This is a genomic window from Pseudomonas sp. SDO524_S393 (genome assembly GCF_054071875.1).
This window is the reverse complement of the sequence record NZ_JBSVVZ010000004.1, coordinates 1-115,343: the sequence shown is the minus strand read 5'-3', so window position 1 is coordinate 115,343 and position 115,343 is coordinate 1. Positions and strand designations below refer to the sequence as shown.

At 54.5% G+C, this 115,343-nt stretch carries 87 protein-coding genes, 3 tRNA genes and 16 pseudogenes (1 of these 106 running past the window's edge); 50 read left to right on the top strand and 56 right to left on the bottom strand.

Annotation, left to right across the window (positions count from 1 at the left end):
* Nucleotides 1-526, top strand: partial view of a heavy metal sensor histidine kinase gene (locus tag ACW9IB_RS03595; RefSeq protein ID WP_457412394.1) — the 3' end only. 869 nt of this gene lie to the left of the window's left edge; only the last 526 of its 1,395 coding nucleotides appear in the window; its start codon lies off the left edge, out of view; its stop codon occupies nucleotides 524-526.
* 767 nt (nucleotides 527-1,293) lie between these two features.
* On the opposite strand, the gene ACW9IB_RS03590 is transcribed toward ACW9IB_RS03595, so the two are convergent.
* From ACW9IB_RS03590 to ACW9IB_RS03540, 11 genes are all read right to left on the bottom strand, one after another.
* Entirely contained in the window at nucleotides 1,294-1,653 is a 360-nt protein-coding gene (locus ACW9IB_RS03590; protein WP_457412430.1) for a DoxX family protein, read from the bottom strand.
* A 241-nt stretch (nucleotides 1,654-1,894) separates the two neighbouring features.
* On the bottom strand, nucleotides 1,895-2,545 hold the full coding sequence (locus tag ACW9IB_RS03585; protein ID WP_457412429.1) for a hydrolase: 651 nt from the start codon (nucleotides 2,543-2,545) through the stop codon (nucleotides 1,895-1,897).
* A gap of 325 nt (nucleotides 2,546-2,870) precedes the next feature.
* Complete coding sequence (locus tag ACW9IB_RS03580; protein WP_457412391.1) at nucleotides 2,871-3,809, bottom strand: LysR family transcriptional regulator; 939 nt, start codon at nucleotides 3,807-3,809, stop codon at nucleotides 2,871-2,873.
* A 663-nt stretch (nucleotides 3,810-4,472) separates the two neighbouring features.
* Nucleotides 4,473-5,549: a 4-hydroxyphenylpyruvate dioxygenase gene (gene hppD / locus ACW9IB_RS03575; RefSeq protein ID WP_457412388.1), complete on the bottom strand. Its 1,077-nt coding sequence runs from the start codon at nucleotides 5,547-5,549 to the stop codon at nucleotides 4,473-4,475.
* A gap of 13 nt (nucleotides 5,550-5,562) precedes the next feature.
* Nucleotides 5,563-6,861 (bottom strand): fumarylacetoacetase, encoded by a 1,299-nt coding sequence (gene fahA, locus ACW9IB_RS03570; protein ID WP_457412386.1) that lies wholly within the window; start codon nucleotides 6,859-6,861, stop codon nucleotides 5,563-5,565.
* A 2-nt stretch (nucleotides 6,862-6,863) separates the two neighbouring features.
* On the bottom strand, nucleotides 6,864-8,153 hold the full coding sequence (hmgA, locus tag ACW9IB_RS03565) for a homogentisate 1,2-dioxygenase (protein ID WP_457412383.1): 1,290 nt from the start codon (nucleotides 8,151-8,153) through the stop codon (nucleotides 6,864-6,866).
* 64 nt (nucleotides 8,154-8,217) lie between these two features.
* On the bottom strand, nucleotides 8,218-8,595 hold the full coding sequence (locus tag ACW9IB_RS03560; RefSeq protein WP_457412380.1) for a RidA family protein: 378 nt from the start codon (nucleotides 8,593-8,595) through the stop codon (nucleotides 8,218-8,220).
* A 17-nt stretch (nucleotides 8,596-8,612) separates the two neighbouring features.
* The gene (locus ACW9IB_RS03555) at nucleotides 8,613-9,902 is read right to left on the bottom strand and encodes an FAD-dependent oxidoreductase (RefSeq protein WP_457412377.1); all 1,290 of its coding nucleotides are present in this window, start codon (nucleotides 9,900-9,902) and stop codon (nucleotides 8,613-8,615) included.
* Nucleotides 9,903-10,065: 163 nt separating this feature from the next.
* On the bottom strand, nucleotides 10,066-11,337 hold the full coding sequence (locus tag ACW9IB_RS03550; RefSeq protein WP_457412375.1) for an OprD family porin: 1,272 nt from the start codon (nucleotides 11,335-11,337) through the stop codon (nucleotides 10,066-10,068).
* 49 nt (nucleotides 11,338-11,386) lie between these two features.
* Complete coding sequence (locus ACW9IB_RS03545) at nucleotides 11,387-12,760, bottom strand: amino acid permease (RefSeq protein ID WP_457412373.1); 1,374 nt, start codon at nucleotides 12,758-12,760, stop codon at nucleotides 11,387-11,389.
* Between the two features lie 450 nt (nucleotides 12,761-13,210).
* A complete protein-coding gene (locus ACW9IB_RS03540) occupies nucleotides 13,211-13,867 on the bottom strand; it encodes a helix-turn-helix domain-containing protein (protein ID WP_457412371.1) in 657 nt (218 codons plus the stop codon).
* Between the two features lie 431 nt (nucleotides 13,868-14,298).
* On the opposite strand from ACW9IB_RS03540, the gene ACW9IB_RS03535 reads away from it, so the two are divergent.
* The 6 genes and pseudogenes from ACW9IB_RS03535 to ACW9IB_RS03510 all read left to right on the top strand — a co-directional run bounded on the left by ACW9IB_RS03535 (nucleotide 14,299) and on the right by ACW9IB_RS03510 (nucleotide 19,437).
* Nucleotides 14,299-14,628 (top strand): hypothetical protein, encoded by a 330-nt coding sequence (locus ACW9IB_RS03535; RefSeq protein ID WP_457412368.1) that lies wholly within the window; start codon nucleotides 14,299-14,301, stop codon nucleotides 14,626-14,628.
* 66 nt (nucleotides 14,629-14,694) lie between these two features.
* Nucleotides 14,695-15,663, top strand: a pseudogene (locus tag ACW9IB_RS03530) (DUF932 domain-containing protein).
* A gap of 93 nt (nucleotides 15,664-15,756) precedes the next feature.
* Nucleotides 15,757-16,124 (top strand): annotated as a pseudogene (locus tag ACW9IB_RS03525) (lambda-exonuclease family protein); the annotation flags it as partial.
* A gap of 30 nt (nucleotides 16,125-16,154) precedes the next feature.
* Nucleotides 16,155-16,940, top strand: a pseudogene (locus tag ACW9IB_RS03520) (recombination directionality factor); the annotation flags it as partial.
* Between the two features lie 94 nt (nucleotides 16,941-17,034).
* A complete protein-coding gene (locus tag ACW9IB_RS03515; protein ID WP_457412427.1) occupies nucleotides 17,035-17,238 on the top strand; it encodes a JAB domain-containing protein in 204 nt (67 codons plus the stop codon).
* Nucleotides 17,239-17,595: 357 nt separating this feature from the next.
* On the top strand, nucleotides 17,596-19,437 hold the full coding sequence (locus tag ACW9IB_RS03510) for a UvrD-helicase domain-containing protein (protein ID WP_457412366.1): 1,842 nt from the start codon (nucleotides 17,596-17,598) through the stop codon (nucleotides 19,435-19,437).
* Between the two features lie 650 nt (nucleotides 19,438-20,087).
* Here ACW9IB_RS03510 and ACW9IB_RS03505 read toward each other — a convergent pair.
* From ACW9IB_RS03505 to ACW9IB_RS03470, 8 genes and pseudogenes are all read right to left on the bottom strand, one after another.
* The gene (locus tag ACW9IB_RS03505) at nucleotides 20,088-20,996 is read right to left on the bottom strand and encodes a carbohydrate kinase family protein (RefSeq protein WP_457412363.1); all 909 of its coding nucleotides are present in this window, start codon (nucleotides 20,994-20,996) and stop codon (nucleotides 20,088-20,090) included.
* 44 nt (nucleotides 20,997-21,040) lie between these two features.
* Nucleotides 21,041-22,543, bottom strand: coding sequence for a mannitol dehydrogenase family protein (locus ACW9IB_RS03500; RefSeq protein ID WP_457412360.1), 1,503 nt, complete (start codon nucleotides 22,541-22,543; stop codon nucleotides 21,041-21,043).
* 15 nt (nucleotides 22,544-22,558) lie between these two features.
* Nucleotides 22,559-23,659, bottom strand: a complete 1,101-nt coding sequence (locus ACW9IB_RS03495; protein WP_457412357.1) for an ABC transporter ATP-binding protein — start codon at nucleotides 23,657-23,659, stop codon at nucleotides 22,559-22,561.
* 148 nt (nucleotides 23,660-23,807) lie between these two features.
* Nucleotides 23,808-24,186, bottom strand: a pseudogene (locus ACW9IB_RS03490) (carbohydrate ABC transporter permease); the annotation flags it as partial.
* Nucleotides 24,187-24,191: 5 nt separating this feature from the next.
* Nucleotides 24,192-24,317, bottom strand: a pseudogene (locus ACW9IB_RS03485) (hypothetical protein); the annotation flags it as partial.
* 72 nt (nucleotides 24,318-24,389) lie between these two features.
* A pseudogene (locus ACW9IB_RS03480) lies at nucleotides 24,390-25,003 on the bottom strand (sugar ABC transporter substrate-binding protein); the annotation flags it as partial.
* Between the two features lie 209 nt (nucleotides 25,004-25,212).
* Nucleotides 25,213-26,125: pseudogene (locus ACW9IB_RS03475) on the bottom strand (AraC family transcriptional regulator).
* A gap of 628 nt (nucleotides 26,126-26,753) precedes the next feature.
* Nucleotides 26,754-26,987 (bottom strand): annotated as a pseudogene (locus ACW9IB_RS03470) (IS5/IS1182 family transposase); the annotation flags it as partial.
* Between the two features lie 205 nt (nucleotides 26,988-27,192).
* On the opposite strand from ACW9IB_RS03470, the pseudogene ACW9IB_RS03465 reads away from it, so the two are divergent.
* Nucleotides 27,193-27,444: pseudogene (locus tag ACW9IB_RS03465) on the top strand (glucose-6-phosphate dehydrogenase); the annotation flags it as partial.
* 154 nt (nucleotides 27,445-27,598) lie between these two features.
* Nucleotides 27,599-28,918 carry an MFS transporter gene (locus ACW9IB_RS03460; protein ID WP_457412355.1) on the top strand — a complete coding sequence of 440 codons (1,320 nt, stop codon included), beginning with the start codon at nucleotides 27,599-27,601 and terminating at the stop codon, nucleotides 28,916-28,918.
* A 243-nt stretch (nucleotides 28,919-29,161) separates the two neighbouring features.
* Here ACW9IB_RS03460 and ACW9IB_RS03455 read toward each other — a convergent pair whose 3' ends face one another.
* Complete coding sequence (locus ACW9IB_RS03455) at nucleotides 29,162-29,422, bottom strand: hypothetical protein (protein WP_457412352.1); 261 nt, start codon at nucleotides 29,420-29,422, stop codon at nucleotides 29,162-29,164.
* A gap of 968 nt (nucleotides 29,423-30,390) precedes the next feature.
* Here ACW9IB_RS03455 and ACW9IB_RS03450 point away from each other — a divergent pair.
* Nucleotides 30,391-30,621 (top strand): hypothetical protein, encoded by a 231-nt coding sequence (locus ACW9IB_RS03450; protein ID WP_457412349.1) that lies wholly within the window; start codon nucleotides 30,391-30,393, stop codon nucleotides 30,619-30,621.
* A gap of 146 nt (nucleotides 30,622-30,767) precedes the next feature.
* On the opposite strand, the pseudogene ACW9IB_RS03445 reads toward ACW9IB_RS03450, so the two are convergent.
* From ACW9IB_RS03445 to tnpB (ACW9IB_RS03430), 4 genes and pseudogenes are all read right to left on the bottom strand, one after another.
* A pseudogene (locus ACW9IB_RS03445) lies at nucleotides 30,768-31,870 on the bottom strand (IS3 family transposase); the annotation flags it as partial.
* Between the two features lie 695 nt (nucleotides 31,871-32,565).
* A pseudogene (locus ACW9IB_RS03440) lies at nucleotides 32,566-33,009 on the bottom strand (IS66 family transposase); the annotation flags it as partial.
* A 92-nt stretch (nucleotides 33,010-33,101) separates the two neighbouring features.
* Nucleotides 33,102-33,344 (bottom strand): hypothetical protein, encoded by a 243-nt coding sequence (locus ACW9IB_RS03435; RefSeq protein ID WP_016978928.1) that lies wholly within the window; start codon nucleotides 33,342-33,344, stop codon nucleotides 33,102-33,104.
* A gap of 159 nt (nucleotides 33,345-33,503) precedes the next feature.
* Nucleotides 33,504-33,893, bottom strand: coding sequence for an IS66 family insertion sequence element accessory protein TnpB (gene tnpB, locus ACW9IB_RS03430; RefSeq protein ID WP_457412347.1), 390 nt, complete (start codon nucleotides 33,891-33,893; stop codon nucleotides 33,504-33,506).
* Between the two features lie 308 nt (nucleotides 33,894-34,201).
* Here tnpB (ACW9IB_RS03430) and ACW9IB_RS03425 point away from each other — a divergent pair, with 308 nt between their 5' ends.
* From ACW9IB_RS03425 to ACW9IB_RS03400, 6 genes are all read left to right on the top strand, one after another.
* Nucleotides 34,202-35,353: an integrase core domain-containing protein gene (locus ACW9IB_RS03425; protein ID WP_457412344.1), complete on the top strand. Its 1,152-nt coding sequence runs from the start codon at nucleotides 34,202-34,204 to the stop codon at nucleotides 35,351-35,353.
* 1,758 nt (nucleotides 35,354-37,111) lie between these two features.
* Entirely contained in the window at nucleotides 37,112-37,396 is a 285-nt protein-coding gene (locus ACW9IB_RS03420; protein ID WP_100831524.1) for a hypothetical protein, read from the top strand.
* A gap of 37 nt (nucleotides 37,397-37,433) precedes the next feature.
* Nucleotides 37,434-38,588, top strand: coding sequence for an efflux RND transporter periplasmic adaptor subunit (locus ACW9IB_RS03415; protein ID WP_457412342.1), 1,155 nt, complete (start codon nucleotides 37,434-37,436; stop codon nucleotides 38,586-38,588).
* Nucleotides 38,589-38,606: 18 nt separating this feature from the next.
* Nucleotides 38,607-41,786, top strand: a complete 3,180-nt coding sequence (locus tag ACW9IB_RS03410; protein WP_457412339.1) for an efflux RND transporter permease subunit — start codon at nucleotides 38,607-38,609, stop codon at nucleotides 41,784-41,786.
* A complete protein-coding gene (locus ACW9IB_RS03405; RefSeq protein WP_457412336.1) occupies nucleotides 41,779-43,203 on the top strand; it encodes an efflux transporter outer membrane subunit in 1,425 nt (474 codons plus the stop codon). Before ACW9IB_RS03410 ends, ACW9IB_RS03405 begins: the two co-directional genes overlap by 8 nt.
* A gap of 752 nt (nucleotides 43,204-43,955) precedes the next feature.
* Entirely contained in the window at nucleotides 43,956-44,267 is a 312-nt protein-coding gene (locus tag ACW9IB_RS03400; protein ID WP_130886735.1) for a DUF1360 domain-containing protein, read from the top strand.
* A 70-nt stretch (nucleotides 44,268-44,337) separates the two neighbouring features.
* Here the strand turns inward: ACW9IB_RS03400 and tnpC are convergent.
* From tnpC to ACW9IB_RS03370, 6 genes and pseudogenes are all read right to left on the bottom strand, one after another.
* Nucleotides 44,338-45,866, bottom strand: a pseudogene (gene tnpC / locus ACW9IB_RS03395) (IS66 family transposase).
* Nucleotides 45,867-45,915: 49 nt separating this feature from the next.
* Nucleotides 45,916-46,251: an IS66 family insertion sequence element accessory protein TnpB gene (gene tnpB, locus ACW9IB_RS03390; RefSeq protein WP_016970285.1), complete on the bottom strand. Its 336-nt coding sequence runs from the start codon at nucleotides 46,249-46,251 to the stop codon at nucleotides 45,916-45,918.
* On the bottom strand, nucleotides 46,248-46,607 hold the full coding sequence (tnpA, locus tag ACW9IB_RS03385; RefSeq protein ID WP_157786651.1) for an IS66-like element accessory protein TnpA: 360 nt from the start codon (nucleotides 46,605-46,607) through the stop codon (nucleotides 46,248-46,250). The genes tnpB (ACW9IB_RS03390) and tnpA overlap by 4 nt, the downstream gene beginning before the upstream one ends.
* Nucleotides 46,608-46,782: 175 nt before the next feature.
* Nucleotides 46,783-47,691 (bottom strand): NAD-dependent epimerase/dehydratase family protein, encoded by a 909-nt coding sequence (locus ACW9IB_RS03380; RefSeq protein WP_457412333.1) that lies wholly within the window; start codon nucleotides 47,689-47,691, stop codon nucleotides 46,783-46,785.
* Between the two features lie 11 nt (nucleotides 47,692-47,702).
* A complete protein-coding gene (locus tag ACW9IB_RS03375) occupies nucleotides 47,703-48,161 on the bottom strand; it encodes a carboxymuconolactone decarboxylase family protein (RefSeq protein WP_016970281.1) in 459 nt (152 codons plus the stop codon).
* A gap of 4 nt (nucleotides 48,162-48,165) precedes the next feature.
* Complete coding sequence (locus tag ACW9IB_RS03370; protein ID WP_016970280.1) at nucleotides 48,166-48,597, bottom strand: cupin domain-containing protein; 432 nt, start codon at nucleotides 48,595-48,597, stop codon at nucleotides 48,166-48,168.
* A gap of 123 nt (nucleotides 48,598-48,720) precedes the next feature.
* On the opposite strand from ACW9IB_RS03370, the gene pdxR (ACW9IB_RS03365) reads away from it, so the two are divergent.
* Nucleotides 48,721-50,127: a MocR-like pyridoxine biosynthesis transcription factor PdxR gene (pdxR, locus tag ACW9IB_RS03365; protein WP_025999953.1), complete on the top strand. Its 1,407-nt coding sequence runs from the start codon at nucleotides 48,721-48,723 to the stop codon at nucleotides 50,125-50,127.
* Between the two features lie 8 nt (nucleotides 50,128-50,135).
* Here the strand turns inward: pdxR (ACW9IB_RS03365) and ACW9IB_RS03360 are convergent, their stop codons facing one another.
* Nucleotides 50,136-51,032 carry a LysR substrate-binding domain-containing protein gene (locus ACW9IB_RS03360; RefSeq protein WP_457412426.1) on the bottom strand — a complete coding sequence of 299 codons (897 nt, stop codon included), beginning with the start codon at nucleotides 51,030-51,032 and terminating at the stop codon, nucleotides 50,136-50,138.
* Nucleotides 51,033-51,163: 131 nt separating this feature from the next.
* Here ACW9IB_RS03360 and ACW9IB_RS03355 point away from each other — a divergent pair, with 131 nt between their 5' ends.
* The 9 genes and pseudogenes from ACW9IB_RS03355 to ACW9IB_RS03315 all read left to right on the top strand — a co-directional run bounded on the left by ACW9IB_RS03355 (nucleotide 51,164) and on the right by ACW9IB_RS03315 (nucleotide 63,003).
* Nucleotides 51,164-51,604 carry a carboxymuconolactone decarboxylase family protein gene (locus ACW9IB_RS03355; protein ID WP_016970277.1) on the top strand — a complete coding sequence of 147 codons (441 nt, stop codon included), beginning with the start codon at nucleotides 51,164-51,166 and terminating at the stop codon, nucleotides 51,602-51,604.
* Between the two features lie 134 nt (nucleotides 51,605-51,738).
* On the top strand, nucleotides 51,739-51,972 hold the full coding sequence (locus ACW9IB_RS03350; protein ID WP_016970276.1) for a hypothetical protein: 234 nt from the start codon (nucleotides 51,739-51,741) through the stop codon (nucleotides 51,970-51,972).
* Nucleotides 51,973-52,017: 45 nt separating this feature from the next.
* Nucleotides 52,018-53,172 carry an efflux RND transporter periplasmic adaptor subunit gene (locus tag ACW9IB_RS03345; protein ID WP_457412331.1) on the top strand — a complete coding sequence of 385 codons (1,155 nt, stop codon included), beginning with the start codon at nucleotides 52,018-52,020 and terminating at the stop codon, nucleotides 53,170-53,172.
* An 18-nt stretch (nucleotides 53,173-53,190) separates the two neighbouring features.
* A complete protein-coding gene (locus tag ACW9IB_RS03340) occupies nucleotides 53,191-56,370 on the top strand; it encodes an efflux RND transporter permease subunit (RefSeq protein WP_016970274.1) in 3,180 nt (1,059 codons plus the stop codon).
* The gene (locus tag ACW9IB_RS03335; protein WP_457412328.1) at nucleotides 56,363-57,784 is read left to right on the top strand and encodes an efflux transporter outer membrane subunit; all 1,422 of its coding nucleotides are present in this window, start codon (nucleotides 56,363-56,365) and stop codon (nucleotides 57,782-57,784) included. Before ACW9IB_RS03340 ends, ACW9IB_RS03335 begins: the two co-directional genes overlap by 8 nt.
* Before the next feature lie 724 nt (nucleotides 57,785-58,508).
* Nucleotides 58,509-59,996, top strand: coding sequence for a SulP family inorganic anion transporter (locus tag ACW9IB_RS03330; RefSeq protein WP_457412326.1), 1,488 nt, complete (start codon nucleotides 58,509-58,511; stop codon nucleotides 59,994-59,996).
* An 11-nt stretch (nucleotides 59,997-60,007) separates the two neighbouring features.
* Nucleotides 60,008-60,860, top strand: a pseudogene (locus ACW9IB_RS03325) (universal stress protein).
* A 91-nt stretch (nucleotides 60,861-60,951) separates the two neighbouring features.
* Nucleotides 60,952-61,357: pseudogene (locus ACW9IB_RS03320) on the top strand (NUDIX hydrolase); the annotation flags it as partial.
* Between the two features lie 971 nt (nucleotides 61,358-62,328).
* Complete coding sequence (locus tag ACW9IB_RS03315; protein WP_457412324.1) at nucleotides 62,329-63,003, top strand: ATPase; 675 nt, start codon at nucleotides 62,329-62,331, stop codon at nucleotides 63,001-63,003.
* A 118-nt stretch (nucleotides 63,004-63,121) separates the two neighbouring features.
* On the opposite strand, the gene ACW9IB_RS03310 is transcribed toward ACW9IB_RS03315, so the two are convergent.
* Entirely contained in the window at nucleotides 63,122-64,033 is a 912-nt protein-coding gene (locus tag ACW9IB_RS03310; protein ID WP_016970268.1) for a LysR family transcriptional regulator, read from the bottom strand.
* A gap of 149 nt (nucleotides 64,034-64,182) precedes the next feature.
* Here ACW9IB_RS03310 and ACW9IB_RS03305 point away from each other — a divergent pair, with 149 nt between their 5' ends.
* The 4 genes from ACW9IB_RS03305 (at nucleotide 64,183) to ACW9IB_RS03290 (ending at nucleotide 68,055) form a co-directional block, all read left to right on the top strand.
* The gene (locus ACW9IB_RS03305; RefSeq protein WP_016976641.1) at nucleotides 64,183-65,367 is read left to right on the top strand and encodes an MFS transporter; all 1,185 of its coding nucleotides are present in this window, start codon (nucleotides 64,183-64,185) and stop codon (nucleotides 65,365-65,367) included.
* 205 nt (nucleotides 65,368-65,572) lie between these two features.
* Nucleotides 65,573-66,703: a maleylacetate reductase gene (locus tag ACW9IB_RS03300; protein ID WP_081493164.1), complete on the top strand. Its 1,131-nt coding sequence runs from the start codon at nucleotides 65,573-65,575 to the stop codon at nucleotides 66,701-66,703.
* Nucleotides 66,704-66,797: 94 nt separating this feature from the next.
* Nucleotides 66,798-67,361, top strand: coding sequence for an NADPH-dependent FMN reductase (locus ACW9IB_RS03295; RefSeq protein WP_457412321.1), 564 nt, complete (start codon nucleotides 66,798-66,800; stop codon nucleotides 67,359-67,361).
* Between the two features lie 295 nt (nucleotides 67,362-67,656).
* Entirely contained in the window at nucleotides 67,657-68,055 is a 399-nt protein-coding gene (locus tag ACW9IB_RS03290; protein ID WP_080519962.1) for a nuclear transport factor 2 family protein, read from the top strand.
* Nucleotides 68,056-68,185: 130 nt separating this feature from the next.
* Here ACW9IB_RS03290 and ACW9IB_RS03285 read toward each other — a convergent pair whose 3' ends face one another.
* The gene (locus tag ACW9IB_RS03285) at nucleotides 68,186-69,100 is read right to left on the bottom strand and encodes a LysR substrate-binding domain-containing protein (RefSeq protein WP_457412320.1); all 915 of its coding nucleotides are present in this window, start codon (nucleotides 69,098-69,100) and stop codon (nucleotides 68,186-68,188) included.
* Nucleotides 69,101-69,289: 189 nt separating this feature from the next.
* Between ACW9IB_RS03285 and ACW9IB_RS03280 the strand changes: the two genes are divergently transcribed.
* On the top strand, nucleotides 69,290-70,162 hold the full coding sequence (locus tag ACW9IB_RS03280) for an intradiol ring-cleavage dioxygenase (protein WP_080519961.1): 873 nt from the start codon (nucleotides 69,290-69,292) through the stop codon (nucleotides 70,160-70,162).
* A gap of 316 nt (nucleotides 70,163-70,478) precedes the next feature.
* Nucleotides 70,479-71,009 carry a DUF1566 domain-containing protein gene (locus ACW9IB_RS03275; protein WP_457412318.1) on the top strand — a complete coding sequence of 177 codons (531 nt, stop codon included), beginning with the start codon at nucleotides 70,479-70,481 and terminating at the stop codon, nucleotides 71,007-71,009.
* A gap of 102 nt (nucleotides 71,010-71,111) precedes the next feature.
* Here the strand turns inward: ACW9IB_RS03275 and ACW9IB_RS03270 are convergent, their stop codons facing one another.
* The 4 genes from ACW9IB_RS03270 to ACW9IB_RS03255 all read right to left on the bottom strand — a co-directional run bounded on the left by ACW9IB_RS03270 (nucleotide 71,112) and on the right by ACW9IB_RS03255 (nucleotide 77,025).
* Entirely contained in the window at nucleotides 71,112-71,999 is an 888-nt protein-coding gene (locus tag ACW9IB_RS03270; RefSeq protein ID WP_457412316.1) for a LysR family transcriptional regulator, read from the bottom strand.
* A gap of 119 nt (nucleotides 72,000-72,118) precedes the next feature.
* Nucleotides 72,119-73,576: an amidohydrolase family protein gene (locus tag ACW9IB_RS03265; protein ID WP_016976645.1), complete on the bottom strand. Its 1,458-nt coding sequence runs from the start codon at nucleotides 73,574-73,576 to the stop codon at nucleotides 72,119-72,121.
* A gap of 1,051 nt (nucleotides 73,577-74,627) precedes the next feature.
* Nucleotides 74,628-75,755, bottom strand: a complete 1,128-nt coding sequence (locus ACW9IB_RS03260; protein WP_457412314.1) for an iron-containing alcohol dehydrogenase — start codon at nucleotides 75,753-75,755, stop codon at nucleotides 74,628-74,630.
* 352 nt (nucleotides 75,756-76,107) lie between these two features.
* On the bottom strand, nucleotides 76,108-77,025 hold the full coding sequence (locus ACW9IB_RS03255) for a LysR family transcriptional regulator (protein ID WP_016970263.1): 918 nt from the start codon (nucleotides 77,023-77,025) through the stop codon (nucleotides 76,108-76,110).
* Nucleotides 77,026-77,619: 594 nt separating this feature from the next.
* On the opposite strand from ACW9IB_RS03255, the gene ACW9IB_RS03250 reads away from it, so the two are divergent.
* From ACW9IB_RS03250 to ACW9IB_RS03235, 4 genes and pseudogenes are all read left to right on the top strand, one after another.
* Nucleotides 77,620-77,859, top strand: a complete 240-nt coding sequence (locus ACW9IB_RS03250) for a hypothetical protein (RefSeq protein WP_016970262.1) — start codon at nucleotides 77,620-77,622, stop codon at nucleotides 77,857-77,859.
* 100 nt (nucleotides 77,860-77,959) lie between these two features.
* Complete coding sequence (locus ACW9IB_RS03245; RefSeq protein ID WP_457412311.1) at nucleotides 77,960-78,163, top strand: hypothetical protein; 204 nt, start codon at nucleotides 77,960-77,962, stop codon at nucleotides 78,161-78,163.
* Nucleotides 78,164-78,351: 188 nt separating this feature from the next.
* Entirely contained in the window at nucleotides 78,352-78,600 is a 249-nt protein-coding gene (locus ACW9IB_RS03240) for a hypothetical protein (RefSeq protein WP_457412309.1), read from the top strand.
* 52 nt (nucleotides 78,601-78,652) lie between these two features.
* Nucleotides 78,653-80,154, top strand: a pseudogene (locus ACW9IB_RS03235) (IS3 family transposase).
* A gap of 59 nt (nucleotides 80,155-80,213) precedes the next feature.
* Here the strand turns inward: ACW9IB_RS03235 and ACW9IB_RS03230 are convergent.
* A complete protein-coding gene (locus ACW9IB_RS03230) occupies nucleotides 80,214-81,113 on the bottom strand; it encodes a LysR substrate-binding domain-containing protein (protein WP_016970256.1) in 900 nt (299 codons plus the stop codon).
* A gap of 225 nt (nucleotides 81,114-81,338) precedes the next feature.
* On the opposite strand from ACW9IB_RS03230, the gene ACW9IB_RS03225 reads away from it, so the two are divergent.
* The 3 genes and pseudogenes from ACW9IB_RS03225 (at nucleotide 81,339) to ACW9IB_RS03215 (ending at nucleotide 84,211) form a co-directional block, all read left to right on the top strand.
* The gene (locus tag ACW9IB_RS03225) at nucleotides 81,339-82,091 is read left to right on the top strand and encodes a sulfite exporter TauE/SafE family protein (protein ID WP_457412307.1); all 753 of its coding nucleotides are present in this window, start codon (nucleotides 81,339-81,341) and stop codon (nucleotides 82,089-82,091) included.
* Between the two features lie 435 nt (nucleotides 82,092-82,526).
* Nucleotides 82,527-82,751 carry a hypothetical protein gene (locus tag ACW9IB_RS03220; RefSeq protein WP_457412305.1) on the top strand — a complete coding sequence of 75 codons (225 nt, stop codon included), beginning with the start codon at nucleotides 82,527-82,529 and terminating at the stop codon, nucleotides 82,749-82,751.
* A gap of 248 nt (nucleotides 82,752-82,999) precedes the next feature.
* Nucleotides 83,000-84,211: pseudogene (locus ACW9IB_RS03215) on the top strand (dicarboxylate/amino acid:cation symporter).
* Nucleotides 84,212-86,775: 2,564 nt separating this feature from the next.
* Here ACW9IB_RS03215 and ACW9IB_RS03210 read toward each other — a convergent pair.
* A complete protein-coding gene (locus ACW9IB_RS03210; protein ID WP_016970252.1) occupies nucleotides 86,776-86,964 on the bottom strand; it encodes a hypothetical protein in 189 nt (62 codons plus the stop codon).
* A gap of 159 nt (nucleotides 86,965-87,123) precedes the next feature.
* Here ACW9IB_RS03210 and ACW9IB_RS03205 point away from each other — a divergent pair, with 159 nt between their 5' ends.
* Entirely contained in the window at nucleotides 87,124-87,936 is an 813-nt protein-coding gene (locus ACW9IB_RS03205) for an alpha/beta fold hydrolase (protein ID WP_457412303.1), read from the top strand.
* On the opposite strand, the gene ACW9IB_RS03200 is transcribed toward ACW9IB_RS03205, so the two are convergent.
* Nucleotides 87,925-88,827, bottom strand: coding sequence for a LysR family transcriptional regulator (locus ACW9IB_RS03200; RefSeq protein WP_016970250.1), 903 nt, complete (start codon nucleotides 88,825-88,827; stop codon nucleotides 87,925-87,927). The genes ACW9IB_RS03205 and ACW9IB_RS03200 overlap by 12 nt on opposite strands.
* 119 nt (nucleotides 88,828-88,946) lie before the next feature.
* Here ACW9IB_RS03200 and ACW9IB_RS03195 point away from each other — a divergent pair, with 119 nt between their 5' ends.
* A complete protein-coding gene (locus tag ACW9IB_RS03195; RefSeq protein WP_457412299.1) occupies nucleotides 88,947-90,008 on the top strand; it encodes an alkene reductase in 1,062 nt (353 codons plus the stop codon).
* A gap of 188 nt (nucleotides 90,009-90,196) precedes the next feature.
* Here the strand turns inward: ACW9IB_RS03195 and ACW9IB_RS03190 are convergent, their stop codons facing one another.
* From ACW9IB_RS03190 to ACW9IB_RS03165, 6 genes are all read right to left on the bottom strand, one after another.
* The gene (locus tag ACW9IB_RS03190; RefSeq protein ID WP_196775080.1) at nucleotides 90,197-90,553 is read right to left on the bottom strand and encodes a hypothetical protein; all 357 of its coding nucleotides are present in this window, start codon (nucleotides 90,551-90,553) and stop codon (nucleotides 90,197-90,199) included.
* 429 nt (nucleotides 90,554-90,982) lie between these two features.
* Entirely contained in the window at nucleotides 90,983-91,306 is a 324-nt protein-coding gene (locus ACW9IB_RS03185) for an nSTAND3 domain-containing NTPase (RefSeq protein ID WP_335739932.1), read from the bottom strand.
* Between the two features lie 210 nt (nucleotides 91,307-91,516).
* Entirely contained in the window at nucleotides 91,517-91,693 is a 177-nt protein-coding gene (locus ACW9IB_RS03180) for a hypothetical protein (RefSeq protein WP_016970246.1), read from the bottom strand.
* Between the two features lie 612 nt (nucleotides 91,694-92,305).
* Nucleotides 92,306-93,619 (bottom strand): tyrosine-type recombinase/integrase, encoded by a 1,314-nt coding sequence (locus ACW9IB_RS03175; protein WP_016970244.1) that lies wholly within the window; start codon nucleotides 93,617-93,619, stop codon nucleotides 92,306-92,308.
* Between the two features lie 233 nt (nucleotides 93,620-93,852).
* Nucleotides 93,853-93,929, bottom strand: a tRNA-Asp gene (locus ACW9IB_RS03170).
* A gap of 19 nt (nucleotides 93,930-93,948) precedes the next feature.
* Nucleotides 93,949-94,024, bottom strand: a tRNA-Val gene (locus tag ACW9IB_RS03165).
* A 158-nt stretch (nucleotides 94,025-94,182) separates the two neighbouring features.
* On the opposite strand from ACW9IB_RS03165, the gene rdgC reads away from it, so the two are divergent.
* The 3 genes from rdgC (at nucleotide 94,183) to sugE (ending at nucleotide 96,655) form a co-directional block, all read left to right on the top strand.
* Nucleotides 94,183-95,103: a recombination-associated protein RdgC gene (gene rdgC, locus ACW9IB_RS03160; protein WP_457366820.1), complete on the top strand. Its 921-nt coding sequence runs from the start codon at nucleotides 94,183-94,185 to the stop codon at nucleotides 95,101-95,103.
* Nucleotides 95,104-95,267: 164 nt separating this feature from the next.
* Nucleotides 95,268-96,227 carry a bile acid:sodium symporter family protein gene (locus ACW9IB_RS03155; RefSeq protein ID WP_457412297.1) on the top strand — a complete coding sequence of 320 codons (960 nt, stop codon included), beginning with the start codon at nucleotides 95,268-95,270 and terminating at the stop codon, nucleotides 96,225-96,227.
* A 113-nt stretch (nucleotides 96,228-96,340) separates the two neighbouring features.
* Nucleotides 96,341-96,655 (top strand): quaternary ammonium compound efflux SMR transporter SugE, encoded by a 315-nt coding sequence (gene sugE, locus ACW9IB_RS03150; RefSeq protein ID WP_457366818.1) that lies wholly within the window; start codon nucleotides 96,341-96,343, stop codon nucleotides 96,653-96,655.
* Between the two features lie 118 nt (nucleotides 96,656-96,773).
* Here the strand turns inward: sugE and ACW9IB_RS03145 are convergent, their stop codons facing one another.
* The 3 genes from ACW9IB_RS03145 to ACW9IB_RS03135 form a co-directional block, all read right to left on the bottom strand.
* Entirely contained in the window at nucleotides 96,774-98,642 is a 1,869-nt protein-coding gene (locus ACW9IB_RS03145) for an MFS transporter (protein WP_457366817.1), read from the bottom strand.
* A 58-nt stretch (nucleotides 98,643-98,700) separates the two neighbouring features.
* Nucleotides 98,701-99,849, bottom strand: coding sequence for a TDT family transporter (locus ACW9IB_RS03140; RefSeq protein WP_457412295.1), 1,149 nt, complete (start codon nucleotides 99,847-99,849; stop codon nucleotides 98,701-98,703).
* A 122-nt stretch (nucleotides 99,850-99,971) separates the two neighbouring features.
* Nucleotides 99,972-101,159, bottom strand: a complete 1,188-nt coding sequence (locus ACW9IB_RS03135) for an MFS transporter (protein WP_457412293.1) — start codon at nucleotides 101,157-101,159, stop codon at nucleotides 99,972-99,974.
* A 91-nt stretch (nucleotides 101,160-101,250) separates the two neighbouring features.
* Here ACW9IB_RS03135 and ACW9IB_RS03130 point away from each other — a divergent pair, with 91 nt between their 5' ends.
* Nucleotides 101,251-101,790 carry a TetR/AcrR family transcriptional regulator gene (locus ACW9IB_RS03130; RefSeq protein ID WP_457366814.1) on the top strand — a complete coding sequence of 180 codons (540 nt, stop codon included), beginning with the start codon at nucleotides 101,251-101,253 and terminating at the stop codon, nucleotides 101,788-101,790.
* 148 nt (nucleotides 101,791-101,938) lie between these two features.
* Here ACW9IB_RS03130 and ACW9IB_RS03125 read toward each other — a convergent pair whose 3' ends face one another.
* The 4 genes from ACW9IB_RS03125 to ACW9IB_RS03110 all read right to left on the bottom strand — a co-directional run bounded on the left by ACW9IB_RS03125 (nucleotide 101,939) and on the right by ACW9IB_RS03110 (nucleotide 105,116).
* The gene (locus tag ACW9IB_RS03125; RefSeq protein WP_457366813.1) at nucleotides 101,939-102,718 is read right to left on the bottom strand and encodes an ABC transporter permease; all 780 of its coding nucleotides are present in this window, start codon (nucleotides 102,716-102,718) and stop codon (nucleotides 101,939-101,941) included.
* Nucleotides 102,715-103,647: an ABC transporter ATP-binding protein gene (locus ACW9IB_RS03120; RefSeq protein WP_457366812.1), complete on the bottom strand. Its 933-nt coding sequence runs from the start codon at nucleotides 103,645-103,647 to the stop codon at nucleotides 102,715-102,717. The genes ACW9IB_RS03125 and ACW9IB_RS03120 overlap by 4 nt, the downstream gene beginning before the upstream one ends.
* Before the next feature lie 134 nt (nucleotides 103,648-103,781).
* Complete coding sequence (locus tag ACW9IB_RS03115; RefSeq protein WP_457366811.1) at nucleotides 103,782-104,399, bottom strand: glutathione S-transferase family protein; 618 nt, start codon at nucleotides 104,397-104,399, stop codon at nucleotides 103,782-103,784.
* A gap of 57 nt (nucleotides 104,400-104,456) precedes the next feature.
* Nucleotides 104,457-105,116 (bottom strand): transglutaminase-like domain-containing protein, encoded by a 660-nt coding sequence (locus ACW9IB_RS03110; RefSeq protein WP_457412292.1) that lies wholly within the window; start codon nucleotides 105,114-105,116, stop codon nucleotides 104,457-104,459.
* Between the two features lie 156 nt (nucleotides 105,117-105,272).
* Between ACW9IB_RS03110 and ACW9IB_RS03105 the strand changes: the two genes are divergently transcribed.
* Together ACW9IB_RS03105 and ACW9IB_RS03100 are read left to right on the top strand one after the other, a co-directional pair.
* Nucleotides 105,273-107,720 (top strand): acyl-CoA dehydrogenase, encoded by a 2,448-nt coding sequence (locus ACW9IB_RS03105; RefSeq protein ID WP_457412290.1) that lies wholly within the window; start codon nucleotides 105,273-105,275, stop codon nucleotides 107,718-107,720.
* A 75-nt stretch (nucleotides 107,721-107,795) separates the two neighbouring features.
* On the top strand, nucleotides 107,796-108,203 hold the full coding sequence (locus ACW9IB_RS03100; RefSeq protein WP_457366808.1) for a PA2817 family protein: 408 nt from the start codon (nucleotides 107,796-107,798) through the stop codon (nucleotides 108,201-108,203).
* 111 nt (nucleotides 108,204-108,314) lie between these two features.
* Here ACW9IB_RS03100 and ACW9IB_RS03095 read toward each other — a convergent pair whose 3' ends face one another.
* Nucleotides 108,315-109,259 (bottom strand): LysR family transcriptional regulator, encoded by a 945-nt coding sequence (locus ACW9IB_RS03095; protein ID WP_457412288.1) that lies wholly within the window; start codon nucleotides 109,257-109,259, stop codon nucleotides 108,315-108,317.
* Between the two features lie 89 nt (nucleotides 109,260-109,348).
* Between ACW9IB_RS03095 and ACW9IB_RS03090 the strand changes: the two genes are divergently transcribed.
* Together ACW9IB_RS03090 and ACW9IB_RS03085 are read left to right on the top strand one after the other, a co-directional pair.
* Nucleotides 109,349-109,975 (top strand): alanyl-tRNA editing protein, encoded by a 627-nt coding sequence (locus ACW9IB_RS03090; RefSeq protein ID WP_457412286.1) that lies wholly within the window; start codon nucleotides 109,349-109,351, stop codon nucleotides 109,973-109,975.
* Between the two features lie 177 nt (nucleotides 109,976-110,152).
* A complete protein-coding gene (locus ACW9IB_RS03085; protein ID WP_457412283.1) occupies nucleotides 110,153-111,892 on the top strand; it encodes a dipeptidase in 1,740 nt (579 codons plus the stop codon).
* Between the two features lie 43 nt (nucleotides 111,893-111,935).
* Here the strand turns inward: ACW9IB_RS03085 and ACW9IB_RS03080 are convergent, their stop codons facing one another.
* A complete protein-coding gene (locus ACW9IB_RS03080) occupies nucleotides 111,936-113,597 on the bottom strand; it encodes a M24 family metallopeptidase (protein WP_457412281.1) in 1,662 nt (553 codons plus the stop codon).
* 77 nt (nucleotides 113,598-113,674) lie between these two features.
* Here ACW9IB_RS03080 and pdxR (ACW9IB_RS03075) point away from each other — a divergent pair, with 77 nt between their 5' ends.
* Nucleotides 113,675-115,156: a MocR-like pyridoxine biosynthesis transcription factor PdxR gene (gene pdxR, locus ACW9IB_RS03075; RefSeq protein ID WP_457412278.1), complete on the top strand. Its 1,482-nt coding sequence runs from the start codon at nucleotides 113,675-113,677 to the stop codon at nucleotides 115,154-115,156.
* Between the two features lie 53 nt (nucleotides 115,157-115,209).
* On the opposite strand, the gene ACW9IB_RS03070 is transcribed toward pdxR (ACW9IB_RS03075), so the two are convergent.
* A tRNA-Gly gene (locus ACW9IB_RS03070) sits at nucleotides 115,210-115,285 on the bottom strand.
* Nucleotides 115,286-115,343 lie beyond the last annotated feature (58 nt).

Here is a 115,343-nt window from a genome sequence, read left to right as displayed (position 1 = left end):
GCTGGAGCGCATTTCCCGGATTGTCGAGAGCATCTTGTTCCTGGCCCGCGCTGACGAATCGCAAGCGGTGGTGGAGCGACAACACCTGGCCCTGCACGACGAAATACAGCGCATCTCCGATTACTTCGAGGGCCTGGCAGAGGAGCGCCAGATCACGCTTCGTGCTGTCGGCAAAGGCATGACCCACGCCGATCCCTTACTCCTGCGCCGCGCATTGAGCAATCTGGTTGCCAATGCCATTCGCTATGCCGATAAAGGCAGTGAAGTGCTGATGCGGGTGGCGCCGAATGGAGCAGGCTGCCGCATCGATGTGGAAAACCACGGCCCCGTGCTAGCCGAAGAAACCCTGCGCAAGCTGTTCGACCGTTTCTATCGAGGCGACACATCCCGCCATCAGAGCTCCGACTCATACGGCCTTGGCCTCGCGATCGTGACCGCGATCATGCAACTGCATGGCGGTGAAGTGAATGTGGAGCAGCCTGAACCTGGAACCATTCGTTTTTCTTTGTTTTTCCCAGGGCGCTGATCAACACTCTGCGATAGGCGGGCTTGCGCCGCTCAAGAGCTCCTCAATGCACCGGATCCAGTCGTACCCTTTTGACGCTACGATCAAACTCTTGGAGGCTGAGTTCGATGTCCAACTCCCTCGTCGCCAGGTTGGCCACGCTGATACGCATTGCCGTTCGATCCTGTCAAACCTTGCCCCCACACCAGCACACACCCTCTGCCTGGATAGCATTGATCACGACCAGGGCGGGCCAAATGAGATCAGCACTTGGTTAAGCACGACCTCACTGAGTATTTCATAGCCACACGCCGCAAGGGCCCACGCGAACTGAAAGACCTGCCGAGATATTGCGCAACCAGTGCTATAAGGCCGTCGCGTCCCAGATGCAGGGGTGCAGCACATGTTTCTCAACCCCGTGCCCACTAGGGAGATTCAGACGTGCAGAGGGAAGGCTAGCGTTTGCTGTCTACCCCGCCGACCAGATAAGCAGTACTCATCGGTATCGCCGCCCGTAGATACGCCGCCTGACAAACCAACAAAATCCAGGTGTCATAGGCCATGTTAAGTCATTTGTGCTCATCGGTCGCCCAGGAACCAACCCGGCGAAACCGCCGATGAGCACACTCAGGGCCGGTTGACCAGCGCCCATAGATACACGGCGCCGTCTACATGCACCCAGACGCTGTGCTGACTACTGTTACGGCTTCGCAATAGGGTTTAGGTCAGCGTGGGCCCCACTTTCCGGAAGGTGGGATCAAGGAGTTACAAACAAGCAGAAAGTAAAACTAGCTTATTAACGTTATTGCAGTGACCACGAGCCCGCCGGAAAGCGCGCAGTGTTCGAGTGCGAACTGCATAGACGTTGTCCGCTTTGGTTCTTCAAGGCACCAAAACGGATGAGCTAACGGGATGCATAGTAAGGTAAAACACGCCAGTATTACTGCCCCAAACCATCCCATCCCTCCAGCGTTTGAAATTAGCAGAATCGAGCCGCCCAGCTTAATAAAAATGACTGCCACGGCAACCAGTCTTGGTGCTGGCAGTGAGGTGTTCACTATCTCTTGAACAAAAGACTGAAAGTTTACAACGCTAATAACGCCAGCGATAATAAAGTATGATGCAAGCACACTTCGCGCAAGAATCATTGCGACCGGACTTGTCAGAATCGATACAGCCATATCATTCATGTATATCTTCACCCCTCCCTAAAACCTCATAAAAAACTGAAAAGCAAAATTTCAAATCTGGCCTTCCAAAACATTCAGAGGTAGATCAAGATCAAACCAAGCAAAAAAAAAAAAAAAAAAAAATAAGAAGTCGAAAGCTAGAACTGCATACTTCCGACTTCTTAAAAATACAACTTACCAGGGAGCCTAGAAAAAGATGTTACTTCTTTTTGCCCTCTTGGGCATGGAACATGGACTTGGCATAGAAAATACCGAGGCCATGTGCACCGCCGTGTTTCTGAGCGATGTTGGTTACCGCCTCATATGTGCTTTGGCGCGACCAGTCACGCTGGTATTCGTAGAGCACTTGCATCCAGGTCACAGGTTGAGCACCTGCTTGCACCATACGCTGAACGGCAGCGTCATGCGCTTGCTTGCTTGAACCACCCGAAGCGTCCACAACGATGTAAACCTCATAACCCTCGTCCAGAGCACTCAGCACAGGAAGGGTCAGGCAAACCTCAGTCCACAAACCAGCCATTACCAGCTTTTTACGACCGGTTTTCTTGACCGCGTTTACCAGGTTTTGATCTTCCCAGGCATTCATGAAGGTCCGATCAATAACCGGAGAATTCGGGAAGACAGAGGTAATGTTCGGATCCAGCGGCCCCGCAAAGGTGGAGGCCGAGATCGAGGTCAGCACAGTCGGAACATTAAAGGCCTTAGCCGTTTCAGCTAAGGCTGCAACACTGTTCATTACTTCTTTGCGGCTTTCATTTTCCACACCAAAATACATCTGTGGCTGATGGTCAATCAAAATGACAGCCGAGTTTTCGGGTGTCAGCAGTTTTGGGCTTGGCCCAGACGCCATAGCTGATACAGAGGAAACGCCTAGTACAAATGCAGCAAGCATATGCCTGAACTTCATCTTCAATCTCCTAAAAATTAACCAATGACGCATTGCGCCTATTTCGAGTTGGCCGTAAGACGGACTATCAAAAGTCCACGAACCCTTAATGAAGAAGGCAATGAACTCTGATGAGCAAAGATTAGGACCGGGCGCCTGGATTGAAAATAGAAATTATAGAATCCTATCCTTTCCATATTTTACATCTCGGATTTATGTCAAATAAACAACCGCAGCTCAGCTGAACGTCCGGTCTGACTCAGGAGACACACCACTGGAACATCACGCCTCACACGATCGGTCCAAGGCTTGCAGGGGTGTGCACCCAAGGCTCATTTGCCATGGTTGTCGCCAAGTAGTTGATCAGCGCCTGCACTCGCGCTGGACGCCTCCGTCCAGGGGGCGTCAGGATATGCAACTCAATCGGGTCGACGAGCCAGTCCCGCATTGCGACCTCAAGCTGGCCCGTTTGCAACTGATCCCAAACCAGGAACTCTGCTTGTAATGCAAGCCCGTGCCCGGCAAGCAACGCCGGAGTAAGGGCTTCAGCGTTATTGGCATGAAACTGTGCATGCACGACCTGAGAGCACTCACCGAGCTCAGTGTGACGAAAACGCCAACTTTCACCGACTTGCGAATTGCTGTACTGCAACGCTCGATGGTTGACCAGATCCTGAGGATGCTGAGGGTGTCCGTATCGTTCGAAGTATGCAGGTGCTCCGACCAACAGAACGCGAACCTGGCATATGCGCCGCACTAGCAAGCTGGAGCTTTCCATGCTGGAGATCCGAATTGCCAAGTCGTATCTACCGTCGATCAGATTTACTTTTTCATCATTGAACTGCACATCAAGCGTGACATCAGGATGTGCAGACATGAACTCTGGCAGCATGGGAGCCAGCCGCATAATTCCGAATGACATGGGAGCAGCCACGCGAATTCGCCCTTGCAACGTCGTGGATTTCTCCATCACCGCCGCTTCCAAGGCATTCCCCTCCTCCAAGATACGAGCAGCCGTTTCTAAAGCGGCTGATCCGCTCTCAGTCAAAGATATGCGCCTTGACGTACGATGAAAAAGCGTCGTTTTAGTGCGCGCTTCCAGGCGAGTTACCGCTTTCGATACTGTCGCCTGCGATAACGAAAGCTCACTGGCTGCGCGAGCAAACGATCCTGTCTCAGCAACCTTCGCAAATATTGCCCAAGCTTCAAAGTCGGGAAGTCTATTCATGATGCCTGTCAACTGCCCCCACAATTCTTCACATAATCGTCCCTAAGCATTCTACTCCAGCAAGGAAAGGTTTAGGACTGACGGAGCACATCCGCTCAAGAAACTTACAGATAGAAAGCTCCACTTATAAGTATTTGGAACGACGAGGGTGAAAATTTAGTAAGCACTCTATGAATCCCGCGTTTAACTGATATAGGAGGCTGAAGCCAGTTTGCCATGATGATGCGGACCAATGTTAAAGTCGAAAAATCAGTTACAATGTAAGGTCAGGCATAGACAGTTGCGATTGTGGCCGTGCGACGGCTGACTTCCCATCCAAGCACTTCCTAGATGGAGGGTTGATGGACCTGCCAGTAATCCTGGGCACTGATTAAGGTTTGCACCGCCCCCCTGAATCCACTTGCTCTAGTTACCTCCCCCCTTTTGCGTTCTTTATTTCTGCCGGTGCTGAGCGATGCATAGTGCTCGCCCACAATTGCTCAAAGAATATCTCCTATCATTCATCAAATCGAACAAATGGGTTATGTTGGAGACGTTGTCTTAGAATCCAATCCTTGCCACCTTACTAGGGAGTAGCCGAGCCCCTCGCCAAGACTAGCGTGAAGGCAAATAAAATTGCCTAACGAATAATCAGGGCATTACGACACAGGAACGACGTGCGCCTTAGCGTGTGCCGATCACACCCCGGCGCACTTGATCCCGCTCAATGGATTCGAACAGAGCCTTGAAGTTGCCCTCGCCAAATCCGCTGTCGCCTTTGCGCTGGATGAACTCGAAGAACACCGGCCCCAAGGTGGTCTCGGAAAAGATCTGCAGCAACAGGCGGCGGCTGCCTTGTTCCGACGAACCATCGAGAAGGATGCCACGCTTTTGCAGCTCCTTGGTCGGCTCGCCGTGGTTGGGCAGGCGTCCCTCGAGCATCTCGTAGTAGGTCTGCGGCGGCGCGGTCATGAACTGCGTGCCGTAGGCCTTCAGAGCGTCCCAGGTCTTGAGCAGGTCGTCAGTCAGGAACGCGACGTGCTGGATGCCCTCGCCGTTGAACTGCATCAGGAACTCTTCGATCTGACCGGAGCCCTTGGACGACTCTTCGTTCAGCGGAATACGCACTAAGCCATCGGGTGCGGTCATCGCCTTGGAGGTGAGCCCGGTGTATTCGCCCTTGATGTCGAAGTAGCGGATCTCACGGAAGTTGAACAGCCGCTCGTAGAAGTCCGCCCAATACGCCATGCGCCCGCGATAGACGTTGTGGGTCAAGTGGTCGATGAGCTTGAGGCCCGCACCGACCGGGTTGCGCTCGACGCCTTCGAGGAACACGAAGTCGATGTCGTAGATGGAGTTGCCTGGCTCGAAGCGGTCGATGAGGTACAGCGGCGCCCCGCCGATACCCTTTATCGCCGGCAGTTTCAACTCCATCAGCCCGGTCGGGATTTCCACGGGCTGGGCGCCGAATTCCAAGGCACGAGCGTAGGCTTTCTGCGCATTTCGCGTGCGGAACGCCATGCCGCAGATCGACGGGCCATGCTCGGCGGCGAAGTGCGCAGGCTGGCCGGTCTTTTCGTTGTTCACGATGGCATTGATTTCACCCTGACGGAACAGCGCCACATCCTTGGAGCGGTGGTTGGCCACGTGCTCGAAGCCCATCGACCTGAGTACAGGTTCCAGCACGCCGGGTTGTGGCGATGCCAGCTCGATGAACTCGAAGCCCATCAGCTCCATGGGGTTGTCAAATAAATCGGCCATATACGTATCCTCGTCAAACGTGTGCACTGATGATTTTTCCTCGGCATTCGCCGAAGCCAATTGATGCGAAACCGGGGCGGACGCAGCAGGCGCGCAGGAAGATCTCGTCGCCGTCTTCCAGGAACATGCGCTGTTCGCCCGAGCTCAGCGTGACGGGCTGCCGGCCACCCTCGGTGATCTCGAGCAGACTGCCGAATTGCCCAGGCACGGGGCCGGACAAAGTGCCCGAGCCAAGCAGGTCACCGGCTTGCAGCTGGCAGCCGTTGACAGTGTGATGGGTGAGCATCTGCGCCATTGTCCAGTACATGCTCAAAGTGTTGCTCAACGTCAGGCGCTGGGGCGCCAGGACCTCTCGGCGCATTTGCTCGGTTTGAATGAGAACCTCCAACTCGATATCAAACGCTCCCCGCGCCTGGTCGGCGGTGTCGTGAAGGTAATCCAATGGCTGCGGGTCACCAGCAGGACGCGCCGGTTGTGCGCGGCGGAACGGCTCCAACGCCTCCAGGGTGACCACCCACGGAGAAATAGTGGTGATGAAGCTTTTCGACAAGAACGGCCCCAGCGGCTGGTTTTCCCACGCTTGCACATCACGGGCAGACCAGTCGTTGAGCAGGCACAGCCCGGCGATATGCTCGCGCGCATCGGCGATCGGCACGGGCTCGCCGATGGCGTTGCCCTTGCCAACCCAAACCCCGATCTCGAGCTCGTAATCCAGGCGCTGGACAGGCCCGAAGCGCGGCGCAGACTCGCCCGCTGGCAAGGTCTGACCATTGGGCCGACGAACCTCCGCGCCAGAGGGGCGGATGGTGGAAGCCCGGCCGTGATATCCAATGGGCACGTACTTGTAGTTGGGCAGCAGCGGATTATCCGGGCGGAACAGCTTGCCGACGTTTTTCGCGTGTTCGACGCCCACGTAGAAGTCGGTGTAGTCGTTGATCTGCGCCGGTACATGCAAGGTGCAGGTTGCCGCAGCCTTCAAGCACGACTCCACCCGCCCACGCTGCTGCGAACCTTGCGCCAACAACCTTTGAAGCTCGCTACGCAGCGCGACGCGAACGTTTCGATCGAGCGCGAAGAACGCATTCAATTGGCCGGCGTCGGTCGCCTCGACCGCTCGGCACGCTTCGCTCGACAGCACACCGGTCGCCTTCAGTGCCTGCAGGTCAAGGATGAAGTCACCGATGGCGACACACGCCCGGCGTCGATCATCGGCATCGCTGAAGATGCCGTAGGGAAGGTTCTGCAGCGGAAAGTCGGCGTGCGCATTGGCGGATTCGACCCAGCTCTGCGCGATGGAGGTTTTACCAGACATGCTCAACGGCGCTCCGGGTCGAAGGTCGTGGGGATCGACACCCAGCAAGCGTCGTAGTCCGCTTGCAGGCGCGAGGTTTCAAGCGCGTATCGACTCGGGCGCAGGACCTGGCTGGTTTCGAACATGAACGCCATGGTGTCGGTGATCTTCACCGGCTGCAGCTCGGCCGCCACCGCCTGCGCGCAGGTAGCGCCATCGGGCCCATGGGCGCTCATGCAACTGTGCAGCGAGCCGCCACCGGGCAGGAAGCCATCGGCCTTGGCGTCGTACTCGCCGGTGATCAGCCCCATGTATTCGTTCATGAGGTTGCGGTGGAACCACGGCGGACGGAAGGTGTTCTCGGCCACCAGCCAGCGTGGCGGGAAGATCACGAAGTCGAGGTTGGCCAGGCCGTGCACGCTGGTGGGCGAGGTCAACACGGTGAAGATCGACGGGTCCGGGTGATCGAAGCTCACCGTGCCAATGGTGTTGAAGCGGCGCAGGTCGTATTTGTAGGGCACGTTGTTGCCGTGCCAGGCCACCACATCCAGTGGCGAGTGGTTAACGGTGCAGCCCCACAGTTCGCCAAGGAACTTCTGCACCAGCACGGCCGGCCCTGTGGTGTGTTCGTAGGCCGCGACGGGCGCGAGGAAGTCCCGTGGGTTCGCCAGGCCGTTGCTGCCAATGGGCCCGAGGTCAGGAAGACGCAGGGGCGCACCATGGTTTTCAGCGATATATCCCGCAGCACTGGTGTCGAGTAGCTCTACCCGGAACTTCAACCCACGCGGCAGCACGACGATTTCCTGAGGCTCGACCTCAAGCTTTCCGAGCTCGGTATGGATCAGTAAACGGCCCGACTGCGGCACCACCAGCATTTCGCCATCGGCGTTGAAGAACACTCTCGTCATCGAGCGGTTGGCGAAGTAGTTGTACACCGTGACGCCGGTAGGTCTTTCCGGGGCCGAGCTGGCGACCATGCGCACCAGGCCGTCGATGAAATCGACCAGTGCGGTGGTCGGCGTCAGCGGGCTCCAGCGTAGGCGGTTGGGCGTTCTCGCGCCCAGCCCCCCGCCGCCCAGTTGGTGCTCCAAGCGCACGAACTGCGGGTGGTTGGCAGACGGCTGGACCCGGTACATCCAGGTTCGCCGGTTTTCTGCACGCGGCATGGTGAAGGCCGTACCCGAAAATAGCTCGGCATATAGTCCAAAGGGCACTTTCTGCGGTGAGTTCTGCCCTACCGGCAACGCACCGGCGATGGCTTCGCTGCTGAACTCGTTGGCAAACCCTGATTGATATTCCAGCTCGACGCTCATGAGTACTCCAGAATGCTTGAATCCACGTACCACGCCCTTCAACGCGCTCGACTGCCGCGCGGACTCAAGCGTTGGTGTCCAGCGCTTGCACTTCGATTTCCACGCCGACACCAAAGGCCAGTTGCGCCTGCACCAGGCTGCGCACCGGTAGGCGTTGCGGGTTGAAATAACTGCGGTAGACGTCGTTGAACGCAGCGAAGTGGCTCAGGTCGCTCAACCACACGGTCACTTTCACGACCTGGTCCAGTGAGCTTCCCAGCGCGCGCAATGTTCTGGAAATGCTGGTCAGCACGGTATGGGTTTGTTCGTCGATAGCGCCCGCGTGCGGCTTACCATCGTTATCGAACGGGATTTGTCCGGAGAGAAAGAGAAAACCACCAGCACGCACCGCCGAGGAAAATGGCAGCGCTGCAGCGCTGGGGTAATAAACAGTGTCTTGCATTCGATACGCTCCCAAGCTCAAAACAACGAAGAGGAAACTTGCAGGTGTTGATCGGTGCGCCCCAGTACCCCGTAGCGCCGCCAGTGGTAGGGGGTGAGGTCGATAGCCGGTTCATTGCCCATCACCAGGTCGGTGATGATTCGCGCCGAGCCACAGGCCATCGTCCAGCCCATTGCGCCGTGGCCACAATTGAGCAGGATGTTCGGCACTCGGCTGGCACCGAGGAACGGCAAGTTGTCGGGCGTCATGGGGCGTTGCCCCACCCACCGCCGTGGCGTGCAGGTCTTCAGTTGCGGGCACACTTCCCCGGCAAAGCGCTCGAGTTCCTTGAAGCGGCGCTCGACCGTGCGCCTACCCGGAACGCCTACATCGGCGAAGCCGGTGAAGCGAGTGGCTGCGCCGAAGTTGGCCCAGGCGACCTTGTGCGGGATGGACACGGCGCCAACCGTCGGGCCCTGCGTCAGCGGCGCGTCGTAGGAGACCGAATAGCCCGTCACCGGGTGGATCGGCAGATCGTGCTGGATGGATTTGAGCAAGCTGCGCGAGGCCAGCCCCGCGGTCACCACCACCAGGTCGGCCTTGCAATGGCCCTTGTTGGTGAACACGCCCTTGGCACTGCGGTCGCGTACGTCGAAGCCCAATACACGGGTGTCGAACTGCACCGTGGCGCCCAGCTCCACGGCCTTGTCCAGGGCGGCACTGGCATAGCGCGCGGCATCGCCGGTGCCGTCGTGAGCGCAGTACACACCCTTGGCGAAGGCGACTTCGGACTTGTTCAGCAAGGGTTCCCTTTTCAGCAGGGCGGCCGCGTCGAGCTCTTCGAAATGCTCGCCGGCCTCCTGCAGCAGCAACGCATCGTGCGGGCCGGGCGCCTGCCCTTCGCCGTACAGGTAGAGGATGCCGTTGTGTCGGCCGCCATAGCTCGTCTGGGAGATTTCATCACGCTTGAATTGAAGGTCGCGGGAGTAGCTGGCAAGGGCCAGCGCAGCCTTCGAATTGGCCAGCCAGCGCGACTCCGTCGCTTCGCGCGCGAACAGGGTGGCCCAGCGCGCGAGCGCTGCCGTCCAGGGGCCATAGATGCCGATGCCATCGCCGAGGCCCAGCAGCGACTTGATCGCTACGCCGACCACACCAGGCTCCGCCCAACTGAAGCAGTGCCCCGGAGAGATCAGGCCGGCATTGGCCAGGCTCGCGCCGGTCGCCGGCGCCTGGGCGCCTTCGATGACCTCAACGCTGTGACCTGCGTTGATTAATGACAGTGCAGTGACGGTGCCACTGATGCCTGCTCCCACGACGATGATGTGCATCTGCAATCCTTCGATTCAATGTCAGGCATGCGTATGCCTGGCGAATTACCGGTGGCGTCGAAAAAATAAACAGCCGAAGAAAATCTCTTGGCGGTGAAACTTCCAAAAACCAACCGGATGCGGTGGGCCGCATTGCAGCCCACTGCGGTGCCTATTCAGGACGTTAGAAAATATTGATGGGGTATTCGACGAACGCCCGTACTTCATTGCCGCTCACGTTGTAGTCGCTGGCGTTATCCGAAACCCTCAACCAGGATCCCCGCAGTCGCAGTTTCAGGTTTTTCGCCGGGCCACTTTGAACGACGTACTGAACCTGGTTGAACAGCTCGTGCTCCCTGCCCTCGCCGTCGTTGGTGCGGATGTTGTCGCCGCGCACGTAGGCTATGCGGTAAGTCAGCCCTTGCAAGCCGAATGCAGCGAAGTCCAGGTCATAAGCGAGCTGCCAGGATTGTTCGTCCTCGGCGTTGAAATCCGACCAATAGGAGTTGGCCAGGAAAATGGTGCTTCCGCCATCGCCTACACCGCCGACATTTTGGTACCGGCCATATTGGTAGCCGGTATCGCCGCTGCTGCGTTGATGTGCCAGGGTCAACGAGTGAGCGCCGTAGGTGTAAGTCGCCGCCAAACTCCAGATGGTGTTTTCACGACCGGTCGACAGCGAATCAGCGTAGGCCTGATCCAACCTAGAGTGGTAACCGTTGAAGTCAAACTTCAAGGTCTGGACCTGGTCGAGCGGCAATACATAGGTCGCACCTAAGTAGTGTTTCTTGAGGCGGTCTTGTACATCGGACATGTACACCGAGGCACTTAGCCTTTCGCTGAATTCATAGCTGCCCCCGAGCACGTCGATCTGCTTCAATCCGCCACTGTCGCGACCTTCGGCACTCTTGCGGGCCTGCGCGGTGAAGTGTCCGGCATTCAGTTCCAGGCCCTTGATTTCACGAGAGACGAGCAAGGTGCCGGTGTAGCTTTCGGGCAGCAGGCGGGCGTTGTCATAGTTCAGCACAGGCAACGCTGGCATCAGGTCACCGTACGAGATAACCGTGTTCGACACCCTGAACTTCACAGATGCGCCGCCGCGGCTGAGGTCGCTGGCCGCCTCTTCACTGTCACCACGCTTGAAGAAGTCAATGCCACCAGCGCCGGACTTTCCTTTACCTCCATCCAGACGAATACCGTAAAGCCCGAATGCGTCGACACCTACGCCTACAGTGCCCTGGGTGAAACCAGAACTGAACTTTCCGATGACTGCTTGCCCCCATTCCGCCTTGTCTTGGCGACCGTCATCGTAATCACGACTGATATAGGCGTTTCGAAGCAGAACATCGAAGTGGCTGTCTTCAACGAAGCCTTTCGACGCGGCCTGATCGGCACCCACGGCCTGCCCGACGAAAGCAAGGCCTGACAGCATCAACCCCAAGCGATAGTTGCCCATAAAAGCTCCCCATCTGTTTACGTTTTTGTTGGATTTTTCATTGGATGAGTCAGATTTTTTCTGGCCGTTGCGAAGCGCCGACGGCATTTTTTGCGGGCCGGATGCTGAGCAAGTACACAATCGAAATCGCTGCGGTCCAAACGCCGCCTGCGTACAGGGAGGCGCGGCTTTCAGGGTCGTAGCCGAGCATGAAGAGCACGAAGGCCACGAACGCCAAGCACACGATCGGCGCGAGGGTTCGGAGTGGCATGGGGAACTCGGTGACGGCGCCGGAGCTTTTGATGCGACGCTGGAAGGCCATGTAGGTCAGGGCGATCATGCCCCAGGTCCAGGCGACGTTGAACGCCAGGATGGACATCATGTAACCGAACGCGCGGTCGGGCACGACATAGTTGAGCAGCACGCCAAAGGCCATGCACGCTACTGTCACATAGACAGCCGGTGCAGGAATGCCGTTGTCGCTTATCTTGCGCAGCGCCTTGGGTGCCTGCCCTTCATCAGCCAGCTTCTTCAGGATGCGCGCACCGCTGTACAAGATGCAGTTGAAGCTCGACAGCGCAGCGGTAATCACCACGAAGTTGATGATGCCCGCGGCTTCCTTGATGCCCAGTCGCTCGAAGGTCGTGACGAACGGGCTGCCTTGCGTGCCGATCTGGTCCCACGGGTAAATGGTAAGAATGACCGCAAGTGCAGCGACGTAGAACAGAAGGATTCGCCACAGCACCGAGTTGATCGCCCGCGGAATGGTTTTCTTCGGGTTTTCGGCTTCGGCCGAAGCGATGCCGATCATTTCCACACCGGCGAATGCATAGGCCACGATCGGCAACGACAGGAACATTCCGCTCAACCCATTGGGGAACCAGCCGCCATGCTGCCAGAGGTTGGAGAAACCGATAGGGACGCCGCCATTACCCCAGCCGGTGACGATCATCAACACGCCGCCGACAACCAGCGCAAGGATCGTGACGACTTTGATGAGTGCGAACCAAAATTCAGCTTCACCGAACGCGCGGACCGCTAGCAGGTTCAGTGCACAGATCGAGACGATGGAGGAAAACACCCAGATCCATTGCGGCACGTCGGGGAACCAGACTTTCATGTAGATCCCGACTGCTGTGGACTCTGCGACGCCAACCCCGACCATCAGGATCCAGTAGTTCCAACTCGAGAGAAAACCTGCATACGGCCCGAGGTATTCGTGCGCATAGGCTGCAAATGAACCAGACACCGGGTTGTGAACGGTCATTTCACCCAGCGCGCGCATGATCAAAAAGATGATGCCACCGCTGATTATGTAGGCCAGGAGAACAGATGGCCCAGCCGATTTGATGGCTGAAGCTGAGCCCAAGAACAGGCCGACCCCGATAGACATGCCCAGCGCCATGAATGCAATCTGGCGTGAGCTGAGAAGTTTATTCGCCATGTTGTTACCGCCTAGTATTAGCCTAATTGTTTTTCGAAATTAGCTTCATTCCGGTCAGCAACGACCCAGAAAGCCCGCCCTTGCCAGCTGACTGCACGCAACGCTGCTTCACTACGCAGAGACCTTCCCCGACTCTTTCGCCTGACCCCACTCCTTGCACCCGGCCCTTGGAAACCTTCGTTTCCTGGTGACCTGACTGAGCTGGAACCTGCGCTCGCGAAGCGTTGCCCTTCTCTCTCAAAGAGAGAGGCGTATTACGCAAAATTTGCGTATACGCGAAGAATGCATGAAACTACCTTCCGTCAGCTTAATCAAGCTTTATTTGCGTATACGCAAAAATAAAGGGACGTACCGTTCGTCCGAGATGACAAAGCGTCGCGAGGGAAAACGGGGAAGGAAGGGGCTCAGCGGGCGTAGCGCAGGAAGCGCTCAGGCGGGAAGAAGCAAGGCTTACAGCGGCTCAGGCTCATCATGCCCCTGGCGCGCCAGCATCATGTGATCGCTCTCAGCGGTAATCACACCCACGATCTTGGCCAACTGCTTGCTGACACTGATGTAGGCATGGCCGATGCGGCTGTCGAAGTACAGCGAGTCGCCTTTGTTCAAACGGCTGACTTCACCGGTGTCGAAATGAACCTCGACCTCCCCGGACAGGACGTAGATGAACTCGACGCCGGCATGGCTGGCGAAGTCCTCGGGGCCATTGATCTTGCGGGCGTGGACAGTGCCCAGGACCGGGTTGATGGGCTTGCCCGGAACCGAAGTGGCGAGGAACTCGTAGGTGAACGACATACCCTTGTAGGCTACGCCCTCCCCCGCGCGCGTGATCACCGACCCCTGGTGAGGTGGCGCCTGGTCGTAGTCATGCGAGAACAAGGTGCCGATATCGAGCTGCAGCGCTTGCGCCAATGCGGCAACGTTTTCATAGCCCAACGCCAACTGGCCACGCTCAGCACGCGAGATGGTGGTGATGGAAACATTCGAGCGCTCGGCGACTTGCACCAGCGTCCAGCCACGCTGCTTGCGCGCCGTGCGCAGGCGCACACCCAGTGTTTCGGGGTTGAGCAGATTGGGGGATGTGGCGACTTGCGCAGGCTTGCTTTTCACAACAACTCCTTGGCTAGCGAGCATTCTAGCACCGGGACAAAGGTGATAGGCGAAAACTTCGCATTTAAGCAAAACGCAGCCTAATGCGTGTGACTGTTTTTAGATCGTTCAAACTTTTGTTCACGCAAATCGCCATAAGGGCGGTCACTGCCGACTGCATCCAAAGCCATGCAAACCATTTCCATACACCTTAGAGGCGAACTTGCACAGATGATTCTTCATCGGCATGGGCGATTCGGCTTAGAGAAACCAAATCACTTGCTCCAAGACAGTTTTTTCGAGACGAGACGCTTCCTAATACGATCTGAATCCAGTTCAAAAATTTTCAAACCTATATCACCTCTATGAACGCCTACCTGTATCGACTGCAGTTGAAATTTTAGCGTGCCTGCACTTCGCTTAGCACGCTCATCATTTGAGAGGATCTAAGTATGTATAACTCTGGCCCAAGTTGTAACTCTGGACGCATCGTCACGAAAAATATTGGCAAACAAGCATGTGGTTTGATCGGTGCCGCAGGCTGCGCCACCAGCGGTGCAGCTGGCGTTCTGTCCGGCGCCGAAGCTGGAGCTGTTTTAGGTGTCGCCGGAGGCCCAATAGGCATCGCAATCGGGAGCGTCGCTGGGGCGATTTTAGGGGGACTGTTTGGTGGGGGCGCTGGCGGTGTCGCCGGGGCCACGCTCGGTGAACAGATCGACGACAAGGTACTGAACAACTACCAATGCCCGGAGTGCGGTAACAGCTTCAGCGCTAATCGCTAACTCATCGAGTCAGCCCCTGTTTCTCGTGCAAACAGGGGGCCACCTTTTGTCAAAGGACCTATTCCCATGGCTCATCTCATTGAACAAATGGCTTATATTGGCGCAACTCCCTGGCACGGTCTGGGTAGTCGCCTTTCTCCAAAACAACCCATCGAAATCTGGCAACGCGAAGCGGGTATCGACTGGAAGATCCAGGACAGCCCGGCGCATTTCAAATCCTATAGCATCGGTGCACTTGGCTCAATTCACACTTTCCCTGCCCAGAAGGTTCTCTACCGCTCCGATACCAATGCCCCGTTGTCCGTCGTTTCTCAGCGCTACCAGGTCGTGCAGCCGCACGAGGTCTTGGAGTTCTATCGGGACCTCACTGAAGTCTCGGGCTACGAGTTAAAAACGGCCGGCGTACTCAAAGGCGGTCGCAAGTTTTGAGCGTTGGCACGCTCTGGCCAACGTACGACCTTGAAAGGCAACGATCAGGTCGATGGTTATCTGCTGCTGGCCACCTTCTGAGAGGGTACATTGGCTATCACGGCCACACCCACCGCTGTGCTGGTCGTCTGCAACAACACGCTGACGATCGCCCTGGACAGTACGACCAAGGTGATCAAGGTGCCACACAGCACGCGATTCGATCCACAGGCGGTGAAAAAGCAACTCAGTATCGCCGTCTCGCAATGGGACGACTTCATGCACCGAATGCGTCTGCTGTCTGAACGCAAAGTTCAGCGGCATGAAGCCATGAGATTCTTCATAAACGTGCTGTGTGATGCCAATCCGAACATGCCACTACCGGTAATACTTCCCAACGAGCGGGCGATACGCAAGGTGCTATGCCTGTATTAAGGTCAGGGCCGCGGGTCAACCCTGGAGTCAGCTCAAGGAACCGCCTGGGGCTTGCTCAACGCCGTGACGGAATACGTCGACCACGAGCGCCGGGCGAGAAACATCGAGTACCGCATGGGCTCTACCTGGTTCGGGCAAGGAGCACAGCTCAAGCAACGGGCGCTGGAGGCGGCGCTACAACTTGCAGCTTAGGCCTAGTTTTCACTGTCCTCATCAACCCCTTCCCCATTCTGTTCTTCCACTCCCTAAACGCCTGATCAGCTTCGTGCTGATCAGGCGTTTTTTATGCCTCAAGGAAATGATTCTGAGCAGTCAATCCCACTACATCTCAGAACTAAACCCCGCCCTGCCTTACGCTTGATCGGCACCAAACAACTTCCGCGTGAGGACTGGTTGACCGTGCGCAAGCAAGGCATCGGCAGTTCGGATGCCGCCGCTGTGGGCCTGAACCCTTATAAATCACAGCTGGAACTGTGGATGGAAAAACCCGGTGTGACACCTTACTAACCATGCTCAATCCGCAGGATGAGGAAAGCCCCCAGTACTGGGGCAACATCCTGGAACCGATTGTCGCATCCCATTACACCCGGCGCAGCGGTCATCGGATCCGTCGGGTCAATGCGGTTCTGCAGCATACTGATCCCAAACTGGCCTAGATGCTGGCCAATATCGACCGTGAGGTTAACCGTGACTGCTGGTTGCTGCATCCCCTAAACGAAGAACTGCGCAATGGCCAGGACGGCAAACTGCGCAGCATGCTGCTCTACAACGAGCCGGACCTCTACTTTCGGGCTGACTACAATCTGTTCGACCGTAACACTGGACGGCCGCTGTGCGTCGGCAATGGTGAGACCTGCAAGCGCCTGACAAAGGATGGTATTCAGTCGTTGCCCTGCCCTTCACCGGATGGCTGCTCACTGGCTCAAGGCGATGCCTGCAAACTTTACGGCCGGCTCAACGTGGTGATTGGCGATGACGATCCACGGGGTAGTTTTGTCTTTAGCACCACAGGCTACAACAGCATCCGCACCCTGGCAACGCGACTGCACTATCTGCAAACCATCTCCTGCGATCGACTGGCCTGCCTGCCGCTGGGGTTGCGTCTTCGTGATAAGTCCTCTCGCCAAAGCCACGGTGTACCGATTTTCTACGTAGACATCACGGTACGCAGCGGTCTGGGCATGGAGGATGCTTTACTTGCAGCCAAGCAATTGGAGGAAACCCGCCAAGCCGCTGGCTTTGACCAAAGCGCCTTAGATCAAGCGGCACGGCAGGGCTTTAACAACGGGGCCTTTGGGACACCATGGAAGACACCGGTGCCATCGTCGAGGAGTTCTTCCCTCTCATTGAACATCACCCCGGCCATATAGAACTCCCCCCCTCCACCGGCAGCGCCTGCCAAACCCTCACCTGCCCCGAAGCTGGAATCGCGAGCCTCGCAGCACAAAAGCAGGCTCTCGGTTCAGTAGCCACCAGCTCTTCTGCCTTCTCCCCTATTCGCTCAGGAATACCCGAATGAAATACCACAAGCTGATAGCCGGTGAAACAACCGGAACTTTCGTCATGGAGTCTCCGGTAGAGCACAATGCCGCGGCCTTAATTGTGGTTCATAACCATCCCTCCGGTGACCCGGAGCTCAGCCAAGCTGATCGAACCCTTACGACCCCCCTCAAGAACGCTCTCAACCTAGTTGGTACCCGGATATTGGATCATGTGGTGGTGGGTCATGAAGGTTGTGTTTCGTTAGCAGAACGAGGTTATCTGTAACTCCGAGGTCACTGCGGCCGACAAACTTCCTTGGCCGATACCGAGGGGCTATCGGCACTGTTAGCTCTCACTTAATTTTTTGTATGCCCCCTGTACTTTGCTCCGACCGCAGCCAAAGCCATGGCTGGAGACAATCCACATTAGGCTACTGTAGGAATCCGTCGATTGTGCTGGCGCGATCATGACGCTGCGGAAGAGACGGTTAAGTAGGGGGGGGTCTAGCCTCGATGTGTATTTAATAACCTAAAGAAAGCGGCTGCTCTCAAAGTTGAAAATTACCTTAAGAAATAACTCCATAAAACCTAAAAGACTGCCTCACTTGCAAGCAGAGTGAGTTCTCAGGGAAGAATGATCTAAATGTCTAATGAAAGAGTGATCCATCCGCCTTTGCTTGAGCACGCAAAATTACCGCAGCCACTGACCGCTGGCGAGCAACAGGTTTTTCAGATGTTCAACCAGAGTCTTACGCCCGATTGGGAGATTTACATCCAGCCCCATTTGAATGGCTTACGCCCGGATTTCGTTCTGTTAAATCCGAAGGTTGGCATCGCGGTGTTCGAGGTGAAAGACTGGAATCTGAACGCCATGAGGTACTTCACAAAGTTGGATGAACGGGGACATCCGACGCTCTGGGCTGAGAAGGACGGAAAAGAATTCTGCCTCCAGAGCGAGAATCCTGTCACCAAGGTAAATCTTTATAAGAAGGAAATTTTCGACCTTTATTGCCCACGTATTCAGTCAGAGAGAGGATGGGCAACCATTACCGCGGGGGTCATCTTCCCTTTCGCAAGAGTGGAGCAGGTCAAGGGCCTCCTGTCTCCTTTCTTAAAGACTAAGCAAGGTGACGATCACGCAAAATATCAACCAGTCACCGGTTTCAGCGAAATTTCAACAGGAAATATGGAGCTCGTATTCCCGGAAGCCAGCCGCAGCCACTCCTTTCTCATGTCAGAAAACTTGGCCAACGACCTACGCGGTTGGCTTGTCGAGCCGGACTTCTCATCGACGCAAAGGGCGCCTCTGACCTTGGATCGTAACCAGCGGTCTTTAGCCGAAACTCGCACTGAATCCGGCTATCGTCGGATCAAAGGGCCGGCAGGCTCGGGAAAGTCCCTCGTGCTTGCGGCACGTGCCGCGAGGCTTGCTAACGAAGGCAAGTCTGTACTGGTCGCTACTTTCAACATCACGCTTTGGCATTATTTACGTGACTTCATCGTTCGCGACCTCAATACACCAAAACGGATACGGAATGTTCGATTCACTCACTTCCATTTGTGGTGCAAGCATGTCTGTTATGAAGCGGGATGGGAACAGAGGTATGACGCTCTGTGGGCCAACGGCCGAGAGGATGCTCTGAATATCGAATTGCCACTTTTGGCAGCAGAGGCTGTCATGCAGCCTGGAACTTCACGATATGATGCCATTCTTGTTGACGAAGGGCAGGATTTTCGCCCGCTGTGGTGGGATGTATTGCGCAAGGCCTGCAAACCGAGCGGAGAGATGCTCTTGGTCGCAGATGCGACGCAAGACATTTACGGGACTGCTCAAGCGTGGACAGATGACGTGATGAAGGGAGCCGGATTCCCAGGGGGACGCTGGGCGCAACTTAGTGTCAGCTACAGATTGCCTCCAGATGCGTTACACCTTGCACGCAGTTTTGCGGAGATGTTCCTTCCTCAAGATGTGGTCGATTTACCGCAGCCAGATCAAGGATCACTTGATCTGTACCCGTGCCACCTTCGCTGGGTGCAATGTAGCCCGGAGAATGCCAAGGTCGTTTGTTCGGACGAAATCCTCGCCCTGATGCATCAGACCGGAAAAAACGGTTTGGCCAATGCTGACATCACCATGTTGACCGGAAATATGGCATCTGGAGCCGAGGTAGTAAGTCGTCTCAATGAATACAATATTCGGGCTGTTGATACGTTTGGTTCTGACCATCGCCGCAGGAAGATGGGCTTTTATATAGGCGATGCCAAGCTCAAGGCAACCACCTTGCATAGCTTCAAGGGATGGGAGTCTCGCCTACTGGTCGTCTATGTGACAGAGGCTGCAAATGCGCAAAGCTTGGCGCTAGTCTACGCAGGCCTGACGCGGCTGAAGCGGAGCCAAGAAGGAAGCTGGCTGACGGTCGTTTGTTCCGCGCCTGAACTGAACAGTTTCGGAACGTATTTCCCAGACTACGCTATTGGCGGCTAATGGCTAATGAGGAGATAAACAGTGAGCCGAGGGGGATAGTCATCCAATCGATACATCTCCTGACTATAGATCCGACTGGTCACGGTAGGGATGGCAGTTACCTGCCATCCCGCTGAAACGTGCGTGCTACGCTGATAAAAACCATTGAATAGCTTCTATCCTTACGTCCTGCAGTCATTCCTTCATCTAAAATTCCTCTTCGGGAATTGCACAGCGAATCCCATTTGCCATGATTCACTCGCTTCGGCCAGGAAGCGCCAGAGACTAAGTTTCGACCGCCTAGGGTAAGCGTCCGCGCAACTCACCTTGCTATTCTACCCCCAAGCAGTTCCGCGATTACATGGTGCAGAGTCGCTGTTCACGCCGACGATGAATTGACCTACGTGCCGAGACAAGACTGCCCCATCTCCAAACCTTCAAGAGTCCAGCACAGACAAAGATTCGCGAGGAGTCAGACTGGGTCAGTGAAATCTCAGCAACTGGGGAAATTCGGCGTAGGCACCAACAAATCATTAAACTGAAGAGCAAGCACTGAATCAAGAAATAGGCATTTCTGTAACTATTTTCACGCGTTCTAACGGAAACATGCTTGCTCAACATTAGTGTAATGCTGAAATACGCATCGATACGTTAGCCTCTTTTCCATTTCTTCAGCCACTGGGTAGCGAGGTAAGTAGATTTTTAACTTCTGCCAACGTTGGTGCATAGGCTCCGGTATGTCGACACGATATGGACGCGCAAGCAGTTGAAAAACGCAGACGCTCCTTCAGATCTGTGATTCCCAGCAAATCTGCAGCCAACCAACCTGCCATGCTCGCATCGCCCGCGCCCACAGTATCGGCAACGTCCCCAGGAATCGCGGGCTGTTCGTATTGACGGTCCGACGTATGAAGAATCATTCCGTCTGCACCTCGGGTGAACAGGATCTGCGCCCTAGAGTTGAGCGCACGTAACTCATCCATGGCCTGATGTTCGGTCAATCCGGGATAGAGGTGACGAAGGTCTTCATCGGACAGCTTGATCATGTCAGCCAGGGCGGCCATCGTTGGGAAAGTGCTCTCCCGGTAATATCTGTCCATCAAATTGCGCCAGTTCGGATCAAAGCTAATTCGTTTGCCAGCGCGTTTCACCTGTTCGGCGAGGCTGACCAAACGATCTCCCAATGGCTGTCGAGCCAGACTGATGCAGCTAAAATGACAAACTTCGGTATGGTCAAGCCAACCTTGCGGCAGCAGGCCCGTATCGAAAAACAGATCGGCATCCCCGGCAAAAAAGTACCTAGGCGGGCGGCTTGACGGAACGATGGCGACTAAGGGCTCTCGGTCCACTCGTTGTATAAATCGCATATCTAGCCCTGCCACCTCTGACTGTAGGGCTATCTCGTCGCCCAACGAGTCCGTACTGACAGCCCCTGCAAAGGAGCTGCTGACACTCAGGCGACTGAGCGCTCGTGCAACGTTCCAAGGCGCACCGCCCGAAAAACCCTGCCACTGTCCGGGTACGCCCTGGACAATGTCAGTCAGGGCTTCACCAAATACGATTGCCCGAGGCAAGACCATCGTCCTTTCCTTTCTGATTAAAGAGATTTCTCGGCCGACTGGCCTTACACAATGGGTTCTGGAGAACCGCAGGGAATGGTGAGAACTTTTTCCAACGTCTGTGTCACTCCCACATCCCGCAAGCTGTTGTAGCACCATTCAAACGCCGCCACGAACTCTGGAGAGTTAGGAATCTGCACACCAAAAATCTCCTCAACTGTCAGCAATCGCTGAGTGATTAATGCATCATCGGCCACCAATACCTGACAAAACGCCGCCCGCGGATCCGCAATCAAGTAAATATCGCCATTCTCCTCCACCCCTTTCAAATACATAGCCCAGGCCGCCACCACCAGCGCCGCGCGCCGGGTATCCCGACCCTCGGCAATCAAGCGGTTGATGGTCGGCACGGTGAACTTTGGAAGCTTCGACGAGCCATCCGAACACACCCGCTCCAGCTGATCGGCAATCGCCCGATTGGAGAAGCGTGAGACCAGGGTGTTCTGGTATTCGGTCAGGTCGATTCCCGGCACCGGCGCCAACTGCGGGGTCACATCCAGCTCCATGTAAGCGCGTATGTAGCGTACGAATAGCGAGTCATTCATGGTCTCATGGACGAACCGGTAACCCTTCAGGAACCCCAGATACGTCAGGGCCAGATGGCTGCCGTTGAGCAGCTTGATCTTCATCTCTTCGTAAGGCGTGACATCGTCGGTAAATTGCACACCGACCTTTTCCCAGGCCGGGCGCCCGTTGACGAACTTGTCTTCCAGCACCCATTGCGCAAAGGGTTCACAAACCACCGGCCAGGTGTCGTCAACACCGTGCTGGTCGGCCAGTTGCAGGCGATGTTCAACGCTGGTCATCGGTGTGATGCGGTCGACCATGGCGTTGGGGAAGCTGACGTTAGCCGCGATCCAGCCCGTTAGATCGGCATCGAGCAAAGCGGCAAAGGCCAGCAAAGCCTTGCGGGTCACGGCGCCGTTGTGCGGCAGGTTATCGCAGGACATCAAGGTGAAGGCTGGCGTGCCGGCGGCACGGCGTTTGGCCAGAGCGGCGCAGAGAAAGCCGAACACCGTTTTCGGGGCCGCCGGGCTGCTCAGGTCGTGCTGAATCTGCGGCAGATCGGCCATGAATTCGCCGTTGCTGTCGTCGATGCAATAACCGCCTTCGGTAATGGTCAGCGACACGATGCGGATTTGCGGGTCGGCGAGTTTTTCGATCAGTGCCTGGGCATTGTCCTCAGCCAACAGCATGTCGCGAATCGAGCCGATTACCCGCACTTCGGTGGCGTCGTTGTCTCCCAGTTCGAACAGGGTGAACAGACAGTCCTGGCCGTGCAGGTGGTCGTGGGCACGACGGTCTTCGCCGCGCAGGCCGACGCCGCAGATTGCCCATTCGAGGCCTTCGCCCAGGTTCATCAGCGCATCGGTATAATACGCCTGGTGGGCGCGATGGAAGCCGCCGACGCCGATATGGGCGATGCCCTGACGGGTGTCGCTCAGGTTGTAGGCGGGCAGAATCACCTCTGGGGCGAAACGGTTGAGGTTTTTTTTAGTGAGTTTCATACAGGATCCCTGAAATCAGGCGGCAGCGCGCAGTGGTCGGGTAACAGCCACGCCGTTGTCATCGAACAAATGGCAGTGGTCGGCATTCAAATGCAGGCTCAATGTTTCGCCGTAGCGGCTGGCTAGGTCGCCAAGCACGCGCATGGTCAAGGCCTCGCCGGACGCCGTGCGCATGTGGCAGAACGTGTCGCTGCCCAGATGTTCACCGACGTCGGCAGTGACCTGCAAGGTGCAGTCACCAGGCATGGCCAGTTCTAAATGCTCCGGGCGAATACCTTGAGTCACCGCGCCACTGACGCTCAGGCTGGCGCAGCTCACTCGCAATGTGATGCGGGTGCCGGCATCCAGCAAAACTTCACAGCCCTGGCGCTCGACAAGGCTGACGCTGCTCTTGAGAAATCCCTTTTTCGGCGTGTCGAGAAAACCGGCGACGACCAGGTTGGCCGGCTGGTGGTAACGATCCAGACGCAAGCTGACCTGCTCTATCCTGCCACCATTGAACACCACTACCTTATCGGCCATGGTCATCGCTTCGACCTGATCGTGGATCACGTAGATCATGGTCGCTCGCAAATCCTTGTGCAGGCGTAGCAGTTCAAGGTGCATCTGCACCCGCAGCGCGGCGTCGAGGCTGGACAGTGGTTCATCGAACAGGAAAATTTTCGGGTTGCGCACGATGGCCCGGCCAATCGCAACGCGTTGCCGCTCGCCCCCGGACAGTTGCTTCGGCTTAAGCTCAAGCATCGGCCCGAGTTCGAGAATACGTGCCGCTTCACTGACTTTTTTTAACACTTCGGCTTTTGGCACCCCGGCTAGGTCGAGGGCAAAGGACATGTTCTTGCGCACGCTCATGTTCGGATACAGGGCGTAGGCCTGGAACACCATCGCTAGGTCGCGCTTGGCCGGGCTGACTTCGGTGATGTCGCGGCCAAGCGCGATGGTGCCGCCGCAGACTTCCTCAAGGCCGGCAATCAGCCGCAACAGGGTGAACTTGCCGCAGCCCGCGGGGGCGACGAAGACCACAAACTCCTTGTCGGTCACTTCCAGGCCGATGCCCTTGATGATGGAAAAGCCTTCGAAACGTTTTGGCAGATTCTTGATTTTCAGTTTGGCCATGGTGGGCCTCCATTTGAACTTATTTGGTGCGCCGTGCAGGATTTTTGTGGGGGCGAGCCTGCTCGCGACTATCCTTCAGACAACGGGTTATCATTGACATCTATTGCGAGCAAGCCCATTCCCACAAGGGGATTTATGAACAGCGGGCTTATTTCACTGCGCCGAAGGACAAACCGCGCACCAGCTGTTTCTGGCTGATCCAGCCAAAATTCAGGATCGGCGCGCAAGCCAGGGACGACACGGCGGACAACTTGGCCCAGAACAAGTCTTCGGGGCTGGAGTTGGAGGCGATCAGCGCAGTTAACGGCGCAACGGCCAACAAAGTCAGGCTCAGCGACTAAAATGCCTCGTTCCAGCACAGGATCAGCGACAGCAACATGGTGGAGGCCAGGCCGCCCTTGGCAATCGGCAGCAGAACGCGGACCATCTCCTGCCAGAGGGTGCGCAATCCAGGGGGCAGCTTCGAGGATGTCCTTGAAGTAGGTGTAAACCATCCACACCACAATCGGCAGGTTGATCGGGTCGTAGGGGTCAGCGAAAAGTACAGGGTCATGCCTAGCGGCACGATCATCCACAACAGCAACAAGGCTACCGAGGGACTGACCAGAAACCGGCCAAGTATGGCCACGCGACTTAATATCCGGGTGAGCTTTGGCATTTGAAATATTCATGGCGTAAGAACCGAGTCGTGTAGACCAGTGAGTTCCAATGTGGGAGCGGGACTGCGTGGTTATTTCGGATACTCAGCGCGCTTCATCTCCCGTTCGGTGGCCTGCTGGGCAGCGGCCAGGGCCTGGTCGATCAGCGCCGAGAACAACAATTTGCCGACCTAGATGCCAATGCCCAGGAACTCCGGGATGATCACTAACTGAATGCCGATGTACTGCACCGGTTTGGCGCTCGGCTTGCTCGGGGCCGCGGCTATGAGCAACTCCAGCGTGACTCTGACAAATGGCGCGGCGTTCAAGCACGCCTCGCTGTAGGCCGAGGCTCGGCTACCGGGCGGCTCGTTGGCGACGCCATCTTTTCCGCGACCAACGCCCCGAACTCCTTGAACGTAGCCCAGGCACTGAAGGTTTTTGCCGCCTCCTTGGCCTTGTAGCTGGTAGGGATCGCCAATACCCAGAAGTACAACCAGGCCGAGCCTTTGTCGGTAACCTCGTGGGGCGCATGGCTCAAGCCGACGTGGTCGCTGACCTTGCTTTGGTTCTTGTCGGTGACGAACGAGCCGGCGACACTGGCATCGACCCAGATTACGCATTTTTCGCTGTTGAACAGCGCAAGGTTTTCGTTGAGACCGTTGCTTGACGCCACCTGTGTGCCGGATTTTTTCATGGTGTTGACGTTGTTTTCGTATCTTTCGACGGTTGGCAGAATATGCGCTAATTACAGACTTCAATTGCGGGTAAAACAAATCATCCTTCGCATTTAGATTGATATTATTTTGCACTTAATTTTACAGCGAACGACACAGGGAAGGGCTGTACAGCGATGACAGACGATCGAATTCGTATAGGTTATCGGGTTGAAATACAGCGCTCGTGGGAGCGAACTCAACTTTGGTTTTGCTCGGTCAACCGCTGCACCACCAACCGCCGGTAATGCGAAGGCGTCATGCCCTTCTGCTGCTGAAAGCGCCGGTTGAAATTGGAGATATTGTTGAAGCCTGATTCGAAGCACACGTCAGTCACCGATTTAACGCCACCGGCCAGTAGCTCGCAAGACTTGCTGATTCGCAGGCGATTGACAAACTCGATGAAACAGCGCCCGGTGGCCTGCCTGAACACCCGGCTAAAGTAGGTCGGTTTCATGCCCAGGTGCTCAGCCACTTCCTCCAGCGGCAGATCCCGGGCGTAATGGGCAAAGATGTAATCCACCGCTCGATTGGTACGATCGATGTGGTGCTCGTCGGCCAATTGCAGCGTCGTCGCACCTGATAAAAGTTGATAATCTTCGCAGGCGGCGAGCAACTCCAGGAGTATGAAAAAGTGTCCGAGGCGGGTCATACCTCGGGTGCTGGCAATGCATTGCATAAGGTCCATCGCCATGCCAATCGTGTGCTTGCAACGAAACTCGATGCCGTACTGCGCACGCTTCAACAGCGGCACCAGGATCTTGAGCTCGGCAAACACCTGATGGCCTTTGTCGAACAGTTCATCGGAGAAGTTGACCAACATGTCGCGCTTGGGCACCACTTCACCTTCGACAATCTAGCTGATCCAGTTGTGAGGTAGGTTGGGGCCAGTCAGGAACAGGGTTTGCGGATAGAAATTGCCGATGTAATCGCCGATGAACACTTTGCCGGAGCTCGCGACTATCAGGTGCAGTTCGTACTCCTTGTGGAAATGCCAGCGCACCAGCGGGCAGGGAAATCCGTGCTGGCGATAGGCGATAGATGATGGACAACCCGTTGTGGTCGTCCATCAGCTCGAAGGAAGGGTCAGTAATTTTCGCTGAGCGGGTCACATTAGACTGCTTTTTGTTTTATTGCATCTTACAAGGTCTATTTTCGCGACAGTTATAGCCACACCATTCATCCAATCGCGCATATGCCACAGAGTAACAACGCTTAGCCTAACGGGCTAACAAGCATGATAAACTATAGGAGAGCTTCTAGGGATAGCCTGAAATAGCCAAGCATTTCTAGCTTTCTTCAGATACCGTCAGCTTTGAACACAACGATGGATCAAAAACGATCAGATCACCGGTTAATTTCTGGATTTTTTAGCCACCGCAAGCACCCCGTAGACACACCTCACCAACACCCGCCAGTAAATATCTACGCTTTATCAACAGACTCGATAACATGAACGGCGGCACCAACAGTGCCGCAGCTTTGCCCATACCACGAAAAAGCTCCTCACATGACTGAATTAGCACCTAATTGCCCAGAACGGAGCTCAACCTTCGCTCTGACGGCACTAGCTTTGCTTCTTTGATTTAGCATTTGGTTTCGTACGGAATACAGCGTTTGCCCAGCTTCCCGTACACGCCACGCCGGGCATCAATCTACCACATGGCGACCTTAACGCTCAGAGCGCGTTCTACTCCGGTTCCAGCAACCGACGGAAGTTGTAAATAATAATTTCATACGCGCCTCCTTCAACGCCAGAACGCTGTAGCCGACCAGTTTTGCATCAAATGAATACGCAGCATCGTCATCAGAGGATAGGTCGGACGCTAATCACTCCCCTTCGGATGATGCGGCTCGATCAGGGCAAATAAATCCTTACACAGGACGATCCTATCCATCTCGGCGGGAATAATACTTTGCGGCCTGCTTGCGCACTCCAAAGTACTCGGCAGGGGCAAAGGCAATTTGCTTCATCGGAGAGGTAGCGGGTGAAGTCCCGCCATTTTGCCAAGCTCAAGAAATCTCCATCAGAGTTCCCCTAGGAACCTGCCGTCCAATACTTGGGCACGTCATCGCATTTTTCAACCGACGATCAACGGGACATGCTATTTCCTCGCGGCGTCTAATCTTCTTTGCAAAAAGCTCTGATTGCGCGCATTAGCTCCAGCAACAGCCGCTCTTGGGCGCGGAAATCCGCACGCTAGCTAGCTGTCAGTATTCGACCAGTATAGCTCGCGACAAACGCATGCCGCAGAAGAGATCGCAGATCATCCTCCACTTCATTGAACCATCGCACCATACCTTAGCCCCCGAGCAACGCCAGCAGATCAGCAACAAGCTGATCATGCGTCCGCAACCGGACGAAGACATTTCCTTGCACGGGATGACGAAGGAGCAGGGCCTGTATAAGGGCATGCAATTATGGAGCGGCTCCAATTCCCCAACTACAAAATAGTATCAGTTTTCGTGCTCATACTTAGTAGCAGTTATCTTTTACACGATGAGATCCTTGCAGTATTACCTGCCGATTTCGCTACAGCCTCTTCGGCGTTGTTTAACTTACAAATACAATAAAGGAAAGCGTTATGGCCACTCGCCAAGCGTCCCGAGGGCTGCTGTTCGGCATGCCTATATGTCTTATCTGGGGTTACGTCGCCATTGCCCTATTTATGTCTGGGGATGGCATTGAACTCGCCTTCCTGTCTCGTTACATTGTCGATCTCGGTTTCTCCCCCACCCGAGCATCCTTTCTTTTTACTGTTTATGGTCTGCTCGCCGCTTTGTCCAGCTGGAGTTCCGGCGTGCTGGCCGAAACCTTCGGTCCGCGTCGAATCATGTTGATCGGCGTCGTGGCCTGGCTGATCTTCCATGCGTTATTTCTGACGCTCGGCCTGAGCGCACAGAACTACCCATTAATGGTGCTTTTTTATGGAATTCGTGGGCTTGCTTACCCCTTGTTCATCTACGCATTCCTGGTCTGGATTGCTCAAGTGACGCCCGGGGCCCGCCTTGCTTCAGCGATGGGTTGGTATTGGACCATGTATTCCATCGGTATCGGTTTTCTCGGGATGTATCTGCCGAGCCTGAGCATTTCGCGGATTGGCTTTATCGGTACACTTTGGATGGCAACATTGTGGGTCGCGCTGGCTGCGGTATTGATTGTGTTCGTAGTTGAGGATCAAGGCAAGGCACGGGAAGGCACGCCGGCAAGCTTCGCCGACCGTTTGCGCGACCTGAGCCGAGGGGTGACCATCCTCTTCGATCAACGCAGCATTTTGATTGCAGCCATTGTACGGGTCATCTGCAACCTGACCTTGTTTGGATTCCCTGTGATTATGCCGCTTTACCTCACTTCGGAAGCCGTAGGCTTCACCATGGAGCAATGGTTGTATCTGTGGGGGCTGATGTTCGTTGTCACCATTTTCACTAACGTGATGTGGGGATGGATCGGGGACCGAATCGGCTGGCTTTGGCAGATGCGTTGGTTCGGCTGTGTTGGCTGCGCGCTGGCGACCCTGGCTTTCTATTACTTGCCTCTGATGTATGGCGCTCACTTCGGACTGGCCAGTACCGCCGCAATTGCACTGGGTATTTGCGTCTCAGCGTTCGTTCCCATTGGACCTGTATTTCTTGCCATTGCCCCGGAGCAGCAAGGGGCGGCTATGTCCGCCCACAACCTCGCCGCTGGAATGTCGAACTTTATGGGGCCGGCCATTGCAACGCTAACGATTTCCTGGCTTGGAGTCCAAGGGGTGGTGTGGGTCTATGCTTTGCTGTATCTGGTGGGCGCGGTATTGACATGTTGTATTCGAATCGACCAGCCAAAGCTTCAGACGGACGAGGAGCCAGCCTGTCATTTTTCAACTCACGCGACTGCCAACGAAGTTATTTTAACGAGGAAATAGTGCCAAGCAGTTATAATCTTCAATAAACAGAGCTAAAAAGAAGAGAAGAGTTATATTGACCTAGCTGCAATTATGAAGAACACTAGTAAATACTATATCTATGCGACGTGATGGCAAAAACTTATGCACCCAACCATCACGCCTTACGCGATTAAACCGGTTGCCATTTGTGCGACAACCACTAATCGATCTCACACGCCAATTGAGAGGCAGGCGTGTGAGCCATAAGCATATGGATGATACTCACTCACGAAGGACTTCAATCAACTTGCCGCAAAACGTCGCAAAGTCGAAAGTTCGTCTGAATGCATCAGTATTTTCGAAAAACAGGTTTGATAGCATCTTGACGAGCGTGCTCGGCGGCTTTTCTGTTTTAAGCGCGCAGCTCGCCCGCCCCATCAGCTGTTTTCGAGCCATCCACGGTTTTGCTGGGTGTACAGTGTGGTCAACTGAGCCGTATTCTTCGTCAGGTAAGAAAGCTTCGGACAAGTTGATCAAGAACATTGGTCGTCCGCTCCACCCAACCCAACGAGCCATCGCAGCGACGCCCGGGCCGACGGTTTTATGTCGCCATCGCCAACAAATGTAGTCACTAAGGTGCGTTTCGTGTTCAGCTGGATATTCAACATTACTTCGTCAAGGATGAGCGAGCATTTCTGCCCACCTGTAGCTCCTACGGTGAGGTAAACAACCAAGGGGGCACTCTATTGACTGATCACGCACTCATAAATATCCATTGCTGATGGTGATTTACAGCAGCCTACTTCAAAAGGCCTCCGTCACCACCGCATCACGTCAAAGGTCGCGTCGCGAAGTCGAAAAAGCCACTGATTTTAGGTGTCAATCTGCGGTCGGGTGTGAAGAGTAAATGCAAGGGCCGACTCGGCGGCGGGTAGTCGGGCGGCAACGCGATCAGTTCACTTTGCTGCTATGATTTGCGCATAAGCTCCACGGGTTGAAGCATTCTGCCCAATCCGGCCAGCGCACAGAAGTGGCTCGCCGCGATAAACCGGCTGCCCACCGGAACAGTAACCTTCCCTTCAGCTGCGTTAAACATCCAATGGGTGCGCAGCTCAATATATGAAAACCCCGGGCACTCATGGGACTGAGGGTCCCACGGTATTCAATCGCAGGCTTGCCTTTCGAGTAAGACGGCACGCCACACAGAATGAACCTTTAGGGCGTCGACGGCCTACGACCAGGCCGCTGTCCGAGAGCCACCCATCGGCCGCCCCCCCTCCTTTGATCTATTGCCATGCCGACTGGACAGAACAATAGCGACTGGAAGCAGGGGTTTTCACCACCTCGCCTGAACGCATGATCGCGCCCGCGTCAACATGGCGCCTACCAGCAGATTGATTTCGGAAAGCCGGAGGGGGATTGAGCGGGCCACAGCCCAAGGATCACCCTACTTTCACACGTCGTAAGCCTGAGGCAGGCTTTGTGAACGTCGACATGGCGCTTGCGGAGCCATGCTTTTTGATCATGCCACGAACGATTGGCGAGACGTCATTCAATTCAAAATTGATGTTTCAACGGCGATTTTCACAGGGAAGTACAGCGATTGGCTGGGCAGTCTGCAATGGATGAGCCATGCCATCAATGACGCGGCGCTGCATGTTTACAGCAAAGCCGAACCAGGCAACCTTCAAGAATCCGGAGAAATTCCCGTCGATCTGTTGGCGCTTCTGAACACTCCCTGAGTCAAGCCCGAGCCCTCTCCTAAAAGCAGCGCGGTCGCAAGAAAAGTCCGCGACAACACCTTGTACGCCAAGAGTGCGACGCTCTATTGCCCAGCTGAATGCTCCTTTTTATCAACCGGGATTTTTTTGAGCCGCTGTAGTGGCCAATCCATCCCGGACACGGTTTTGAGTTTTTCTTCAGCTTTCGCCGGAGCCAGTCCATCGTTGAAATGATGAAGTCGGATCCAGTTTTAGTGGCTCATCAGGTATTGGCCAATGTCTCATTGAGCTTGCTGCCCGGTCAGGTAGCCCGTGGTTGGTATCCACACTGATTTCAAGCTGCGAAATACGCGCTCCATCGGTGCATTTTCCCAGCAGTTGCCTCGGCGGCTCATGCCCTGGCGAATGCGGTAGCGCCACAGTCTCTGGCGGAACTGACGGCTGCCATATTGCGATCCCTGATCGGAGTGGAACAGTAGCCCTTGAGGCTTTCCACGTCGTTCGTAAGCGACGTCCAGCGCTTTGACCACCAGGTCTCCATCCGGCTTTTCTGATAAGGCCCAGTCAACCACTCTGCGTGCATAGAGATCCAAGACAACTGCCAGATAGTGCCATTTGCCCTGTGCCCAGACGTAAGTGATGTCTCCACACCAGACCTGATTTGGCGCTTCGACATCAATCGCTCGGTTCAAGGTATTCGGAATATCTGGCCGCTCCGCTGTGGCCATTTTGTACGCATGTGATCCTGGCTGCTTGCTGATCAACGCCAGCTCACGCATCAGGCTGCGTACCTTGAACCGCCCGATTTGCTTACCCTCTTCTTGCATCATTGCCATGATGGTACGGCTGCCGGACGCACTTCGACTTCTCGTGAACAACTCATTCACTCCTGGGCAACCGCAGTCGCTCAACGTCCGGAGTTCGCCTTAATTAACGGGCTCATGATCGCTGAGCTGGCGGATCAGCGCGTACGCTCGAGATCTTCCGACATCAAGAGCGCGGTAGCCTTTTTTAGTATCGATTTCTCGCGTTCAAGGCGCGTGATCCGGGCTTCCAACTCTTAAATTTTTTGCTGCTCTGTCGTCAACGCTTTGCTGGCCGGCGTAACGCCGCCGCGCTCCTGCTGAAGCTAATTACCCCATCGGCGCAGTGCCGACTCGACCAAACCGAGCGAACGGGCCGCTTCGGCATGGCTGTAACCTTGATCGAGCACCAAGCAGGCAGCTTCGCGCTTGAACTCAGGGGTAAAGGTACGGTGCTGCTTGGTCATCGGAAACCTCTCTGTGGCGAGCATTCTTGCCTAAATGGGTGTCCGGGGTTAGTAGACCGCTACAACCAGCCTCGTCAAAATTATCGCTCTCCTGAGCATTTAAGCCAGCATGACCTACTTGTCACATGTCGTTAGCCGAGAAGTGGCTTGTGTTCACGCGAAGCTCAACATATCGTCAAACGCTGATAGCCATCGCGAAACGCGTCGATGGTCAGAATCCGCCGCTTTGCGAGAGCCTGGAGTCTCGCGTTTCAAAAAGGGGGCTAGCCCGAAGTTGCTGACTGATACTTTAGGAAATATAGCGGTAGTAATCTCACAAATCTTTCACATCGAAGCGAATATCGTTATCTGAGTTCCGAGCCCCCCCCCTTTAAGACCGCTCCTCCCATTGCGGGCATTTCTTTGTCTGAAATTCGCCAAAGGCGCTTGTGGCCAGGTGATCTAAGCTTCATCAATGAATAGGTCAGGCTCCCCTGAATACTCACCGCACGGCATCCCTTTGTAATGGTCAAGCCGAACTCTAGACTGGCGGTCCTAGCTTGTTGGGTGTCACTAGATAATAATCGCTATACTTAACAATGCCTTAACATTGAATGGCTGTAATGCAATCTCCTTTGGAAGCATCCCTTTTGCCCGTTCCCGCGGGCTTTTTTTGAGCTCTGTTAGGAAATGCACGAGCAAACCGTCTTGCAGGATTAAGCCGGAAGCCACCTTTGCGGCGGCAGCGCTGCAATCTCACCTGCCCGCTGCGTAGGCGGGCTTGTCGGTACATCCTTCAGGTATGCATCGGGATCATGCCCACTGCTCCGGACCGATTGAATCAAACTTATGATCGCATCGCCGCGTTTGCCGCTGCGTAGCGACCCTGCAAAGAGCTAGGCCTTACGCCCCGGCGCCCAAGGCAGTACCTGGTTCTTACACCAATTATTATCAATGGGCACGGCCCGGTCATCGCGGTAGCGCCATAGCGCCATCCAGCGTTTCAAGCTGTTATCCAAGGCTTTGCCATTGGTCGAACCGTTGTGCACGGTATCGCGCAGGGCAACCATCAAGGCACACAACACACCCATCACCGGAACTGCCTTTTCTTGCAGTATTCGGCGGCATATGTCCGATTCCAGACCCTTGATTTCCTCCTCGCTCTATTACAGCGGCTGCATGTAACGCAACTTGCAGCGACTCCAGTTCCGCCTCAATGGCAGCGAAATCGGTACCGATCAGATCGTCTGAGTCAACCAACCTGTTCCGGGCTCATTTGCTCCTTACGTTTGGCGAACTTGGAGTGCTTGAGCTGGGCGATCTCGTGGCTGAATTTTTCGATCACCGTTTTGTCGTGATCGCTCTTCTTGTCCATGACCTGGGAGGTCTTGCCCATCGTTTCGAACTGCTCGTCGAGCCCCGAGACGCGTTGCAGCAAATGCTCCGCAAATGCACGCAATTGTTCGGGGTTCAGTTGGTAGAGGTAGGGGATCAAAGTTATGCAGCCGATCTTGCCAGATCAGCGTAAACACAACGATAGGCTGATCAGACAATTACGCAACCGGACAGGGGATGGTTCAGCTTAGAGGATGGAAATTGCGTTTCCGAGGCCAACTCTCTGCCTTGGCAGACCCAGTATCAAAGCGTGCAGCTGTCAGGTGCTCAGCTCCATTTGTGAACCGTGAGGCATACCAGACCAAGCGAGCTTGCCCAGGTGGAGCCGCCGTGCCGCCAACCCGATGCCCAATCCGTTGCGCACCAGGTCTTTCATGCGGTTAGCGCGGCAATTGGCGAATAGATAAGCATAGTGCGGCTGCGCCGCACCGAACACTGAAATCACTCGGGCACTGACGGCGCCGGTGCCTGCATGCATGTCCATCGGCTCGGTGGTGAGCCAGGTGATACCGATGCGAATCATCGCAACAGCTCTCGAAGAAAGTTCGTGCAGATGGCAGCTTTTTCCACTGGCCAATTCATCTTTATGGGAGTGCGCGGTGCAGGATTGGAAAACTGATACCGGACGGCTGAGCACGCGTTCCAGCATCAAGCATCTGAGGATGCAGCGGTATGAACGTAGGCTGAAGAGCCAAGGCTTTTTGATTCTACAACCGAATCCATTTGTGGACGACGTTGGCATTGAGGCTGTAGCTCAAGACGATGTTTGCGGTGGAGGCCTGGGTTCGGAGCACTTCCAATGACCTGGGCTTTGAAAGATTTGCTGTAGGTACGGCGTTGAGGGCGCATAAAAAATTCGCTTGATGGATCAAATGGTACAAACCGGGGACATCGTTTACATATCTAACCGGGGACATGGTTTACAGGTTAATACGCATGATCAGGAGGTAACTGATCATGCCCTGGAACCAAGAGTCCTCTATGGATCAACGAATCAAACTGGTCATCGACTGGCTTTCTGGTGATTTCACCAAAAGCCAATTAGCTCGGCGCTTCGGCGTCAGTCGACCGACTGTCGATAAATGGATCTCCCGTCACGTTGAAGGCGATTTAAAGTCGTTGGCGGAGTTATCGCGACGACCTCATACCAGCCCAAACAAGACTGACGATGAGATCTTGGCTCGCATAGCGGCGATGAAAGAAGCCCACGATAAGTGGGGGCCGAAGAAGATTGTCAGGCTATTACGACTCGATGATCCGTCAGTCGCCTGGCCATCGCCCAGCACGGCAGGCCAATGGCTTGACCGGCTTGGTCTCGTCAATAAACGGCGCTTCAAGCGACGGCACAGCAGCGCTCACAGGGAAATGCGCGAAGCCAACGAACCTAACAAGACGTGGTGCGTTGACTACAAAGGGCAGTTCAAGATGCTCAATGAACAGCTGTGCTTTCCTTTGACCGTTACAGATCACGCGTCTCGGCTGATTTTGGCGTGTAGAGCCCACCCCAGGATCATGACCCAGCCTGTCAAACAAACATTCGAGAGGCTATTTCAAGAGCACGGAATGCCGGAAGTCATTCGCTCAGACAACGGCGTCCCCTTTGCTTCTCCAGGCTTGGCAAGAATGTCCACACTGGCAGTTTGGTGGATCCGCCTGGGTATCTACCCGGAGCGAACCATGCCGGGAAGGCCTACCCAAAACGGCCGGCACGAACGGATGCATCGTAGTTTGAAGCTTGAGCTGCCGCTGGGAAAAAACCTGGTTGAACAGCAGCTTTTACTAGAACACTTTCGACATGAATTCAATTACATACGTCCTCACGAGGCACTCGGCATGAAGCGCCCAGGAGAGATATATGTGCCGTCTACTCGACCTTATCCAGGATGCCTACCGGATGTGGAGTATGCAGCGGAAATGAAAGTACGAAGCGTCAGACAGAACGGCTCGATTATGTGGAAAGGAAAGTTGGTATTTGTGAGCGAAGCACTATCAGGAGAGCGGATCGCGCTCAAAGAGGTTGAAGATGATGTTTGGGATCTGTACCTGTGTGACTATCCCCTGGGGAGGCTTGGACGAGGCATGAGCCGCGTCCAAGCTTCAAATGTGTAAACGATGTCCCCGGTTTCAGATGTAAAGGATGTCTACGGTTCTACAAATATAATGTCCACTTAAGTGGACACTAGGGCTTTCGGCGGTTGTGTCAGGAAGATGTTTTGGTCGGACGGATACCTCTATTTACCGTTCTCATCCCAATAGATCGTGGGGGCTCCGCTTTGACTGCGCTAGTCATGTCCAAGCAGTGACAGCGGGCCGATAAGACAGTACTCGATTGCAGGATAAACCTTCTCCATTCATTCCCAGTAACATATCCCGCAAGCCCCATATCGTCCGCTACGCTATGTCTTTGCTTTTTGCGGCTGGGTAGAGGACTTGGTCGGACGGCTACGTATTTCCTGCTGAAACAGAATCATAGTTGCGCGAGGGTTTACTCGATCTCGTGCCCCCCCCATAAAATGACCGATCCGTGATATCCGCCCATTGCTGCGGGGCCGCTCATTCTGCGCGCTATCATCGCGCTCCGAGTACCAGTTGCCGACTCTGTCTCGCACCCTGGATGGACCCTCAGAGAAAGTGTCCATCGACGCCCTCCAGAGCAGTGTGAGTACGATCGACGATGGACTCGACATGGCGTATGGCAGCCAGCAAGCGCTAGCGAGCCGCATCGACGCTGTGTAAAGCAGGACAACGCAGGCCCAAGAAGCTGCAACTTACGTCATTCGTTCATTCGAAACTGCTGGCGATCTCTTGGTAGTGGAAGCCAACCTTGAGTCGCTTGACGGCAAACTGCAGAAAATGAGCATACCTCAGGCTCAAGCGATCCCAACCGCCCTCAAAGCCCCTCCCTATAAACCGAAACTCGCACCGATAAAAGCCCCGCCCATCCTGCAAGACCCTCAGCCTTTCAGCTGGTCGGTCTCGAACACCGAGGCGCAGGGCCCTTCCTGTCTATTACCCCCAACCGGAAGCACGCGATTGATTCATATCTACCTGACTCGGCCAGGCGAGGTGATCAGTGACAGCACCTGACGCCCCAAGGTAGTAGATGAGCGAAGAGAAAACCTTCGACGCCGGCGGACAACCAGAACCCAGTGCATCCGGCCATGAGTACAGCGTCATGAAGCTACCGATCGTTCGAACCATCATCTACGTCAAGCATTTACTGCAGTGGGCATTGGGCCCACACGAGACGTATCGCACCATGGGTGGCGACCGCTAGTGTTCAACAGTTCACTACCAAAAGCACGCTGTCCCCGGACAACCTTCATGATCAATCAGCGCCGGAGTGGGGCATGGCTGAGGCATCAATTTAATAGAGTGCCGATGTCCGGAATGTGGGGTCAAGTCCACTTCGATGATCCGATAGAACCCCGGCATCGCCTCCAATCGGTCAAATTCCACTGTACGAATTTCCGTAAGAATAAAACGGGCCGGCGGGGTTTATCCAGTGGCGGTTTTTTCCTAAAGTGCGCCACAGCACACGCAGAGTCGCCCACGGGAGCTCGTACCAGAGTGGCCACGAATGGACTGTAGGGCATTAGTTTAAGTGCCGGCAGGCAAAACGCAGATAGCTAATCGCGGGATTTTTTTAAGCCAAAGTGGCGCCGATTGGTCAGCGAGTTTTGTCAGAAATTTGCTATAGGTATAACCGAACAGACGCCTACTATTACCCACCTCGCCGCCTGGCGAGGCGCCATTATCCAGGAGACCCTAACCCTCTTACCTTACCTGTACACCTGAATAAACCGAACTTCGCTGCGAACTGAATTCAATTTAGCGCCTCACTGTGCGCGTCATTTGAGAAGACCGATGAATACAATTCCTAAGTTGGCTGCTGTGCTTATTTGCACATTCCCTATCTTCGCCCACGCTTCCGATGGCGCCGAAGCCTTGGAACGCTTTCACGAAAGAACCCGGGCGATGTTCGCCAGGCAACTTGAAGACACCCAGCAACAACCCGCTCAACAACAGGATGTTAGTAAACAGGAAGTCAGCAAACAGGAAGTCAGCAAACAGGAGGTCAGCAAACAGGAAACGGAAAAGAAACAGGCCCCCGGCATAAATCCATTCAACGACAGACTTCCCAGCCACTAACACTATTATTCCATATACTATGAGTTAGGATGATCCTGTGCGCGTCAATTCAGCCAGCATTCCCGTAATCATCACCACCGCGCTGTTGCTCAGTGCTTGCAACCAAAAACCCAACCCGCCCACCACCAACAGTGCCCCAGTCGTCGAGGCCAAACACGTCAGCCTGCAGAAGGTCATGACCTGGGACAGCTTCAATGGTCGGGTTAGCGCCGTGGAAACCGTGGCCATCCTGCCACGGGTGGATGGTTATATAACTCAAGTGGGCTACCGCGAGGGTAGCGAGGTGAAAAAGGGCGACCTGCTATTCGTGATCGACCAGCGTCCCTACCGCTCCGCGCTGGACAGCGCCCGAGCCCAACTAGAACGGGCCCGCGCCGCGCTGGCCTTCGCCGACCAGCAGGACGGACGGGCCCAACAACTGCTCAAGAGCAATGCGGTATCCCGAGAAGAAGCTGAGCAGAAGCATACCGCCCACGATCTAGGTCTGGCGGAGGTGCACGCCGCCGAGGCGGCGGTGGCCAATGCCACGCTGAACCTGCAGTTCACCGAGGTGCGCGCTCCCATCGATGGCCGCACCAGCCGAGCCCAGTTGACCCTTGGCAACTTGGCCGTAGCAAATCAGTCGGTACTGACATCATTGGTGTCGCAAAATCCGGTACATGTCGATTTCGACCCTGACGAACACAGTTACCTCAACTATCAGCAGGCGCTGAAAAACTCTGGAAAGGCCTCAGTGCGGATTGGCCTGGCCAACAGCGAAGACTTCCCGTACCAAGGCGAGCTGAGCTTTATCGACAACCAGGTCAATGCGAGCACTGGTACGGTCCATGCCCGCGCGACAGTAAACAATGCCGATCGCCTACTAATTCCGGGCCTGTACGCCAGGGTGCAACTGTCCGTTGGTGAGCCTGCAGTGGCCATGCTAATCCCCGACCGCGCGATCCTGACCGACCAGGACAAGCATTATGTTTACGTCTTAGGCAGGGACAACACGGCGGAAAAACGTTATGTCAAAACCGGAAATCTGATCGACCGGCAACGCGTCATCACAGCTGACCTAGAACCCGACGACAGCGTCATCGTCTCCGGCCTGCAGAACATCCATGCCAGCGGCACGACCGTCATACCCCATGTCATGCCAGCAGACAAAAGCGAACTCAACATTCCCAGCTTCGCGCCAAGCGCTAAGTAACAGTCAAGGGTTCCAGCCATGGACTTTTCCAAGTTTTTCATCGACAGGCCGATCTTCGCGATAGTCCTGTCGATCATCATTTTTGCCGCGGGCTTGGTCGCAATTCCGCTGTTGCCGGTGGGTGAATACCCCGAAGTGGTGCCCGCCACCGTGGTAGTGAAGGCCACCTACCCTGGTGCCAATCCCAAGGAAATTGCCGACTCGGTCGCCGTGCCCCTCGAAGAGGCGATCACCGGCGTAGAAGACATGATCTACATGAAGTCCGTCTCCAGCTCCAACGGCACCCTGCAGGTGGTCGCCACCTTCAATGCCAAGGTCGATCCGGATACCGCCGCGGTGCGGGTGCAGAACCGCGTCAGCCAGGCACTGTCGCGCCTGCCCGAGTCAGTGCGCCAGTATGGTGTCACTACCCAAAAACAGTCGCCGACGCCACTGATGTACATCGACTTGTTCTCGAACAGCGACAAGTATGATGAATTATACCTACGCAACTACCTGCGCCTAAATGTCAGGGACGAACTGTCGCGCATCCCCGGCATCGGCGATGTGATGCTCTTTGGTGGCGGCGACTATGCAATGCGCATCTGGCTGGATCCGAACAAACTGGCCGCGCGCGACCTCACTGCGCAGGACGCAATTAACGCGGTCCGCCAGCAGAATGTGCAGGTTTCTGCCGGTCAGCTGGGCGCTGAACCATCGCCTCAGGATAACGAATTCCTGATTTCCATCAACGTCCAGGGACGCCTCAAGACCGAGAAGGAATTCGGCGACGTCATAATCAAGACCGGCAGCGACGGCCAGGTTACCCGGCTCTCGGATGTGGCACGAGTGCAGCTGGATTCGGGCGATTACACGATGCGCGTGTTCCGCGGCAAGGAACAGGAAGTAGCGGTAGGCATCTTCCTCACCCCAGGTGCCAATGCCCTCGAAGTGGCCAGTGCGGTGTACACCAAACTCGATAGCCTGTCCAAGGACTTTCCCGAAGGTGTGCAGTACAAGAGCGTCTGGGACCCCACGGTGTTTGTGCGCGAGTCGATCAACTCCGTGCAGCATACCCTGCTCGAAGCAATGATGCTGATCGTGCTGGTGGTGGTACTGTTCCTGCAGACCTGGCGGGCATCGATAATCCCACTAATTGCGGTACCGGTGTCGATCGTAGGTACATTCGCGTTCCTTTATCTGCTGGGATATTCGATCAACACGCTGACGCTGTTCGGGTTGGTGCTGGCGGTCGGCATCGTAGTTGACGATGCCATCGTGGTAGTAGAGAACGTCGAACGTAACATTGAATTGGGCTTCAAGCCACTAAAGGCGGCCCACCAGGCTATGCGCGAAGTTTCGGGACCGATCCTAGCCATCGGGCTGGTGTTGTGTGCGGTGTTCGTTCCGATGGCGTTCATGAGCGGCGTCACCGGTCAGTTTTACAAGCAGTTCGCCGTGACCATCGCAATTTCGACGGTGATCTCTACGATCAATTCGTTGACGTTGTCGCCGGCACTCGCAGCCAAGCTGCTACGTGGCCATGACGTACCACCGGACCGCCTGACGCGCTGGATGAACGTTGCCCTGGGCTGGCTGCTGCACCCGTTCAACCGTTTCTTCAACCGCAGTTCGCACCGCTATGAGGGCTGCATTGCTCGAATCCTGCCACGGCGCGGACTGGTGTTCGCGATCTATGCTGTATTGCTGCTCGCAACCGGTGCGCTGTTCAACGCAATCCCCAGCGGCTTCATCCCGAACCAGGACAAGCTTTACCTATTCGCTGGCGCCACGCTCCCTCCAGGGGCTTCGCTGGCCCGCTCTGAAGCGGTCGCCCGTGAAATGGCGGAAATAGCCTCGACCGTCGACGGGGTAGACTTTACCAAATCCAGCGTTGGCATGAATGCGATACAAAGCACCACAACGCCCAACCTAGTGTCTTCCTATATATTGCTCAAGCCGTTCTCGGAGCGTAAGCGTACTGCGGAGGACATCAATGCCGAACTCAACCGAAAGTTCGCTCAGATCAAGGACGGCAGTGCCTATGCACTGTTGCCGCCACCGATCGAGGGCCTCGGCAACGGCTCGGGCTATTCGTTGTTTCTGATAGACCGCGGCGGACTTGGTTATGCGGCCCTACAGAAAGCACTGGAGGCATTCCAAGCAGAGGTGAGCAGGACGCCGGGAATGACCTTTCCAGTAAGTTCCTATCAGTCGAACATTCCGCAACTTGAAGTAAAGCTGGACCGCACCAAGGCGCAGGCTCAGGGGGTGGAGTTGACCGCAATCTTCGAGACCCTGCAAACCTATCTGGGCTCGGTCTACGTCAACGACTTCAACATACTCGGTCGCGTGTATCGGGTAGTGGCACAGGCTGACAGCCGCTTCCGCCAGGCCCCAGCCGACATCGGTAACTTGCGGGTGCGCAATGTGCACGGGGAGATGGTACCGATCAGCGCCGTTGTCGATATCGTACCAACATTTGGCCCCGATCCAGTGATGCGTTACAACGGCTTTCCCGCAGCGGACCTGATCGGTGACGCCGACCCCCACGTATTATCCTCCGGTGAAGTCATCGAGAAGCTGCAGGAGATCGCCGCGCTTACGCTGCCCAAAGGCATTGAACTGGAGTGGACCGACCTGAGCTACCAGCAGGTGAACCAGCGCAACACAGCAGTGATCGTTTTCCCAATTGCGGTGCTGCTGGCCTTCTTGGTATTGGCTGCTCTCTATGAGAGCTGGACGTTACCGCTCGCGGTGATCCTGATCGTACCGGTCTGTATGTTCGCGGCTCTCAGCGGCGTCTGGCTGGTGGGCGGTGACAACAACGTCTTCGTACAGGTGGGTCTGTTGGTGCTAATGGGCTTAGCCTGCAAGAACGCCATCCTGATCGTCGAGTTCGCCCGCGAACTGGAGATGCAGGGTCAGAACACCGTTGCCGCAGCGCTGCAGGCCTGTAACCTGCGCCTGCGACCGATCGTAATGACCTCGGTGGCCTTCATCGCCGGCGCCGTCCCCCTGCTGGTCAGCAGCGGTGCCGGCAGCGAGGTACGCCATGTCACCGGTGTCACGGTGTTCTGCGGCATGCTCGGGGTGACACTATTCGGCCTGTTCCTGACGCCGGTATTCTACGTGGTGCTGCGCAAGCTTGGCGCCACCCTGCCCGACCATCCTTCCAACCTGACGCCATATCCCGAGGAGGAACCGAGCCATGGCTAAGAAGCATAGCGTCCTGCCGCTGCTGCTGGTCCTGCTGCAGAGCTGCACGGTGGGACCCAACTTTCACCGGCCCAAGCTTCCGGAGCTACCCAATGCCTTTGCCCACGAGGACAATTCGACTAAAGTGCAGGCACCGACCACCGCAGCCGACGATGCATTCTGGCAGCGCTTTGCCGACCCGCAGCTCTCGGGGTTGGTAAAGGCCGCACTAGCGGCCAACCCCGACCTGCGCACGGCCCTGGCCCACTACGATGCGGCCAATGCGTTGCTGCGCGAGGTCCGATTCGACGAGATTCCCACGGTCACCATGTCGGCCCAGGCCGGTCATCAGCGAGTCGGCAAAGACGAGGCCAATGACGCGGCCCGCAGCCATGATCTCTATGGCAACAAAAGTTCGCTAACCTGGGAACTGGACCTGCTAGGGCGGGTACGCCGCTCGGTGGAATCACAACGCTCCGAGGTCGCGGCCCGGGCCAACGAACTGCAAGCCATGCAGGTCACTGTGGTCAGCGACGTGGCCAACAGCTATATCGACCTACGGGCCGCGCAGAAAATGCTCAGACTCTCTAGGGCCAATGCCGACAGCCAGCGGCAGACGCTGGCTATCGTGCAGGGCCGGCTGGATGCCGGGCGCAGCTCGACCTACGACCTGTCCCGGACCCAGGCACAACTGGAGACCACGCTGTCGCGCATCCCGCAGTTGCAGGCGCGGATTGCGGTGGATCGCCACCGCCTGGCGGTACTTGCCGGGCTGACACCGACAGCGCCGGATGCGCAGTTGCAGCAAGACAGCGACATGCCAGCGATCCCGGAGGATATCGAGCCCGGCACCCCTGCTGAGATCATCCGGCGCCGACCGGATGTCGCCGCCGCCGAGCACCGGTTGCACGCCGCCACCGCGCGGGTCGGCGTGGCCACCGCCGACCTTTTCCCCCGCGTCAGCCTTGGGGCGGCCCTAGGCACTTACGCGTTCCACGGTGGTGGCCTATATGCCGCTGGCAGCGAGTCGAACCTAGCGTTGCTGGGCATCGACTGGTCGTTCCTCGATGTCGGCCGGGTCAGGAGCCGTATCGCCGCCGCCGATGCAGAGGCCGCCGCCCAACTGGCCAGCTACCAGAAGACCGTGCTGGGGGCGCTGGAGGATGTCAACAATGCCCAGGCGCGGCTTGCCAGAAACAAGGAGGAAAATGCCCGGCGCCTAAGCGCGGCGAACGATTGGAAAACCGCCGCGACTCTCTCCAACGCCCGCTACCAAGCCGGTGCCATCGAGTTGTTCGAGTTGCTGGATGTACAGCGTTCGATGTACGACGCCCAGCTCTCGCAAGCCGATAGCCAGGCTCGCAGCACTTCCAGCGCCGTGGACCTGTTCGTCGCCCTAGCCGGCGGCTGGCCGCAGTACCTGCCAAGCCAGCACTGACCCACCGGCTCTGCGTGCGATACCCAACTACCGAACGCAGCAGTTGCCGTTATAGCCCACTGGCCACTTTCCTCGAACCAGGATCGTGGCCTTATGAGCACCCTGCCAGCCCCCTTGGGCCCCCTTCAGCACTAAGCAAATACAGGCCGGATTCCTGTTCGCCGCGCCCCACCCATCGTGTAGGTGTCACAGGAACTGGTACTGCGGCGCGCGACATCCAAGCAGCCGCATTGCTGCTCAAGGGCCAGAACACGCCCACTAAAAGCCTCTGGCCGAGAAAACCGGATACGCTGCAAGGCTAACGCTAGACCCACCTGTCCGATCTTCAGTTGCATCGTTTTCCCGAAGCTCGCAACTCATCCTGCTCAAGGCTGATCAGACGCGTGCAGGGAACGTTGCGGGACACACCCCTGCCAGCGGTGGACCTCAGCGCCCTGGCCACGACGATCAATCACTACGGCGACGCCATACTCAAAGTGTTTAAATCAAAGCTGGTGGCGTTCTGGGACGAGCCGGTGCCCGAATCTGCACGCAATGTCCCAGGATCGGATACCTGGCTGCCTGACTGGGACAGGCATTCGTCAGCAGTGTCAAGCCGCTGCGCGGCTCTCTCCAACCTGCAGTTCGCTGTCATGTGCGGCAACTGCGGCTATCCCAACACCCAGGCCTTCAGGCCAGTTAACTATCGCCCAAGGCACTGGTCAGAGAGAATCAGGTGATGCGCAATAGCCTGCTCGGCCTGCATCTAACTCGTGCCAGAATTCAACACAAAAGCAGTCAGTCAAACCATTGAAACCGGACAATCAGTCGGGTATCTGTTTCAGTGCTTTTACTGCATGAAACACTGGGTCGTGTTAGGCCTAACCTTGCTCTATCAACCCGCACTCATCAAGAGCGGCTTTCTGGTCGCAGACCTAGCGGTGTCGTGGTTCTTCACCGTTACTGTCCCCTGCTTTGTTAGCGGGATTGTGTTCAAAGTCTTCCTTCTTGCGATGGGATCGAAGATCGAAGAAAAAGAGCTTATGGCGCTGTTGGCTACAGATAAAAGCCAGCAGCAACCCTGATTCCTGGCCCACGCATTGCACCTGCCGACAGAGCAGCGCACGTGAGTAGTGAGCAGTGAGCATGCCTAGCTCATTGAATTGGCATCCGTTGATGCGGCAATAGTTGCTCAATCTCACTGGCTTTCTGCGTCGGCAACCGCATCAGCACATCCTTGAGATATGCATACGGATCATGCCCGTTTATGCGCGCCGACTGTATCAGGCTCATGATCGCCTCAGCTCGCTTACCGCTGCGCAGCGATCCAGCGAAGAGCCAGTTCGACCTACCGAGCGCCCACGGCCTGATTTGGTTCTCCACGGCGTTGTTGTCAATAGGCCCAGCACCATGATTCAGGTAGCGCGTCAGCGCTACCCAGCATTTCAGGCTGTAATCCAAAGCCTTAGCTGTAGCCGATCCTTCAGGCACAAGCTCGCGTTGAGCCAGCATCCATTCATGCAGTTTCTTTGCGATGGGCGCTGCCATTTCCTAGCGTAATCGCCTGCGATCTTCATCGCCCATTTCCTTGGCTTGCCGCTCAACCTCGTACAAACCGCCAATCGAGTGCAGTGCCTGCTCTGCCAGTTGGCTTTTGTTCGCCACATGCAGGTCGAAGAACTTGCGGCGGGCGTGGGCCATGCAGCCGATTTCGGTGATGCCCAGCTCGAAGCTGCCTTGTAACCCGTGAAGTCATCGCAGACCAGTTTGCCGTTCTACGTGCCAAGGAAGTTACGCGCATGCTCACCAGCGCGGCTGGGGCTGAAGTCGTAGACCACCGCTTTCAGTGCCGAGCACGGCGTGGTGCAGTAGGCCCAGACATACGCCCGGTGCGTTTTCTTTTCGCCCGGTGCCAACATCTGCACCGGTGTTTCATCGGCATGGACGACTTGCTGGGCCAGCACTGCTTCGCGCAATGCATCTACCAGCGGTTGCAGTTGTGCGGCGGTTTGGCCGACCCACTGAGCCAGCGTCGAGCGCGGGATTGCCAGGCCGGCACGGCCGAAGATCTTTTCCAGCCGGTACAACGGAAGGTAGTCGGCGAACTTGGCCACCATCACGTGGGCCAACAAGCCGGCAGTGGGGATGCCTTTGTCGATCACCTGTGCCGGCACCGGCGCTTGAGTCAGTGTTTCGCACTGACGGGAGACCCACTTGCCACGCACGTGCTGCTCGACGGTGAACACGCCTAGCGTGTAATCCAGTTTCTCGCTGACGTCTTCGCCGATGCGTTGAAGCTGGCAGCCGCAGGTACACTCGGTGTTCTCCGGCTCGTGATGGATAACGGTACGTGGGAACTGCGGTGGCAACGGCGCGCGCTTGGGCTGTTGGCGTGGATCGTCCGGTGCCGGGGCAGGACGAAGGGCTTTCAACTCGGCGCCGATGGCTTCAAGGTCGGTGTTGAGCACGTCATCCAGCAAGCTGCCTTGCGCCGGGCTGATCTACTCACTGCGCTTGGCGAACTTGTGGCGTTTGAGGGTGGCGATCTTGTGAGAGAGCTGCTCGATGATCGTCTCGTCGCGTTGGATCTTTCTGCCCATGGTATCGACCTTCGACAGCAACTGCATAGCGAGTGCGCGCAGTTGATCGGGCGTCATCTGGTCGAGATTGGGCGAGGAGGTCATGCTGTGGATTTTACCAAAGCAACTCATCCGCCACCGCTGAAAGGCAGGACTAAATCAAGGTAATTACGCCGCTTGTACCGACCCGTTGCCACGGCAAACCAAGCACCAACGTTTGCAGTTGTTCGGTGTAGAGTTCAACTTCATGACCTCGATGCGCGCCAGGCCAATGGAACTTGCCCTGGTTCAGGCGGCGTGCGGCCAGCCAGATACCCACGCCGTCGTGCACAAGTACCTTCATCCGATTGGCGCGGCGATTGGCGAACAGATAAACGCAGTGTGGCTTCGCAGCCCCGAATACGGCGACCACGCGGGCAAGGGCTGTGTCCGTGCCGGCGCGCATGTTCATGGGTTCGGTGGCGAGCCAGATGGCGTCGATGCGCATCATCGGGAGAGGCTGCTGATAAAGCGGGCGCAGCCGTCCGGGTCGGAGGTCGGCCAGTTCACAGTGAATGTTCGCTGCCCGGAAGAAATATCGATGCGGGCTACATCCTGCCGAGCAGGCGTCGCCGCAGCGGTCTCAAGTTTCAACGATACAAATGCAGGCAAGGCGCAAGCCTGCTGGTCACGATAGATAGGTATCCACTTGCGAACCAGATTAGCGTTGATGCCGTGCCGCAGTGCCACGCTGGCAATGGATACATCGGGGCCCAGGCATTCCTGGACAAATTGGGCCTTGAAGGGTCTGGGATAAGGAGTGCGCTGACGCGTGGTGTTCCTTGAATTAAGGGCGATGGTGTCCACGTATTTTAGGTGGACACCATCGCCTTTGGCGTCGGGGCCAGGAAGGTGAGTTGGCCGGGCGCTTACGCGGCAGCGTACTAAATAGACCATTTACCTTATACAAACGTGTGGATTGAAATCAATCGCATGACTTATCTGCATTAATTAACTGCTTTGACATATGAAATTTCGGGAGTTACTGGAGCCACAGCAAACGTCTAGGCTTGAAATCCAGCAGCTCTTTAGCGCGCAAATTTGAGGCACCACGAATTGCTTCATTGTAGAATAAAGCTTCTGAGCCAACGGTGCGCAAGGCTTGTTCTGCTGTTATGGAGCCAGGTAATGGCGCTCCCACCCACTTACTGAACGCCGGTAGCCAGTCACTAACTGGGAGTGGGTTATCATCGACGATATTGTATACTCCGCACTCACTGTGTAGCGCTGCCACGGTCGCTTCGATTGCATCATCCAGGTGAACAAATGACCACACTCCGTTCCCTCGGCCGATGATCACCGACTCACCCTTCCTCGCTTGCTCTGCAATAGCGCCTGTCGGGTGGTACCAAGTACCAGGTCCGTAGAAGAATCCGTACCGCAGCACTACCCCGGTCAGAGCTTGGCTTGCCAAAATCTCGTCTTCATATGCCTGAAAGGTTCTTGCACTTTCTCCAACGACGCCAGGTGCATCAATGCACAACTTGGCGTCTTCAGCAGCTAACTCGCCTTCTGCCGCTTGGAGATAGAACCCGCGCGATTGCATGATGTAACGCTTAACCCCAAACTCTTCAGCTGCAGAGAGCAAATTCTTCCCACCTATTTGATGCAGCCGAGTGTCTTTCGGCATGTACTTAATGAGTTCGGCAGGATCTGCAGGGAGGAGAGTCAATTGGTCAATGACTACGTCAGGCTTGGCGTCCCGGATAGCGTCACGCACTGATTCCGTGTTAAATACATCAGCGACGACGGGTTTTGCGCCGATCCCTCGAAGAATATCTACCCCAGCACCTGCTCGGGTGATGCCAGTAACTTCATGACCAGCTGCGCAAAGCAGCCGAGTCAGTGGGACACCTACAGCGCCAGTTGCTCCAGCGATCAAGATTTTCATAGTTCGTATCCTCAGTGATGGTCCAGCAAGGCTTGCGGTATGTTCCGGAAGCTAATAGCCATTCTGTTGTAGGAATTCATCAAGCTGACAGCGATTGTGAGATCCACCAGCTCACGCTCCTCAAACACTTTCCTTACTGCAACATATGCAGAGTCAGAAACCCCCGTGTCTGCGACCTTAGTGACCTGCTCAGCCCACGCTAGAGCTGCTTGCTCACGGGTGTCGAAAAGATTACCTGCCTCAGTCCACGCTTGGACTAACGCTATTTTTTCGACCTTAACGCTTTTTTTGATCAGGTCGCGGGTATGCATATCCAAGCAGTAAGCGCAGTTGTTGATTTGCGAAACGCGCAGATAGACCAGATCAACAAGTACCTCATCCAAGCCACTTTGCATGACGTAGCCGTAGACACTGCCCAGCGCTTTCACTCCTGCAGGGGCGAGTTGGTTGTAGTCGAGCCGCCTAGTCATGAGGTTACTCCTCACCCTGGTTTTTAACGGGGGTTGTGAGCGCTTTGTCATTGGAGTCAACGACGAATACCGCAAGTAGTTTGGCCGGTTCGGTCTTGCTTGCGTTCCGGCTCACAGGATGACGCGAGCCTGGATTTTCAAACCAGCTTTCGCCTGCTTTAAAGATCTGTTTAGGTCCGTCATTCACCTGCGACTCGATCGACCCCGACACTACGTAGGCGTAGATGAAAGCGGATTTCGCATGAACATGGGATGGCGAGGCAGCTCCTGGGGCGTATTCAACCTCAACTGCGACCAGCGATTTTCCTGGAATATTCGGTATGGCGTGCTCAAAGTTTGGCTTCACCACTTCACTCTGGCCATGCGCTTGAGCCGACATCGCGCTTATGAGCAAAACGCCACTGAAAAGAGCAACTGTGAGATTGAAATGCTTCATTATTGCGTCCTCATGGACTGGGTGGAAGCTCAGTATTCACACTAGCTGGTGTATGAAAAAGCCCCAAAAAAGCATTATTTTTTTGTACCACGCCGACCTCCCAGGTCTAACGGAACGGAACGCATGACTCTAAATTTTCAGCTCGACCGAACCATACGCACACCACTGACCGAGCAAATCCAGCGATCAATCACAAAAGCCATTGAGTCAGGAGTATTGTCTCCAGGTGCACGGCTTCCCTCTTGGGTTGACCTAGCAGCGCAGCTTGGGGTGTCGCGAGGCACAGTGCGCGCTGCGTATGAAATGCTAATGGATGCACAGTTGGTGGTTGCATCCAGAAGCGCTGGAACGAGGGTTTCTGATCGCCCGGCTATTCTTTTGAAGGAAACTATACAGCCGCCTGATACAGGGTTCATGGAACTCTACAAGGAGTTTACGGCAGGTCCGGCCATCTTCCAGTTAGGTGTTCCGGCTCATGAAACCGTACCTGCGAAGCTGTTCAGTCAAATTCGGTCCCATGCAATGCACTCAGAGCGTCGCGGTTCGGCCCTGTACCCGGATCCACGCGGTGAGTTCGAATTACGACGGGTGATCGCGGCATACCTTGCCATTGCTCGAGGCATCGAGTGTCTTCCATCTCAGATCATCATTACCAACGGCTTTGCCGGGGGGCTAGGTTTGGCATTACAAGCGCTGGATCTAAGAGGCCGTAGCGCCTGGATTGAGGACCCATGTTTCCCATTTTCTCGAAAAGGTTTAGAGCTTGCCGGTCTTAAGCCCATTGCCATCCCAGTAGATTCGGAAGGCCTAGATGTCGAACAGGCGAGGAAGCTCGAAAGTGATGTCGCATTGGCGCTATTGACCCCTGGCCAGCAGGCTCCTTTGGGTATGACGCTTTCATTAGCTAGACGCCTGAGTCTGCTGAGGTGGGCAACAGAATCTGGTGGTTGGATCATTGAAGATGACTACCTAAGCGAGCTGCAGCTGGAGAGCCGAGCCGCTTCTGCGCTCGCTTCGCTGGACCGCGATGGCCGTGTCATTCACATCGGCTCCTTCAGCAAAACGTTGAGCCCAACGATTCGCTTGGGATTCGTGGTAGCGCCTCCAACTTTGGCTCCGAGATTGAGTGAAATTGCTACATGTCTTAGCCCAGCACCAGGACCCGCCGTCCAGCTCGCCACGGCGAAATTCATCCACCAAGGCCATTACCTCCGACATCTGCGTCGAGCCAAAAGGCTTTACTGCACCCAAAGAGATGAGCTGCTGAAAACAATTGCCAACAGCGACGTACGTGCTGAGATCTCCACCGCAGGCTTAGCTGTGCTACTGAAACTGCCAACAGGGTCTCCAGATCTTAAAATCGCTCGGGAGGCATCAATCTTTGGGATGTCTCCAGGAGCCCTTAGCCCTTGGTACTCATGTCCAGAGCGTGCTGAGGCAGCTTTAATGCTCGGCATTACAACCAGCTCGAACCGACACTTAAAAGTGTCTTGCGATCGACTCAGTGAACTCATTCGTCGCCACACTTGAGCTCACGTTCATTCCGATAGCGACCATAATGGGTCGTTGGCCATAAGCGTGGTCACCCAATCGGTAAACGCACGAACTCTAGCAGAGAGATGCCGGGTGTAAGGGTACACTATCGATATAGGCATGCTAGTCATATGCCAGTCAGCCAGCACTCTTTCCAGGGCCCCAGTATTGAAGTGAGGGACGGCCTCAGCGGTGGGAAGAAATGCGATACCCAGTCCCGCGACGGCTGCGGCGGCTGTTGCGCTGCCATTGTTGAAATACATGGATGGTTGGTGATCTAGGGTGAAGCTTTCGTCTCCCCGCGTAAGAGTTGGGATAAAACGCTTATCTGTCGCCGGAAACTTGAAGCCCAAGTGCTTGTGATGTGGCAACTCTGCCGGACTCTGGATAGGACCAACGCCAGCTAAGTATGTTGGAGAGGCGCAAAAACAGAATCTCATCTGCCCAATCGCGCGAGATACGAGATCCTGGTCCATAATCATTCCAGCTCGGATGGCGCAGTCTACGCCTTCTTGGACCAAATCGACGACACGTTCGCTACAGCCTATATCGAGGCGAATCTCGGGAAACTCTGAAGCGAAATTCGAGAGTGCAGGGATTAAGAAGAAGATCCCAACGGGAGACGCCATCTCGACACGCACTCGGCCCCTCACGACATATCGGCTCTGTGATGTCGACGCCTCCAGTTCGTCTACATCGTCTATCACCGCTCGCGCTCTTACGTAGTAGGCAGCACCCTCTGGTGTCGAGGATACCTTTCGGGTGGTGCGGTGCAAGAGCTTGACACCAAGTAGAGTTTCCAGGGCCAGCACCTGACCCGAAATGGTCGTCTTGGCAAGGGACAAGGAGTCTGCTGCTCCACTGAAGCTTCCAACCTCTATTATGCGGCAGAACGCTCGCATCGCTGCCAGTCGATCTAGCGCCATTGTCTGTCCATCCGTACAAATAAAACGATTTTACCTAGTTTATCCGAGATCATGGTTTTACTAAACTTTCCCTATGCCATCGATGTGGCGGATAACTGGAGTATATTATGAGCAACAAACGTATCAATTACTATGAAGCTGCCCCTCAGGCAATGAAAGCCATGATGGGTCTGGAAAAGGCGGTCTCCCAATCTATACTGCCAGCGTCGTTGCGAGAATTGGTTCGGATTCGCGCTTCGCAGATCAACAGCTGCGCCTACTGCATCGATATGCACACTGCCGATGCTTCGAAAGCAGGTGAAACCACACGCCGCCTGATGGCAGTGAGTGCCTGGAAAGAGACTCCTTTCTTCGATGCCCGCGAGCGCGCTGCACTGCTGTGGACCGAAACACTCACCCTTGTCGCGGAAAAGCATGCGCCCGACGAGATTTACGATGAGGTGGCCGCTCACTTCAACGAGCAGGAGTTGTCAGAGTTGACGTTTGTGATTGCAGCTATCAACGCTTGGAACCGTTTCGGCGTCGGCTTCGCCATGCAGCCGAAGTAATACCCTCTCCAAAATTTAGGGTGTTTGGTAGTTCACGATAACTTTCCTTCCTACCAATAGCTATCAAACACTTTCTATAACATAATTTTTTTGATTTTGCGTACTTCTGTGAGCAAAATTTTTATTGAGTTATTATGCAAATTATTGCTAAAACATTCGCTGTTATTGTCTTGGCGCTGCCAGTGTTTGCACACGCATCAGACGGTGCAGAAGCCGCAGAGCGCTTCAAAGAGCAAAAAAAAGCCACTTTCGCTCAACACGCGAAAGTTCGGGCGGATCGCGAAAAGCGTGAACTGAAAGTTTCTAAAGAATTGACCAAGAATGCTAGCAGCGCAAGCAGCCAGCGTGAAGGAAGCTCTGCTGAGTAATTTTAAATTTTTGATCACCCTATCGATGTAAAAAAGGAAAACTCCGTGCGTGCCTCCTCAGTCGCAGCTACTAGCTTAGCTGCCACTTTTCTGCTTATCAGTGGTTGTAATAAAGAAGCTGAATCAAAACTACTAGCAGCCTCTCCGGCTGTTGATGTGGTCAGTGTAACCGTCCAGCAAGTAAAACCATGGGATAAATTTAATGGCCGTGTTGGAGCTGTGGAGACGGTTTCGATCCTCCCTCACGTCAGTGGTTATATCACTAAGGTCGCGTACCAAGAAGGAAGCGAAGTAAAAAAAGGGGACCTTCTTTTCATCGTTGACCAGCGACCATATCGAGCCGCATTGGCCAGTGCCCAAGCTCGATTGGAGCAGTCCCGCGCCTCCCTCGCTTTTGCGAAGCAGCAGAATCATCGAGCTCAACAGCTCGTCAAAACTAATGCCATTTCCACGGAAGAAGCTGAGCAGAAGCTTGCAGCCTATGAGCAAGGCGTCGCAGAAGTGCATGCTGCTGAAGCCGCAGTAACAACTGCAACCTTGGATCTTGAGTTCACCGAGGTCCGTTCGCCTATTAACGGGCGCACGAGCCGAGCACAGCTGACAGTAGGGAATTTGGCGGTCGCCGACCAGTCAGTTTTAACGTCTGTAGTTTCTCAAGACCCTGTCTATGTTTATTTTGATCCAGATGAGCAGAGCTTCCTGGGTTACCAGAAGCGGCTTAAAGCGTCTCAGGCAACCAGCGTGCGCATTGGTCTGACAAGCGATGAGAACTACCCGTATGAAGGCGACCTCACGTTTGTCGATAATCAAGTTGATTCCGCCACCGGTACTATCCGAGCCCGAGCGACTTTGAAAAATCCAGACAGAATATTGACACCTGGCCTTTACGCCAAAGTCGAGCTTTCCGTTGGCGGCTCTGAAGAGATGGCGTTGGTGCCCGAGCGAGCGATCTTGAGTGATCAAGATAAGAAATACGTCTATACATTGAGCGACGACAATAAAGCCGAGAAGCGCTATGTCGAGCTTGGAAAGCTAGTTGGGCATAAGCGTGTTATCACCTCCGGTCTAGAAAAGACTGATCGAGTGGTGGTTTCCGGCCTTCAACAGATTTATGCAACCGGAACACCTGTCTCTCCCAATATACTTGGCCCCGAAAATATCGGCATAAAAGTTTCTAGTGCCAACGAAAGCTCGAAATAAACTGCAAAGGCCAGCCCCATGGATTTCTCAAAATTCTTTATTGACAGGCCAATCTTCGCGATTGTCCTGTCGATCGTTATTTTCGCAGCTGGGTTGATAGCAATCCCGCTGTTGCCGGTTGGCGAATACCCAGAAGTTGTTCCGCCGACCGTGGTGGTCAAGGCGACATATCCAGGTGCTAACCCCAAAGAGATCGCGGAATCGGTGGCGGTGCCGCTGGAGGAAGCCATCAATGGTGTGGAGGACATGGTGTACCTGAAATCGGTTGCCAGTTCCGATGGCACGCTGCAGGTTGTCGTCACCTTCAATTCAAAGGTGGACCCTGACACGGCCGCTGTGCGCGTCCAGAACAGGGTAAGCCAGGCTCTTTCACGTCTGCCCGAATCGGTGCGCCAATACGGTATAACTACGCAGAAACAATCTCCGACACCGCTAATGTACGTGGACATGTATTCCAGCAGTGAGAAATACGACGCTCTGTATCTGCGAAATTATCTCCGCCTACATGTGAAGGATGAGCTGGCTCGTATCCCGGGGATTGGCGATGTTGTGCTTTATGGCTCCGGTGATTATGCAATGCGGATCTGGCTTGATCCAAATAAGCTCGCAACACGCGGCATCACTGCTCAAGACGCGATCAATGCCATTCGCCAGCAGAACGTCCAGGTCTCAGCGGGGCAACTCGGTGCTGAACCTTCTCCACAAAATACGGATTTTCTGATTTCCATCAACGTCCAGGGCAGGCTGAAAACGGAGCAGGAGTTTTCCGATATCGTCCTGAAATCAGGACGTGATGGCCAGATTTCTCGGCTCTCCGATGTCGCACGTATTCAAGTGGATTCTGGCGATTACACGATGCGAGTATTCCGGGGGAAAAATGAAGAGGTTGCAGTCGGAATATTCTTGACACCTGGGGCTAACGCAATTGACGTCGCCAACAAGGTCTACTCGAAACTTGACGCGTTGTCGAAAGACTTCCCAGAGGGGGTCAAATACGTGAGTGTTTGGGACCCAACTTTGTTCGTACGCGACTCGATTAGCGCGGTACAGCACACGCTGTTCGAGGCCATGATCCTGATCGTTTTGGTAGTAGTAATCTTCCTGCAAACGTGGCGAGCCTCGATCATTCCATTGATCGCTGTGCCTGTGTCGATCGTTGGCACCTTCGCCTTCTTGTACCTGTTCGGCTACTCAATTAACACACTCACACTGTTTGGCATGGTTTTGGCGATTGGCATCGTCGTCGACGACGCAATCGTGGTAGTCGAAAACGTTGAGCGAAATATCGAGCTTGGCCAGACGCCGCTACAAGCCGCGCACCAAGCTATGCGGGAGGTTTCGGGTCCGATTCTGGCGATCGGCCTAGTTCTGTGTGCAGTCTTCATACCCATGGCATTCATGAGCGGAGTGACAGGCCAGTTCTACAAGCAGTTCGCTGTCACCATCGCAATTTCAACGGTGATATCGACGGTCAACTCCCTGACCCTTTCCCCAGCACTCGCAGCCAAGCTGTTGCGCCATCACGATAGCCCGAAAGATAGGCTGACCCGATGGATGGATTTTTCTTTGGGTTGGCTGCTGCGGCCGTTCAATCGATTTTTCAATCACAGCTCGGAGCGTTATGAGAGCAGCATCGCCAGGTTGCTTCCGCGCAAAGGACCAGTTTTCGTTGTTTACGCCGCACTATTAGGTGTGACTGGACTGCTCTTCAACACAATCCCGACCGGCTTCATTCCCAATCAGGACAAGCTTTATCTCTTTGCAGGTGCGACTCTACCTCCCGGAGCATCGCTCTCTCGCTCTGACGCTGTGGCCCGAGAGATGGCTGCAATCGCTATGACTGTTGATGGAGTGGACTATGCCAACTCGTATGTTGGCTCCAACGCGCTGCAGAATACTGCAACGCCGAACCTGGTAACGTCCTATGTCCTCCTCAAGCCTTTCAGTGAGCGCACACGAAGCGCAGAGGACATCAACGCGGAACTGAACACAAAGTTTGCAGCGATCAAAGACGGTGCCGCCTATGCGCTATTGCCCCCGCCAATCCAGGGTTTAGGTAATGGTTCGGGATATTCGCTGTTCCTGACGGACCGTGGTGGCCTAGGGTATGCCGCGCTGCAGGAGGCGCTGGATAAATTTCAAGCTGAAGTAGCTAGCACTCCGGGCATGACTTTCCCAGTCAGTTCCTACCAATCCAATATCCCTCAATTGGAGGTGAAGGTTGATCGCATTAAAGCTCAAGCTCAGGGCTTAGAGCTGCCTGCAATTTTTGACACTCTTCAGACCTATCTGGGATCCGTTTACGTAAATGACTTCAACATGTTTGGACGGGTCTACCGCGTCGTTGCTCAGGCCGACTCCAGCTTCCGACAAACCGCTGAAGACGTCGGTAACCTTCGCGTTCGTAATGCTCAAGGGGGCATGGTGCCACTGAGCGCAGTAGTTAATATTTCCTCGACGTTTGGGCCCGACCCGGTCATGCGCTTCAACGGTTTCCCCGCAGCTGATTTGATTGGCGATGCAGATCCCAAAGTCATGTCATCCGGCGACGTTATCAAGAAGCTTGAAGAAATCGCCGCTCGCACCTTACCTCGAGGCATCGACCTAGAGTGGACGGACCTCAGCTATCAGCAAGTAACCCAGAGCAACACAGCCATCATTGTGTTCCCCATTGCAGTATTGCTTGCATTCCTGGTGCTGGCTGCACTATACGAAAGCTGGACGTTGCCATTAGCAGTCATTCTGATTGTGCCGGTCTGTATGTTCGCTGCACTTGTAGGCGTCTGGCTTGCGGGTGGAGATAACAACGTCTTCGTCCAAGTCGGCCTAGTAGTACTAATGGGGCTGGCGTGCAAGAACGCGATTTTGATCGTCGAATTTGCTCGCGAGCTGGAAATGCAGGGACGTGGGACCATCGAAGCGGCGCTAGAAGCATGTCGACTGCGCTTGCGACCCATCGTCATGACATCGATCGCGTTCATTGCCGGCGCCGTACCGCTCTTAATCGGGGCCGGAGCAGGTAGTGAAGTTCGTCACGCGACAGGCGTAACTGTTTTCGGTGGGATGCTGGGTGTGACCATTTTCGGCCTTTTCCTGACCCCAGTGTTCTATGTGGCGATGAGGAAGCTTGGTGCAACTATTCCTGACCACCCATCAAGCATGGCGGCACATGAGAAGGAGAGCCTCACTCATGGTTAATCTCAAAAGCTACTCACTCCCAGTGCTGTTAGTGTTGTTAGCCGGATGCACCGTGGGGCCAGATTTCTCCCGGCCCGAAACTACTGCTTTGCCACAGTCCTTTACAAATATAAGCGGTCCGAACGTGGCCTCGCGCGATGAGGCCGCAGACTACCAGTTCTGGAGGCAATTCAATGACCCCCAGTTGACTGAACTGGTGGAGCAAGCTTTGTCTCAGAACTACGACCTTCGCACGGCGTTAGCGAACTTTGATGCGGCAAATGCTCTATTACGCGCCGCCAAGTTTGACCAGATACCAACCGTCACAATGTCGGCAGATGCGGGGCATCAGCGACTGAGCTCAGATGAAGCCAACGGGACCTCCCGCAGTAATGATGTTTACTCCCACAAAGCCTCACTTAGTTGGGAGCTAGATTTCTTTGGCCGAGTAAGGCGGTCATTGGAGTCGAAGCGATCGGAGGTGGAAGCCAAGGCGAGTGATCTCAAGGCAATTCAGGTCGTGGTGGTAAGCAATGTAGCCACGACTTATATAGATTTGCGTGCGGCCCAACGGATGCTCGAACTGTCGAAGGCTAACGCAGTAAGTCAGCGACAAACTTTGGATATCGTTAAGGGTCGGTTGGATGCAGGGCGGGGATCAACTTACGAGCTGTCTAGAGCGCAGGCTCAGTTGGATACTACCCTTGCGCGCATTCCACAGTTCGAGGTGAAAATCGCCATCGATAAGCACAGGCTTGCAGTTCTGACTGGTATGAGTCCTGCTTCGTATGATTCGTTATTGCCAGGTGAGGCTGCTATGCCGTCAGTGCCTGAGACAATAAAAGCAGATACCCCAGCGAACGTCATCCGCAGGCGTCCTGACGTCGCTTCGGCCGAACATACTCTACACGCCGCTACAGCACAGATCGGGGTAACCACTGCCGATCTGTTCCCAAGGGTTACCCTAGGAGCCGCTATCGGTACGTATGCTTTTAACGGAAGTTCGCTCTACTCTAACTCCGCAGAGTCCAACCTAACCTTGCTTGGTATTGACTGGTCGTTTCTCGACGCGGGGCGAGTGAAGAGTCGAATCGAGGCCGCGGACGCTGAAGCAGCCGGTCGGCTGGCGAATTACCAACAAACCGTGTTGATGGCTCTTGAGGACGTGGAAAATGCAATCGTAGGCTTCTCACGGATTAAGGATGAAGATGCCCGCTTGACTAGCGCTGCCGTTGAATTGAAACGGGCCTCGGATCTCGCTGGTGACAAATATCGGGCTGGAGCTATCGAATTATCCGAGCGATTGGATGTTCAGCGTGAGCTATACAGCGCACAAATAGAGCAGACCTCCAGTCAGGCGAGGAATGCAGCTGCTGCAGTGAATTTGTTCATCTCGATAGCTGGAGGTTGGTCTTGGAACGTCAAAAAGAGCTAGTGTCACTGATGTAAACTTGTATGCAGCCCGGGTGCGTCGACACCATTCCGGGCTGCAGTCCACGTATCCTTAGCCGCGCGTGCGCCTACACTTGATATAAGGCCTTCATTAACTTCAATTGAATCGCCTCGGTTTTTTTAGATATGCTGCAAGCTCATTGCACTGTCCCCACGACATTATAGACATTTCTAGCCTACGCTTTGAGCATAGGAGGAAGTTTAGAGCGCTTAACGATTCATGCCGGAATTCATAGCAGAAGCCGTCAGGCAAGTCATTGAACGCAGATATTCCGTTGCGGAAACGTAACCGTCTGGCCAACTCACCTCTCAGCACGCAGACCAGCTCAGACAAAAACGGGTGGAAAACAAAGCCTTGCCCGCAGGTATACCCATTGAATAAGCCTGTATCTGACGTAGCTCATGCAGAGCCTGCCAGCGGGTCGCAATCGACGATGGCTTCATTGTATACTTTTGCTCCGCATACCCCTTGAGCTACAGGAACATCAGCATGACTGTACTCCAAACGATCTACTGGCAGCCTACGCCGCCTTAGCGCTACGCCCCCTCGCAACAACCTGCTTCCGCTAGCCTCGCTTGCGGGTGCGCACTGCTGTACGCCTGGTTTACACCTTAAGCGCACAGCAAAAAAATCCTCAAAATTTGAATTTGTATCGATTCGCTCGCCATTTCCTTGGCGTGCGCGATGCTTTGCCTTGGATATTCATATGCTGCAAAAACTTAGACAAACGTGGTTTTCCAACGTCCGTGCCGACGTGCTCGCGGGGCTGGTGGTCGCACTCGCGCTGATCCCGGAAGCCATCGCCTTTTCCATCATCGCCGGGGTAGATCCCAAAGTCAGTCTCTACGCCTCCTTCTGTATCTGTGCTGTCATCGCCTTTGTCGGCGGGCGCCCCGGAATGATCTCGGCGGCGACAGGCGCCATGGCACTGCTGATGGTTACGCTGGTAAAAGAGCATGGACTCCAGTACCTGCTGGCCGCGACTCTACTATGTGGTGTACTTCAAATCCTTGCCGGCTACCTGAAGCTTGGCTCGTTGATGCGCTTTGTTTCACGCTCGGTAGTCACCGGCTTCGTAAACGCATTGGCGATTCTGATTTTTATGGCGCAATTGCCTGAGCTGACCAATGTCACCTGGCATGTCTATGCCATGACCGCTGCGGGCCTGGGAATCATCTACCTGTTTCCGTATGTACCGAAAATCGGCAAGCTGATTCCCTCTCCATTGGTGTGCATTCTGACGCTGACTGCCATCGCCATTTACCTCGGTTTGGATATCCGCACCGTCGGTGACATGGGCCAACTGCCTGATACGCTCCCGGTCTTCCTCTGGCCTGAAGTTCCGCTGAATTTTGAAACCCTGCGCATCATTTTCCCGTACTCGGCTGCGTTGGCAGTAGTGGGGCTACTCGAATCAATGATGACCGCGACCATCGTCGACGACCTGACCGATACCACCAGCAACAAAAACCGCGAGTGCAAAGGCCAGGGTGTGGCCAACATCGCTGCCGGCATGCTTGGCGGCATGGCAGGTTGCGCCATGATCGGCCAATCGATCATCAACGTGAAGTCTGGTGGCCGCACCCGTCTCTCGACATTGTGTGCCGGCGTTTTCCTGCTGCTGATGGTGGTATTTCTTGGCGAATGGCTCTCCAAAATCCCTATGGCGGCACTCGTGGCTGTGATGATTATGGTGTCCATCGGCACCTTTAGCTGGGATTCCTTGCGCAATCTGAAAGAGCATCCGCTGTCGACCAACCTCGTCATGGTGGCGACCGTCGTGGTCGTCGTGGCCACTCACAACCTAGCCTACGGCGTACTGGTAGGTGTGCTGCTGGCTTCGCTGTTCTTCGCCAATAAGGTTGGGCACTACCTGGATATCAAGAGCACTCTGGAAGAGACGGAATCGCATCGGACTTACCACGTCGTGGGCCAGGTGTTCTTTAGCTCTGCGGACAAGTTCACTGAAGTTTTTGACTTCAAGGAAGCGCTCAACAAAGTCACCATCGATCTCACACAGGCGCATTTCTGGGATATCACCGCCGTAGCAGCGCTGGATAAGGTCGTGATCAAGTTCCGCCGTGAAGGCGCGGAGGTTGAAGTGCTCGGTCTCAATGAAGCCAGCGCAACAATCGTTGACCGCTTCAGCGTGCATGACAAACCCGGTGCCATCGACAAGCTCATGAGCCACTAAGGAGAACGACAATGACCCACGTAATGGCATGCATTGATAACTCACAATCCTCATTGACGGTCTGCGATTACGCAGCATGGGCCTCGCAACGACTCAGCGCCCCCCCTGACCTTGCTTCATGTGCTGGATAAGGAGAAATATCCTGCATCCGCTGACCTCAGCGGAAATATCGGTCTCGGTAGCAGAAAACATCTACTGGAAGAGTTGGCCACGCTGGATGTGCAGCGTGCAAAACTGGCCTTGGAGCATGGGCAGCATATGCTTGAAAAAGCTCGCGAGCGAACAGTCATCTGTGGCGCCATGTCACCTGATTTGAAGCAGCGCCATGGCCATCTCGTCGAGAGCCTGAGCGATCTCCAAGACGATATTCGATTACTGGTGATTGGAAGAGTCGGTGAGGACAGCACGCGCAGTGCCCAAAGTCTTGGCAGCCAGATTGAAGCGGTAGTCCGAACTATCCACCGCCCCATCCTGATTACAACCAGCCACTTCAGGAAACCTGAAACGGTCATGGTGGCATTTGACGGCAGCGCTACAGGCCACAAGACCGTACAGATGCTTGCTTCAAGCCCGCTGTGCGAAGGCCTGCCAATTCATATCGTCATGGTTGGTACGGACTCTGAAGAAAATCAGAACGAGCTGGAGAAAGCACGAGCCACACTTGCCTCTTTTGGCTCGCTGGTGCATGCCGAGATCCGCTCAGGCGAAGTAGAGTCGTTACTGCATGCGTATCAGGCAGAGCACGGCATTGACCTCTTGGTCATGGGGGCGTACGGGCACTCACGCATCAGGCAGTTTCTGGTAGGCAGCACGACCACGACGATGCTGCGTACATCCACCGTACCCGTATCGCTGCTTCGCTGAGCCAGCTCCACTGGCCAAAGTATTTCCAGGGCTGCGGAAATACCGCGGCCACCCTGACGATGACTAACTGATTTTCTCGTAACGAGACCACATGCAACTCATAACTGAAATTGTTTACCCCCAGCTGAAATCCAAGCAGGACAGAGTATTCCGTCGACATGCATCTCGCAGCATCGTGATGCGGGGTGAACAGATCCTGTTGCTGTTCATCAAGCGCTATAACGGCTTCAGCTTTCCTAGAGGCAGCCTTGATGGTGACGAGGACATGTCACAGGCCTGAAGCGCGAGCGTGAGGAAGAGTTTGGTGCTCGTGAAATACAGGTGCTCCAGCGCTACGGTTAAATCGAGGATGTGCCGTCCTACTGGAAGCCACAGTACGATCTGATGCAAATGACCTCGGATTATTATCAATGCGAAGTAGCGCCCCCCCCCCCCCGCCAGAGCCCGTGAGAATGGAAAGCCACGAAATCGCTAATGGTATGCGGCCAGCATGGATCAGAGGCGCATACGAGCGAGGAATAATGGCGGTACATTCTGCCGCGGGGAAACCCTGAAAGTCATACGAAGTAAGCAACCTTAAATACCGAAACCATAATTATCCTGAAGTGGTACTATTAGTTACATCTAAAGATTGCTGATGCCTCACTAAAACTATCTACTTTATGAATGCGGTTGAAAGCACACACTGAGATCGACCAGTCAAGCATCATTGTACGATTTTCCGTAAGGACAAAACGAATTGGGCCAGTTTATCTAAGTGCCTAGAGCTCCTAAAATGCTGCTTATAACATGAGGGAACGGTATCAGTAGCTAACATCAAGCCAATCACCGACCTGTGGTATAGTAAAAAAATCTGTGTATACCGATGCCGATTATACGGAAGTCGACAAGCAGGATGAGGATTTGACCGAGCAGCTATCTGGGAGGACGGACGACACCGTAACTATTCTAAATAGGGAGTGGAGCCTGGCCCCTAAAGCGAAGCGTAGTAGTGGGTGCTTGAGACATATACGCAAACTAGGAAAAAGCCCAAAAGTCGGGTTCGGGGTAAGGAGAAGGGTCAGGTCAGCCATATGAATGTGCGACTTTTCGGATTGACCTAACACGTTGATTGCGCCGTACATCCCATGAGTGGCAAGTAAGCAGCTGTTAGGCACAGGTAGTGGCGCCGGTAAACGCGCAAATCGCGCCGAAAAGTGGGGTGATAACCATGTACAGCCTATCGGACGCTTCAAATTGATAACGCTCTGCGTTAGCGCGCTTAGGCTGAAACCGCGGATTTTATCGGAGCTCCCCTAGTTCCAAATACGGGCCTACGAAATCAAGGTGTGCAATCTAACTGCAAAGACTGGGTATTAGCGGTGTCTAAAATTCATTGAAGACGTTTGTTTGAAAACCGATACATTATCTAAAAATCAATAACGCACAGTAAAATGTTGGTACATAACTGTTTTTTGGGGGATCCCTAATGAAACTAGGTACATTCTGCACACTAGCCATAATATGTGTACTAACCGGTTGTTCAACTCCTGTCGCACCACCAGCAATTGTGCTACCAGATAATGTTCTGGGCATTTCTATGAACCGCACTAAAGAAGACTTCATACCGACTGGCGATCAGATTTCTATAGGAGTGATACTTAGCGAAAATACCCAAACCAATCTAACGTATCTACGACAATACCATAACAGCGCGGGTACTGGCTTCGGCAAGAATCTCCTAGTAGAGTCGATTCGTGACGCATACATATCAACGTCAGACCCTCGTCTGGCGGTAGACTGGCTGAAGGCCTCTCTTCGACGGGAGTTCGGCCAAGTGAAAGAATATCCGGATGTGCTGAGCCTAAAAGCAGCGAAACCCGATATTTTGGTAGTGGTCGACTTTCGCTTTCAACTTATCACCTCTCGAAACTCCGAGATTAAGGCGAATGTAGCGGCACATTTCTACGATAGAAGCTACAATCATCTCGGAACGGCAAAAGGAATTGATGAAAAAATACTCTCCCCGATTTGGGCAGGCAACAAACGCACCGAAGAAATCGTTTCTGACATTTATGAGCAAAAGAAGGTGCAAATCAGCGCACTACAAAAATTTGATCGTTCACTGAAAGACTTGTTAGCGCATAAGAGTGATAAGATCTAAACAAATAGCGCCTTTTTTACACGAGCACGGTAAGTACCTATTACTTCAGAAATATTGCAACGCTACGCCTTAACGGTTGAGAAGGATCGTTAAAACCACAAACTCAAAAGATTCACTGTTAGCTCCAGCGACGCTCGAAATCATTCCTCAAAAAGTGGTCAGTTAAGGCATCAACGAAAACTCTGACCTTGTTAGGGAGGTACTGCCGTGTCTGATAGGCGATATTCATAGTAAGGCGCGGCAAGTCCCAATCATTAAGTAATGTAATAAGCTCTCCCCTCTCAATATGATCATAAATAGCATATTTTGGCTGTGCCAAGATACCCATTCCATGCAAAGCTGCATTAATGGCTATTTGGCCATCATTCGTACGCAACGAAGAGTTAACATTCACGATTACTTTTTGATTACCCTTTTCAAAAGGCAACTCATTGGGATTGTTCGCATAACTGTAAATTAACATTTTATGTTTGGTTAGATCCTCTGGTATAACAGGCATACCATACGTAGAGAGATATTCTCGAGAGGCAGCAAGAACTCGTTTTGTTACAGCAAGCTTTCTGATGGTCAAATTGCTGTCTGCTTCAAATTCACGTGTACGAATTGCCAAATCCACATTATTTTCCACAACGTCTAAGTACTGATTAGCTGCGATAATATCGACACTAATATCTGGATAGGCTTTATTAAACTCAGGTAAAAGCGGCTCAATATGCAACAAGCAAAAAGAAAGGGACGCAGTGATTCTTAATGTTCCACGAGGATTACCAACCGCATCCTTTGCAACTGCTTCAGCCTCGCCTAGGTCGGACAAAACGTCCTTGCAACGACGATAAAATTCCATACCGACCTCTGTCAACGCAAGGGAGCGGGTGGTGCGATGTACCAGGCGCACTCCGAGCCGCGTCTCAAGCATGCTTAGGTGGCGGCTAGCACTGGATACCGGTAGGCCCAGGACGTCAGCAGCACGACTAATGCTTGCTGCCTCTGCCACGCGTACAAAAAGTTCAATTTCGCGAAAACGGTCCATGCCAGTATTCCACTGAGTAGAAAGGTGTTTGCCAGAACTCTGTCTGTTTCTGCGTGTTTAGAAAGAATAACATTGCGGTGCGCCTTGCAAAAGAGCTACTCGCGAGTCATTGCAAATGATGTATCTTACAAAAATTACAGGAGGCAACAATGATATGCGTTAAGCACCATGTGCTCATCGGAGGCTTTCTGAGCTATATGTTCGATGCATTAGAGATAGTTATACTGGCCATTGCGCTACCTTCAATCATAATCGATACAGGGATATCGCGGACAGACGCGGGGCTGCTAGTAACAGCTACTTTATTAGGGATAGGCCTAAGTAGCGTTACAGTCGGATGGATGTCAGATAAATTTGGAAGAAGGCGAGCCCTCCTGTCATCGTTAACCTTCTTTGGATTATGCACCTGCATTATGGCAGAGCTTCACTCCTGGGAACAAATGTTAGTGCTAAGGTTCGCCGCAGGACTCGGGCTCGGTGGTGTCTGGAGCATTGTGTCCGCTTACATCTCCGAAACCTGGCCAAAGGAGAAACAGGCTAGAGCCACGTCGTTAGTGTTGAGTTCATTCCCTCTAGGCGCCGGGTTTGCCGCAGTGCTCTCAGCGCTTATTTTACCTGATTACGGCTGGAGAGCACTGTTCTTCACCTGCGGTGTTTCTACGATCATTCCAATCATATATGTTTTCTATTTTGTACCAGAATCGCCAAAATGGATTTCCGAGCGTGACGTTACTGCGACCGTTGAAAACACTTCTGGGCCACTTGAGATTTTCAGTGGAAATTTTTTGCGCCAGACAATGTTCGCCACGTTATCAGCATCATCTTCACTCCTCGCGTACTGGGGGGTAACATCTTGGTTACCAACCTACTTGGCAGCAGAGCGAGGCTTTGATCTCAAATCAATGTCGGGATATTTATTTGTATTGAACGCATCCACATTCATAGGTTATTTGATTTTTGGTTTTTTTGCAGACCGTTATGGAAAGCGTTTATTAGTCGTGCTTTCACTGCTCGCGACTGCCATGGTTCTTCCATTCTTTGCGTATGCTGAAGATCGAGCGACCCTCATGGCGCTAGGAGTTACTTACGCTTTCTTTCTGGTGTTCCCAGGGCTTTATGGCTCCTACTTTGCGTCACTATATCCGATTCATATCAGAACGACTGGTGCAGGATTTTGTTTCAACATAGGTCGTGGCATTTCAGCGCTGGCACCGTTTGCGCTGGGTTCTCTTTCGAACCAGATCGGCTTTTCATTGGCACTTTGCCTATGTGCGGCGCTTTACTGCGCCGGAGCAATTTTCGCGTTTTTTTTGCCCAGCAAGCCAAGCTGGTAAACCGAAGAGCTCTATAAATCAATTAAATTTACGAAACCCCATAATGCAGCTAAACCCGGTCCGTTTACCGTCAATGGGAACACAAACGAATTTAACGTCCACTTATTTAGTCTGTTCAAAACGATAATTTTTTTGCAAATCATCCGCAGGCTGATCAAGAATTAACGAGCTTTCAGCTCCCCAAAACAATACTAAGGATTCAGCGATGAAAAAAAATAGTAACTCAAACTATGAAAGTACGTTATTAGAAAATTTTACATATGCAACGTTTCCACAACGTGTTCTATTCGGTGCTGGACGCTTAAGCGAACTCCGCGCAGAAATCGATGTTTTAGGGTTTACACGTCCGTTACTCATTAGCACACCTCGCCAGAGGCCACTGGCCGAAATGGTGAGTGTAATCCTCGGAGCCCAAAGGGTGGCAGGTATCTTTGACCGCGCGGCAATGCACGTTCCCCTCGAATTAGTGCGTGAGGCATGTGCGTTAGTGAAAAGAATAGGAGCTGATGGTCTAATCACCATCGGTGGCGGTTCTACCATAGGTTTGGGAAAAGCCATTGCCCGTGAGTTAGGCATTCCAACGGTAGCGATTCCCACAACGTATTCAGGGTCGGAAATGACCGCGATATACGGTATAACTGAGGCTGGGATAAAAAAAACTGGCACAGATCCAAAAGTATTACCTCGGACCGTTTTGTACGACGCTGATTTGACTTTAGAGTTACCGATAGACATTAGCATCACCAGCGCCTTAAACGCTATTGCTCACGGCGCTGAGGGTCTGTATGCCAAAAATCGAAATCCAGTCACGAATATAATGGCTGAAGCGGGTATAGCCGCTCTGGCTCGCGCAATTCCCAAATTCCGCAAAAATGATGGCAACTTCTGCAGCACTGGTGAAATGAGAGTTGCACGTTCCGATGCACTCTATGGGGCTTGGTTATGCGGGGGTGTACTCGGCAGTGTGACAATGGCCCTCCACCACAAACTGTGTCATACCCTCGGTGGCAGTTTTAACTTACCACATGCTGAAGTTCATTCCGTCATTCTGCCACACGCACTCGCCTATAACGCAGAAGCCGCGCCAGAGGCGATGGAAATTATCGCACGGGCCATCGGCACCGAAAGTGCCCCTGCCGGAATATACGATTTAGCTTCAAAAAACGGCGCGCCAACATCACTTCGGGATATTGGCATGCATGAATCAAATCTTTCACTGGCTTGCGAGCTAGTTCTGAGTAATCAATATCCGAATCCACGCCGCCTCGAAGCCGAACCAATACACCGGCTACTCCGCGACGCATTTGAAGGTAACGCACCCTCTCCTACTACATGATGACGAACATAAAACATCAAGAATAATTCGAAATACTCAGCGTAGAATTCTCACCCAAAACTAGTGCTTCAACCACCGAAAAAGGTAATACAAAATGAGCCGTATTTATTCTATCGCGATTTTAATTGGAAGCTTAAGAAGAGACTCTACTAATCGAAAGATTGCTACCGCACTTAATGAACTGACAGCCGGAAAACTGACCCTCAACATCGTGGAAATCGGAGACCTGCCACTCTACAACCAAGATTTAGATGGAGATATTCCACCACCCTCTTACACATCATTTCGAAATGCACTGTATAACGCTGATGGCTTCTTGTTCATAACGCCGGAATATAATCGATCAATACCAGGAGCGTTAAAAAACGCTATTGATGTAGGATCACGGCCTTACGGCAAAAGTGCGTGGGGTGCCGCAAAACCCGCTGCCATCATTACTACTTCGCCTGGTCAAATCGGTGGGTTCGGAGCGAATCATCATCTTCGCCAGTGCTTCGTTTTTCTTAACCTACTATGTATGCAGCAACCCGAGGCCTATCTAGGTAATGCAGGTAGTTTCTTCGATGAAAACGGAATCCTGAATGAAAACATCAAGTCCTTTTTACAAAACATAATGGACGCTTTTTTCACTCATATCGAGTCCTCTTTAAATTCATAATATGCCGCGAAAACATCCCTAACACGCGACACTTAAGGGCGATAGTACCACAAACATCTGACTGACTTACCCTCTTCAACTCATGAAATTCTGTGGACACCAAAGTCGCCCTTAATTACACGCAACGCTTAAAAGCTATACACTTAAAAGCCTAGAGCACGAAACACAACGCACGTAAAAGAGATCACATCACAATCAGCTTTCAAATTAAAAATTGGATACTTCATATTTTTTGAGTCAACACATCAACCCTGCCCCCCTTCCCTTACCACAAACTTAAGATTTGAGGATTATCATGAACACTACTGAACAAATCGAGTCAACTATTCGCGCTTTGGAAAACAAGCGCTATGATGCAGTAATGAACAAAAATCTTGAGGAGCTCGCCAAACTTGCACATCCAAAACTTTCCTACGCTCATTCTTCTGGCGGAGTAGACACTTTAGAAGAATACCTTCAAAAAATTAACACAGGCTTCTATGTATACAAAAAAATCGAACATCCAATTGATTCTTTTACCATCCTAAACAATATAGTATTGGTTCGCGGAGAAATGAATGGAGAGATAATTGTAGGGGGTGAAAAGAAAACTCTAAAAAATAAAACACTGACTGTATGGGTATATATAGCTGAAGAGTGGAGGTTCCTTTCATACCAACCTACGCCAACTATCCGAATGCCATTCATATCATAAACAACTCCCGAGCCACATTATGATACTTTTTTAGACTTTATGGCGATGGACACACGCTCATACCCATTGCCATATTTAATATAACCCACCTAATTGCAAATTTTAGCGGCGAGAGAGAGCCGATCTTCACTCAGCGCATCCAATAACGCTCGTAGCGTTCTTTTTGAAATCTATTTGCCAGAAACTCAATAAACAACCTCGTTTTTGCAGGCATATAACGCCGCTCTTGAAAGGCTATATTTATAGTCAACGTGGGAAGACTCCAGTCGTCCAGCACCGGAATTAAACGTCCTGCTATTAAATCGTCATGAACTATATATTTCGGCTGCACGAGGATGCCCGCACCAAAAATTGCCGCGGATCGTACAATCTGGCCATCGTTAGTTTCTAGAGTCGGATCTATCTTTATAGACTTGCTCACCCCTTCTTTCGAAAAATTCAAAATCCGAGGTTGATGTGCATGGTTATATAAGAGCATATTGTGATTGTACAGATCTTCCACATCCGTAGGAGCACCTCGACTTCTTAGGTAGTCAGGGGAGGCGGCAAGTATGCGGCGAGTATGTGCTAAACGTCGAATAGTTATGTTTGAGTCTATCTCAAACTCCCTTATCCTTATAGCCAAATCAATACCACTATCGATGATATCGCAATAATGATTCTCCCCAAGAATTTTAACATTTATTTTTGGATAAGCCCTTTTAAATTCAACCAACAGTGGTGAAATATGAAGCATCGCGAAAGAAATTGATGACGTAATTGTTAAAGTACCCATTGGCTCAGCTAACGAAGTAGTGAGAGACGCCTCAGCATCACGAAGTTGACCTAGCAGGCTCTTACAGTGACTGTAAAACTCATGCCCTGCCGGAGTAAGCGATAATCTTCGCGTATTCCGTTCTATAAGCCTCACACTTAAACGTTTTTCCAGTGCGGCGAGGTGACGCGTAGCTGACGCTGTAGATATATCAAGCAACTCTGCAGCTTTACTCAACGTACCCAGTTCTGCAGTATGAACGAGTACTTCGAGTTCAGTTAGTCGATCCATATCTTGACTCCTTACAGACGGCTTGCTGCTTCAGATGTGAAATTGACAATTTCGATTTTACTATTTTATTTGCGTGATGGACACTATAATTTATTAGAGCTTTTTCAAACTGCTTTTCCGATAAAACATTATTTACCCACCGAAACGACGAATCAGCAATTTAACAAAAATATTAGTAGGAGTGGCCTCATGCGAAACCTAGATGAACAAACCATCACCCAAGCTGTGCTTGCGCGTAATGCAAGCACTGAAGATCACCGCCTTCATCAAGTGATGACTAGCTTAGTTCAGCACATGCATTCTTTCGCAAGAGAGGTTAATCTTACTGAGGGTGAATGGCTTAAAGGTATAGAGTTTCTCACTGCGATAGGCAAGATATGCTCCCCCACAAGGCAAGAATTTATTTTGCTTTCCGACACTCTAGGTCTCTCCACGCTAGTCGTCGCTCAGAATCATAAAAAGCCAGAAGGCTGTACTGAGGCAACGGTATTTGGCCCTTTCCATGTCACTGGCGCCCCCCGCTATGAACTCGGTGCTGATATCAGCAACGGAATGCCAGGTACTTCTTGGTGGGTCAGCGGAGTGATTCGGAATCTAGATAACGAGCCAATCCCTTATGCGGAGTTAGAGGTTTGGCAGGCAGACGATCTTGGATTCTATGATGTACAAAACGTTGAATTTACGGAATATCAAGGCCGTGCAGTATTGCGTGCTGACGCTCAAGGAGCCTACCGATTTCGGACCATAGTTCCTAACGCCTACCCGATTCCGCATGATGGTCCAGTTGGAGTAATGTTAAAAGCTCTGAATCGTCATCCTTGGAGGCCTGCCCATTTGCATTTTATGATTTCGGCTAAAGGTTATGAGCGTTTAGTGACGCATGTGTTTCGCGAATCCGGTGAATACTTAGACTCTGATGCTGTTTTCGGTGTCCGTTCATCCCTCATTGCCGAGTGGCAATATCATGGCACGGGAGTAACGCCCGATGGTCGAAACTCTGACACCCCCTATTACACTTTAGAATTTGATTTTGTACTCAATGCGACAGGCCTAGAACAGTGAATGACACAAAAACCACTCGACAAATCAAACGATGCCATCAACATTACAAAAAACTTACTGATCTATAATTGTTGAGTTGTGATCGCCAACCATTTAGGCTGGCTTTCCTGCCTATCACTGCAATGTCAACAAACGTGTCATACTAAACTCCGAAGACTACTAAGATTGAGTTTAACGAAGTGCACCACTGAGCATCCACATAAGGCATACGGACAATCCTCCACAACTCTTAGATTATAAAAAATATACAGATAAAATTGCTAACAAATACTAATAATTCCAGATTCATATACTTATTTAAAGAGGAAAATATAAAATGAATATGAATACCCCCCCTGCCATCGGAGAACTATGGAAAAGTCAAGGCGGTGTTTATGCTGGCGTGATACGTGGAGAGATAGGGAAGCTGGATTATCATTTAATTATACCAACACAGTGGTCTCTAGTTAATAAAATATCTGCTTATGGTGGTTACGACATCGATGAGCCAAAAGCTGCTAGTCGTTTTGACGGACTCGCTAATACGCGTTATTTAATTAATAGCGCTCAAGGAAATCATCCAGCTGCTAGGTTATGCGCTGGCTTGGTATTGGAGGGCCATAATGATTTTTACTTGCCATCAATTAATGAGCTCGCGCTATGTATGGCTAACGTTCCGGATTTGTTTGAAAAAAAATGGCATCTAAGTAGTTCACAGCTTTCAGCGACACACGCATTGGCACTATCTTTCGACGGTGGTTCCCAGATCGGACTAGACAAATTCCTTGAATTACAGGTCCGACCCGTTCGAAAGTATACTCTTGATTATCTTTTCAGCGAAAAAATTCAGGGTGCGAAATTAGTTTAATCCGATACAACCGAAAAATCTTCCGATCACGCTTAATTTCACTTCGCTCTAGCATACGCGAATAACTATTAAGCATAATAGACCCGCTACGCACTATAGAAGCTAGTTGACTCTAAGCTCAGCAGTTACAAATTCCACAAATTCTCGCACAATTGTAGATCTTCGCATATTAGGGTGATAAAGCACCCAAAGATCATGCCCAAAGTTTGTTGGTGGACCATCAAGCTTTACTAAAGATGCCCTAGCATTACCGACAAAACACGGTAGATAGCCAATACCAAATCCGGATTCGATGCTGTCTGCAAGCGCTAATACGGAATTAACCGAAAAAGTTATTCGTTCAGCCGACACATTTTTTTTAACAAATTTTGCTGAACGCAGTGAGGAAAGGTTATCGCAGAGCGTAACCCAGTCACATTGAAATAATTCAGTATCTCGCGGCTGGTGGGAGTTGATGTAGTCTAGCGCTCGTCCGTACAAAGCCCATTCAGTACGCCCTAAGCAGCGCCCCACTAAGTTCTCCGGTGGCGCATCAGTCGCTCGCAAAGCTAAATCGGAATCGGAAGTTGATAAATTTAAAGCGCTATTATCAATTGTTACTTTTACTTTAATTTTTGGCTTCCGTAGTTTGAATATCTCGAGCATCGGCATTAATATATGGAAAAGTAATGTATCATTTGTGGTCAAGCGAAGCTCGCCTGCAGGGTGAGCGTTTTGGTTAGACAAACTTTGCACCACACCGTCGATGTCCTCATCTATTCGATGAGCAAGCTCCACAATCGCGATACCAGCAGCAGTGAGCTCATAACCTCCTCTGTGGCGCTGGAAAAGAGGCGTTGCCAGCTGAATTTCAAGCTGTCGTAGTCGCCTGAATACTGTCGAAGAATTGACTGCAAGTCTCGTCGAAGCCCTCGCTAAACTTCCTGTTTCAGCGACGGCCATGACGAGCTTTAGATCGTTCCAACCTAACCTGTGTGAAAGACTACTCATCATGCCCCACATTCAGAATGTGAATAAACCTAGATAGTAGAGCATGTTCGACATATCTGTGTAGTATTTTATGGGCATATTTTCAGCCTTAAACGACATACGAGATATTAACATTTAGCTTATGATTCCAGTAATTCCCCGGCTGCAGCGCGAATTCGCCGGGCCGAGTTCTGAGCGTCATTGATTATTCTAGTCTCATCGTAACCTATGAGCCGCCCACCACGCTTCACAATTTTACCGTCAACAATAACCGTATCCACATTATTGGCTGTTGCGCTTTGAACTACTGCAGTCTCGAAATTGCTGACTGGTGCTATATTTAAATCATTCGATCTAAGCATGATAATATCAGCGCGTTTACCCTCGCTAATAGAACCAACCATGTCGCCTAATCCGAGCGCAATCGCTCCATTAAGTGTAGCCATCTGAATTACTTCATGCACACTGATTTTACTAGCACCGGAATTTTCCGTTCCTACCCAAGGGACACCTAAATTCCATGTAAATCGCATCATTTCAAACATGTCCGGCGGAGCGATTGAAGTAGCATCGGATGAAAGAGATATACAAAGTCCTGCTTCACGCATCTTCATAATCACGGCTCGCGCATCTCCCGTGCTGCTCAGCCTGAGCTCCGAATGAGTTGCTATCGTGATTGGCGTTTTGGTCCTGGCCATGGCTGCAAGATCGTCGTTACTGGCAGATATGTAGTGTGCAATCAAAAAGTCCGGCCCGAGGTATCCGCGACGCTCGTATTCAACCGCATCTGCTGTGTTAGGAGTTTCTTGCGGTGCATGGATGGCTACTGGAAGCCCTACTCGCTTCGCATACTCCATCTCCTTATAAAAAGTTGCCTTGTCACTTTGAAGTGTACCTCTTAGATTTAACCCCAGGTGCACCATCCCTTCAAATTTGTCATTCCTGCCGAACCATTGACTTTGAACCCTATCAATATCGTTGTAAGGGTTTACTTTATCAGGCCCGAGACGATCAACATGGCCGTATGAGTATCTGGCCCTCATGTGAGAATTTTCGAGGGCCTGTAACTCTGCATCCGCATGTTCGGGCGACCTAGTATTATGGGACCAGTTATGTACCGTTGTAGTTCCCCCATTCACTAACTCTACCGATGCCAACATAACACTGTTATAAAAATCAGTTGGCGTGTAAAGTGCTGAAGTAGCAAACTTTGCGGGATAGTAAGAAAACCCTTCTTTCCTAGCCGTAAAGCTTCTCCCAATAGCGCTCCACATATGATAGTGCGAATTAACAAAGCCAGGCATTACTATCATGTTCGTTGCGTCGATAATATCGGCATCTTTTTCTGTTAGGTTTTGCCCTACACGTTCGATTATGCCATTTCTAATCAGTATATCGGCGTTGGGAAGAGTTCCGATATCTGGGTCAACCGTAATAACCGCCGCATTTTTTATCAAATATAATCCGCGCTTAATTTGTTTTTTGCTGCTGATCCTGCTGGGCTTACCCAGCGCAGTTGTAGAAAAAAGGGGACCTGCGAAGCTAGCAAGTGCACCTACGCCTATGATTTTCGAAAAATTTCTTCTACTGAAATTCATGCTATATCTCTTTTTTAGATTTATTGGATATAAATGAAATCAACCAAACGATTGCATGAGGTCATAGAGCTTAAAACTCAGCTATCCTTTGATGGCGTTCCACCGTATTTATACACTAGATGTGATCTCTCAAATTTGCATTTCTGCAATTTTCGTTTTGCATTAATGTAGGACGCGACTTCGTGATCAAGGAACTGCTATACCCTCCCTATCTCTGTGGAGGAATCACAGCACCGCCCACGGAAAGGCGCAGCACGCTGATATAGACACATTTAGATTCTCGAAATCGGGTGGTACCGAACCGTGGCATGCATCTAGTATCAGGTCAGCATCCAGACGGCTTACAACACAACAAAACTTCGACCGAGCTTTCAATCAGGTATGTCAAATGCATCATGCATCCTCCCGTCGATAAGTGGCCGGTAATACTGTTTCTATCCGACCAGAGATTTTCTCCGACTCAAGCTTTGATTGGGGAGGTTAACGACTCGGGAAGTGGCGAAAAACAATGCTTTAACTATGAAACACAACGCAGTCGGCGCGTGGTATTTAAACCAACGCTGATGTGGTGCTCGGGCAATGGGGCATACATGACACCAGTGAGCTGATAGAATAACGTACGACAATCTTGCCCCCCCGCTCGGGGTCGACCTCAGATCAGAAGCAAAATTCTTAGTCTGCAATCTGCCTCCAATAGCTGCCGGGTGATTTTTCCAGTTTGGTCAACACACAGACTTGGGCTACGGCTTTATTCGGAGTCACAACAACGATCTTCGGCGTCAAAGCATCCGATTCAGCATGCGGCTTGAGCGAAATCGATCAAGGCCCAGTTAATTGCACGCGGATTGGAAGCTGCAGATCGAGAAAATGAAGAACAGAGTCGCTTGGCAGATGTGACAACCAGATTTACAGGAGATAAAACCTTCCGACCAAAACACCTTTTCGGCACAGTGATTTGAGTTGACAAACCCAACCCAAACGACACAAAATCAGACTCATTAACTGAACAGTGAGCGACCACCGAGTCGTGCTTTGAGAAAGAGCTTGAGCTCTATACGCTACAAGGTGGGCGTCCCTCAAAGGCATTGCGTAGCAGCACGCTAAAAGCATTTATTTCAAGCCCGCGCAGATTCACATGCTCACTCATCATGACTAGTTTCCGCGCGCGTATTAGATCCGATTCTCGCATGCCAATATCGCGTAAGGCTGTAGGGGCACAGTTACTGAATGCCAAATCGTACATCCCCTGAGGAGCATGCGGCGCGCTGATGGCATTCGCAATGTTATCCATGGCCTCTGGCTCGAAGATTTCGTTGTAGGCTAGCACATGTGGAACAATCACTGAGTGAACATCAACATAAGATAAGTTGAAGCCTCGACAAAGTATTTGGCACAGTTGGTAATGCAGGGACATCGTAACTTTATTACGCACACTTCCACATAACCAGGCACCATAAAGTGCATTGGTGCGTGCCGCCAGAATATCGCCCATTTCACTGATACCGTCGCCGTACCTACGCAATGTAGGTATCGCACGAGCAAGGGCTTTTATACCAGCTTGTGCCATCAACTTAGTTACTGGATCATGGCTTTTTGAATATAGACCTTCGGCCCCATGAGCGATTGCGCTAATAGCGCTAGAAATGCTAAAATCTAAAGGTAAATCAGCGGTCAACTCTGGATCATACAAAACTGTACGAGGCAAAATCTCGTTATTTGATATAGTTTTTGTAGTTTCCCTGTCATTTAAGTCGAACGCATTAATCATTTCTGATCCAGAGTACGTTGTTGGAATTGCGAGAGTGGGTAAATTTAACTCTAGGGCAATAGATTTACCGACATCAATAGCTGCGTCGCCCCCTATGGCAACTACTCCATTCGCTACACATTTCTTTGCCAAAGAACATGCTTCGCGAACATTTTCTGTAGATATATTCGTTGTAGGCTGGTCAAAAATACCAGCTACTTGTTCGGAGCCGATTGTTACCTTTACTAATTCAGCGAGTGCTCGCAGATTAGACGTGCAAAGAATCAGTACTCGCGTAATCCCCAATGCATCAATTTCAACTCTCAGTTTCCTTATGCAGCCTGCGCCAAAGACAACACGCTGTGCATTTTTTTTGTGATCAGAATCTGCTACCGAACGCTTTTCGCTGCTGTGGCGATCTAAAATTTCCACTATGTACTCTCTGGGCCCACAATCAGTGCCAGTTTGGGATCTTTGCGCGAAATGACCGAAGCCCTCTCACGATGGGGCTAAATTCTTATGGCTGGTCACTTCAAATCCAGTGGATATCACGCCTCGATTATCTGAACATTAAAAATATCGCCCCAACAAACCCATCAGGTCTTCTGTCTTAGCAAGCCCCTCCATTGACGGACCTCCCCCATCAGAGAAGAGGCGATAATTAGCACAGCCCCATGAAATGTCCGTGTTAACGATTATATTTTTTGCCCGCTCTCTATTCAGCATATTACTCACCTCGAGCGATATCCAGACAAACCGTGAGGACACTAACCCGCTTTAAACACTATTTCGGAGCCCACAGAGGATCTTTCGCGATTAAGGTAGTAGCCCAGTCGGCAAAAGCCCGAACTCTTGCCGAAAGGTCACGGGTCGCGGGATATACCAATGAGACAGGCAGGCTCGCCATTTGCCAATCAGCCAACACTTCGACCAGACTTCCTATTCTCAGATGTGAATCGGCTTGCGCCCTAGGAAGAAACGCCACACCTAGTCCCGCCACAGCGGCTGCAGCTGCAGCTGCGCCGTTGTTGAAATACACCGTTGGAGGGTGATCAAGAGTGAAACGCTCTTCTCCGCGCACAAGTGTAGGCAGATGCCGCCTATTAGTAGCCGGGAACTTGAAACCTAGGTGTTTATGCTCAGCAAGATGGGAGGGGACATCAAGGTTCGGGGCGCGAATCAGATAGGAAGGAGAAGCGCAAAAACAGTAACGCATCACTCCGATTGGGCGGGAGATCAGATTTTGATCCGAAACGCGCCCGACGCGAATGGCGCAATCCACGCCCTCCTCTACAAGATCTATGACGCGCTCATTGCAACTGATCTCCAGGTGTATCTCAGGAAACCTGGCAGCGAAGTCCGGTAATGAGGGAGCTATCAACAAAATACCTACTGGGGACGGCATTTCGATCTTGATATGACCGCGAATTGCGTTGCGATTTCGAGAAACAGAAGCTTCAAGCTCGCTGACGTCCTCCAGGACAATTCGAGCGCGGCGGTAGTAGGCCGCGCCTTCGGCAGTCGTGGAAACCTTTCGGGTCGTCCGATGCAGTAACTTTATACCAAGTAGGTTCTCTAGAGCCTGAACCTGACCTGAAATCGTCGTCTTGGCCAGATTCAACGACTCAGCAGCGCGACTGAAACTGCCCACTTCAACGATTCGACAAAATGCTCGCATCGCTTCCAATCGGTCAAATGCCATTGTACGGGTTTCCGTAAAAACAAAACGTATCAATCCAGTTTATCTGAGTATCGTTTTTTTCTAAAGTACACGTATCCACAGCTCGATCGAACACCCAGCCCATACGTAGAAACCGCCGTGCATCTTTCTAACGTAAAGCCCAACGAGGGCATAGGTACAAAACACTTCGATTGGATCAGGCCGCCTCGCTAATAGCACTAAGATACACAGTCTAAATTAACCGCTGTACCTAGTCATGTGCGCTAATGGCATACCGTGAGCACGGCTGAATTCCACGAAAGCTGCTGCTCGTCATCCACGCAAAAAAGAAGCCTTATAACGACAATCAGCGCGCTAGTATTGACTCACAACCATGAACCTTACCAACATCACAGTAGAGATAACGTTGCGTTAATACCGTACAGACAAAAATCCAGAACTAAGACCCCGTAAACTTCTACTCGAATGCATCTTCCCTCTTTGAACTTAACACTTTCTCTCAGGAGAGGTTTCCCGTACTCGCTTATTGAGCCTTGATTACAAACCTACACCAAGTGCATACCCAACCTGAATTTTATCTGGCGCTTCATTGCGCATCAAACCTGAGGAGACACCATGAAATATTTTCTAAAGATTGTTGCAATGCTAATTTTAACCCTCCCTTTTTTCGCTTATGCTTCTGACGGCGCGGAAGCACTGCAGATCTTTCATGAAAGGACTAGGGCATTTTTCGTTCAACAACAGGCGGAAATTGCAAAGCACGAAGAGAAAGATCGCGAAAAGGCTGAACAAGAAAAAAAGAAGCAACTAGCGCCAATCAATCGACTGACGAGAAATCCCAAAATTGGAAACTAGCCTACTCGTGAATAAATATTAGAAATGTACTTCTGTTCGTGCCAATTTAATAACCATAAACGGAGTTCTCGCGACTATATTGTTAATCCGTGGTTGCCGTATGAAGCCCGATCAAGCCCCCTTCCCTGTCGCGGTGACCAGCGCATCCCTTCAAATGGTAAGAACTTGGTATAATTTCAATAGACGAGTAGCTGCTATTGAAACAGTAGAGATTCGCCCTCGTGCTAATGGCGACATCACTCAGACAGATTACCGGGAAGGCTTTGAGGTCAACAACGGTCACCTGTTTTTCGTCACCGATTAACGCCCTTTGCATCGAGTTAGTATAGAACACGAACACAGCTAGCACGTGCTCGTGCTTCGATTACACTCGCCAGCCAACAGGACCTACGCGCAAAACAGCTGGTCATCGGCGCTGTATCGAAAGAAAAAGCGCAACAAAAGAGTGGCGCTAACGTTCAGAGCCTTGCCGAGGTGCATGCGAACGAATCCATGTTGACCGCCGCCGCAATAAACCTCGAGTTTACTAAGGCCCGCCCGCCAATTGACGGCCGCATCAGCCGAGCGCAACTCACACTCGGTAGCCTCGCCGTTGGCGATCAGTCCGTTCTTACATCAGCCGTATCTCAACACTCGATTTATGCTTACTTCAATCCGAACGAACATATTTTCTTGAATTACCAGAGCACATTGAAACATTCCGAAAAACCGCCGTGCGAATTGTTTGTTGGCGCTGATTGAAAACTGCGCCAGGGGGATGCAGCGAAAATCTTGGACTACTTGGAAGTAGCTCATGTATTCATACGGAGACTCCATTCGAGCGGTCGAGCTCTACATAAAAGTGGGAAAACGCATTGGGGTAACGATTCTTCAGTTGGGCTACTCTGCGAAGAACTTTTTGAAGAGCTGATATGCAGAGTATTAGTGATGTCTCGACCTGGCGCGTGGCTACGAAACCTCGAAGTCGAAGTACTTACTGGTCCAAAGGAACAGGCTGTCGAGTACATTCTCGAACACAGCTGCAGCATCGTCGCTACAGTCCAGGCGCTGGGCTACCCGGCACGGGATTCGTTGCGTGCCCGGATTTACGAATTGCCCCCCCGAGTTACATATGCGTGTTGTTGGGCGATCTGACGGGTTGACTCGCCCGCCAACGATGAAGCAAGCGGCGGTTATCGCGCTGTGCACGCGAAAAGAAAGTGCGAAAGCCCTGGCTGAAAAACTATGCGTATGTAGGCCGACCTTGTACAACCGAAAAAAACCAACGACTCGGCCCAGACGTATCTGCATCCATGAAGCGCCGACTAGAATCTCCATCCTCACCGGACCGGAGGAATTATAACGACAACTCGAATCTCTCAGGCTCGACTTGCGCGGCTGTGACTTGAACACGACCTGTTGATGAGGGCGAATAAACTCATAAAAAAGACACGGGGGTCGACCAGAAAATCCTGACCAACCGGGAGAAGACATTGATGGCTGATGTACTGAGGCAGACACACTCCTTTTCTGAGCTGCTTAGCCCGAAATCCCTATTTCTATCATCGAGCCCGAATGCAGGGCGCGGAAAACTACACTGAAGTACATCGCGCCATGGCAGAAATCTTCGTGCATAATCATCGCTGCTATGGCTACCGGCGTATGAGGGCTTCGCTGAACCGGCAACGGTGTGTCTGCCAGATAAGGTTATGCAGCGCTTGATGAAGCAGGATTGCCTGGCCGTCGTCAAGGCAAAACGGTCTCGATACGGTTTCTACCTCGGGGAGATCATTCGCGCGTCGGAAAATCTCGCGAACCGCGACTCCACAGCTGTTGCTCCGAATGAGAAAAGACTAAATGACATCTCAGAGTTCCAGATCCCGGCTGACAAGGTGTACCTGCCTCCCGTCATCGACTGCTTCGATGGGAAGTCCATCAATTGATCGATCGGCACGCGTCCCGACGCCGAACTTGTGAGCACGATGCTAGACGCTGCCGTCGAAATGGTGGCGGGCAACGATAAACGGCCTGTGGCTCACTCCGATCGTGGAGCGCACTACCGCTGGCCCGGCTTGTTATTCCGCATCGCTGATGCGAAGCTGATTCGTTCGATGTCGCGCAACGGCTGCCAACCTGATAACGCAGCTTGTTTGACCGGCTGAAAACAGAGCTGCTCTATCCTCGCAACTGGCAGTCAACGAGCATCGAGCAGTTCATTCAGGCCCTGAACTCATACATTCGCTGTTATAATCAATATTTCCCCTCGGCGCTCTCAGTCCCGTTGAGTATCATGAGAGCCTAGAGTTCGTTGCATAAACAGTGCAGATTTTGTCCCCCCTGGGTCAGTTTTCGGTCAGCGGCAACACATGCTAGTTTTAAGGTGCAGAGGTACAGTCCTTAGGCTCCATGAGATGTCGTGCGAGTAAGCCCGCATGCGGCGTGAGCGTTGAAAAATCACGCGCACAAAGATGGAGTTCCCTAAGCGCCCAACTGTCTTGCAGCGGCACCATCGTCAACGCAAAGCCTTCCAAATCCCCTACAGAAGCCCTTGAAAAAATAGCGATACCAATACCAGACGCGACCATCATTGCCATGTGCTCGATTCGTCTGAGTTGAATACGGTAGTGAATTTGCAGTCCTAACCGAGTTGCACGTTCCTCTAAGTACGCTTCCAACGCCGCATCGGACAAGCCGACAAAAGGCTCACCCACAACCTCTGCAAAAGCAAGCGAAGGTCGTTTGCAGAGATGATGCTTTTTGCTCACTGCAACAACTAGCTGGTCTTGTTTAATCATTCGTGTCTGCAATGATGCCAAACCCGCGGTGTAGGTTACGACGCCTAGATCGGCACGCCCCTCCAGAATGGCCCGGACAATTTCTGTGCTTGGCCGCTCATAGAGATCAACAGACAAGTCTGGATGAGCCACTAAAAAACTGCTGAGTCGACGCGGCAGGAAAGCAGCCAGTCCAGCAGTGTTCGACAAGAGCCTAATACGCCCTTTCAGACCAGCGCCGTAGCTACGCAGCTCTCCACGCATCTGGTCAACTTGAGCAAGGATCAGACGAGCATGGCGGACCAAGGCATCACCGGCCGCAGTTGTTGTTACCCCGCGACTGTTTCGCTCCAAAAGCAGTGCACCCAATAAAGACTCCATTCCGGAAATGCGTTGGCTTACGGAAGCAATCGCTAAATTCATGGCTTCGGCGCCCTTTGTGAGGCTCCCTTGTTCAGCCACGGCCAGGAACAACCGCAGATCCGTCAAATCAAAGCGCATTTTTCTTCCTTCGGTTTTACCGAACGTTAAAATCGGAAATTCCCAATTGTGGCATAAAAGCGGCGAGAATAGACTGGATTACGAAATAGCCCTTCGTTTCGGTCAGAAAAATGATTCTTCATGCTTTTTTGCGTGATTTTTTAAATATTTGTAACCTTAAACACATGCTAGTTTGCCATCAATTTATTTAAACATACACACAACAGAATCCAATTGGGTGTCAAAATGTTCGATTACCTTTCGCCACATGTACTGATTGTCGTAGCAACATTCTTCTTTGCCGGCATCGTTAAAGGCGCGTCCGGAATGGGCCTGCCAACTGTTGCCATGGGGGTCCTTAGTGCCATTATGCCGCCGGTCAGCGCAGCTTCGCTTTTGGTAATTCCCTCATTCGTCACCAATTTTTGGCAGCTATTCACAGGGCCCGATTTTTTAGTCCTGGTGAAGAGACTTTGGTTGATGATGCTCGGAATCGTGGTTGGCACGCTCGCGGGCTCGTGGCTTCTAACACATGCCAATACGAGTTATACAAGCATAGGGTTGGGCTCCGCCCTGATTTTCTATGCAATACACGGTCTGTGGGCCAAACCATTATCGGTCCCTGCGCGCATTGAGCGCCCCCTATCGCCTGTAGTCGGATTGCTCACTGGAGTAATAAACGGAGGCACTGGGATTTTCACACTTCCCGCAGTTCCTTATCTCCAAGCCCTTGGTTTTTCCAAAGATGAACTAATCCAGGCATTAGGACTATCGTTCACTGTATCTACAGTTGCACTCACAGCGGGCTTAGTTCACGGCGGAATATTCCAACTTGACAACATCTTGCTGTCTACTTTCGCAGTTATTCCCGCATTGATTGGCATGTCCGTTGGAACAACTGTTCGGAAGCGTATAAATCAAGCGACTTTCCGGCGATGGTTTCTGATCTTCATCGCAATCCTTGGTTTGGAACTCGTGCTTCATCCTTTCTTACTTTGAAGGGGAAGACGTTTCGATAGCAACGCAACCATGCAGGAAGTAATTTTATTAAGCGGGAGCAGCGATGTTCTCCCCGCAGAAAGGCGTTATAACAATTAACTTTTCGTGAGTTATCATTCCCTATTCAAGTATCTCATTACCAAACATTCCGCTCAGCACCCCAGACCCTATAAAACACACACCATCTGGTTTACGCACTTCCACTTTCGCGCCCCCAAGAGCAATCGATTCACAGGAATTACTTCTGAAGCTATGCTACCCATTACACAGTAATAATGTCACACGAAAAAATAAATTACATTACCTCCAAAACTTATAAGCCTATTTTGCCAAAACACTTAAAAGCCCATAACTTAATAAGGCCCTTGCTGTGCGTGCGGGATGACGCCCTCCCCTAGGATAATACAACTTTTACTCAACTGAGGCAAACTCTTCATGCAAATCATAGATGCGACACCGCTAGTTTCACACCTAAAATCTATTGACGCTTCTTATGAGAACTTGATCAAGCGGATTAGAGCTGCCGATAATAAGGCCGCACAATTGTCGAGTGCCCAGCATAGCGAACTTATGGATGCGATTGTCAAAGCTCGCGAAGACTATATAGCAAAACTGGATGCGCTATCATATTTAGTCAGAATCCAGCTGAAAAACCGGTAACTATCATACGCCTTTCTCCAAGAGTGCGATTACACCATCCAATTCAGTGCGCCATATAATTACTGATGACGACATTTCAAGTAATAATATGGACAGTAGCTTTAGATGAGTTAAGATTTGTGAGCGCACTTCCACAAGAGGTAGCACGCCGCATAAAAAGTCCATCACCCACTAACAGCCACCGATAATAAAATCCTACCCTTGATATTTTCCACAAGCCACAAATTTCAAATACATGATATAGCGCGATGAACAAAAATAAACTTCCACGCCGCATTGCATATGGGATAATTTCGGGAGTAGTTGTGGGATGCGCATGTCATTTTTTGGCTAATAGCCCAGACCCAGCTAAAGAAATCGCCTCTTATTTCTCCCTCATTACTGATATCATTCTTGCGGATGATCAAGATGATCATCGGCCCGTTTGTATTTGCAACTTTGGTTGGCGGAATGGCCAGCATGGGCACTTCACGCTCAGTGGAACGAGTGGGCGCGCGCGATGGTGTGGTTCATTATCGCCTCTTTTTCTTCAATTCTGACAAGCATAATTCAGGCCAACTTTTTCCAGCCAGGGGCCGAACTCAATCTGTCTGCTATTTCTGAGGCTGGCAGTGCTACATCCGTTGCAGGGAGCGACCTGAGCATCAAGGTTTTTATCAGTCATGTGTTCCCTCGCAACTTTGCCGGGTCACTAGCTAACAACGAAATTTCTCAGATCGTAGTGTTTTCAATTTTCTTTGGTTTCGCCACCGTGGCCCTCAAACGTGCGAGCCATTCGGAGGTGGCAGATTGCATTGACGAACTGGCCAAAATCATGCCAAAACTCACTGAGCTATACCATGAGTTTCGCGCTATTTTGGGGTGTTTGCGACGATCGCATCAGCATTGTCGACTGAAGGCGCCTCGCTGTTATGGACTACGGAAAACTTATCGCGCAGTTCTAATTGGGAATTTCCGCACTGTGCCTTTCTCACTTTTGTCGCGGGCTATTTCTTCCTCGGCAATTCAATCTTCAAACTAGCAAATCTCATTCGCAGCCAATGCTGCAGGCGTTCTCCACTGCGAGCAGCGAATCGGCCTATCCAAAGACTATGGAGACACTTGAAAAGTTTGGAAATCCAAAGCGGGTTTCCAGCTTTGTGTTGTCCGTGGGTTACTCATTCAACCCTGACGGCTCGATGATGTACCAGGCGTTTGCAATACTCTTTATCGCCCAAGCTTATAACATTGAACTGAGTATAATGCAGCAGTTCCTGATCCTGTTGACCTTGATGGTAACGAGCGAAGGGATAGCCGATATCGCGCGTGCGGCATTCGTTGTCGCGACCTCTAGTCTAGCTATGTTCCACACCCCCGAGGCAGACCTATTGCTCATCCTTGGTGTGGAGCAATTTTTGGACATCGGGCGGACAGCTACCAGTGTTGTAGGTAACAGTGTCGCTACTGCTGTCACTGCCTAGTTTGAGCCAGAAAAACGGCAAGACTCACCGCCAGAAACCATACAGCCACGCCAATAAAAACAATCTAAAGATACACTTACCAGATACAAGACAAATTCAAACACCCGCATTAATCTTCCAAAAAATAGAGCCAAAAACAAAAAAATCAAATAAATCAAATAAATCAAATAAATCAACATGCAAGTCAGAAAATACACCGACAACAAAATTAAATCATAGGTAAATTCCCACACAACCTAAAGCGCACTACAACAAGCTCGCAATGAATATAACAAAACAACAAAACGAGCCCTACTAATTCTCCTGATAACAGTAACGGGTAGCTGCTCGTCTAAGACAAACAACAGCACCACTCCACCACCAACCACTTTAGATCTAGCCGACTCTCACTTTCACATTTCAAACTGTTCTTTTCAGAGTACAACTTTACGGAACCTGGTAAGCAAATACATGACGACCCGCATTGCTCGCTCCGTCGTCATGCCATTCCCATTGCTACAAAAACGGGACAGCTTCGAAAGTTACTAAGCCGACTCCAAAGTAGATACATTTGGAACTAACCATTATACCAGACCAAAATACGGACTCTATTACTATTCATTGGCCGACGCCACGTACGCTAAAAAACATCTTGAATTACGTGAAAATTATCAAGAGTGACTAAACCTCATAATCACCCGATTTAACCCGATGGACCGTTATGCTACCCAACACTTAAAGATAGCAATATCTTACATACCCAGGTTCACTTTTTGGAGTTAGTGAGTTTACAATTCACACAGAATTAGTCTCAATATAATCGCTGAAGACTCAGTCTAACTCAGTGCAAAGGAGCACACTCCAAGTGGCATTCACCGCGCTGATGGGACAATGTCTTTATCGGCCGAATCGCTTTCTGATCTACTTTAGGAGGCAGGCAAGATACGTCTTGTTGCGACTCTTCATAATGTCATATATAACTCTGATGGAACCCACACCGGCGAGATAAAAACACTTTATCTTGAACGAAATTATGAAGCAAAGTTAACATCACTTTTTCGAGCGCACCTGACACGGTTACGATTTTGGCTCACACAGGCTTGGGACGGTTTGTAAAACCAACCAAAGCCCCCTTGAAAACTGTTAGTCGGGTATTAGAGAGCTGTAATAACTGGGTGGTAGTCATTTCATGGGGTACCGTGCAGGAAACAACTATTCACCCTAGTCCAACAATGCCTTCTACTGATGAGTGGGTCGTATTTTAAGAAAAACATCAGGACCGAGCGCCTTGTGGATCTGACACTGTTATTTTTGGACGAAACAAATTTGATGGCATTGCTGAGCCCGATATCGCAGTCACACCCGATAAGTTGATGAAAGCCACGGACTACGGGAGCGTTTCTCATATTCCCGAGTCGGTATTTTCAAAGCTATCACCCCAGGCCTCCTCGAAGACAAGGTTTGATAATTATGTTCGCATTTTTAACATGCTCGTCCAAAGGTGCGTAATTGGGAGCACCTCCACAAAAAGGATGAAGTATCCCAGCGATTCAGCAGGCTCGGAGCTTGGCCGGCTTCTCAGGCTGCCTGGCGGCAGTAGGCCTCTGAGCGACAGGCCGTATCGATAGCCTTCCATTTGGAGTCGGGACTGTGTTTCATACTTTGGACACGAACACTCCTTCGGCTCGATCTGAGCTTACTCGAAGTGTTGTTGTTAACGGGGTGGACCCCCTACTTGATGGGAACGCCATCCATTACCTACTGTTGGGCGAACTTACCGCGTTTTCCTGACCTTGAATCATCTGAGAAACAGACACTTCTATGGAAAGAGAACTGAACGAAGCTCAACGCCTCAGCGAGATGAGGGCTGAAGCTAAGCACCCTGCCGCAGGCAGTTCACCCCAAGGGCCTGCAGCGAGTAATTTCTGTAGGGACTGTGAAAAGGATCGAGGTCAACGGTTCGTATTACCCTGCCTTCTCTAGTGGCGCGACGCCGACACGCGAGTTTCTTAGACATTGCACCGTGCACCTGAAGGATTGCGATTCGATCAACGGTTACACCGTCAGTCCATAAAATGAAGATCCGTCACAACCAGACACTTCGACTATATGTAACAGCATGCGCTACGAACCGCTCAAGATGCCGGCGAGAGTGTAATAGTAGATCGCGAACGACCAGGTCTACCTCCAAGAGTAGAGCCGGTTGTATAAGGCCTAAATATGCACTGCCGGCCTTTTTTTTGGGCGCAGAGCTCTAGTTTTTGTCCCATTGAGCAAAACTCTGCTCCCTGCCCAGCTCCACCATCCGAGAGCGCTCTGTTCCGTTACTATAGTCTGCAGAAAACCCTAGAGAATACCGCAAATCCTCGGTTTCAAGGCGCCCCTCACAGTAAGCGAGGCTGGCCACCACTCGACGACAACGGATGGTATTCACCGAGCGAGACCTTTGGAGCCATTCACCGCAACGCACGGGCACATTCTATTTCGTGATCGCCTGGCCACTCCAGGTTTGCCTTACGGCTCGCGGGAGTTTGGTATGCGGACTCTACGGCTATTTTCTGACATTAACCCAGGCGCGCTGAGTCTCAGCCTGCCTCTGACTTTCCGCAAGCCTCACGCAACAGCGCCATGGCATCCGGCGCCATGGGCGCGGTCATCAACGATCTGTAGGTCCAGCACGCATCGCTCTGCTGGCGCGCAGGACGCAGCTCCGAGGGGCTGTCGGAGCAACCCGCGAGCTTGGCCAACAGGGCCGGTGCGATCCATGGCCTCATGCCATTGCTCAAATGTCTGGTGTCGGACGGATGATAAGTCATGTTTCAGGGATGCACTGGTGTCCATGATCCGGAACAGCGCGTCCCGATTTCGGTGCTATTCTTCTCTCGTCGCCCCAGCGAGAATATCCGCTCCTTCCCTGCTCGGATTCAACTCTCATGCCTATGCTGCTGACCTCGGACACCGTTTCCCTGCACTACAATGACTGGGGCCACGGCCGCCCCGTGGTGCTGATCCATGGCTGGCCGATGTCGTCTGCCAGTTGGGATCACCATGCCACCCGCCTGGCCGAGTCCGGTTACCGCGTAATCAGTTATGACCGCCGCGGTTTCGGACGCTCCGACCAGCCTTGGAGCGGCTACGACTACAACACACTCAGCGACGACCTCGCGCAACTGATTGAGCACTTGGACCTGCAAGATGTCACGCTGGTGGGGTATTCGATGGGGGCCGGCGAAGTGGCACGCTACCTGACCCGTCACGGCGACCGCCGCATCGCAGCGATCGTGCTGCTGGCTGGGGTGACACCGCAACTGGCCAGTTCCCCAGGCAACCCCGACGGCATGCCGCCGGCAGCCTTCGACGGTTTGATGCAGGCGTTGCGTCAGGATCGACAGCGCTTCTTTGGGGACTATGCGCGGGCCTCGTTCTCGGAGCCGGGGCTGCGCAACTGGTATCTGGCCCAGACTTACCAGTCCTCTGAGCACGCTATCGCAGCCTGCGCCCAAGCCTGGTACGCCACCGATTTTCGCCAGGACTTGGCTGGAATCAAGGTGCCGACCTTGATCCTGCATGGCGCCCGCGATGAGAGCGCCCCACCTGCGACTACCGGCCGGCTGGCAGCGCAGATGATCGGGCATTCGCAGTACCTCGAATATCCCGAAGCCGGCCATTACCTGATGATCGAGCAAAAGGACGCCGTGCTCCGCGATCTGCTGGCGTTTCTTGCGGGCGACAGGTCAATCGACTGAGAATCCGTGACTGAGCGTCTGATCGGGGAAGGCTTCGCACAGGTAATCGGTGAACGCCGAGACTTTGCGACTAACCAGCCGACGCGAGGCATGCAGGGCCCATAGCTCGATCGGCCTGTCGGGCATGCGCCCCCAGATCGACAGCTTCGCCAATTGCTCATCGCGCAGCAACAAGGATCGAGGGATCAACGCGGCCCCCGCGCCGGCGAGCACTGCATCCCGGATCATGATCAACGATGACAGGCGCAGGCGCACATTAGGCATCACCGCGCCTAGTGCGTCACCGTCCTGGTAGTACCAGGGCCCGTTATCGAACCGGTTGGCCAACGCCACGACCGGTACCTCGGCAATCTCGCCGCTGCTATATGCGGTGGGTCGAGGCAAAGCTGCCGGCGCCACGAGCAGCATGTCATCGCGGGCAAAACAGCGCCCCACCAGCAGTGCGTCCGCCCTGGGATTGACGCGGATCACTACGTCGTAACCTTCCTCGACCAGATCGACATTGCGGTCTTCGGCGGTGATATCCAAGCGTACTTGCGGATAGCGTTGGGCAAAACCTACAGCCAGGCGCCCAAGCAAGGTATGGGAGAACAGTACCGGGGCACTGACCCGCAGGTGACCGCGTGGACCGCTCTGCCCTGCCGACACAAGTTCACCCGCCTCGACGATATCGTCGAGCAAGCCTTGGGTGCGGTCGTGCAGCACCTGTCCCTCCTCAGTCAGGCGCAAAGACCGTGCCCCGCGCTCCAGAAGCCGAACGCCCAAGCTTAGCTCGAGGTCCATGACACGCCGCGAAAGCGTGGCCTTGGGACGTCCACTGAGGCGGCTGGCCTTGCCGAAACCGCCATGGGCTGCAACGAGGTTGAAGTCCGCCAAGGCTGAAAGGTCCATCACTGATCCATTTATGAGACATTAAGTCCAAATATTAAACCCTACTCACAGAATACGGAACAGAATAATCTGTGTCTCACGCGTACGCTTCACCTCAACTCATCCGCAGGAGATACCTTATGACCTCGCTCTGGGACCCTATCCAGCTCGGCAACCTCAACCTGACACATCGCCTGGCCATGTCACCCTTGACCCGCAGCCGTGCGCTTCCCGGCGGCACTCCAGGCCCGTTGGCCGCGGAATACTACGGCCAGCGCGCCTCACTGGGGCTGTTGATCAGCGAAGGAACACAACCCAGTGCCGATGGCCAGGGCTTTCTCGACTCCCCGGGGCTGCACAGCGATGCTCACGTGGCTGGCTGGCGTCAGGTCAGCGATGCGGTGCATGACGGCGGTGGCCATCTGTTCATCCAACTGATGCATGCCGGCCGCATGTCACATCCATCCAACACCGCCCACGGCCGTCAGGCTCTGGCGCCATCGGCGATCGCTCCAGACGCGCAGATCTTTACACCCCAGGGCATGCAGCAAGTGCCAGCGCCGCGCGCCATGAGTGAGCAGGACATTCGTTCTACTGTGAGCGATTTCCGTCAGGCTGCAGCCCGTGCCATCGAAGCGGGTGCTGACGGCGTAGAGATACACGGCGCCAATGGTTACCTGATCCAGCAGTTCCTGGCTGTCAATGCCAACCAGCGGGACGACGCCTACGGCGGCTCGATCCTGCGACGCCTGCGCTTCGCGCTCGAAGTGATTGATGCCGTGGTGGCCGAGATCGGCGCCGAGCGTACGGGAATTCGTCTATCGCCGGGTTCAGCACTGGGTGGTATCGCAGAAGGGCCGGAGCACGCCGAGCTATATCGTACGCTGGTTGCCGAGTTGGCACAACGCAACCTGGCGTACCTGCACCTAGCCCACAACGGGGATGACGTCCTACTCAAGACGCTGCGCCAGGCATGGCCAGGCGTACTGCTGGTCAACCGGGTGAACCGCGCCCGCGAACACCTGGCAGCCGACATCGAGGCCGGGCTTGCCGATATGGCACCTGTCGGGCGCTGGGCGCTGGCGACCCCAGATCTGGTACAGCGTCTGCGTGATGAGCTACCGCTGAACGAAGCCGACCCGCAAACCTTCTACGGGGGCGGCGCGAAAGGGTATACGGATTATCCGTTACTGGAGACCTAATCAGACGGCTCGAGGATCATGGGAAGTCCGTATTTCTCTGCTCGGTATACGGACTTGCATGGATAGTCATAGCTTTCTCCACCAACACCGTATCGACCATTACCGCGAAAAGATGGATGATCAACTCCCTGGCATAGTCCTTACTGAAAGAGGTGTAACATTGATAGAATAGCCGATCAGTTTGTGGACTAGGACCTGGCGCTGGCGATCCGGGGATCGTTGCTAGTGAGATCAGATTGCCAGTCGGACCGTCGAAGTAGATTGGGAAATTGCTCGACGGCTTTGACGACCACTGCCTCGCTCGAACGACAGGAGAGAAAGTGGAACAGCATCCAATTGCGGTGCAATTCGTAGAGCGTTGTCTGGATGACAAGCATATCTCGAATGAGCGGGGAGCCCTCGAAAGTGTAACTGCTCAGGATGGTGTCGATAGTCGCGCCTCGTATGAGCGCCGCCATCATATGGGGCTTCTGGCGCAGAACCTCCGTTAGGGCATCGGAGATCGTCGGATGGGCGAACGTCCATTTTGATCCGGGAAGCTTCAAGAACAAGCCCTTCAGCTCAGCGAAACAATCCTGAATCTTAGTGAGAGTGTATCCAGTCAGCTCAGCGACCGCCTGTGCGGCCGAAGGATCATGATCGCTAGGATCTAATCAGGCCTGATGGACATACACGAGGATGAGCGCGGTCTGCAGGATCATCTAAGGCGTTGACGGTAACAATAAGCGCTCTGTCGGCTCCCTCATAAAGCGCACGAGTGAGCTTTCGCTGGGCGCTAGGCCCTAGGTGAAGCTTGGGCCGCCAAGACGTGCGGCGACCCAAGAGGGGAAAATCGCGAACCGTAGCGACAGCGGTTAGATTCTCGAACGCCAGCTCTGGCTTTGCTCACCAAAATTTACATGATTATAGAGAATCTGCGTCTTCTCTTCGAACGTCGACTCGCCGTCATCCACCACGGCGCTACGGCCTGCGAATTAGGCAAGGTTGCGCTGCCCGAGCTGGCGCCGCGCCGCTTCATAGATATGTTTTCGGAAAGTTAGAAGAAATCGATTGCCATGCTTGATCGCGGCCCGCAACTTGGAGAAGGCAGACGTCCAGTCCTGCACATATTCGTCGCGCAGCACACTGGGGCCGAAGGCATCGTCGATCCAGAAGAAGCGCTCTGGATCATTAGGATTCCAACCGGCCTCAAAGTCGCGCGGTCCGGTTAGAGCAAGTACGGTATTGTCTGGATTTTCCGACGCCATGGTCGACACGATGGCGCCAATCGCGGATCTACCGGGATTACCGAGTAGCAGTACAACTCCGTGCTCAGAGCTCGCGTCAACCGCATCCCGATGAGCCTAGGTAGGAACATAGGTGCGAAGCTTTGGAATTCAGCTGTCAAGCAACGCCCGGCTCTGTTCGCTGAGCCGCTCATCTACGATCGAGGTGAGGTCGCCTAGGCCGTAGACCTGCGGAAAGAGGGCCCGGAGGCGCGAGCTGCTCCTGATAATACGTACGACATACTAGCGACCGAGAATGTGCGGCTTACGCACACCAATCGCGCGGAATTTAGCACGCATTGCGGCTGCCACGGGCGCATCTACACTCATGTTCGTCATGAAGGCGTAGGCCTCGGCTTGACCGGCTTTGACCAGCTCCTCGACATGGGCAATTTCGGTAGCGATATCACTGAGCTTCAATGCCTTTGTTGCATCGGACGCTGACCGCCGTCTTGATCTTCGCGGAAGATTTCCACGGGCCGGCCAAGCACGACTTCGCATACCCGGGAGCATAGATGCTGAAATGCGCACCAGCCGATGGTGTGAAGTGCTAGGTCGCTCCAAGGACCGTTTGCTCTACGTTCGGGCAGTACAGGAGACCTGATTAACAGAGTCTCTCCCGTCATGATGTGGCAACAACACGAGAAATGCCAAGCGGCGCAAGAGAGATTCGCCCGCCTGCGGGGACGCAATCGGCATCCAAACTAAAACGATATTTACAGAAGCAACGCAATGCCACCTCTCTAGCTGACGGCAGACTATTAGGAGGATCCATGAAAAGCCTAACGCCGCACGCTAGTAGTCGAGTGATTGTCTCAGGCGCCAAGCAACCCCACGGAGAAATACCTCCCCTTTGATTCGTATGCGATTTCGTCGCACCAGTTGATCGCATTGGTAGCACTCACCGGTGCTCCACACTTTGGCTTTCTCGAAGCCCCTCTTCCCCAATCGGCGACCAGCCGCAGTATGTGAATCATTGGCCTTATCAAATCTATCCTCCCTGACCTTGATCGCATAGCCTGAATCGGACTGCTAATCAGCAGCTACGCGCTTCAAGCTCATACAATCAGTTGAATGTCGTCCGATTTCCGACATGTAAGCTTCAGGTTCAGGGAGCGGAACGCCTACCTCCAGCGCATCTAATAAGTCCGCCCAGTATTGCATCATCCTACGTCTCGGCTCGACGTATTCTGCATGATTGTAAGCAGCCCGAATTTGGTTGGCATCAGCGTGGGAAAGCTGCGCCTCAATCCACTCTTCTACAAAGCCAACCTCGTTGAGCGCCGTCGAGATGGTGGCTCTGATGCCATGACCGGTGAGCCTTCCTTTGAAACCCATCCGACCAATCGCGGTGTTAAGGGTATTTTCACTGATCATTTCCTGCGGCTCGTATCGGTGAACCAGGAGATACCGTGCGCCGCGCATCCTTAATTGCATCAGCCGCCGCACGATTGTAATTGCTTGAATAGACAGCGGAATCACATAAGGCGGAATCTCATTTCCCTGAGTTCGCACACGACTTCGGAGCTGCTTCACCCCCTCCGGCGGCACTAGCCAGATCCCCCTATCGAAGTCGAATTGGTCTGGCGTCGACGCCCGCAGCTCTCCTGTACGCACGCCCGTCAGAAGCAATAGACGAATACCAAGCCGTGTCTTTTCCGCACACTCACAGTGGGTGACGGCTCTGAGCAATCCTGGAAGTTCATTAACTTGGAGGAAGGGATTATGGCGGATCGGCCTCGGCGTCTCGGCAACGATATCAAGGTCTGCTGCTGGGTTCACATTAATAAGCCCTTCCGCCATAGCAAAACGAAAGATATGGTTGAGCCAGGTCCGCACCTTTCGAGCAGACACCAGCGCTCCTCTGCGCTCAATTCGTCGAATGAGCTCCAGCACGTCGCCACGAGAAATATCCGCGATCGGAAGATCGCCCAAACACGGCAACATGTCCTTCTTTAGGTATTTGCTGGCTTGCTCCGCACTGCCCTTCTTGCTTTTCGTCAGCTTTTTACTTCGGAACTCATGCCAACGATCAGCAACCGCTTCAAACGTGTTGTTGGCGGCACGGGAGGCTCTCTGCCTCTCGGCACGACGATGCGATCGGGGATCGATATTGTTGGCCACCAGCACACGTGCAGCCTCTCTCCGCTGACGAGCCTCCTTTAGACTCACGTCGGGATAGATGCCGAGGGAAATACGCAATTGTTTGTCATGCCAATAGAAACGGAAATGCCAACGCTTCGAACCCGTCGGGGGCACTTGCAGAGATAAGCCATCCCCATCAGTTAACGTATAAGGCTTGCTGGCGGGCTTGGCTTGCTTGATCGCTGTATCTGTCAGAGCCATCAGACACCTCCTTTTGCATCAAGGAGGGGAATACAACCCAATGGCAGACGAACCAATACGAAAATTGATGGGCGAGGTATCGTAAAAGGCTGTGCCGACGGTGTACTTACATATGTACTTAAAAACCGTGGCTGGAGATGGATTCCAGTGGAATTCAGAAAACGAAAAAAGCGACTCAAAGCCGCTATTTCCGGCACTTCCAAGCGCTCAGTGAGCCTTAGTGGAAGCAAATGTGGCGCAGCGGACGGGACTCGAACCCGCGACCCCCGGCGTGACAGGCCGGTATTCTAACCGACTGAACTACCGCTGCGCGTAACACATGAAACGAATGGTGGGTGATGACGGGATCGAACCGCCGACCCTCTGCTTGTAAGGCAGATGCTCTCCCGGCTGAGCTAATCACCCTTCGCTTCGGTGTGGCGCGCATTCTACGGAGCGACCTTGGGTCTGGCAAGCACTTTCTTAAATCTTTTTTTGATAGCTTCCAATGGCTTAGCCAGGGTTGGCCTGCGGCGCTATCAAGAGAATAATGCCCCCCTTTGTATAAAGGAGAGACTCGCCCCATGTGGTTCAAGAACCTGCTTATCTATCGCCTGACCCAAGATCTGCCTGTTGATGCCGAGGCGTTGGAAGCGGCACTGGCCACCAAACTGGCGCGCCCTTGTGCAAGCCAGGAGTTGACCACTTATGGTTTCGTCGCGCCTTTCGGTAAAGGCGAAGACGCGCCGCTGGTGCACGTCAGCGGCGACTTCCTGCTGGTCGCCGCACGCAAGGAAGAACGCATCCTGCCGGGCAGCGTCGTGCGCGATGCGGTCAAGGAGAAGGTCGAAGAGATCGAAGCCGAACAGATGCGCAAGGTCTATAAAAAGGAGCGGGACCAGATCAAGGATGAAATCATCCAGGCATTCCTGCCCCGCGCCTTCATTCGTCGCTCGTCGACCTTCGCCGCCATCGCGCCAAAACAGGGCCTGATCCTGGTCAACTCGGCGAGCCCCAAGCGCGCTGAAGACCTGCTCTCCACCCTGCGTGAAGTCATCGGCACCCTGCCGGTACGCCCGCTCACCGTGAAGACCGCGCCAACCGCCGTGATGACCGATTGGGTCACCACCCAGAAAGCCGCCGACGACTTCTTTGTCCTCGACGAATGCGAACTGCGCGATACCCACGAAGATGGCGGCATCGTGCGCTGCAAACGCCAGGACCTGACCAGCGAAGAAATCCAGCTGCACCTGAGCACCGGCAAAGTCGTGACCCAACTGTCCCTGGCCTGGCAGGACAAGCTGTCCTTCATGCTTGACGACAAAATGACCGTCAAACGCCTGAAGTTCGAAGACCTGCTGCAAGACCAGGCCGAACAGGACGGCGGCGACGAAGCTCTGGGCCAGTTGGACGCCAGCTTTACCCTGATGATGCTGACCTTCGGCGATTTCCTGCCGGCGCTGGTGGAAGCACTGGGCGGTGAAGAGACTCCGCAAGGCATTTAAGCCAACACCGTTCTCATATGGGCACGGACAGTGTGGGAGCCGGGCTTGCCCGCGATGCAGGCAACTCGGTCTTCAGTCAGATCGGGTTGATGCTATCGCAGGCAAGCCAGCTCCCACATTTGATCGGGGTGCCACCCCAAGCATTCTAATAACAAGGATTCCCCATGCGCGCACTTGCCGCCCTGAGCCGCTTCGTCGGTAATACCTTCGCCTACTGGGTGCTGATTTTCGCGGTGCTCGCGTTCCTTGAGCCCGGTTGGTTCGTCGGCTTGAAAAGCGCCATCGTACCGTTGCTGGGCTTGGTGATGTTCGGCATGGGGCTGACCCTCAAGATCGACGACTTCGCCGAAGTCGCCCGTCATCCGTGGCGTGTGGCCCTGGGGGTGGTCGCGCACTTTGTGATCATGCCGGGCGTGGCATGGCTGCTGTGCCAGGCGTTTCATCTGCCGCCGGAAATCGCCGTCGGGGTGATTCTGGTCGGCTGCTGCCCAAGCGGCACGTCATCCAACGTGATGACCTGGCTAGCCCGGGGCGACCTGGCGCTGTCGGTGGCGATCGCCGCCGTGACCACCCTCCTCGCCCCGCTGCTGACGCCCGCACTGATCTGGCTGCTGGCCTCGGCATGGCTGCCGGTGTCGTTCATGGAGTTGTTCTGGTCGATCCTGCAAGTGGTGCTGCTGCCGATCGTGCTTGGCGTGATTGCACAACGCTTGCTCGGTGAGCGCGTGCGTCATGCGGTGGACGTATTGCCACTGGTCTCGGTGCTGAGCATCGTGATTATCGTCGCGGCGGTGGTCGCCGCGAGCCAGGCGAAGATCGCCGAGTCGGGCCTGCTGATCATGGCGGTGGTGATGCTGCATAACAGCTTCGGCTATCTGTTGGGCTACTTCACCGGCCGTGTGTTCAAGCTGCCACTGGCGCAACGCAAGTCACTGGCCCTGGAAGTGGGCATGCAGAATTCCGGACTGGGTGCCGCGCTGGCCAGCGCACATTTCTCCCCCCTGGCGGCGGTGCCGAGCGCGCTATTCAGCGTGTGGCACAATATTTCCGGAGCGTTGCTCTCGACCTACTTCCGCCGCATGAGCGAAAAGGAAGACCGACGCGCACTGGAAACCACACCGTAAACTTGATCACCCGATCAATATTCGGCACTCTACCGGGCTTCGCGGGGACGACCTCGCGACGCTCTCATGCGTTCAATCCGGGGACGACCCCACCGTGTAGAGGGGAAGCCAGCATGTCCTGGATCATTCTGTTTTTTGCCGGCTTGTTTGAAGTCGGCTGGGCCGTAGGCCTGAAGTACACCGATGGTTTCAGCAAGCCATTACCCACCGCCCTGACGATTGCCGCCATGGCCATCAGCCTCGGTCTGCTGGGGTTGGCCATGAAGGAATTGCCGCTGGGTACCGCCTACGCCATCTGGACCGGCGTCGGCGCCGTGGGCACCGTGATCGCCGGGATCATCCTGTTTGGCGAGTCCATGGCACTGTTCCGGCTGGTCAGTGTGGCGTTGATCATTTGCGGGCTTATCGGCCTCAAAATCAGTACCTAGGCTACTACCGCCTTCGCGAGCAAGTCGAAGCGTCGAACCGCCGCTCCCACATTTGGAATGCATTTCAAATGTGGGAGCGGGCTTGCTCGCGAAGAGGCCGGCACAGCCAACACAAAAACTACCTGAGGTTTCCGCGCAATCCGCCCACGGCCTCTTGCAGCCTGGCAGGCGTCGGCCCATCCACCGGCTCACCGGCCACCAATACCACCCGTGACCAGATCCGATGGAAAAAGCCCTTCTTCGGGTCACGGCTGAAGAAACTCCCCCACAACCCCTGCAACGCCAGTGGAATCACCGGCACCGACGTCTCCTCCAGAATTCGCGTCACCCCACCGCGAAACTCGTTCATCTCACCATCTGCGGTCAGCTTGCCTTCCGGGAAGATGCACACCAGCTCCCCTTCCTTCAGGTACTGGGCAATCCGCGTGAAGGCTTTTTCGTAGATCTGGATATCTTCATTACGCCCGGCAATCGGAATCGCCCCGGCGGTGCGGAAGATGAAGTTGAGCACCGGCAAACGGTAGATTTTGTAGTACATCACAAAGCGAATCGGCCGACGCACCGCGCCACCGATCAACAGCGCATCGACAAACGATACGTGGTTGCACACCAACAGCGCCGCCCCCTCGTCCGGAATGCGCTCCAGGTTGCGGTGTTCCACGCGGTACATGGAATGGCTGAGCAGCCAGATCATGAAACGCATGGTGAACTCGGGGACGATCTTGAAGATATAAGCGTTGACCGCGATGTTGAGCAGCGACACCACCAGGAACAATTCGGGGATCGACAGCTTGGCCACGCTCAACAGCAGGATCGACACAATGGCCGAGACCACCATGAACAGCGCGTTGAGAATGTTGTTGGCGGCAATCACCCGCGCCCGCTCGTTCTCGGCGGTGCGTGACTGGATCAACGCGTACAGCGGCACGATATAGAAGCCGCCAAACACGCCCAGACCGAGGATATCGAGCAGCACCCACCAGGCCTGGCCAACACCGAGCACCGCCAGCCAGTCGTTGGCCTGCACGTTCTGCGGGAAGCCCCCGGAGTTCCACCACAGCAGCAGGCCGAACACGGTCAGGCCGAAGGAGCCGAACGGCACCAGGCCGATTTCCACTTTACGCCCGGAGAGCTTTTCGCAGAGCATCGAGCCCAGTGCGATACCCACCGAAAACACCGTGAGGATCAGCGTCACCACGGTTTCGTCGCCGTACAACCATTCCTTCGCGTAGGCCGGGATCTGGGTCAGGTAGATCGCACCGACGAACCAGAACCACGAATTGCCCACAATCGAACGCGACACCGCCGGGGTTTGTCCCAGGCCCAGGCGCAAGGTGGCCCAGGACTCACTGAAAATATTCCAGTTCAGGCGCAGTTGCGGCGTGGAGGCCGCTGCCCGTGGAATGCCCCGGCTGGCCAGATAACCCAGCACGGCCACGCTGACAATCGCCACCGACACCACCGGCGCGTAATGGGTGGACGACATCATGATGCCGGCGCCGATGGTCCCGGCCAAAATGGCCAGGAAGGTGCCCATCTCCACCAGGCCGTTGCCGCCCACCAGCTCATCTTCGTGAAGGGCCTGGGGCATGATCGAATACTTCACCGGCCCGAACAGCGCCGAGTGGGTGCCCATGGCAAACAGCGCCAGCAGCATCAGTTCCAGGTGGTTGAACAGGAACCCGGTGGCGCCCACCACCATGATCACGATTTCGCCTATCTTGATCGCCCGGATCAAAGCGTCCTTGTTGAACTTTTCGCCGAACTGCCCGGCCAGCGCCGAGAACAGAAAGAACGGCAGGATAAACAGCAACGCGCACAGGTTGACCCAGATGGAGCGGTCCCCGTCGATCGTGAGTTTGTAAAGAATGGCCAGGATCAGCGACTGCTTGAAGATGTTGTCGTTGAACGCACCCAGCAACTGGGTGATGAAAAACGGCAGGAAACGCCGTGTGCGCAGCAAGGTGAATTGTGAGGGGTGGCTCATCGTCCGTGTTCCTGCGTGGCCTGTTATTGAGTCAGGCCACGACTTTACCTAATCCGGGCTACTTATTCCCTAGTCCCGCAATGCAAGGTGAAACAAAAAGCTCACCTTTATAGGCACCCTGCACGGTGCGCTTGGCAACCACCAGCCACATCAGCGCCAGCGCGCCCACAAGTACGCTGCCCACCACGCTGAAAAACATCAGGTGCAACAGGTTCGCCAGTTTCAAGGTCGCCAGCGCATACACCCCCAGCGGAAAGGTAAACCCCCACCAACCCAGGTTGAACGGGATCCCGGCGCGCAGGTAGCGCAGGGTGATCAGCACCGCGATCAGCATCCACCACAGGCCGAAGCCCCAGAGGGTAATCCCCGCCACCAGGCCGAGGCCGTTGGCCATGTCACCGACACCCGGCAAGCCATTGGCGGCGAAGATCGCTGGCGCATCGCCGCCCAGCAACAGCATGCCCAAGGCACCGGTACCGATAGGCCCGAGCGCCAACCAGCTTGAAGCCGCCATGTTGGCGTGGGGCAGTTTATGCAGGGCCATGCGCAACATGAGGATGGTCAGGATGCTGAACGCCACCGGCAGCGAAAACGCCCACAGCACGTAGCTGGTCACCAGCATCACCAGTTGCGAATGGGCGTCGGCCAGATGCGGGGCCAGCAGTCCCCCACTGGCAGCGGCCACCTCAGCCGCGACCACTGGCAACAACCAGACGGCGGTCATCTGGTCGATGCTGTGCTCCTGTCGGGTAAACATCATGAACGGGATCAGCACGCCGCATGCCAGGGCCATGGCCACATCCAGCCACCACACCGCCTCGGCCAACGGAATCACACCGCCGCCCCAACGTGGCAAGCCAAATACCAGCAGGCCGTTGAGAATGGTCGCGAGCCCCATGGGAATGGTGCCGAAGAACATCGATACCGTGGAATGCCCGAAGATCCGCCGCGCCTCGTGGAAAAACATCATCCAACGGGCCGCGTACAACCCGCTGAACAACACGAACAGGCCGATGGTAAAGAACCACAAACCTTCAGCGACGCTGTGCGCACCGGGCAGGTTGATCGGCAGTTGCGCCAGCGCCAGGGCCAGCACCCCGGTGCCCATGGTCGCGGCGAACCAGTTGGGGGTGAACTGGCGAATCACTTCCCGGGGACGGGTCAGATGACTGAAGGGTTTGTAACTGATGGTATTCGAGCAGGTCATGATGGCAATCCTCTTCCTCGCATGAGGGTGAAGCCATCATAGAACCTGATCAAATATCTATATAACGGGTAATTTCTCTAACTGTTATCTACTTAACCTATATAAACAGTTGGCGCCGGTACTCAGGTTGCGGCGCTGGTCCGTGCCGAATCCTGCAACATCAAGCCAGCCAAGGCACTCAGCGCCAATACGATCAGCACCGCGCCATAGCCATCGGTCGTGACGATCAGGCCGAAAACCCGACTCAGATTACCCGCCAGCAATGCCGGCAGGCAGAACGCCAGGTAACTGAGCACGTAGAACGCCGACATCAAGCCTGCCCGCTCATGGGGCAAGGCCAGCCCGACGATGCTACGAATACTGCCCATGAACCCACCGCCAAAGCCAAAGCCGGCGACCACGCTGGCCGCGAAGAACAGCCACAGGCTGGCACTCTGCACCGCAATCAGCAGCAAGGCCACGCCCATCGCCAACAGCACGGCCGACAGACACATGATCTTGTCCGCCGCGCGGTTGCGCAGGCTGTAGATCATCACCGCACCGCTCAAGGTGACCACGGCCACCAGGCCACCACCGATCAGGTGCGACGTCGACCCCGTCGCCGCCTTGACCAACGAAGGGGCCAGGGAAGAAAAGAACCCGCCCAGCGCCCACACCGCTACGTTCAGCGGCATCGCCAGCCACAACGCCCGGCGTGCAGCTTCTGGCACATGCAGGGTCGGCGCCAGCGACTTCAAGGCCCCCGGAATACGACTGACCGTCTCCGACAGGCGCCAGACGTACAGCGCCTGCAGCACCATCAGCACGAGCATGGTGACGTAGATCAGTTGGGTCGGACGAGGCGCGTACTCCACCAGCAAGCCGCTGCCCAGGCCACCACTGGCCATGCCCAACAGCGGCGCCAGGCTATTGAGCATCGGGCCGCGCACGCGGTCGGTATCGAGCAGCGTGGCGCTGAGCACAGCGGTGGCCATCCCCGTCGCAAAACCCTGCAAGGCCCGGGCAGCGATCAGGTGGGCAGTGCTGTCAGCGTAGATAAACAACAGCATCGCTGCGATGTTCAGCAGCAAGGCGGCAAAAATCACCGGTTTGCGCCCCAGATAATCCGAGAGTGAACCCACGGTCAGCAAGGCCGCCAACAGGCTCACCGCGTACACCCCGAAGATCACGGTCAGCATGGCTGCGGAGAAATGCAACTGGTCTTGATACACCTGATACAGCGGCGTCGGTGCACTGGACGCCGCAAGGAAGGTCAACACCGTGACTACCAGAAACGCCAGGCTGGACCGTTGGGAAATGACACTGGACATGGGCACGCTCCGCTAAAGCTAATATTTTGCTTTTGCGGAGTGTGCTACCAGAATGCGCTTAAAGCAAATTCTTTGTGTTAAGGTCGCCCACATGGCTATCAAAGAAGGCCTCCGCCCGGGGGGCCGCAGTGCCCGGGTACAAGAATCTGTGCATTCGGCGGTGCGTGAACTGCTGGAAACCCATGAGCGCGAAAACGTCACGGTCCCCATGATCGCTGCGCACGCCGGCGTCACGCCGTCGACCATCTACCGGCGCTGGGGCGACCTTTCGGTGCTGCTCGCCGATGTGGCCCTGGCCCGCATGCGCCCGGAAAGCGAGCCGGCCAATACCGGCAGTTTGCGCGGTGATCTGGTGGCGTGGGCCGAGCAGTATCTGGATGAAATGAGTTCGGAGCCCGGGCGCAACATGATGCGCGACCTGCAATGCAAGGCCATCCCGGGCTACTGCATGAGCATCTTGAGTGGGCAATTGCAGACCATTGTGGATCGCTACCCGGACCAGGCAGCTCCCAGCGTGGACCACCTGATCAACCTGCTGGCCGCGCCGACCGTGTTCCGTATCCTGTTCTCCACCGCGCCGCTGGCGGTTGAAGAACTGCATGGATTGATCGAGCTGGCACTGAAAAAATAACGATCTACCCAAACCCACGGGGGGGGCGGGCTTGTGTGGGAGCGGGCTTGCTCGCGAACGGGGTTTGTCAGAAAAGAATGTGCTGACTGATACACCGCATTCGCGAGCAAGCCCGCTCCCACATGTCTTGGCGCATTCGCTCAGCCAATCACGTACGCATCCCGCGCCCGCTCACCAGCAACCGCGCGCAGCCGAAGTACAGCACCACGGTGGCCAGGATCATAAAGGTGATCGCCACGCTGATCTTGATGTCCGACACGCCCAGAATCCCGTAGCGGAACGCATTGACCATGTGCAGCACCGGGTTGGCCAGCGACACGGTCTGCCAGAACGCCGGCAGCAAGGTGATGGAGTAGAACACCCCGCCCAGGTAGGTCAGCGGCGTCAGCACAAACGTCGGGATGATCGAGATATCGTCGAAGTTGCGCGCAAACACAGCGTTGATAAAACCCAGCAGCGAGAAGATCGTCGCCGTCAGTACCACCACCAGAATCGTGACCCCGAGGTGATGCACCTGCAGGTGGGTGAAGAACAGCGACAGCAGGGTCACGATCACCCCCACCATCAAGCCGCGCAGCACACCGCCCAGGGTGTAGCCGATCAGAATGGTGTGGGGCGACACCGGCGAGACCATCAGTTCTTCGATGGAGCGCTGGAACTTGCTGCCGAAGAAACTGGAGACCACGTTGCCGTAGGAGTTGGTGATCACCGACATCATGATCAGGCCCGGCACGATGTACTCCATGTAGGTGAAGCCACCCATGTCGCCGATCTGCCGGCCAATCAGGTTACCGAAGATCACGAAGTACAGGACCATGGTGATCGCCGGCGGCAGCAGGGTCTGTGGCCAGATCCGGGTAAAGCGCTTCACTTCACGGTAAACGATGGTTTGCAGCGCGACGAGGTTGGGGCGCAGTTCGGAACTCATAACGCCACCTTCGCCAGATTTTTTTCCACCAGGGACACGAACAACTCCTCAAGGCGATTGGTTTTGTTACGCAGGCTCAACACTTCGATGTTCTGTGTCGCCAACTGGCCGAACAACGCAGTGATGCCCATGGCTTTGTCCACCTGAACTTCCAGGGTGTGGCTGTCCACCAGGCGGCTCGGGTAGCCGAGCAACTGCGGCGGCGCCGACAGGTTGCCTTTGAGGTCCAGCACAAAGGTTTCCACATGCAACTGACCCAGCAGGTTGCGCATGCTGGTGTTCTCGACGATGGTGCCGTGGTCGATGATGCCGATGTTGCGGCACAGCTGCTCAGCCTCTTCCAGGTAATGGGTGGTGAGGATGATGGTGATGCCTTTCTGGTTCAGCTCGGTGAGAAAGGTCCACATCGAACGGCGCAGCTCGATATCCACGCCGGCGGTGGGTTCATCGAGAATCAGCAAGCGTGGCTCATGCACCAGTGCGCGGGCGATCATCAGGCGACGCTTCATGCCGCCGGACAGCGAACGCGACGGCACATCACGCTTGTCCCACAGGCCCAGCTGGGTCAGGTACTGCTCGGCGCGCTCCTTGGCAACTTTTGCCGGGATGCCGTAGTAGCCGGCCTGGGTCACGACGATGTCGAAGGTCTTTTCGAACTGGTTGAAGTTGAACTCCTGGGGCACCACACCGATGGAACGCTTGAGCGCCGCCGGGGATTTGTCCAGGTCGTTGCCAAAGATATTCACCGTGCCGCTGGTCTTGTTGACCAGGGTCGAGAGAATACCGATGGTGGTGGATTTGCCGGCACCGTTGGGGCCGAGCAAGGCGAAGAAGTCACCTTCGGCCACGTCCAGATCGATACCACTCAGGGCCTGGAAACCGTTGCCGTAGGTTTTGGTTAGCTGCCGGATGGACAGAGCGGAACTCATATCGGATTACGCACCAAAGAAGGGAATAGAAAGAGTAGATGAGGGCGCAGCGCACGTAGTTCAACGGCGGCGCATGACAAGCATGGTGCTTGCCCGCGCCGCACAAGTACAGTCACCTGTATTAATAGTCAGTATTAAGTCAACGCGGTCATCACCGCTTTGCGGTACGCCGGGCGTTGCTGCAAGCGCTGGTACCAGGCCTCCAGATGGGGCATCGCGGGGCGCTCGATCGGCATCTCGAACCAGGCGTAAATGAAGCAGCCCAAGGGGATATCGCCCATGCCGAATGCCTGGCCCGACAGGTAGGGCTGGTGCGCCAACGCCTGCTCCACCGTGGCCAACACATCGATGCAAGCCTGGCGGCCCGCGTGGATATTGTCCCAGTTCTGCTTCTCGGCGGGCGTGCGCAGAATGCCCCAGAACACGATCTTGAAGGGCTCGGCCAGGGTGGACGTGGTCCAGTCCATCCATTTTTCCGCGTTGGCCCGCGCCTTGAAATCAGAGGGGTAAAAATCCGACGCATGCTTGGCACAGAGGTAGCGCACGATAGTGTTGGATTCCCACAGCACAAAGTCGCCGTCCTCGATCACCGGCACCCGGCCATTGGGGTTCATTGCGCGGTACTGCGGTGTGTCGACCACACCAAAAGCCCCGCCCGCATCAATGGCCTCATACTCCAGGCCTAGCTCCTCTGCACACCAGAGTGCCTTCCTGACGTTCGACGAATTTTTACGACCCCAGATCTTCAACATGACCGCGCCTTTTTGTGGTTGAACATGGCAGTGATGAACGCAGCAGCATACGCCGGTTCACGCGCGGCTCAAATCGCTCTGCATGTCGCCCAACAGGGTGGGTGTGCCTTCGGCAAACAGGTGCGGGTAGCACTGCTGAATATGGCCGAAGAAAAATGCCTCCGGCACGTCGGCAAATTGCCCATGTTCCAGCACATACTCCATGGAGCGCTGCCCCTGGCGATTGAAGGGATGAAAAACGCTGTCACTGATCCCATCGAAGGCCAGCGGCGGCACATCGAATAGCTCACACAATTGGCTGTTGAATGCCGGCGTTGCCTTGACCCACCGCCCGTGCAGATACAACTCGGTGTAGCCGTGCATGGCGAACACATCGCTTTTGAGCAGCGCGATCAGGCGCGGCGTCGACAGATGATTGCGCACATCCGCCAGGCCAATGCGCGCCGGGATCCCGCAATGCCGGGCGCAGGCCGCGAGCAAAGTGGCCTTGGGCACGCAATAGCTCTCGCCGGTAGCCAGGGCAAAGCTGGCTTTCAGGGTGCCTGGGTCGCGGCTGAACGTGTAAGGGTTATAGCGAATCGCCTCACGCACGGCGTAATAAAGACTGACTGCCTGGTCACGTGAATTCGCACTGGGACCGCGATGTTTTTCGGCGAACTCCACCACCGCAGGGTGGTCACTATCGATGAAGCGGCTGGGACTCAGGTAGGTATCCATGAGCTTTATCTCCAAAGCAAGCCTGGAGTCTAACGACAGGTCTGCCAGGGAGATAACGACGATTCGGCCAAATCTCGTTACACCCTGATCACCCGCTTGTTCGGATGCCGACTAAGCTGCTGGGTGGTTTCGCCCTGGTTTCACGGAGGATTGAATATGCTGTTGTTGTGGATACTGGTTCTGGTGCTTGGCATTGCCTACCTGGCACACCGTCGCATCGCTCCCCTGCCCGCCCTGGGCGTGGTGGCGGTTTATCTGTTGGCGATGGGTGCCTTCAGCCATGCACCGGGCGCGTTGTTGCTGGTCTTGTGGGTGTTGCTGGCCGCCGTCGCCGCGCCCCTGCTGTTGCCGGACCTGCGCCGCCAATACTTCACCAAGCCGCTGTTCAGCTGGTTCCAGAAAGTCCTCCCGCCCATGTCCGAAACCGAACGCGATGCCATCGACGCCGGTACCGTATGGTGGGACGGCGAGCTGTTCAGCGGTCGCCCCGACTGGGAAAAGTTGCTGGCCTACCCCAAGGCCCAACTGACCGAAGAAGAACAAGCCTTCATCGACGGCCCTACCGAAGAGCTCTGCGCCATGGTCAGCGACTGGGACATCGGCCAGGCCATGGACTTGCCACCTGCTGCCTGGGAGCACATCAAGACCCACGGCTTTTTCGCCCTGATCATCCCCAAGGAATACGGCGGCAAAGGATTTTCCGCCTATGCCCACTCCCAGGTGGCCATGAAACTCGCCACCCGCAGCGGTGACCTGGCATCGACGGTGATGGTGCCCAACTCTCTCGGCCCGGCCGAATTGTTGCTGCATTACGGCACCGACGAACAACGCAACCACTACCTGCCGCGCCTCGCCCGCGGCGACGATATCCCGTGCTTTGCCCTCACCGGTCCGCTGGCCGGCTCCGACGCCGGTGCGATGCCCGACACCGGGGTGATCTGCAAAGGGGAATGGGAAGGCAAGGAAACCCTTGGCCTGCGTCTGAACTGGGAAAAACGCTATATCACCCTGGGGCCGGTCGCGACCTTGCTCGGCCTGGCGTTCAAGGCCCATGACCCGGATCACCTGCTGGGCGATGAGGAAGACCTGGGCATCAGCCTGGCGCTGATCCCCACCGACACTCCCGGCGTGGAAATCGGCCGTCGCCATCTGCCACTGGGTGCAGCGTTCATGAACGGCCCCAACGCCGGCAAGGACGTGTTCATCCCCCTGGACTTCCTGATCGGCGGCCAGGAAATGCTCGGCAAGGGCTGGATGATGCTGATGAACTGCCTGTCGGTGGGGCGTTCGATTTCCCTGCCGGCCGTGGGCACCGGCGCTGCCAAGTTCACCAGCCTGGTGACCGGCCAGTACGCCCAGGTCCGCGAGCAGTTCAACGTGCCCCTGTCGGCATTCGAAGGCATTCAGGAAGCCCTCGCGCGCATCGGCGGCAACGCCTGGTTGATGGACAGCGCGCGCATGCTCACCGCCAACGCCGTCGACCTGGGGGAAAAACCTTCGGTACTGTCGGCGATCCTCAAGTACCACCTCACCGAACGTGGCCGCGCCTGCATCAGCCACGCCATGGATGTGCACGGCGGCAAAGGCATCATCCTGGGCCCGAACAACTACCTGGGCCGCAACTGGCAAGGCGCGCCGATCTTCATTACGGTGGAAGGGGCGAACATCCTCTCGCGCAACTTGATGATCTTCGGCCAGGGCGCCATCCGCTGCCATCCCTTCGTGCTCAAGGAAATGGCCCTGGCCGGTCGCGAAGACCATGATCAGGCCTTGAAGGAATTCGACGGTTTGCTGATGCAGCACATCGGTTTTGCCGTGAGCAACGCGGCCAGTACCCTGGTACTGAACCTTGGCATCGGTCACTTCGAGAAAGCGCCAGGCAACCGCTTGAGCCAGGGCTACTTCCGCGCCCTGAACCGTCAGGCCGCCGCGTTCGCCCTGCTCGCCGACCTGAGCATGATGCTGCTGGGCGGCGAGCTGAAACGTCGTGAACGCCTGTCGGCTCGCCTCGGCGATGTACTCAGCCACCTGTACCTGGCCTCGGCGGCGCTCAAGCGCTACCACGACCTGGATTCGCCGGACCATCTGCAGCCGCTGTTCACCTGGGCCATGGAGGAAAGCCTGGGTCAGTCGGAGCGTGCGCTGGATGAACTGTTGAGCAACTTCCCGAACAAGGTGCTGGGCGTTCTGCTGCGGGTCATCGTGTTCCCGTTCGGTCGTCGCCACACCGGGCCGTCCGATGCACTGGATGCCGAAGTGGCTGCGGTGATCGGCCGCGCCAAGGGCGACCCGACGCTGGAAGAGTTGCTGGCCGGCTGCTATCGCCCACAATCGGCGGAAGACCCGGTGGGGGCGCTGCAACATGCCTATGACCTGCTCGGCGCGAGCCAACCGTTGCAGAAAAAACTGCACCAGGGCCTCAAGAGCGGCCAGGTCAAACCGGCTGCGGGCGAGCATGCCATCGATGCGGCCCTGCACGCTGGGGTGCTGCAACCCGGCGAAGCGCAAACCCTGCGCGACGCCGAGGCGGCAAGGCGCAAGGTGATCGACGTGGATGATTTCAGCAAGGAGGAACTGGCACCGGCCGCAGGCAAGGTCCGCTGATACCGGCGGTCATATAATTACGGGCGCGAGAGCTATATACTCTCGCGCCCGTTTTTGCTTTAGAGGACTTATCTCGTGTCCAACGTCGTTGCCGATCATCTCGTCTTGCTCGACCACCTGCGCAGCATCCTGGTTGCCGTCGGCGAAGCCGAACAGGTGCCCGAGGAAAGCCACTCGCTGTTTCTGGAGCGCTTCGACGAACTGCGCGCCCAACTGCCTGTCGACCCCATCGAAAGCCAGTACCTGGGCCAGGACCTGCTGTGCCAGGTGATCCAGCGCTACCCGCAAATCGCTCACCTGGTTCCACGCGATCTACTGTGGTTCTTCGGCGGTGATTGCCTGCATTACATGCCCGACGAAGAGCTGGACATGTACCAGGCGCTGGAAGAGCGCCGCTATGAAGCCGAGCAGAACGAAGAACCGTTCGACTGGCACCAGGAAAAGCAGTTGCTGGCCATGTCGGACGACCAGAGCAAGCACTGATTTTCAGATCTGCGCAACACCCACTGTAGAAGCTGGCTTATCTGCGGCATCACCTCGGTTTGACTGACAGACCGAGCCGCCTGCATCGCAGGCAAGCCAGCTCCCACACGTTCAATCCCCATCTTTGCGTCGACGCAATGTCGGCTCCTTCGCCATGCACTCCACCAAGTAATCAATGAAGACCCGCAACTTTGGCGGCAGGTAACGCGTGGGCGAATGCAGCAGCCACGCCTCCCCATGATAGGACGCAATAAAATCCCACTCGGGCAACACCTGCACCACCCGCCCCTCCTCCAAGGCATGGCGCGCAGTGAAATAGGGTAGGCTGCCGATTCCCACATGCTGCAACACCGCATCCAGACGCACGCCGGTATGGTTCGCCGCATAACGTCCGCGTACGCCAACCGTCACTGTCTTGCCGCCCTGGCGAAACTTCCAGCGTGAATCCCCCGGGGTTTCTCCCAGGTAGATGCAACTGTGCGCCTGCAAATCATGGGGACTGACCGGCGTGCCGTATTCGGCCAGGTAACGCGGGGTCGCACACAACAAATGCTCGATCGGCAACAACTGTCGCCCGACCAGCCCCGGTGGCGGGCTGTCGGTGATGCGGATGCTCAGGTCGACGTTGTCATCGATCAGGTCCACCTGCCGGTCTTCCAGGATCAGCTGTACATCGACCTTCGGATAGCGCCGCAGAAACTCCGGCATATGGGGATGCACCACGAACCGCCCCACCGCCTTCGGCACGCTGACCCGCACAAGGCCTTCGGCTTCATGAGTGAACTGGCCACTGATCTCCATCACCGAGCGTGCGGCGTTGACCATCTCCAGGCAGCGCCTGAAAACCTCCTCTCCGCCTTCGCTCAGGCGAAGCTTGCGTGTCGTGCGTTGCAGCAACCGCGTGGCCAGGACCTTTTCCAGGCGCGAAATACTGCGGCTTACCGCCGAGGGCGACACACTCAATTGCCGCGCCGCTTCGGAAAAGCTGCCGGCTTCCACCACTTTGACGAAGATCGCCATTTCACCGAGCAGCGGCAAAGGAAGATTGATGCTCATGACGCACAGGTCCATTGATAATTGAGCGGATTATCACTTATCTGCGCACTATTTATACTGCCCGCAGAACCTTGATGCGGATGTAACCGATGACCGAGCGCCTGTTTTTCACCCACGACCACCTGACCGCGGAGCTTGAAGTGCTGAGCTGCATTCCCCACGAAGAACAGTTTGCAGTCAGACTTCAGTCAACGATTTTCCACCCTCAAGGCGGCGGCCAACCCTTCGATACCGGCCAGCTTGGTGACAGCAACGTAGTGCGCGTCACTCAAGAAGGCGAACACGTCGTGCATTATGTTGACCGAGCCGTGGCGCCCGGCCCGATCAGCGCGCAGGTCGATGCGCCACGCCGCGCCTTGCACACTCGACTGCACTCCGCCGGGCACCTGATCGGCAACGTCGGCGAAACCTTCGGCTGGATGCCCATCAAGGCCCATCACTGGCCAGGCGAAGGCAAGATCACCTTTATACGCGGCGAAACGGCACAGCCCCTGGACGCCGAGACCGTTCAACGGCAGGTCGACCAGTGGATCGCCGCTGACTACGTCCGTCATACCACCCTGGAAGACGGCACCCGGGAAGTGGGTTTCGGCGAGCTGCCAGCCTATGCCTGTGGCGGCACCCATGTGCAGCGGTTGAGCGAACTGGGCCGGGTGACGATCCTGGCCCTGTCAGAGAAAAAGGGTGCGCTGTCAGTACGCTACAGCCTGGATTGAACCGCCAGGACAGCTCTGCGGCGCGGCTTTTCAGTTCTGCGCCGCTTTGTTTTATCCGAAGGACAATTCCTGCGTCACCCTCCCCAGCGCCTCCTTTGCAGTGTTAGTGTGTGAAATTGTTTCTGACTTTTTAATCAGAATCCTCCTACTCCCTTCTGCAAAGGAATGCCGCTCACCATGCATTTTCCACTCAAGCAATTGGCACTCGCGAGCCTGTTCGCGGCCGGTCTTTCGGCGTTCACCACCCCCGCTTCCGCCAACATCACGCCGGATCAAAGCCAGGCAATTCTCAAAAGCTTCAGCGAAACCTCCGTCACCGACTTTCGCGGTTTCCTCGAGACTCTGGCCAAGGGTGATCTGGGCAAAACCACTGACACAGGTCCGGCCATCAGCGCGTTTCTCGCCAACAAAACCCTGAGCGCCGACCAGCAGAACGAGATCAACCGCCTGCTGGGCCTGTACACACGAGCAAAGTACGGCAAGGCAGCCATCGAGACACTGCGCGAGCTGGTGGAAATCCCGACCTTCAATGTGGACGGCGTACCCCAGTATAAAAACCCGCAGTTCCTCAAGTTCGCCGAGAAGATCGAGAGCCTGGCAAAAGCGTTCAACCTGAACTTCCGCAATATCGATAACCGGGTGTACGAGATTTCCCTGGAAGGCAGCGGCGATGAGGTGGTGGGTATTCACGCTCACGCGGATGTGGTGCCGGTAACGCCAGAGAACTGGGTGTTGAAGGATGGCACCAAGCTCGACCCGTTCAAGATCACGCTGATTGGCGACCGCATGTATGGCCGCGGCACCGAGGATGACAAGAACGGCATCGTGGTGGCGCTGTATGCCATGAAGGTGATCAAGGAAGAAAAACTGCCGCTGGCGCGCACGTTCAAATTGCTGGTGGACACCACTGAAGAAACCCAGGGCGACGCGATCCCCTACTACTTCGAACATAACCCGATCCCGCAGTACAACCTGGCGCTGGATGGCGGCTATCCGGTGGTCATCGCGGAAAAAGGCTACGGCACCGTAATGGCCACCTTCCCCCGTCGCAAAGGCACCGGTAACGGTGCAGAAATCATTGCACTGACCGGCGGCATGGCGACCAACCAGATTCCGTCGGCCTCGGTGGCTACGTTTACCAGCGCCAAGCCCGCCGAGCTGGCCACTCAGTTGCAGAAGGCCGGCGCGGAGTATGTCAAACGCAATGGCGGCAACTTCGAGGTGGCTGCCAAGGTGGCCGGTAAAGAGGTCAGGCTGACGGTGACCGGAGTGTCTGCGCACTCGTCCGAACCGGAATCCGGCGTCAACCCGGTTGCGCGCATGCTGGAGCTGATTCACAGCCTTGAAGGCAAGGTCGCCCTCAAGCACAACCACATCACTGATGCCGCGCGATATGCCGCCGACAACTGGGGCCTGGATTACCTGGGCGGCAAACTGAGCGTGGGTTTCTCCGACGACTTCATGGGCCCACTGACCACGTCGCTCACCTTTGTTGGCCTGGATGACAAAGCCTTGAAGCTGGCCGTGAACCTGCGTGTGCCGAAGGGCAAGTCGCCGGAAACGCTGAAAGCGCAAATCGCCGAAAAACTGAGTGCGTGGGACAAGAAAACCAAGGTCGCGGTGGACTTCACGTACTCGGTGGCCGAACCGATGTACCGCAACCCCGAGGGAGAGTGGGTCAAAGCCTTGCTCGCGGTGGCCAGTGAAAACCTCGGCATGGCGCACAAGTTCGGCACCTCGGCTGGCGCGACCTCCGTGCATGAACTGCCCAATGGCGTGCAATTTGGCCTGGCGCGCCCGGAAGTGAAATACACCGGGCATACCGACAGCGAGTTCAAGACCGTCGACCAGTTCCTGCTGGACCTGCAGATCGTCACCGAGATGATGGGCCGTGTCGGGCAGTTGCCGAAACTCTGACCCAACCCACTGATATAAGCAGCCCGCCGCAACGGCGGGCTCTTCAGGCTTGCAGCATCAACATATCCTCGAAAAAACCACCGACAGGCTCCGTGGGATGGCACAGCTGAATTTCCAGCACCCAGGCCATTTCACTCGGCGGGATTTCCAGGTCTGCCAGCACCTTGCTCTCGAACAGCGCGTGGGGGAAATCCGCGAGGCGATGCCCAGCGAGGTTGCGCGCCAGCTTCCAGCCTTTTGACTCGGCGCGCTGCTCGGCAAAGTCATAGAGTTCGCGACCGGTGAGGCCACGCAACCAGGCTTCGCGGGTCTCGTCGAACACTTCATGCAGCGCGGCCCTGCATGCCAGGTGCAGCGGCGAGTCACCGAACACAAAGGTATCGCCATAATCGCCCTCATAGCCGTCCCAGACCGGGCCCAGGTCAACCACCACGATATCGCTGGCGCGCAGCCGGCGCTGGCGGTCAATGCCTTCGCGGGGTGGCCGCACCGTGTCGTCGCCAAAACGGATATAGGTGGGGTGCCACGTGTGGGACGCGCCCATGGCCTGCAATCGTTCGGCGGCCATGTCGAGGGCTTCGCCGGTGGTCATGCCTACTTGCAGTCGACTGGCAATCGCCGCGAGGGCCCGTATCGACTGATCACGCGCGGCGAGCATACCGTCCAGCGAATAACGCGGGCCGACTTTTTCCCAGATCGGATGCAGCGGCTTGGATATGACTTCGGCGCCCGACCGACCGCTGGGCACAAAGGCTTCGGCGACAAACCGATGACCGGGCAGGCCTGCCTCCAGGCATTGCGCACGCACCTGATTGATCATTGCGCCGTTACCGCACGCATACACTTGGGCGGCTTCCCAGGCATGCCCGTGACTCAGGGCAACTTCCTGCACCCGACCCTGGGACGCCAGCACCGGGTGCCAGTGAAAACGCGGATGATCGATGACCGATTGCTCCAGGAACACCCCGTCGTAAAAGTCCGCCGGCTGCGCACCACCCCAGTACAACGTGATGTCGACATCCCGCGTCAGGGCGGTCAACAGGATCGGCTTGATACCCGCGTAGCCGGTGCCCGTGGCGAACAGGACCACAGGCGCCTCGTCATTGTCCTGCCAGGTGCAGGCGCCAAAAGGCCCCTCCAGTTGCAACAGGTCACCCGCCTCAAGGTCGCCCAGAAGCGTTTCGGAAAACAGCCCGCCGCTCACTTGGCGAATCTGGAAGACCAGACGCCCATCGTCTTCATGCGGCAGGTTGGCGATCGAGAAACACCGCGAGTCGCCATCGACCAGACGAAATTTCAGGTATTGGCCGGCCCGCACTGCCAACGGCCTGTCCGGCATCACCACCAGCTCGACAATGTCGGGACTCAATGCGCGCTTGCCCACCACTTGCGCTTCGACCACCAGCGCGGGCGTGTCCAGCGACCAGCCTGGAATTTCCAGGCGCATATCGCCGCAGGCGTGGCTTTGGCACAACAACAGCTCATTGGCTGCCAACGGATAACACGGCGCAGGCGCGCCCGGCGCCAGCTGTTTGGCGCGGTATTCGCCTTGGGCAACCACGACCTTGCACGACCCGCAGGCACCGCGCCGGCAGGAAAACGGCACGGACAGGCCACTGGCAAGCATCGCGTCCAGCAGCAGCTCGTCACCGGCTTCAAAGGTTTTCCCCGAGGGGGACAGTTCGATGACATGGCGTGTATTCATAACGACCTCGGGTAAGTGAGGCTTGGATTGTTGCGCTAGACTAGGCCCATTAAAACCTCCAGTTTTGGATACTTCAGATGGTCCAGCTGCGAAAATGGCGCCCGCTGCTCAAGCTGGACGACAGTGACAACCAGGCGTCCTACAGGAAGATTGCCGAAGGTCTGATGACCGCCATCGTGGAAGGCCGATTGCCGCCCGGCACCCTGTTGCCGGGAACCCGGGAAATGGCGCAGTTGCTCGACGTCAACCGCAAGACCGTGATCCTCGCCTACGAAGAAGCCATGACCAAAGGCTGGCTGGTCAGCGAGCCGCGACGCGGAACCTTCGTCAACACGCAGTTGATGCCCAAGCAACTGCCGAGCCGTGCGCAACAAGACTTCGCCCCTCCTGTGCTTGCTCATGTGGCCGCTCCATACTTCACCCAGAATGCCCAGGTAACGGCACTGCGGCATCGCCATGACGCATTGTTTTTCGATAACGGCACCAGTGACCACCGCCTGCTGCCCCAGGCCGTGCTGCATCGCTACTACCGCAACGCCCTGCGCAGCAGCTTTACCTCCAACACTGTGCGCTACGGCAGCGAGGGAACCGGCTATCACTTGCGGGGCGCCCTCGCCGAGATGCTGCGCAACAACCGTGGGTTGACAGTCAGCGCCGAGAATATCTGCCTGACCCAAGGCACCCAGATGTCGCTGTACCTGACCGCCAGCCTGCTGCTCAAGCCTGGCGACGTGGTGCTGGTGGAACGCCTGAGCTACCCACCGGCATGGGAAGTTTTCCGCAAACTGGGTGCGCAACTGGTCACGGTGGACATTGACGATGAAGGCTGCCGCACAGACCAGATCGATCAGCTGTGCCGCGCACATAACGTGCGGATGATCTACCTCACGCCGCACCATCAATTCCCCACCACCGTGAGCCTGCACGCCGCGCGTCGGCAACACCTGTTGGCATTGGCGGCGCAACATGACTTCTGCATCGTCGAGGAGGACTACGATCACGAATATCACTTCAACGGGCGGCCCTATCTGCCGCTGGCCAGCGACCGTTCGCAGCGCCATGTGATTTATGTCGGGTCATTGTCCAAGGCGCTTGGCTCAACCTTTCGTTGCAGCTATGTGGTCGCCCCGACGCAAGTGATCGAAGCCCTGCACCACAACGCCGCGCTGATGCTGGGGGATGCCGACGGAGTGGCGCAGAAAATGCTCGCCGACCTGATCAACGATGGCGAACTGAAGAAACACCTGCGCCGGGTTTCGAAGGAATACCGCGCCCGCCGCGAAGCCTTGCAGAATTGCCTGCATGACGCCTTCGGCGAACGAATCAGTGTGCGGGAGCCGGAAGGCGGGCTGGCGCTGTGGGTGCGCTTCGACGATGGGATCAACGTCGATCGGATGGCGGCCAGCGCATTGGATCACGGGCTGGTAGTGCGCAGTGGCCGGCAGTTTTCGCCACAGGACCTGCCAGAAAATGCGCTGCGCCTGGGTTTTGCTTCACTCAATCAGGAAGAAATCCGTGAAGCGACGTTGCGCCTGGCCAAAGCGGCAAGCGCGCGATAATACGCGCACAAACAAAAACGCCGATCATTGCTGATCGGCGTTTTCATTGAATATGGAGCGGGAAACGAGACTCGAACTCGCGACCCCGACCTTGGCAAGGTCGTGCTCTACCAACTGAGCTATTCCCGCAAATGGCGTCCCCTAGGGGACTCGAACCCCTGTTACCGCCGTGAAAGGGCGGTGTCCT

What these genes read in the sequence shown, in the direction of transcription:
- ACW9IB_RS03350 (WP_016970276.1), top strand. Translation starts at nt 51,739, where the DNA reads ATGCAAATTATTGCTAAAACATTCGCTGTTATTGTCTTGGCGCTGCCA.
- ACW9IB_RS03315 (WP_457412324.1), top strand. Translation starts at nt 62,329, where the DNA reads ATGAAACTAGGTACATTCTGCACACTAGCCATAATATGTGTACTAACC.
- ACW9IB_RS03130 (WP_457366814.1), top strand. Translation starts at nt 101,251, where the DNA reads ATGGCTATCAAAGAAGGCCTCCGCCCGGGGGGCCGCAGTGCCCGGGTA.
- ACW9IB_RS03410 (WP_457412339.1), top strand. Translation starts at nt 38,607, where the DNA reads ATGGACTTTTCCAAGTTTTTCATCGACAGGCCGATCTTCGCGATAGTC.
- ACW9IB_RS03240 (WP_457412309.1), top strand. Translation starts at nt 78,352, where the DNA reads ATGTTGACCGCCGCCGCAATAAACCTCGAGTTTACTAAGGCCCGCCCG.
- ACW9IB_RS03305 (WP_016976641.1), top strand. Translation starts at nt 64,183, where the DNA reads ATGATATGCGTTAAGCACCATGTGCTCATCGGAGGCTTTCTGAGCTAT.
- ACW9IB_RS03205 (WP_457412303.1), top strand. Translation starts at nt 87,124, where the DNA reads ATGCCTATGCTGCTGACCTCGGACACCGTTTCCCTGCACTACAATGAC.
- ACW9IB_RS03085 (WP_457412283.1), top strand. Translation starts at nt 110,153, where the DNA reads ATGCATTTTCCACTCAAGCAATTGGCACTCGCGAGCCTGTTCGCGGCC.
- ACW9IB_RS03270 (WP_457412316.1), bottom strand. Translation starts at nt 71,999, where the DNA reads ATGAGTAGTCTTTCACACAGGTTAGGTTGGAACGATCTAAAGCTCGTC.
- ACW9IB_RS03585 (WP_457412429.1), bottom strand. Translation starts at nt 2,545, where the DNA reads ATGGCGTCTGGGCCAAGCCCAAAACTGCTGACACCCGAAAACTCGGCT.
- ACW9IB_RS03405 (WP_457412336.1), top strand. Translation starts at nt 41,779, where the DNA reads ATGGCTAAGAAGCATAGCGTCCTGCCGCTGCTGCTGGTCCTGCTGCAG.
- ACW9IB_RS03535 (WP_457412368.1), top strand. Translation starts at nt 14,299, where the DNA reads ATGTATAACTCTGGCCCAAGTTGTAACTCTGGACGCATCGTCACGAAA.
- ACW9IB_RS03495 (WP_457412357.1), bottom strand. Translation starts at nt 23,659, where the DNA reads ATGGCCAAACTGAAAATCAAGAATCTGCCAAAACGTTTCGAAGGCTTT.
- ACW9IB_RS03155 (WP_457412297.1), top strand. Translation starts at nt 95,268, where the DNA reads ATGCGCGCACTTGCCGCCCTGAGCCGCTTCGTCGGTAATACCTTCGCC.
- ACW9IB_RS03560 (WP_457412380.1), bottom strand. Translation starts at nt 8,595, where the DNA reads ATGCAAGACACTGTTTATTACCCCAGCGCTGCAGCGCTGCCATTTTCC.
- ACW9IB_RS03105 (WP_457412290.1), top strand. Translation starts at nt 105,273, where the DNA reads ATGCTGTTGTTGTGGATACTGGTTCTGGTGCTTGGCATTGCCTACCTG.
- ACW9IB_RS03515 (WP_457412427.1), top strand. Translation starts at nt 17,035, where the DNA reads ATGGAGTCTCCGGTAGAGCACAATGCCGCGGCCTTAATTGTGGTTCAT.
- ACW9IB_RS03125 (WP_457366813.1), bottom strand. Translation starts at nt 102,718, where the DNA reads ATGAGTTCCGAACTGCGCCCCAACCTCGTCGCGCTGCAAACCATCGTT.
- ACW9IB_RS03330 (WP_457412326.1), top strand. Translation starts at nt 58,509, where the DNA reads ATGCTGCAAAAACTTAGACAAACGTGGTTTTCCAACGTCCGTGCCGAC.
- ACW9IB_RS03080 (WP_457412281.1), bottom strand. Translation starts at nt 113,597, where the DNA reads ATGAATACACGCCATGTCATCGAACTGTCCCCCTCGGGGAAAACCTTT.
- ACW9IB_RS03275 (WP_457412318.1), top strand. Translation starts at nt 70,479, where the DNA reads ATGAATATGAATACCCCCCCTGCCATCGGAGAACTATGGAAAAGTCAA.
- ACW9IB_RS03300 (WP_081493164.1), top strand. Translation starts at nt 65,573, where the DNA reads ATGAAAAAAAATAGTAACTCAAACTATGAAAGTACGTTATTAGAAAAT.
- ACW9IB_RS03285 (WP_457412320.1), bottom strand. Translation starts at nt 69,100, where the DNA reads ATGGATCGACTAACTGAACTCGAAGTACTCGTTCATACTGCAGAACTG.
- ACW9IB_RS03375 (WP_016970281.1), bottom strand. Translation starts at nt 48,161, where the DNA reads ATGACTAGGCGGCTCGACTACAACCAACTCGCCCCTGCAGGAGTGAAA.
- ACW9IB_RS03340 (WP_016970274.1), top strand. Translation starts at nt 53,191, where the DNA reads ATGGATTTCTCAAAATTCTTTATTGACAGGCCAATCTTCGCGATTGTC.
- rdgC (WP_457366820.1), top strand. Translation starts at nt 94,183, where the DNA reads ATGTGGTTCAAGAACCTGCTTATCTATCGCCTGACCCAAGATCTGCCT.
- ACW9IB_RS03095 (WP_457412288.1), bottom strand. Translation starts at nt 109,259, where the DNA reads ATGAGCATCAATCTTCCTTTGCCGCTGCTCGGTGAAATGGCGATCTTC.
- ACW9IB_RS03460 (WP_457412355.1), top strand. Translation starts at nt 27,599, where the DNA reads ATGGCCACTCGCCAAGCGTCCCGAGGGCTGCTGTTCGGCATGCCTATA.
- ACW9IB_RS03115 (WP_457366811.1), bottom strand. Translation starts at nt 104,399, where the DNA reads ATGTTGAAGATCTGGGGTCGTAAAAATTCGTCGAACGTCAGGAAGGCA.
- ACW9IB_RS03230 (WP_016970256.1), bottom strand. Translation starts at nt 81,113, where the DNA reads ATGCGCTTTGATTTGACGGATCTGCGGTTGTTCCTGGCCGTGGCTGAA.
- ACW9IB_RS03510 (WP_457412366.1), top strand. Translation starts at nt 17,596, where the DNA reads ATGTCTAATGAAAGAGTGATCCATCCGCCTTTGCTTGAGCACGCAAAA.
- fahA (WP_457412386.1), bottom strand. Translation starts at nt 6,861, where the DNA reads ATGTCTGGTAAAACCTCCATCGCGCAGAGCTGGGTCGAATCCGCCAAT.
- ACW9IB_RS03245 (WP_457412311.1), top strand. Translation starts at nt 77,960, where the DNA reads ATGAAGCCCGATCAAGCCCCCTTCCCTGTCGCGGTGACCAGCGCATCC.
- ACW9IB_RS03425 (WP_457412344.1), top strand. Translation starts at nt 34,202, where the DNA reads ATGCCCTGGAACCAAGAGTCCTCTATGGATCAACGAATCAAACTGGTC.
- ACW9IB_RS03265 (WP_016976645.1), bottom strand. Translation starts at nt 73,576, where the DNA reads ATGAATTTCAGTAGAAGAAATTTTTCGAAAATCATAGGCGTAGGTGCA.
- ACW9IB_RS03255 (WP_016970263.1), bottom strand. Translation starts at nt 77,025, where the DNA reads ATGGCATTTGACCGATTGGAAGCGATGCGAGCATTTTGTCGAATCGTT.
- ACW9IB_RS03550 (WP_457412375.1), bottom strand. Translation starts at nt 11,337, where the DNA reads ATGGGCAACTATCGCTTGGGGTTGATGCTGTCAGGCCTTGCTTTCGTC.
- ACW9IB_RS03120 (WP_457366812.1), bottom strand. Translation starts at nt 103,647, where the DNA reads ATGAGTTCCGCTCTGTCCATCCGGCAGCTAACCAAAACCTACGGCAAC.
- ACW9IB_RS03370 (WP_016970280.1), bottom strand. Translation starts at nt 48,597, where the DNA reads ATGAAGCATTTCAATCTCACAGTTGCTCTTTTCAGTGGCGTTTTGCTC.
- ACW9IB_RS03225 (WP_457412307.1), top strand. Translation starts at nt 81,339, where the DNA reads ATGTTCGATTACCTTTCGCCACATGTACTGATTGTCGTAGCAACATTC.
- pdxR (WP_457412278.1), top strand. Translation starts at nt 113,675, where the DNA reads ATGGTCCAGCTGCGAAAATGGCGCCCGCTGCTCAAGCTGGACGACAGT.
- ACW9IB_RS03580 (WP_457412391.1), bottom strand. Translation starts at nt 3,809, where the DNA reads ATGAATAGACTTCCCGACTTTGAAGCTTGGGCAATATTTGCGAAGGTT.
- tnpB (WP_016970285.1), bottom strand. Translation starts at nt 46,251, where the DNA reads ATGATGCGCATCGACGCCATCTGGCTCGCCACCGAACCCATGAACATG.
- ACW9IB_RS03355 (WP_016970277.1), top strand. Translation starts at nt 51,164, where the DNA reads ATGAGCAACAAACGTATCAATTACTATGAAGCTGCCCCTCAGGCAATG.
- pdxR (WP_025999953.1), top strand. Translation starts at nt 48,721, where the DNA reads ATGACTCTAAATTTTCAGCTCGACCGAACCATACGCACACCACTGACC.
- ACW9IB_RS03295 (WP_457412321.1), top strand. Translation starts at nt 66,798, where the DNA reads ATGAGCCGTATTTATTCTATCGCGATTTTAATTGGAAGCTTAAGAAGA.
- ACW9IB_RS03360 (WP_457412426.1), bottom strand. Translation starts at nt 51,032, where the DNA reads ATGCGAGCGTTCTGCCGCATAATAGAGGTTGGAAGCTTCAGTGGAGCA.
- hppD (WP_457412388.1), bottom strand. Translation starts at nt 5,549, where the DNA reads ATGGCCGATTTATTTGACAACCCCATGGAGCTGATGGGCTTCGAGTTC.
- ACW9IB_RS03210 (WP_016970252.1), bottom strand. Translation starts at nt 86,964, where the DNA reads ATGAGGCCATGGATCGCACCGGCCCTGTTGGCCAAGCTCGCGGGTTGC.
- ACW9IB_RS03310 (WP_016970268.1), bottom strand. Translation starts at nt 64,033, where the DNA reads ATGGACCGTTTTCGCGAAATTGAACTTTTTGTACGCGTGGCAGAGGCA.
- ACW9IB_RS03555 (WP_457412377.1), bottom strand. Translation starts at nt 9,902, where the DNA reads ATGCACATCATCGTCGTGGGAGCAGGCATCAGTGGCACCGTCACTGCA.
- ACW9IB_RS03135 (WP_457412293.1), bottom strand. Translation starts at nt 101,159, where the DNA reads ATGTCCAGTGTCATTTCCCAACGGTCCAGCCTGGCGTTTCTGGTAGTC.
- ACW9IB_RS03220 (WP_457412305.1), top strand. Translation starts at nt 82,527, where the DNA reads ATGCAAATCATAGATGCGACACCGCTAGTTTCACACCTAAAATCTATT.
- hmgA (WP_457412383.1), bottom strand. Translation starts at nt 8,153, where the DNA reads ATGAGCGTCGAGCTGGAATATCAATCAGGGTTTGCCAACGAGTTCAGC.
- ACW9IB_RS03290 (WP_080519962.1), top strand. Translation starts at nt 67,657, where the DNA reads ATGAACACTACTGAACAAATCGAGTCAACTATTCGCGCTTTGGAAAAC.
- ACW9IB_RS03500 (WP_457412360.1), bottom strand. Translation starts at nt 22,543, where the DNA reads ATGAAACTCACTAAAAAAAACCTCAACCGTTTCGCCCCAGAGGTGATT.
- ACW9IB_RS03280 (WP_080519961.1), top strand. Translation starts at nt 69,290, where the DNA reads ATGCGAAACCTAGATGAACAAACCATCACCCAAGCTGTGCTTGCGCGT.
- ACW9IB_RS03090 (WP_457412286.1), top strand. Translation starts at nt 109,349, where the DNA reads ATGACCGAGCGCCTGTTTTTCACCCACGACCACCTGACCGCGGAGCTT.
- ACW9IB_RS03250 (WP_016970262.1), top strand. Translation starts at nt 77,620, where the DNA reads ATGAAATATTTTCTAAAGATTGTTGCAATGCTAATTTTAACCCTCCCT.
- ACW9IB_RS03420 (WP_100831524.1), top strand. Translation starts at nt 37,112, where the DNA reads ATGAATACAATTCCTAAGTTGGCTGCTGTGCTTATTTGCACATTCCCT.
- ACW9IB_RS03380 (WP_457412333.1), bottom strand. Translation starts at nt 47,691, where the DNA reads ATGAAAATCTTGATCGCTGGAGCAACTGGCGCTGTAGGTGTCCCACTG.
- ACW9IB_RS03590 (WP_457412430.1), bottom strand. Translation starts at nt 1,653, where the DNA reads ATGATTCTTGCGCGAAGTGTGCTTGCATCATACTTTATTATCGCTGGC.
- sugE (WP_457366818.1), top strand. Translation starts at nt 96,341, where the DNA reads ATGTCCTGGATCATTCTGTTTTTTGCCGGCTTGTTTGAAGTCGGCTGG.
- ACW9IB_RS03200 (WP_016970250.1), bottom strand. Translation starts at nt 88,827, where the DNA reads ATGGACCTTTCAGCCTTGGCGGACTTCAACCTCGTTGCAGCCCATGGC.
- ACW9IB_RS03140 (WP_457412295.1), bottom strand. Translation starts at nt 99,849, where the DNA reads ATGACCTGCTCGAATACCATCAGTTACAAACCCTTCAGTCATCTGACC.
- ACW9IB_RS03455 (WP_457412352.1), bottom strand. Translation starts at nt 29,422, where the DNA reads ATGTTCTTGATCAACTTGTCCGAAGCTTTCTTACCTGACGAAGAATAC.
- ACW9IB_RS03110 (WP_457412292.1), bottom strand. Translation starts at nt 105,116, where the DNA reads ATGGATACCTACCTGAGTCCCAGCCGCTTCATCGATAGTGACCACCCT.
- tnpB (WP_457412347.1), bottom strand. Translation starts at nt 33,893, where the DNA reads ATGCTGGAACGCGTGCTCAGCCGTCCGGTATCAGTTTTCCAATCCTGC.
- ACW9IB_RS03545 (WP_457412373.1), bottom strand. Translation starts at nt 12,760, where the DNA reads ATGGCGAATAAACTTCTCAGCTCACGCCAGATTGCATTCATGGCGCTG.
- ACW9IB_RS03335 (WP_457412328.1), top strand. Translation starts at nt 56,363, where the DNA reads ATGGTTAATCTCAAAAGCTACTCACTCCCAGTGCTGTTAGTGTTGTTA.
- ACW9IB_RS03175 (WP_016970244.1), bottom strand. Translation starts at nt 93,619, where the DNA reads ATGGCTCTGACAGATACAGCGATCAAGCAAGCCAAGCCCGCCAGCAAG.
- ACW9IB_RS03505 (WP_457412363.1), bottom strand. Translation starts at nt 20,996, where the DNA reads ATGGTCTTGCCTCGGGCAATCGTATTTGGTGAAGCCCTGACTGACATT.
- ACW9IB_RS03450 (WP_457412349.1), top strand. Translation starts at nt 30,391, where the DNA reads ATGCTTTTTGATCATGCCACGAACGATTGGCGAGACGTCATTCAATTC.
- ACW9IB_RS03145 (WP_457366817.1), bottom strand. Translation starts at nt 98,642, where the DNA reads ATGAGCCACCCCTCACAATTCACCTTGCTGCGCACACGGCGTTTCCTG.
- ACW9IB_RS03195 (WP_457412299.1), top strand. Translation starts at nt 88,947, where the DNA reads ATGACCTCGCTCTGGGACCCTATCCAGCTCGGCAACCTCAACCTGACA.